112 protein-coding genes (2 of these 112 cut by a window edge) are annotated in these 115343 nt (G+C 69.2%); 60 read left to right on the top strand and 52 right to left on the bottom strand.

Annotated elements, in window-relative coordinates; translation table 11 throughout:
- The 7 genes from G361_RS0100770 to G361_RS0100740 form a co-directional block, all read left to right on the top strand.
- Positions 1-1087: the 3' portion of a cytochrome P450 gene (locus G361_RS0100770; protein WP_026342559.1), read on the top strand. The gene continues 119 nt to the left of window position 1, outside the view; only the last 1087 of its 1206 coding nucleotides appear in the window; its start codon lies off the left edge, out of view; it ends in the stop codon at positions 1085-1087.
- Entirely contained in the window at positions 1087-1869 is a 783-nt protein-coding gene (locus G361_RS0100765) for an SDR family oxidoreductase (protein ID WP_019925126.1), read from the top strand. Before G361_RS0100770 ends, G361_RS0100765 begins: the two co-directional genes overlap by 1 nt.
- Positions 1870-1919: 50 nt before the next feature.
- Positions 1920-2471: a nuclear transport factor 2 family protein gene (locus G361_RS0100760; RefSeq protein ID WP_019925125.1), complete on the top strand. Its 552-nt coding sequence runs from the start codon at positions 1920-1922 to the stop codon at positions 2469-2471.
- A complete protein-coding gene (locus G361_RS0100755) occupies positions 2465-3721 on the top strand; it encodes a hypothetical protein (protein ID WP_019925124.1) in 1257 nt (418 codons plus the stop codon). The genes G361_RS0100760 and G361_RS0100755 overlap by 7 nt, the downstream gene beginning before the upstream one ends.
- Before the next feature lie 23 nt (positions 3722-3744).
- Positions 3745-5364, top strand: coding sequence for an acyl-CoA synthetase (locus G361_RS0100750; RefSeq protein WP_019925123.1), 1620 nt, complete (start codon positions 3745-3747; stop codon positions 5362-5364).
- 47 nt (positions 5365-5411) lie between these two features.
- Complete coding sequence (locus G361_RS0100745) at positions 5412-5999, top strand: TetR/AcrR family transcriptional regulator (RefSeq protein WP_019925122.1); 588 nt, start codon at positions 5412-5414, stop codon at positions 5997-5999.
- A gap of 358 nt (positions 6000-6357) precedes the next feature.
- Entirely contained in the window at positions 6358-7602 is a 1245-nt protein-coding gene (locus G361_RS0100740; RefSeq protein ID WP_019925121.1) for a cytochrome P450, read from the top strand.
- An 81-nt stretch (positions 7603-7683) separates the two neighbouring features.
- Here G361_RS0100740 and G361_RS0100735 read toward each other — a convergent pair whose 3' ends face one another.
- Positions 7684-8418 (bottom strand): glucose 1-dehydrogenase, encoded by a 735-nt coding sequence (locus tag G361_RS0100735; RefSeq protein ID WP_026342558.1) that lies wholly within the window; start codon positions 8416-8418, stop codon positions 7684-7686.
- Positions 8419-8522: 104 nt separating this feature from the next.
- Between G361_RS0100735 and G361_RS0100730 the strand changes: the two genes are divergently transcribed.
- The gene (locus tag G361_RS0100730) at positions 8523-9608 is read left to right on the top strand and encodes a diacylglycerol kinase (RefSeq protein WP_019925119.1); all 1086 of its coding nucleotides are present in this window, start codon (positions 8523-8525) and stop codon (positions 9606-9608) included.
- Here G361_RS0100730 and G361_RS41710 read toward each other — a convergent pair.
- Positions 9605-11347 carry an ABC transporter ATP-binding protein gene (locus G361_RS41710; protein WP_019925118.1) on the bottom strand — a complete coding sequence of 581 codons (1743 nt, stop codon included), beginning with the start codon at positions 11345-11347 and terminating at the stop codon, positions 9605-9607. The two genes, G361_RS0100730 and G361_RS41710, sit on opposite strands and share 4 nt — an antisense overlap.
- A 149-nt stretch (positions 11348-11496) precedes the next feature.
- Here G361_RS41710 and G361_RS0100720 point away from each other — a divergent pair, with 149 nt between their 5' ends.
- Genes G361_RS0100720 through G361_RS46535 form a run of 3 tightly spaced genes read left to right on the top strand, consistent with a single transcriptional unit; the run spans position 11497 to position 13278 of the window.
- The gene (locus tag G361_RS0100720; RefSeq protein ID WP_019925117.1) at positions 11497-11967 is read left to right on the top strand and encodes a MarR family winged helix-turn-helix transcriptional regulator; all 471 of its coding nucleotides are present in this window, start codon (positions 11497-11499) and stop codon (positions 11965-11967) included.
- A 16-nt stretch (positions 11968-11983) separates the two neighbouring features.
- Positions 11984-12778: a class I SAM-dependent methyltransferase gene (locus tag G361_RS0100715; protein WP_019925116.1), complete on the top strand. Its 795-nt coding sequence runs from the start codon at positions 11984-11986 to the stop codon at positions 12776-12778.
- 11 nt (positions 12779-12789) lie between these two features.
- The gene (locus G361_RS46535; protein ID WP_019925115.1) at positions 12790-13278 is read left to right on the top strand and encodes a hypothetical protein; all 489 of its coding nucleotides are present in this window, start codon (positions 12790-12792) and stop codon (positions 13276-13278) included.
- 16 nt (positions 13279-13294) lie between these two features.
- Here G361_RS46535 and G361_RS0100705 read toward each other — a convergent pair whose 3' ends face one another.
- Positions 13295-13879 carry a TetR/AcrR family transcriptional regulator gene (locus tag G361_RS0100705; protein ID WP_019925114.1) on the bottom strand — a complete coding sequence of 195 codons (585 nt, stop codon included), beginning with the start codon at positions 13877-13879 and terminating at the stop codon, positions 13295-13297.
- A gap of 139 nt (positions 13880-14018) precedes the next feature.
- Here G361_RS0100705 and G361_RS0100700 point away from each other — a divergent pair, with 139 nt between their 5' ends.
- A complete protein-coding gene (locus G361_RS0100700; protein WP_019925113.1) occupies positions 14019-16253 on the top strand; it encodes a glycoside hydrolase family 3 C-terminal domain-containing protein in 2235 nt (744 codons plus the stop codon).
- Here G361_RS0100700 and G361_RS0100695 read toward each other — a convergent pair.
- Together G361_RS0100695 and G361_RS0100690 are read right to left on the bottom strand one after the other, a co-directional pair.
- Complete coding sequence (locus tag G361_RS0100695; protein ID WP_369797861.1) at positions 16250-17326, bottom strand: phosphotransferase; 1077 nt, start codon at positions 17324-17326, stop codon at positions 16250-16252. The genes G361_RS0100700 and G361_RS0100695 overlap by 4 nt on opposite strands.
- Complete coding sequence (locus G361_RS0100690; protein ID WP_019925111.1) at positions 17323-17505, bottom strand: hypothetical protein; 183 nt, start codon at positions 17503-17505, stop codon at positions 17323-17325. Before G361_RS0100690 ends, G361_RS0100695 begins: the two co-directional genes overlap by 4 nt.
- Before the next feature lie 227 nt (positions 17506-17732).
- Here G361_RS0100690 and G361_RS0100685 point away from each other — a divergent pair, with 227 nt between their 5' ends.
- Positions 17733-18473 carry a TetR/AcrR family transcriptional regulator gene (locus G361_RS0100685; protein ID WP_019925110.1) on the top strand — a complete coding sequence of 247 codons (741 nt, stop codon included), beginning with the start codon at positions 17733-17735 and terminating at the stop codon, positions 18471-18473.
- 37 nt (positions 18474-18510) lie between these two features.
- Here the strand turns inward: G361_RS0100685 and G361_RS0100680 are convergent, their stop codons facing one another.
- Positions 18511-19497, bottom strand: coding sequence for a substrate-binding domain-containing protein (locus tag G361_RS0100680; protein WP_019925109.1), 987 nt, complete (start codon positions 19495-19497; stop codon positions 18511-18513).
- Positions 19498-19626: 129 nt separating this feature from the next.
- On the opposite strand from G361_RS0100680, the gene G361_RS0100675 reads away from it, so the two are divergent.
- Positions 19627-20823 carry a cytochrome P450 gene (locus G361_RS0100675; RefSeq protein WP_019925108.1) on the top strand — a complete coding sequence of 399 codons (1197 nt, stop codon included), beginning with the start codon at positions 19627-19629 and terminating at the stop codon, positions 20821-20823.
- Positions 20824-20899: 76 nt separating this feature from the next.
- Here the strand turns inward: G361_RS0100675 and G361_RS0100670 are convergent, their stop codons facing one another.
- Both G361_RS0100670 and G361_RS46530 read right to left on the bottom strand, forming a co-directional pair.
- The gene (locus tag G361_RS0100670; RefSeq protein ID WP_019925107.1) at positions 20900-22192 is read right to left on the bottom strand and encodes a carotenoid oxygenase family protein; all 1293 of its coding nucleotides are present in this window, start codon (positions 22190-22192) and stop codon (positions 20900-20902) included.
- Between the two features lie 52 nt (positions 22193-22244).
- Positions 22245-23117 (bottom strand): alpha/beta fold hydrolase, encoded by an 873-nt coding sequence (locus G361_RS46530; RefSeq protein WP_155981226.1) that lies wholly within the window; start codon positions 23115-23117, stop codon positions 22245-22247.
- A gap of 62 nt (positions 23118-23179) precedes the next feature.
- Between G361_RS46530 and G361_RS0100660 the strand changes: the two genes are divergently transcribed.
- Complete coding sequence (locus G361_RS0100660) at positions 23180-23722, top strand: helix-turn-helix domain-containing protein (protein ID WP_019925105.1); 543 nt, start codon at positions 23180-23182, stop codon at positions 23720-23722.
- Between the two features lie 49 nt (positions 23723-23771).
- Here G361_RS0100660 and G361_RS0100655 read toward each other — a convergent pair whose 3' ends face one another.
- On the bottom strand, positions 23772-24572 hold the full coding sequence (locus G361_RS0100655; protein WP_019925104.1) for an AraC family transcriptional regulator: 801 nt from the start codon (positions 24570-24572) through the stop codon (positions 23772-23774).
- Positions 24573-24622: 50 nt separating this feature from the next.
- Between G361_RS0100655 and G361_RS0100650 the strand changes: the two genes are divergently transcribed.
- Positions 24623-25042, top strand: a complete 420-nt coding sequence (locus tag G361_RS0100650) for a DUF2000 domain-containing protein (protein ID WP_019925103.1) — start codon at positions 24623-24625, stop codon at positions 25040-25042.
- Positions 25043-25048: 6 nt separating this feature from the next.
- On the opposite strand, the gene G361_RS0100645 is transcribed toward G361_RS0100650, so the two are convergent.
- From G361_RS0100645 to G361_RS0100635, 3 genes are read right to left on the bottom strand one after another with little or no spacing between them, the layout of a single operon-like run.
- Positions 25049-25621, bottom strand: coding sequence for a dihydrofolate reductase family protein (locus tag G361_RS0100645; protein WP_019925102.1), 573 nt, complete (start codon positions 25619-25621; stop codon positions 25049-25051).
- Positions 25622-25658: 37 nt separating this feature from the next.
- The gene (locus G361_RS0100640; RefSeq protein WP_019925101.1) at positions 25659-26393 is read right to left on the bottom strand and encodes an SRPBCC domain-containing protein; all 735 of its coding nucleotides are present in this window, start codon (positions 26391-26393) and stop codon (positions 25659-25661) included.
- Between the two features lie 2 nt (positions 26394-26395).
- Complete coding sequence (locus G361_RS0100635; RefSeq protein WP_019925100.1) at positions 26396-27013, bottom strand: helix-turn-helix domain-containing protein; 618 nt, start codon at positions 27011-27013, stop codon at positions 26396-26398.
- Between the two features lie 106 nt (positions 27014-27119).
- On the opposite strand from G361_RS0100635, the gene G361_RS0100630 reads away from it, so the two are divergent.
- Positions 27120-28691, top strand: a complete 1572-nt coding sequence (locus tag G361_RS0100630; RefSeq protein WP_019925099.1) for an HD domain-containing phosphohydrolase — start codon at positions 27120-27122, stop codon at positions 28689-28691.
- Here G361_RS0100630 and G361_RS0100625 read toward each other — a convergent pair.
- Positions 28681-29046, bottom strand: coding sequence for a DsrE family protein (locus G361_RS0100625; RefSeq protein WP_026342555.1), 366 nt, complete (start codon positions 29044-29046; stop codon positions 28681-28683). The genes G361_RS0100630 and G361_RS0100625 overlap by 11 nt on opposite strands.
- A gap of 196 nt (positions 29047-29242) precedes the next feature.
- On the opposite strand from G361_RS0100625, the gene G361_RS41695 reads away from it, so the two are divergent.
- Positions 29243-29752, top strand: a complete 510-nt coding sequence (locus G361_RS41695; protein WP_019925097.1) for a hypothetical protein — start codon at positions 29243-29245, stop codon at positions 29750-29752.
- A gap of 10 nt (positions 29753-29762) precedes the next feature.
- A complete protein-coding gene (locus G361_RS0100615) occupies positions 29763-30680 on the top strand; it encodes a LysR family transcriptional regulator (protein WP_019925096.1) in 918 nt (305 codons plus the stop codon).
- Between the two features lie 141 nt (positions 30681-30821).
- Here the strand turns inward: G361_RS0100615 and G361_RS0100610 are convergent, their stop codons facing one another.
- Positions 30822-32450 (bottom strand): MFS transporter, encoded by a 1629-nt coding sequence (locus G361_RS0100610; RefSeq protein ID WP_019925095.1) that lies wholly within the window; start codon positions 32448-32450, stop codon positions 30822-30824.
- 424 nt (positions 32451-32874) lie between these two features.
- Between G361_RS0100610 and G361_RS0100605 the strand changes: the two genes are divergently transcribed.
- Positions 32875-33693 (top strand): mycofactocin-coupled SDR family oxidoreductase, encoded by an 819-nt coding sequence (locus G361_RS0100605; protein ID WP_026342554.1) that lies wholly within the window; start codon positions 32875-32877, stop codon positions 33691-33693.
- 250 nt (positions 33694-33943) lie between these two features.
- Here the strand turns inward: G361_RS0100605 and G361_RS0100600 are convergent, their stop codons facing one another.
- Positions 33944-35644: an alpha/beta hydrolase domain-containing protein gene (locus G361_RS0100600; RefSeq protein ID WP_155981225.1), complete on the bottom strand. Its 1701-nt coding sequence runs from the start codon at positions 35642-35644 to the stop codon at positions 33944-33946.
- Positions 35645-35915: 271 nt separating this feature from the next.
- On the opposite strand from G361_RS0100600, the gene G361_RS0100595 reads away from it, so the two are divergent.
- Positions 35916-37376: an MFS transporter gene (locus tag G361_RS0100595; RefSeq protein WP_019925092.1), complete on the top strand. Its 1461-nt coding sequence runs from the start codon at positions 35916-35918 to the stop codon at positions 37374-37376.
- A complete protein-coding gene (locus G361_RS0100590; RefSeq protein WP_196814381.1) occupies positions 37360-37953 on the top strand; it encodes a TetR/AcrR family transcriptional regulator in 594 nt (197 codons plus the stop codon). The genes G361_RS0100595 and G361_RS0100590 overlap by 17 nt, the downstream gene beginning before the upstream one ends.
- A gap of 12 nt (positions 37954-37965) precedes the next feature.
- On the opposite strand, the gene G361_RS0100585 is transcribed toward G361_RS0100590, so the two are convergent.
- Together G361_RS0100585 and G361_RS0100580 are read right to left on the bottom strand one after the other, a co-directional pair.
- Positions 37966-38805, bottom strand: a complete 840-nt coding sequence (locus G361_RS0100585; protein ID WP_026342552.1) for an enoyl-CoA hydratase-related protein — start codon at positions 38803-38805, stop codon at positions 37966-37968.
- An 87-nt stretch (positions 38806-38892) separates the two neighbouring features.
- Positions 38893-40320: an FAD-dependent monooxygenase gene (locus tag G361_RS0100580; protein WP_019925089.1), complete on the bottom strand. Its 1428-nt coding sequence runs from the start codon at positions 40318-40320 to the stop codon at positions 38893-38895.
- 66 nt (positions 40321-40386) lie between these two features.
- Here G361_RS0100580 and G361_RS0100575 point away from each other — a divergent pair, with 66 nt between their 5' ends.
- The gene (locus G361_RS0100575) at positions 40387-41058 is read left to right on the top strand and encodes a TetR/AcrR family transcriptional regulator (RefSeq protein ID WP_019925088.1); all 672 of its coding nucleotides are present in this window, start codon (positions 40387-40389) and stop codon (positions 41056-41058) included.
- A 10-nt stretch (positions 41059-41068) separates the two neighbouring features.
- Here the strand turns inward: G361_RS0100575 and G361_RS0100570 are convergent, their stop codons facing one another.
- Positions 41069-41809 (bottom strand): SDR family oxidoreductase, encoded by a 741-nt coding sequence (locus tag G361_RS0100570; protein ID WP_019925087.1) that lies wholly within the window; start codon positions 41807-41809, stop codon positions 41069-41071.
- 137 nt (positions 41810-41946) lie between these two features.
- Here G361_RS0100570 and G361_RS0100565 point away from each other — a divergent pair, with 137 nt between their 5' ends.
- The 6 genes from G361_RS0100565 to G361_RS50065 all read left to right on the top strand — a co-directional run bounded on the left by G361_RS0100565 (position 41947) and on the right by G361_RS50065 (position 46546).
- Positions 41947-42948 (top strand): sigma-70 family RNA polymerase sigma factor, encoded by a 1002-nt coding sequence (locus G361_RS0100565; protein ID WP_019925086.1) that lies wholly within the window; start codon positions 41947-41949, stop codon positions 42946-42948.
- 67 nt (positions 42949-43015) lie between these two features.
- Complete coding sequence (locus G361_RS0100560; protein WP_019925085.1) at positions 43016-44212, top strand: acyl-CoA dehydrogenase family protein; 1197 nt, start codon at positions 43016-43018, stop codon at positions 44210-44212.
- Positions 44213-44356: 144 nt separating this feature from the next.
- Positions 44357-45382 (top strand): DoxX family protein, encoded by a 1026-nt coding sequence (locus G361_RS41690; protein ID WP_019925084.1) that lies wholly within the window; start codon positions 44357-44359, stop codon positions 45380-45382.
- A gap of 11 nt (positions 45383-45393) precedes the next feature.
- Positions 45394-45810, top strand: a complete 417-nt coding sequence (locus tag G361_RS0100550; protein ID WP_036494054.1) for a hypothetical protein — start codon at positions 45394-45396, stop codon at positions 45808-45810.
- A 100-nt stretch (positions 45811-45910) separates the two neighbouring features.
- Positions 45911-46066, top strand: a complete 156-nt coding sequence (locus G361_RS50070; RefSeq protein ID WP_019925082.1) for a DUF6131 family protein — start codon at positions 45911-45913, stop codon at positions 46064-46066.
- A gap of 129 nt (positions 46067-46195) precedes the next feature.
- On the top strand, positions 46196-46546 hold the full coding sequence (locus tag G361_RS50065) for a hypothetical protein (protein ID WP_019925081.1): 351 nt from the start codon (positions 46196-46198) through the stop codon (positions 46544-46546).
- 246 nt (positions 46547-46792) lie between these two features.
- Here the strand turns inward: G361_RS50065 and G361_RS0100530 are convergent, their stop codons facing one another.
- From G361_RS0100530 to G361_RS0100520, 3 genes are read right to left on the bottom strand one after another with little or no spacing between them, the layout of a single operon-like run.
- Entirely contained in the window at positions 46793-47548 is a 756-nt protein-coding gene (locus tag G361_RS0100530; RefSeq protein WP_019925079.1) for a metallophosphoesterase, read from the bottom strand.
- Positions 47548-48369: a BON domain-containing protein gene (locus G361_RS0100525; protein ID WP_026342550.1), complete on the bottom strand. Its 822-nt coding sequence runs from the start codon at positions 48367-48369 to the stop codon at positions 47548-47550. Before G361_RS0100525 ends, G361_RS0100530 begins: the two co-directional genes overlap by 1 nt.
- A 49-nt stretch (positions 48370-48418) precedes the next feature.
- Positions 48419-49645 carry a hypothetical protein gene (locus G361_RS0100520; protein ID WP_019925077.1) on the bottom strand — a complete coding sequence of 409 codons (1227 nt, stop codon included), beginning with the start codon at positions 49643-49645 and terminating at the stop codon, positions 48419-48421.
- 182 nt (positions 49646-49827) lie between these two features.
- Between G361_RS0100520 and G361_RS0100515 the strand changes: the two genes are divergently transcribed.
- From G361_RS0100515 to G361_RS0100485, 7 genes are all read left to right on the top strand, one after another.
- Positions 49828-50601, top strand: coding sequence for an IclR family transcriptional regulator (locus G361_RS0100515; RefSeq protein WP_019925076.1), 774 nt, complete (start codon positions 49828-49830; stop codon positions 50599-50601).
- Between the two features lie 68 nt (positions 50602-50669).
- Entirely contained in the window at positions 50670-51620 is a 951-nt protein-coding gene (locus G361_RS0100510; protein WP_019925075.1) for a PDR/VanB family oxidoreductase, read from the top strand.
- 14 nt (positions 51621-51634) lie between these two features.
- Positions 51635-52837 (top strand): cytochrome P450, encoded by a 1203-nt coding sequence (locus G361_RS0100505; protein ID WP_231386746.1) that lies wholly within the window; start codon positions 51635-51637, stop codon positions 52835-52837.
- 304 nt (positions 52838-53141) lie between these two features.
- Positions 53142-54518, top strand: a complete 1377-nt coding sequence (locus G361_RS0100500) for a metallophosphoesterase (RefSeq protein WP_231386745.1) — start codon at positions 53142-53144, stop codon at positions 54516-54518.
- Positions 54519-54585: 67 nt separating this feature from the next.
- Positions 54586-55470, top strand: a complete 885-nt coding sequence (locus G361_RS0100495; RefSeq protein ID WP_026342548.1) for an alpha/beta fold hydrolase — start codon at positions 54586-54588, stop codon at positions 55468-55470.
- 103 nt (positions 55471-55573) lie between these two features.
- On the top strand, positions 55574-56623 hold the full coding sequence (locus tag G361_RS0100490; protein WP_019925071.1) for a hypothetical protein: 1050 nt from the start codon (positions 55574-55576) through the stop codon (positions 56621-56623).
- Between the two features lie 6 nt (positions 56624-56629).
- A complete protein-coding gene (locus tag G361_RS0100485) occupies positions 56630-57997 on the top strand; it encodes a GNAT family N-acetyltransferase (protein ID WP_019925070.1) in 1368 nt (455 codons plus the stop codon).
- On the opposite strand, the gene G361_RS41685 is transcribed toward G361_RS0100485, so the two are convergent.
- Positions 57998-58519 carry a ferredoxin gene (locus tag G361_RS41685; RefSeq protein ID WP_019925069.1) on the bottom strand — a complete coding sequence of 174 codons (522 nt, stop codon included), beginning with the start codon at positions 58517-58519 and terminating at the stop codon, positions 57998-58000. It lies immediately after the preceding gene.
- Between the two features lie 164 nt (positions 58520-58683).
- Complete coding sequence (locus G361_RS0100475) at positions 58684-59445, bottom strand: IclR family transcriptional regulator (RefSeq protein ID WP_019925068.1); 762 nt, start codon at positions 59443-59445, stop codon at positions 58684-58686.
- Positions 59446-59719: 274 nt separating this feature from the next.
- Here G361_RS0100475 and G361_RS0100470 point away from each other — a divergent pair, with 274 nt between their 5' ends.
- The 6 genes from G361_RS0100470 to G361_RS0100445 are packed head-to-tail and all read left to right on the top strand — an operon-like array spanning position 59720 to position 66503.
- Complete coding sequence (locus G361_RS0100470; protein WP_019925067.1) at positions 59720-60790, top strand: aldo/keto reductase; 1071 nt, start codon at positions 59720-59722, stop codon at positions 60788-60790.
- Between the two features lie 48 nt (positions 60791-60838).
- The gene (locus G361_RS0100465) at positions 60839-62302 is read left to right on the top strand and encodes an NtaA/DmoA family FMN-dependent monooxygenase (RefSeq protein ID WP_019925066.1); all 1464 of its coding nucleotides are present in this window, start codon (positions 60839-60841) and stop codon (positions 62300-62302) included.
- 4 nt (positions 62303-62306) lie between these two features.
- Positions 62307-63716: an NtaA/DmoA family FMN-dependent monooxygenase gene (locus G361_RS0100460; RefSeq protein WP_019925065.1), complete on the top strand. Its 1410-nt coding sequence runs from the start codon at positions 62307-62309 to the stop codon at positions 63714-63716.
- A 39-nt stretch (positions 63717-63755) separates the two neighbouring features.
- Entirely contained in the window at positions 63756-64616 is an 861-nt protein-coding gene (locus G361_RS0100455) for an ABC transporter permease (RefSeq protein ID WP_019925064.1), read from the top strand.
- Between the two features lie 46 nt (positions 64617-64662).
- Positions 64663-65691 (top strand): ABC transporter substrate-binding protein, encoded by a 1029-nt coding sequence (locus G361_RS41680; protein WP_019925063.1) that lies wholly within the window; start codon positions 64663-64665, stop codon positions 65689-65691.
- A gap of 47 nt (positions 65692-65738) precedes the next feature.
- Positions 65739-66503, top strand: a complete 765-nt coding sequence (locus tag G361_RS0100445) for an ABC transporter ATP-binding protein (RefSeq protein WP_019925062.1) — start codon at positions 65739-65741, stop codon at positions 66501-66503.
- A 10-nt stretch (positions 66504-66513) separates the two neighbouring features.
- On the opposite strand, the gene G361_RS0100440 is transcribed toward G361_RS0100445, so the two are convergent.
- The 11 genes from G361_RS0100440 to G361_RS0100390 are packed head-to-tail and all read right to left on the bottom strand — an operon-like array spanning position 66514 to position 76368.
- Positions 66514-67218 (bottom strand): hypothetical protein, encoded by a 705-nt coding sequence (locus G361_RS0100440; RefSeq protein ID WP_019925061.1) that lies wholly within the window; start codon positions 67216-67218, stop codon positions 66514-66516.
- Positions 67219-67227: 9 nt separating this feature from the next.
- Complete coding sequence (locus tag G361_RS0100435; RefSeq protein ID WP_019925060.1) at positions 67228-68406, bottom strand: MCE family protein; 1179 nt, start codon at positions 68404-68406, stop codon at positions 67228-67230.
- Positions 68403-69545 carry an MCE family protein gene (locus tag G361_RS41675; RefSeq protein ID WP_019925059.1) on the bottom strand — a complete coding sequence of 381 codons (1143 nt, stop codon included), beginning with the start codon at positions 69543-69545 and terminating at the stop codon, positions 68403-68405. Before G361_RS41675 ends, G361_RS0100435 begins: the two co-directional genes overlap by 4 nt.
- Entirely contained in the window at positions 69542-70657 is a 1116-nt protein-coding gene (locus tag G361_RS0100425; protein ID WP_019925058.1) for an MCE family protein, read from the bottom strand. The genes G361_RS41675 and G361_RS0100425 overlap by 4 nt, the downstream gene beginning before the upstream one ends.
- Positions 70658-70664: 7 nt before the next feature.
- The gene (locus tag G361_RS0100420; protein WP_036494270.1) at positions 70665-71702 is read right to left on the bottom strand and encodes an MlaD family protein; all 1038 of its coding nucleotides are present in this window, start codon (positions 71700-71702) and stop codon (positions 70665-70667) included.
- Positions 71699-72721, bottom strand: coding sequence for an MlaD family protein (locus G361_RS0100415; protein ID WP_019925056.1), 1023 nt, complete (start codon positions 72719-72721; stop codon positions 71699-71701). Before G361_RS0100415 ends, G361_RS0100420 begins: the two co-directional genes overlap by 4 nt.
- On the bottom strand, positions 72718-74244 hold the full coding sequence (locus G361_RS0100410; protein WP_019925055.1) for an MlaD family protein: 1527 nt from the start codon (positions 74242-74244) through the stop codon (positions 72718-72720). The genes G361_RS0100415 and G361_RS0100410 overlap by 4 nt, the downstream gene beginning before the upstream one ends.
- Before the next feature lie 9 nt (positions 74245-74253).
- Entirely contained in the window at positions 74254-75117 is an 864-nt protein-coding gene (locus tag G361_RS0100405) for an ABC transporter permease (RefSeq protein WP_019925054.1), read from the bottom strand.
- Position 75118: 1 nt separating this feature from the next.
- Positions 75119-75994, bottom strand: a complete 876-nt coding sequence (locus G361_RS0100400; RefSeq protein ID WP_019925053.1) for an ABC transporter permease — start codon at positions 75992-75994, stop codon at positions 75119-75121.
- Positions 75991-76179: a hypothetical protein gene (locus G361_RS0100395; protein WP_019925052.1), complete on the bottom strand. Its 189-nt coding sequence runs from the start codon at positions 76177-76179 to the stop codon at positions 75991-75993. Before G361_RS0100395 ends, G361_RS0100400 begins: the two co-directional genes overlap by 4 nt.
- Positions 76180-76368, bottom strand: coding sequence for a hypothetical protein (locus G361_RS0100390; protein WP_369797906.1), 189 nt, complete (start codon positions 76366-76368; stop codon positions 76180-76182).
- 305 nt (positions 76369-76673) lie between these two features.
- Between G361_RS0100390 and G361_RS0100385 the strand changes: the two genes are divergently transcribed.
- On the top strand, positions 76674-77591 hold the full coding sequence (locus tag G361_RS0100385) for an oxygenase MpaB family protein (protein WP_019925050.1): 918 nt from the start codon (positions 76674-76676) through the stop codon (positions 77589-77591).
- 49 nt (positions 77592-77640) lie between these two features.
- On the opposite strand, the gene sthA is transcribed toward G361_RS0100385, so the two are convergent.
- Positions 77641-79041 (bottom strand): Si-specific NAD(P)(+) transhydrogenase, encoded by a 1401-nt coding sequence (gene sthA, locus G361_RS0100380; protein WP_019925049.1) that lies wholly within the window; start codon positions 79039-79041, stop codon positions 77641-77643.
- Between the two features lie 429 nt (positions 79042-79470).
- Between sthA and G361_RS41670 the strand changes: the two genes are divergently transcribed.
- Positions 79471-80490 (top strand): Acg family FMN-binding oxidoreductase, encoded by a 1020-nt coding sequence (locus G361_RS41670; RefSeq protein ID WP_019925048.1) that lies wholly within the window; start codon positions 79471-79473, stop codon positions 80488-80490.
- A 133-nt stretch (positions 80491-80623) separates the two neighbouring features.
- Positions 80624-81445 (top strand): polysaccharide deacetylase family protein, encoded by an 822-nt coding sequence (locus tag G361_RS0100370; RefSeq protein ID WP_019925047.1) that lies wholly within the window; start codon positions 80624-80626, stop codon positions 81443-81445.
- Positions 81446-81517: 72 nt separating this feature from the next.
- Here the strand turns inward: G361_RS0100370 and G361_RS0100365 are convergent, their stop codons facing one another.
- Positions 81518-83026: an NAD(P)/FAD-dependent oxidoreductase gene (locus G361_RS0100365; RefSeq protein ID WP_019925046.1), complete on the bottom strand. Its 1509-nt coding sequence runs from the start codon at positions 83024-83026 to the stop codon at positions 81518-81520.
- Between the two features lie 445 nt (positions 83027-83471).
- Between G361_RS0100365 and G361_RS0100360 the strand changes: the two genes are divergently transcribed.
- Positions 83472-83720, top strand: coding sequence for a helix-turn-helix domain-containing protein (locus G361_RS0100360; RefSeq protein ID WP_019925045.1), 249 nt, complete (start codon positions 83472-83474; stop codon positions 83718-83720).
- Between the two features lie 6 nt (positions 83721-83726).
- Here the strand turns inward: G361_RS0100360 and G361_RS0100355 are convergent, their stop codons facing one another.
- On the bottom strand, positions 83727-84362 hold the full coding sequence (locus G361_RS0100355; protein WP_019925044.1) for a hypothetical protein: 636 nt from the start codon (positions 84360-84362) through the stop codon (positions 83727-83729).
- Between the two features lie 266 nt (positions 84363-84628).
- On the opposite strand from G361_RS0100355, the gene G361_RS41665 reads away from it, so the two are divergent.
- A complete protein-coding gene (locus G361_RS41665) occupies positions 84629-85336 on the top strand; it encodes an HAD family phosphatase (RefSeq protein WP_019925043.1) in 708 nt (235 codons plus the stop codon).
- 132 nt (positions 85337-85468) lie between these two features.
- Here G361_RS41665 and G361_RS0100345 read toward each other — a convergent pair whose 3' ends face one another.
- From G361_RS0100345 to G361_RS0100330, 4 genes are all read right to left on the bottom strand, one after another.
- Complete coding sequence (locus tag G361_RS0100345) at positions 85469-86023, bottom strand: hypothetical protein (protein ID WP_019925042.1); 555 nt, start codon at positions 86021-86023, stop codon at positions 85469-85471.
- A complete protein-coding gene (locus G361_RS0100340) occupies positions 86023-87168 on the bottom strand; it encodes a hypothetical protein (protein ID WP_019925041.1) in 1146 nt (381 codons plus the stop codon). The genes G361_RS0100345 and G361_RS0100340 overlap by 1 nt, the downstream gene beginning before the upstream one ends.
- A 45-nt stretch (positions 87169-87213) precedes the next feature.
- Positions 87214-87624: a FixH family protein gene (locus tag G361_RS41660; protein WP_196814380.1), complete on the bottom strand. Its 411-nt coding sequence runs from the start codon at positions 87622-87624 to the stop codon at positions 87214-87216.
- Between the two features lie 94 nt (positions 87625-87718).
- Positions 87719-89338: a hypothetical protein gene (locus tag G361_RS0100330; protein WP_019925039.1), complete on the bottom strand. Its 1620-nt coding sequence runs from the start codon at positions 89336-89338 to the stop codon at positions 87719-87721.
- 98 nt (positions 89339-89436) lie between these two features.
- Here G361_RS0100330 and G361_RS0100325 point away from each other — a divergent pair, with 98 nt between their 5' ends.
- On the top strand, positions 89437-90363 hold the full coding sequence (locus tag G361_RS0100325; RefSeq protein ID WP_019925038.1) for an alpha/beta fold hydrolase: 927 nt from the start codon (positions 89437-89439) through the stop codon (positions 90361-90363).
- Between the two features lie 104 nt (positions 90364-90467).
- Here the strand turns inward: G361_RS0100325 and G361_RS0100320 are convergent, their stop codons facing one another.
- The 3 genes from G361_RS0100320 to G361_RS0100310 all read right to left on the bottom strand — a co-directional run bounded on the left by G361_RS0100320 (position 90468) and on the right by G361_RS0100310 (position 92583).
- Positions 90468-91469: an NADP-dependent oxidoreductase gene (locus tag G361_RS0100320; RefSeq protein WP_019925037.1), complete on the bottom strand. Its 1002-nt coding sequence runs from the start codon at positions 91467-91469 to the stop codon at positions 90468-90470.
- Between the two features lie 25 nt (positions 91470-91494).
- Positions 91495-91818: a putative quinol monooxygenase gene (locus G361_RS0100315; protein WP_019925036.1), complete on the bottom strand. Its 324-nt coding sequence runs from the start codon at positions 91816-91818 to the stop codon at positions 91495-91497.
- A gap of 90 nt (positions 91819-91908) precedes the next feature.
- Entirely contained in the window at positions 91909-92583 is a 675-nt protein-coding gene (locus G361_RS0100310; protein ID WP_231386744.1) for a TetR/AcrR family transcriptional regulator, read from the bottom strand.
- 96 nt (positions 92584-92679) lie between these two features.
- On the opposite strand from G361_RS0100310, the gene G361_RS0100305 reads away from it, so the two are divergent.
- On the top strand, positions 92680-94194 hold the full coding sequence (locus G361_RS0100305) for a class I adenylate-forming enzyme family protein (RefSeq protein ID WP_019925034.1): 1515 nt from the start codon (positions 92680-92682) through the stop codon (positions 94192-94194).
- Positions 94195-94201: 7 nt separating this feature from the next.
- Here the strand turns inward: G361_RS0100305 and G361_RS0100300 are convergent, their stop codons facing one another.
- Positions 94202-95377: an ROK family protein gene (locus G361_RS0100300; RefSeq protein WP_019925033.1), complete on the bottom strand. Its 1176-nt coding sequence runs from the start codon at positions 95375-95377 to the stop codon at positions 94202-94204.
- Positions 95378-95552: 175 nt separating this feature from the next.
- On the opposite strand from G361_RS0100300, the gene zwf reads away from it, so the two are divergent.
- The 7 genes from zwf to G361_RS47955 all read left to right on the top strand — a co-directional run bounded on the left by zwf (position 95553) and on the right by G361_RS47955 (position 103186).
- On the top strand, positions 95553-97031 hold the full coding sequence (gene zwf / locus G361_RS0100295; RefSeq protein ID WP_019925032.1) for a glucose-6-phosphate dehydrogenase: 1479 nt from the start codon (positions 95553-95555) through the stop codon (positions 97029-97031).
- Between the two features lie 192 nt (positions 97032-97223).
- On the top strand, positions 97224-98300 hold the full coding sequence (mraY, locus tag G361_RS0100290; protein WP_019925031.1) for a phospho-N-acetylmuramoyl-pentapeptide-transferase: 1077 nt from the start codon (positions 97224-97226) through the stop codon (positions 98298-98300).
- Positions 98301-98324: 24 nt separating this feature from the next.
- On the top strand, positions 98325-98990 hold the full coding sequence (locus tag G361_RS0100285; protein ID WP_036494053.1) for a GntR family transcriptional regulator: 666 nt from the start codon (positions 98325-98327) through the stop codon (positions 98988-98990).
- Between the two features lie 56 nt (positions 98991-99046).
- Positions 99047-100435, top strand: coding sequence for an allophanate hydrolase (locus tag G361_RS0100280; RefSeq protein ID WP_019925029.1), 1389 nt, complete (start codon positions 99047-99049; stop codon positions 100433-100435).
- A complete protein-coding gene (locus G361_RS0100275; protein WP_019925028.1) occupies positions 100432-101133 on the top strand; it encodes a cysteine hydrolase family protein in 702 nt (233 codons plus the stop codon). Before G361_RS0100280 ends, G361_RS0100275 begins: the two co-directional genes overlap by 4 nt.
- Positions 101134-101144: 11 nt before the next feature.
- Positions 101145-102848, top strand: a complete 1704-nt coding sequence (locus tag G361_RS0100270) for a hypothetical protein (protein WP_019925027.1) — start codon at positions 101145-101147, stop codon at positions 102846-102848.
- 170 nt (positions 102849-103018) lie between these two features.
- Positions 103019-103186 carry an alpha/beta fold hydrolase gene (locus G361_RS47955; RefSeq protein WP_019925026.1) on the top strand — a complete coding sequence of 56 codons (168 nt, stop codon included), beginning with the start codon at positions 103019-103021 and terminating at the stop codon, positions 103184-103186.
- 12 nt (positions 103187-103198) lie between these two features.
- On the opposite strand, the gene G361_RS0100260 is transcribed toward G361_RS47955, so the two are convergent.
- From G361_RS0100260 to G361_RS0100240, 4 genes are all read right to left on the bottom strand, one after another.
- Positions 103199-103744: a TIGR03086 family metal-binding protein gene (locus G361_RS0100260; protein ID WP_019925025.1), complete on the bottom strand. Its 546-nt coding sequence runs from the start codon at positions 103742-103744 to the stop codon at positions 103199-103201.
- A gap of 66 nt (positions 103745-103810) precedes the next feature.
- Positions 103811-104407 (bottom strand): L,D-transpeptidase, encoded by a 597-nt coding sequence (locus G361_RS0100255; RefSeq protein WP_052172605.1) that lies wholly within the window; start codon positions 104405-104407, stop codon positions 103811-103813.
- Positions 104408-104598: 191 nt separating this feature from the next.
- Positions 104599-105021, bottom strand: a complete 423-nt coding sequence (locus G361_RS46525; RefSeq protein ID WP_019925023.1) for a protease inhibitor I42 family protein — start codon at positions 105019-105021, stop codon at positions 104599-104601.
- A 127-nt stretch (positions 105022-105148) separates the two neighbouring features.
- Positions 105149-105958 (bottom strand): SAM-dependent methyltransferase, encoded by an 810-nt coding sequence (locus G361_RS0100240; protein ID WP_026342539.1) that lies wholly within the window; start codon positions 105956-105958, stop codon positions 105149-105151.
- A gap of 114 nt (positions 105959-106072) precedes the next feature.
- Between G361_RS0100240 and G361_RS0100235 the strand changes: the two genes are divergently transcribed.
- Positions 106073-107836 carry a bifunctional diguanylate cyclase/phosphodiesterase gene (locus G361_RS0100235; protein WP_019925021.1) on the top strand — a complete coding sequence of 588 codons (1764 nt, stop codon included), beginning with the start codon at positions 106073-106075 and terminating at the stop codon, positions 107834-107836.
- A gap of 53 nt (positions 107837-107889) precedes the next feature.
- On the opposite strand, the gene G361_RS0100230 is transcribed toward G361_RS0100235, so the two are convergent.
- The 3 genes from G361_RS0100230 to G361_RS41650 form a co-directional block, all read right to left on the bottom strand.
- Positions 107890-108657, bottom strand: a complete 768-nt coding sequence (locus G361_RS0100230; RefSeq protein WP_019925020.1) for a thioesterase II family protein — start codon at positions 108655-108657, stop codon at positions 107890-107892.
- Positions 108654-110642 carry a helix-turn-helix transcriptional regulator gene (locus G361_RS0100225; protein ID WP_019925019.1) on the bottom strand — a complete coding sequence of 663 codons (1989 nt, stop codon included), beginning with the start codon at positions 110640-110642 and terminating at the stop codon, positions 108654-108656. The genes G361_RS0100230 and G361_RS0100225 overlap by 4 nt, the downstream gene beginning before the upstream one ends.
- A gap of 575 nt (positions 110643-111217) precedes the next feature.
- On the bottom strand, positions 111218-112666 hold the full coding sequence (locus G361_RS41650; RefSeq protein ID WP_019925018.1) for a DHA2 family efflux MFS transporter permease subunit: 1449 nt from the start codon (positions 112664-112666) through the stop codon (positions 111218-111220).
- Between the two features lie 282 nt (positions 112667-112948).
- On the opposite strand from G361_RS41650, the gene G361_RS0100215 reads away from it, so the two are divergent.
- The 3 genes from G361_RS0100215 to G361_RS41645 all read left to right on the top strand — a co-directional run.
- The gene (locus tag G361_RS0100215; RefSeq protein ID WP_019925017.1) at positions 112949-113584 is read left to right on the top strand and encodes a TetR/AcrR family transcriptional regulator; all 636 of its coding nucleotides are present in this window, start codon (positions 112949-112951) and stop codon (positions 113582-113584) included.
- 100 nt (positions 113585-113684) lie between these two features.
- Positions 113685-114566 (top strand): menaquinone biosynthetic enzyme MqnA/MqnD family protein, encoded by an 882-nt coding sequence (locus G361_RS0100210; RefSeq protein WP_019925016.1) that lies wholly within the window; start codon positions 113685-113687, stop codon positions 114564-114566.
- Between the two features lie 32 nt (positions 114567-114598).
- On the top strand, positions 114599-115343 hold the beginning of the coding sequence (locus tag G361_RS41645) for an AMP-binding protein (protein ID WP_155981221.1). Its footprint extends 1421 nt past the window's final position; the window shows 745 of its 2166 coding nt (coding positions 1-745); its start codon is at positions 114599-114601; its stop codon lies beyond the right edge, outside the window.

Genomic DNA, 115343 nt, shown 5'->3' with positions numbered 1-115343 from the left:
GCTGAATTTCTGGGCCGTCTCCCGGCATTCGGACGTCATCACCGCGTTCCGGGACCACGTCCGGCTCTCCAGCGCCAACGGGGTCTCGCTGGATCCCGCCGCCTGGGGCCCGCACGCGCACAAGACCATGTCCTTTCTCGCCATGGACGATCCGCGGCACGTGCGCATGCGGCGGCTGGTGTACAAGGGCTTCACACCGCGCCGGGTGGCCGAAATGGACAGCCGCATCCTGGAATTGACGCGCGAGCATCTGGAACCGGCGCTGGCGCGCGGAAGTTTCGACTGGATCGAGGATTTCGCGGGCAAGCTGCCCATGGATGTCATCTCCGAACTGCTCGGCGTGCCCGAGCCCGATCGCGCCGAGGTGCGCCGGCTCGCCGATCTCGTGGTGCACCGCGAGGAGGGCGTCCTCGACGTGCCGATGGCGGCCATCGAATCGGCGCTGTCGCTGATCGGCTACTACAGCGATATGGTCGGCGAGCGGCGCAAGGCGCCCGGTGCGGATCTCACCTCGGCGCTGCTGGACGCCGAGATCGACGGTGACCGGCTCACCGACGAGGAGATCATCGGCTTCATGTTCCTGATGGTGGTCGCCGGGAACGAGACCACCACCAAACTGCTGGGCAACGCGCTGTATTGGGCCGGCCGCAATCCCGGCGAGTACCGCAAGGTCGCCGCGGACCGGGCGCTGGTGCCGGACTGGGTCGAGGAGACGCTGCGCTACGACACCTCGAGCCAGATCGTGGCACGCAGTGCCGCAACGGATATCGAGATGTACGACCGCACGATCCCGGCCGGGGCGAAGGTGCTGCTGCTGATCGGTTCGGCCAACCGCGATCCGGAGGTGTTCGAGGACGGCGACACCTACCGACTCGACCGCCCGGACAAGGGCAACCTCGCCAGTTTCGGTGCGGGCGTGCACTTCTGCCTCGGCGCCCATCTGGCCCGGCTGGAGGCCACCATCGCCCTGCGCGAATTCGCCACACACGTACGGGCGTACGACCTCGCCGAGTCCGGTATCGAACGCGTGCACTCGACCAGTGTCCGCGGCTTCGCCAAACTCCCTGTCACCGTGGAGATCCGCTGATGCCCCGCTTCGCACCCCACCCCGAGCGCCGGCCGGTGCTGATCGCCGGCGCCTCCTCCGGTATCGGCGCCGCGACCGCCGAGGCGCTCGCCGAACTGGGGCATCCGGTGGCGCTCGGCGCTCGCCGCGTCGAACTGCTGGAGACGCTGGCCGCCAAGATCATCGGCAACGGTGGCGAGGCGTTCGCGCATCGGCTCGATGTGGCCGACACCGAGTCGGTCGACGCGTTCGTCACCGCCGCCGAGACCGCGCTCGGCCCGGCCGAGATCGTGGTGTCCGGCGCCGGCGACATGAGTTTCGGCCTGGTGCACGAGATGACACCCGAGGACTTCCGCGCTCAGGTCGACGTGCACCTGATCGGGGTGCACCGCCTGGTGCATCGCATCGTCCCGGACATGATCGCCCGGCGGCGCGGCGATTTCGTGATGATCAGCTCCGACACCGCGAACCATCCGCGGCCGCGCGCGGGGGCCTACCCGGCCGCGAAAACCGCCGTGGAGATCATGGCGCGGCAGATGGGAATGGAGTTGGAGGGCACCGGCGTCCGGGTCTCCCTGGTCCGGCCGGGCCCCACGCTCACCGGTATGGGGATGACCGTCCCCGCGGAGGTCATCGGGCCGGTGCTCGAGGACTGGGTGCGCTGGGGTTTCGCGCGGCATCCGGAGATGTTGCGCGCGAACCACCTCGCCGCCGCGATCGTCGCCGTGGTCTCCGCGCCGCGCGGGGCGCACATCCAGCTCACCGAGGTACAGCCCGAGGCCCGGGTACCGACCGGAGCCTGATTTCCGTGCCGCCGGCACGAATTCGACCGTTCACCGAAAGGATCACTGCCATGGCCGATTTCGATCGCGCCGAACTCGACGAAATGGTACGGCGCTGGCTGCAGGCCAACCGCGACTGCGAGGCCGCCGGCGACTGGCGGCCGCTGGCCGAGTTCTACACCGAGGACGCCACCTACGGCTGGAACTACGGCCCGAAACAGGAATTCATGGCCGTCGGCCGGGACGAGATCCGCGATATCGCCATCGGATTGGAGATGGACGGGCTCGAGGGCTGGACCTACCCGTATCAGGACTGGGTCATCGACGACCGCAGCGGCAATCTGATCGGCCTGTGGAAACAGGTCAGCGACCGCACCCGGCCCGACGGGCGCCATTACTCGCCGGAGGGTATCGGCGGCAGCTGGTTCCGCTACGGCGGCGACTTCCGGTGGTCGTGGCAGCGCGACTTCTTCGACTTCGGCAACGTGTCGGCGCTGTTCCTCGACATGATCACCGGTAACGCGCTCTCGGCAGGGATGCAGCAGCGCATCACCCGCGCCACCTCGGGCGAGAAACTGCCGGGCTGGTACCCCATCGGCGAAGCGCCGGTGCCGTTGTGGTGAGCGGGACCGATTCGCGCCGCAGCGGTTTCGCGGATCTGACGCAGGCCGAACTGGCCGTACTGGTGCCCGAACTGCTGCTGAGCGGGCAGCTGATCGACCGTTCCGGTATGGCGCACTGCATCGGCGCCTTCGGCCGCGAGGGTATGACCGCCGTCGCGATCGAGGAGTGGCAGGTGGCCAGTCCCGTCTACACCCGGCGGATGCAGCGCGCGCTGAACTTCGCCGGGGACAGCGTCGAGACGATCTTCAAAGGGCTGCAACTGGATATCGGCGCCCCGCCGCAGTTCATGGACTTCCGGTTCCGGGTCGACGACCACGATCACGGGGAATTCTGGCTGGACCACTGCGGTGCGCTCGCCGATGTCGAGCCGATGGGCGAGTCCTATGTGCGTTCCATGTGCCACGACATCGAGGACCCCACCTTCGATGCCACCGCGCTGGCGACCAATCCGTACGCGCAGGTGCGGCCGATCCATCGGCCGCCGCGGGTGCCCGCGGACCGGCATCCGGTCTGCGCGTGGACCGTCGTGATCGATCCCGCGCACGTGCCGCCGCCGATCCCGCCCAATTCGGATGTCCTCGCCGGCTCCCGGGCGGCCGGAATGTCGTTGGACCCCATCGATTCCGGCGATCCCGGCCACGCCGACTACGCCGGCCCGCTGCTCAGCGATCTGCGGTTCGCGGACTTCTCCCGGTCGGCGCTGATCCGCATCGCCGACGAGGTGTGCCTGCAACACCATCTGCTGGCGATGGGTTTCCGCATCGCGGTCGCCGCCCGCACCGACGCGGCGGCCGAGATATTCCGCAAGCAGTTCACCGGTATCGCGGGGATCACCTCCGAACGGCTGCGCCTGGCACTGGGTCTCGGCGACGACGATGCGGCACTGGCGCGGGTGCTGGGCCTGCATCCGGCGTGGAACCCGTTGCGGTACACCGGGATCGAGATCGAGCTCACGGACGGCGGGGTGCGGCTGCGGCTGCCCCGCCGCAGTGCGGCGCTCGCGGACGGGGTCTGGCCCGCGGTGGTCGACGCCGAACATCTGGCGCCGCTGGAGGCGATGGCGCGCGGGGTGAATCCGCACTACGCGGCCCACGTGGTCGGCGATACCGCGGACGAGCTCCTGATCGAATTCCGTTCGGCCGAGCGGCCGTTCGCCGAATCCGGCGAGGTCGCGATCACCAGGATCAGCTCCGGGGCGAATTTCCGGTTCGCCGATCGCGGCATCCCGCTCCCGTTGACCGTGGTCTGAGCACAGATGAGAGACGAAACACCATGGCGCGTAACTTCGCTGACCTGTTCGAGCACTCCGTCGACGCGATGGGCCGGCGTACCGCGCTGATCCACGGCGACCGCCGCATCACCTTCGCCGAACTCGACGCGCGAGCCAACCGGCTGGCCGATCATCTCGCCGCGGCCGGTGTGGGCCCCGGCGCCCATATCGGTTTCCAGATGCACAACAGCATCGAGACCATGGAGACCCTGATCGCCTGCTTCAAGCTGCGCGCGGTGCCGATCAACGTCAACTACCGCTACGGCGTCGAGGAACTGGTCTACCTCTACGACAACGCCGACCTCGACGTGCTGGTGTACCACCGCAGCTACGCACCGGCCGCCGCACCGGCACTCGCGCGGGTGCCCCGGGTGCGGCACGCGATCGTCGTCGACGACGATCTGGGCAGCGACGGGTTGCGCAGCACCGCAACGGAATACGAAGCGGCCCTGGCCGCGGGCTCCCCGGCGCGGCGCAAGATCGAGCGCAGCGCCGACGACGTGTACATGATGTACACCGGCGGCACCACCGGCCTGCCGAAGGGCGTGATGTGGCGGCAGGAGGACATGTGGCGGGTCCTCGGCGGCGGTATCGACTTCTACACCGGTGAACCCGTCGCCGACGAGTACCAGCAGTCCCGCGTCGGCGCGCAGTCCGATCCCGCCACCTGGCTGGTCCTGCCGCCGCTGATCCACCCGTCGGCGATGATGCCCACCTTCACCGCGCTGTGGACCGGCAACGCGGTCGTGTTCGAGTCGAGGTTCGACGCGGCGGCGGTGTGGCGCACCGTGATCCGGGAGCGGCCCATGGTGCTGGTGATCACCGGTGACGCGATGGCGCGACCGCTGCTGGACGCGCACGCCGAGGCCGACTGCGACACCGGTTCGCTGGTGGTGATCGCCTCCGGCGCCGCGCTGCTGTCCCAGCAGGCGAAGAACGCACTGCTGGAACGCTTCCCGTCGGCCCTGATCTCCGACTCCATCGGCTCCTCCGAAACGGGTTTCGGCGGAATGGGTTTCGCCACCAAGGACGACGATCCCGGCCGCGGCCCGCGCGTGCAGACCGGCCGCGGGGCCGTGGTGGTCGACGACGAGGGCCGGCCCGTCGCGGTCGGCGAGGAGGGCTGGCTGGCCAAGACCGGTTCGGTGCCACTGGGTTACTACAAGGACACCGCGAAGACCGAGAAGCTGTTCAAGACGGTCGACGGCGTGCGCATGGTGGTCACCGACGATCGGGCCCGCGCCGAGGACGGCGGCTACATCACGCTGCTCGGCCGCGGCAACATGGTGATCAACACCGGCGGCGAGAAGGTGTTCGTGGAGGAGGTGGAAAGCGTTCTCAAGGCCCATGATTCGGTGTTCGACGCGGTGGTCGTCGGTATCGCGCACGAGCGCTGGGGCCAGCAGGTCGCCGCGGTGGTGGCCACCACCGGCGCCGACGGCCCGGACTTCGAGGACCTGATCGCGCACGTCCGCAGCCACCTGGCCGGCTACAAGGTGCCCCGCACCCTCTGGATCGCCGATACGGTGGTCCGCTCCCCCAGCGGCAAACCCGACTACCGCTGGGCGAAGGACTACGCCGGCGCCCGCACCCCCGATCATCGGGTGGGCAGCGACCGCTGACCGTGCCGCAACGACCCTGGTCGGACCCTACAGTAGGATTCAGACACATGTCCGAACTCGCATCCACCGGCATCGAGGCGACTCGACGGCGCCTCACCGAGAAACAGGCCGACACCGTCGACCGCCTCACCGCGGCCGCGGTCGACGTGCTGTCCCGGGAAGGCTACTCCGGCACCACGATTCGACTCGTCGCCGCGGCCGCGGGTGTCGGCACCGCCACCGCCTACACGTATTTCTCGTCCAAGGAACACCTCATCTCGGAGGTGTACTGGCGCCGCCTGATCGCCGCGCCGCCCCTCGAGACCGAGGACGCGGATCCGGCGGACCGGGTCGTCGCGGTCCTGCGCCAGGTCTCGCTGCTGGTGGCCGACGAACCGGCCCTGGCCAGCGCGGTCAGCAGCGCGCTGCTCGGCGACGACCCGGACGTGCGCCACCTGCGGGTCCGGATCGGCAGTGAGATCCGCGGCCGCCTCGCCGCCGCCCTCGGTTCCACCGATTCCGAGAGCCTGTCGATGCTGGAACTGCTCTACTCCGGCGCCCTGCTCCAGGCCGGCATGAACCTGCTCTCCTACGAACAGGTGGCCGACCTGCTCGAGATCTCGGCCCGCCGCCTCCTCGCCGACCGCCACTCCTGACCCGAATCCGCGCCGGCCCGGCCGTCCCCACGCGGCCGGGGCCGTCGCGTCGCCACACCCGAACCGGCGGCTCCGATCGAATCGCCGTGACCGCGCCGGTGCCCGCGGGCGTATCCGCATGCCCGTAGCGGTCCGGAACCTGTTCCGCTGCATCCAATTTCACCGAAGGGCCCGCAACTGCGGCACCACCGCACCGGCGTGCGGATCGCCGCATGCCGCGGCATTCGGCCCGGTCGCGAGTCTTGTCGCGCGCCGCGCCTCATAGTACTGTCCAGACAGATGTCCATCATTTGTCCGGACAGATTTCCGGGCAGGATTTCCGGCCCGTAGGGACGTCGGTCCCGTCAGGAGGAAAGCAGTGTCAGCTCCGTCCATCCCCGCCGGCTTCGACTTCACCGATCCGGGTCTCTGGGAATCACGCAATCCGGTCAGGGAATTCGCCGAACTGCGGCGGACCGCGCCGGTGTGGTGGAATCCGCAGGCCGACGAGCAGTCCGGCGGTTTCCGGGACGGGGGGTACTGGGTCGTCTCCAAACACGAGGACATCAAGGAGATCTCGCGGAATTCGGAGCTGTTCTCCTCGCAGCAGAAGGGGTCGATCATCCGGTTGCCCGGTGAGGTGACCCCCGAGCAGATCGAACTCACCGGCGCGCTGCTGGTGAACATGGATCCGCCCAAGCACACCAAGATCCGGCGCATCATCTCGAAGGGGTTCAGCCCGCGGGCCGTGGAGGGGTTGCGGGCCGCGCTGGCCGAGCGCGCGGCCGCCATCGTGGCGGCCGCACGCGAGCAGGGCAGCGGCGATTTCGTCGAGCAGGTGGCGTGTGAGCTGCCGCTGCAGGCGATCGCGGAACTGCTCGGCGTTCCGCAGGACGATCGGCACAAGCTGTTCGAGTGGTCGAATCAGATGCTCAACTACGACGATCCGGAGTACGGGGACGCCGTCACCACGGACGCGTCGACGCTCGCCTCGATGGAGATCCTCGGCTACGCCTGGGCCATGGCCGAGGCGCGGCGCGCGAATCCGCTCGGCGACATCGTGAGTCAGCTCGTGCACGCCGATATCGACGGTGAGGCACTGGCTTCCGAGGAGTTCGGCTTCTTCGTCATCCTGCTCGCGGTGGCCGGCAACGAGACCACCCGCAACGCCATCACCCACGGGATGAAGGCGTTCGTCGACAATCCCGGGCAGTGGGAGCTGTACCGGCGGGAGCGCCCGCGCACCGCCACCGACGAGATCGTCCGCTGGGCCACCCCGGTGACGGCGTTCCAGCGCACCGCCACCGCGGACACCGAACTCGGCGGGCAGACCATCCGGGCCGGGCAGCGGGTCGGATTGTTCTACAGCTCGGCCAATTTCGACGAGGACACCTTCGAGAATCCCTTCTCGTTCGACATCCTGCGCGATCCGAATCCGCACCTGGCCTTCGGCGGCACCGGGGCGCACTACTGTGTCGGAGCGAATCTGGCCCGGCTGGAGATCGACCTGATGTTCAACGCGCTCGCCGAGGTCGTACCGGATCTGTCGGAGGTCGCGGCGCCGGAACGCCTGCGCTCGGGCTGGATCAACGGCATCAAGCACTGGCCGGTGCGGTACGGGTGAACGGAACCGCGGCGGCCCGGGTGGAGTTCACCCGGGCCGCTGTTGTCGAGCAAACCTGCTGTCGGGCAGGCACTCTCGCCGCTACTTGTGCGGAACTCCCACCACGAGACCGCCGTCGACGACGAACTCCGCGCCGGTCGCGTACGCGGATTCGTCGCTGGCCAGGAAGAGTACGAACGTCGCGACCTCTTCGGGCTGGGCGGGACGGCCCAGCGGGATGGTCACCAGATCGTCGGGGATCTGCTCGGTCATCGGGGTGCGGATCAGGCCCGGATGCAGCGAGTTGATCCGGATCTTGCGGGGCGCCAATTCGAGTGCCGCCGATTTGGCCAGCCCGCGCACGCCCCATTTCGACGCGACGTACCCGTGCGCCCACGGGGCGCCGCGCAGGCCCTCGATCGAGGACACGTTGACGATCGACCCGCCACCGGCCACGGTCATCGGCTCCACGACCGACCGGATCCCGAGAAAGGTGCCGGTGAGATTCACGTCGAGGATCCGCCGCCACTTGCCGAGGTCGAACTTCTCGATGGGGCCGCCGTTGATGATGCCGGCATTGTTCACGAGCACGTCGAGCTTGCCGAAGGAGGTGACCGCCTCGGCCACCGCCGCCTCCCACTGCTCCGGCTCGGTGACGTCGAGATGGACGTAACGCGCTGCGGCGCCGAGCTTCTCGGCAACCGCGGCACCCTCGTCGTCCAGGATGTCACCGAGGACGACCCGAGCGCCCTCGGCCACGAGCAGTTCCGCGTGCGCCGCGCCCATGCCGCGCGCCCCGCCACTGATGAGTGCCACTTTGCCGTCTACGCGTCCCATGGCGGTCACGCTAACATACCGACTGGAAGCCAATCCAGACTACTGTCCAGAAATATGACCGGACCCTGTGATCGGCCCGAACCGCTACGCACCGAGGAGAATCCATGCCTATCCGTGTCGCCCACGTCGGCACCGGGAACGTCGGCCGGCTGGCATTGACCGGCCTCGTCGAGAGCCCGCACTACGAGCTGACCGGCGTCTGCGTCTCCACCCCCGCCAAGGTCGGCCGCGACGCCGGTGAACTCGCGGGACTCGACGTGACCACCGGCATCGCCGCGGTCGGCGATCTCGACGCGCTGCTGGCGACGGAACCGGAGTGCGTCGTGTACTGCGCGATGGGTGACACCCGGCTGCCGGAGGCGGTCGAGGATGTGCGCCGGCTGCTGGCCGCCGGCGTCGACGTGGTCGGCTCGTCGCCGGGCCTGTTGCAGTATCCCTGGCAGGTGCTGCCGCCGAAATTCATCACGCCGATCGAAGATGCCGCGCGGCAAGGGAATTCGAGCCTGTTCATCACCGGCGTCGACCCCGGCTTCGCCAACGACCTGCTGCCCTTCGCCCTCACCGGCACCTGCCAGACCGTGGAACAGGTCCGCTGCATGGAGATCGCCGACTACGCCACCTACGACGGCGCGACGGTCATGTTCGACGTCATGGGTTTCGGCAGGCCGATCGACGAGATCCCGATGCTGTTGCAGCCCGGCGTGCTGAGTATCGCGTGGGGACCGGCGATCCGGCAGCTGGCCGCCGGGCTCGGCGTCACCGTGGACACGATCACCGAACACTACGAACGGATTCCGGCCACCGAACCGTTCGACATCGCCGTCGGGCACGTGCCCGAGGGTGGCGTGGTGGCGCTGCGTTTCGAATTGCGCGGCATGGTCGGCGGGCATCCGGCGATCGTGATCGAGCACGTCACCCGCCTGCGCGCGGATCTGTGCCCGGACTGGCCGCAGCCCGCCCAGCCCGGCGGCTCCTACCGCATCGAGATCACCGGGGAGCCTTCGTATTCCGTGGACATCTGCCCGACCAGCCGCAAGGGCGATCACAACCACGCCGCGATCGTCGCGGCCGCGGGCCGGATCGTGAACGCGATCCCCGCGGTGGTCGCCGCCGCCCCCGGCATCCGCACCACCCTCGATCTACCCCTGGTCACCGCGCCCGGCGTGGTCCGGGCGCCCCGGAAGCACTAGGCGCTGTCCGCGAAATCGTGTGCCGGGTGATCACTTTCGGGAACATCACCGAACGTTGCCGGGGCGAGTTCGCCCGCGCGGGCCAGGAGCGCGGCGTATCTGCCACCGCGAGCGACGAGTTCGTCGTGTGTGCCGCGCTCGGCGATCCGGCCGTGGTCGAGCACCACGATCTGGTCCGCGTCGCGGACGGTGGACAGCCGGTGCGCGATGGTGATGGTGGTGCGGCCCGCCGCGAGCGCGTCCACCGCATCCTGCACCGCGCGCTCGGTGCGGGTGTCCAGCGCACTGGTCGCCTCGTCCAGCACCAGGATCGGCGGATCCCGCAGGATCGTGCGGGCCAGGGCCAGCCGCTGCTTCTCGCCGCCGGAGAACCGGTAGCCGCGCTCCCCCACGACGGTGTCGTAGCCGTCGGGCAGGCTCGCGATGTGGTCGTGGATCTGGGCCGCGCGCGCCGCCCGGTGCAACTCCGCGTCGGTGGCGTCCGGCTTGGCGAAGCGCAGGTTCTCCGCGACGGTGGCGTGGAACAGGTAGGTCTCCTGCGACACCACGCCGACGGCACGGGCCAGATCGGCGAACGACAGCTCCCGCACATCCGTGCCGTCGATGCGCACCCGGCCCGCCGTCACGTCGTAGAGCCGCGGCACCAGGTAACTCAATGTCGTTTTGCCCGAACCGGTTTCACCCACCACGGCCAGGCTGGAGCCCGCGGGCACGTGCAGGTCGACATCGTCCAGCGCCGGGGCCGGGGCGCCGTCGTAACCGAATCCGACATGGTCGAAGTCCACCGCGCCGGTGATGTGCGGCAGCTTCGCGGGCGTCGCGGACTCGGTGATGTCCGGGGTGAGATCGAGGTATTCGAAGATGCGCGCGAACAGCGCCAGTGAGCTCTGGATGTCGACGCCGGTCTGCAACAGCATGACCAGCGGCCGCAGCAACCCGCTCTGCAGGGTGGTGAAGGCGACCAGGGTACCCACCGAGACCAGCGAATGTCCGTGCGAGACAGTCAATCCGGCCGCCCAGTAGATCACCGCGGGCATCGCGGACATGACCATCTGGATGGTGGACTGCCGCCACCGGCCCGCCATACTCGCCTGCAGTTCGAGATCCGCCAGCTCCCGCGACTCGCCCGCGAAGTTGCGGGTCAGTGCGGGCGCGCGACCCATGGTGCGGCCCAGCAGGATTCCGCTGACCGACAGCGACTCCTCCACGATGGCGGACATGGACGCGAGCTGCTTCTGCCGGCGCGCGGTGATGCGGCGGCGTTCGTTGCCGACGCGGCGGCTGACCCACACGAAGAACGGCAGCATGACCAGCGAGACCAGCGTGAGCCGCCAGTCCAGCGCGATCATCGCGATGACACTCGCGGTCACCGCGGTGAAGTTGGAGACCAGCGAGGTCGCCGTGGAGGTGACCGTGGACTGCATCCCGCCGATGTCGTTGGCGATGCGGGACTGCACCTCACCGGTGCGGGTGGTGGTGAAGAACGCCAGCGGCATCTGCTGCAACCGGGCGTAGACGGCGGTGCGCAGGTCGTGCATGACCCGCTGCCCGACCGCGGTGGAGATGTAGGTCTGCGACACACCGAACACGCTGGTCGCGACCGAGACCGCGATCATGCCCGCGGCGAGCACGGTCAGCAGGCCGGTACGCCCCTGCGGCAGCGCCACGTCCAGCACGGCGCGCAGCAGGAACGGCGAGGCCAGCGAGACGACGGCGGACAGTGCCACCAGCAGGGCCATGACGGTGAGTTGTCCCCGGTAGGGAGCGAAGAGCCGGAGTATCCGGCGAAGTTGTGGACGCGGCAAGGGCACTCCTTCGACGATCGATGCCCGGTGTAACTGAGTATGACTCACAATTGTTCCCCGCAACAATGAGGTAGGCTCAGCTCGTGACGACCCCGGCGGAGAACGAACTGCCCGACCTGTTCTTCGAGGTCTCGAAGCGGATGCGCCGCAACCAGGCAGCACACCTGGCACCGCTCGGGCTGACCCCCGCGCAGGCCAGGGCGCTGCGCTCGATCGTGCGCGCGGACGGGCCGATGCGCATGGTGGATCTGGCCACCCAGCTCGATGTGGTGCCGCGCACGGTCACCACGGTGATCGATGCGCTGGAGGCGGCCGGTCTGGTCCGCCGCACCGCCGATCCGGCGAACCGCCGGTCCACGCTGCTCGAGCCCACCGACGCGGGCCGGGCCGTGCGCGCCCGCATCACCGAGGCGCGCAGACATGCGGCCGCCGAGGTGTTCGCGCCGCTGTCCCCCGATCAGCGCGCAACCCTCGGCGCACTGCTGGCGCAGCTGCGCGACCCGGCGGAGCCGGAATCGCCGGCCCCGAAACTCGATGGTGAACAGGCCCGCTGACCCGCACACTCGGCCTATGAAACCCGTTTTCGAGGAATTGGTGGCCGAGGCCGCATCGGCATCCGTGGACGGCTGGGACTTCGCCTGGCTCGACGGCCGAGCCACCGAGGCCCGCCCGTCCTGGGGCTACCAGCGGTCGATGAGCGCCCGGCTCGAAACCGCCACCGCCGCACTGGATATCCAGACCGGCGGCGGGGAGGTCCTCGCCGGGTCGAAGTCCTTCCCGCCCACCATGGTCGCCACCGAGTCGTGGCCGCCGAATATCGCCAGGGCCACCGCACTGCTGCATCCGCGCGGCGCGGTCGTGGTCGCCACCCCCGACCGGCCGCCGCTGCCGTTCGCGGACGCGGCCTTCGACCTGGTCACCTGCCGGCATCCGGCGACCGTCTGGTGGGACGAGATCGCCCGCGTCCTGCAACCCGGTGGCACCTATTTCGCGCAACACGTCGGACCGGCCAGCGTATTCGAGCTGGTCGAATACTTCCTCGGCCCCCAGCCCCGCGCCCGCCGCGGGCGTCACCCCGAGGCGGAGGCCGCGGCCGCGCGCGCGGCCGGCCTGGACATCGTCGACCAGCGCACCGAGCGCCTGCGCATGGAGTTCGACGACGTCGGCGCGGTGGTCTATCTGCTGCGCAAGGTCATCTGGCTGGTCCCCGGCTTCACCGTCGACCTGCACCGCGACCGCCTGCGCCGCCTCCACGAGCAGATCCGGCGGGACGGACCGTTCGTCGCCCACTCCACCCGCACCCTCGTCGAGGCCACCAAACCGGTCAGTGGATTCCGCCTTGCTCCACCCAGTCGCCCGGACTAGCATTTGGACACATGTCCGATCTACCGTCCACCACAGTCCGGCCGGGTGCGGCGCCGGTGGACCGGGCCGCGATGTTCGAGGTACTCCTGGAGTCGGCCCGGACGGTCATCGTGCGCACCGGCTTCGGGAGTCTCACGGTCGCGGCGATCGCCGGGGAGGCGGGTGTCGATCTCGAATCGGCGCAGACCTGGTTCGCCACCGATGTGCAGCTGATCTCCGAATTGCTGTGGCGGCAGCTGTCTTCGGCGCAGGCTCGCGCGAATCGCGGTCGCCTGGAATCCGATGCCCTCGACGTGCTGCACCTGCGGGCCCGCACCGCGAGCGAGATCCGGCATCGCATCCGGGCGGCGCTGGGTCCGCAGCCCGATACCGCGACGCTGGAGCAGCTCGAAACGATCTACGCAGCAGCCCTTTTCGACGCCGGTACCGGCTACGCCACCGATCCGCAGGGCGCCGGCTCGCGCGAACAGGTCGTGCGGCGCATCCTCGATCGCCGCTGATCCGGCAGCGTGGCGCTCACGCCGGTGGCCGGGCGCCGAGCAGTTCGACGAAATAGCCCACGAGCGCGGGCATATCGACGTCCCGGTCGTACAGCCATTGGGTCTGCAATCCGTCGATCACCGCGAACAGCAACGGGGACAACCGATCCGGGTCGAGTCCGGGTGCGATCTCGCCGCGCTCGCGCAACTGCCCGAGGACCTCGCGGCCGATCGCGCGGATCGTCTCGTACCGGTCGCGGAAGTAGTCGTGGGACAGGTGACCGGTCTCGGTGGCCTCGTGGGTGAGGCGGGCGTGCAGTTCGACGAAGCCGGGCACCGCGGCGTTGTGCGCGACCAGTTCCGACAGCCGCGCGCCGAGGTCGGCAGGCGGCGAGCCGTAGGTCGCCAGGTCGATCTCGTCGCGCCGGCGCAGGATCTCGGTGAACAGCGCGTCCTTGGATCCGAAATAGTGCAGCAGGCCGTTCTGGCTGAGCCCGACCGCGTCGGCGATCTGCTTCACCGTCGCCTGCCCGTAGCCGTGCCGCGCGACGATCGCCAGCGCGGTGTCGAGGATCTCCGCCCGCTTCTCGACACCCTTGCTGTAGGGACCACGCCTCGCCATGGGTGCATGGTACGGAGCCGCCGGTGGGACTTCCGCCGCGCGGACCGCGCTCCTTGCCGAGACGAATCCCGCATGCCATTCTGTTTTCGTTCGACGGTCGCGCCACCGAGGTGGGCCGGATACCTGCCGGGAGGAACGAATGACGTCGACGGTGCCGGATCACACCGGGGATTCCGCGGTCGCGCAGCAGGCCGCGCTCACCGGTGGCGCCTCGTTCTGGTCCACCCGGGAGGTGGGCGGCACGGCGGCGTTCACCCTGCACGACGGGCCGCACGGCCTGCGTAAGCAGACCGGGGAGACCGATCATCTCGGCATCGGCGAGAGCGTGCCCGCGACCTGCTTCCCGCCCGCGGTCGCGCTGGCCCAGACCTGGAGTGTCGCGTCGGCCGGGGAGGTCGGCGCGGCGCTGGGCCGGGAGTGCCGGGCCGAAGGGGTCGGGGTGCTGCTGGGCCCGGGGGTGAACATCAAGCGGGACCCGCGCGGCGGGCGCAATTTCGAATACCTCTCCGAGGATCCGTACCTCACCGGCGAACTCGGCGCGGCGTGGGTGAACGGGTTGCAGGCACAGGGCGTCGGCGCGTCGGTGAAGCATTTCGCCGCCAACAACGCCGAGAACGACCGGATGCGAGCCAGTTCCGATATCGACCCGCGCACCCTGCGGGAGATCTATCTGCGCGGCTTCGCGCGGATCGTCCGCGCCGCCCGGCCGTGGACGGTGATGTGCTCGTACAACCGGCTCAACGGCGTGCGGGTATCGGAGGACCGCTGGCTGCTGACCGAGGTGCTGCGCGGCGAATGGGGTTTCGACGGGGTCGTCGTCAGCGATTGGGGTGCGGTGCGCGATCGGCCCGCCGCCGTCGCGGCCGGGGTGGATCTGGCGATGCCCGGCCCCGATCCGGGGGGCGACGAACGCATCGTGGCCGCGGTGGCCCGCGGTGAGCTACCGGCCGCGGCGGTGGAGCGGGCCGCCGGCCGGGTCGCCGCGCTGTCGGCCCGGATCGCGGCGGCCGGTGCGCCGGAAGCCGGATTCGATCGCGACGCCCACCACGCGCTCGCCGCGCGCATCGCCGCCCGCGCAATCGTCCTGTTGCGCAACGAGAACGAACTGCTGCCGCTGGACCGCGCGCAATCCGCCGTCGTGATCGGCGAATTCGCCCGCACCCCGCGCTATCAGGGCGGTGGCAGCTCACATGTGAATCCCACCCGCCTGGACATCCCGCTCGACGAGATCCGGCGGGTGGCCGGATCCGAGGTGCCGTTCGCGGCCGGGTTCACCACCGACGGCAGCGGCGACGCCGCGGCCCTGCGGCGCGAGGCCGTCGAACTCGCGCGATCGGCGGAGGTGGCGGTGCTGTTCCTGGGTGTCGACGCGGGACAGGAGTCCGAGGGTTTCGACCGCGATCACCTCGAGTTGCCCGGTGAGCAGCTCACCCTGCTGCGCGAAATCGCTGCCGTACAAGGGAATATCGTGGTCGTGCTCGCGCACGGCGGCGTACTGCGGCTGACCCCGGTCACCGAACTGGCGCCCGCGATCCTCGACGGGGCGCTGCTCGGCCAGGCCGGCGGTTCCGCGATCGCCGAGGTGCTCTACGGGGTGGTCAATCCCTCCGGCAAACTGGCCGAGACGGTTCCCGCCCGGCTCGAGGACGTCCCCTCCTATCTCGAATTCCCGGGCGGGTTCTCCCACACCCGGTACGCGGAGGGACTGTTCGTCGGCTACCGCTGGTACGACGCGCGCGGGATCGAGGTCGCGTTCCCGTTCGGACACGGCTTGTCCTACACCACCTTCGGCTACACGGACCTGCGGCTCGAGTCCGGCGAGGACGGCATCACCGCCACCGTCGCGGTCACCAACACCGGGACCCGCGCCGGACGCGAGATCGTGCAGTTCTACGCCGGACTGCCCGGCTCGGCGCACACCCGCGCGGTCCGCGAGCTGAAGGGTTTCGCGGAGGTCACGCTGGAACCCGGTCAGACCGCCGACGTCACCGTCGCGATCCGCCGAGAAGATCTGGCCTACTGGGACATTCGCATCGACGACTGGGTGGTCGAACCGGGCGATTACGAGATCGCCGCGGCGGCCTCCGGCGCCGATCTCCGGTTGCGGCGGACCGTCACCGTCACCGGCGACACCGTCCCGCTGTCCGTGGACGGCGACACGACCCTCGGCGAACTGCTCGCCGATCCGGCGGCGGCCGCGGCCGTGATCCCGCTGCTGCAGCAGATGATGCCCGCCGACGGCGGCGGGACCGCGCTGGGTATGGACATCGCCCGGATGGTGATGTCGATCCCGCTCGGGATGCTGGCCTCCTTCGCAGGCGGCGACGCGGGCGATCTGGTGGACCGGATCCGCACGGCCGTCGAGCACGGTTAGCCCGGAAGCAGTTCCAGCGCACCGGTGTCCAGGACGTGTGCGCAGTGCCGGTCCAGCATGGTCAGGAACAGCCGGTCCCCGCGCTCGGTGCGTTCGACGACGACCGAGGCCGCGATCGCCATCGTGACACCCATGAAGGCGAGCGCCCGCACCTCGTCGCGCACCTGCGCCGGGGGCGGCGGCGAATTCGCGCCCAGCTCGGCGTGATACGCGGACAGCAGGTCGTCGTAGTGCGCGCGGCGGTCCGCCACGCGCAGCGCGCCGCCGAGGAAGTAGGACAGGTCGGTGCGCACCGGTCCGGCCATCACGCCCTGCCAATCCACCACGACCAGTGGCCTTTCCGCGCCGGGCCCGCCGAACAGCAGGTTGTCCAGCCGGTAGTCGCCGTGGACCAGACCGCGGGTCAGCGTCGTGGTGGTGGCGGCGTAGGCGTCGAAATGCCCGACCAGACGGTCACAGACGGTGCGTTGCGGTGCGGTGATCCGCTCGCCGTAGCGGTCAAGGAACAGCGCGTAGAGCTGTTCGAACAGCGCCTGGTTCAGCAGCGATCCGCGCTCCAGCCAGGCCGCCTCGGTCAGCTCCGGCGCGGCGGCGACCAGGGCGTGCCAGCGGCCCAGTCCGCGGACCGCCGCCTCGGCCTGTTCGATTGTCGCGCCGAGGATCTCGTCGCCGACGACGGCGGGGGCGGCGTCACCGAGCATCAGATCGAAACATCCGGTACCGGGATCGATCGCGGCGTGATGACAGGCCGGGATCGGTCCGGCGGTCAGATGCGGGGCGATCTCGCGGTAGAACCGGACCTCGCTCTCGTACAACCCCATCGCCGATCCGGTCTGCCGGCTGGTGGGATCCTCGGCGGCGACCTTCAGCACGACCGAGCGCGGACCGCTGCCGCCCGGCGCGTATTCCAGTGCGACGCGGTAACAGTCGCTGACCTGGCCGGTACCGATCCGCTCGCACCGGAACTCGGTGACGGTGCCCGCACCCAGCGTTGTGGTCAACCACTCGGTGGTGAGGTCGGCGGGGCGCTCCAGCGGAGCCTCCGAGAACTGTTGCGCCACTGGGTACCTCACTCATCGCTTCCCGACCCGGGCTCCGGACCGACCGGCCACGGCCGCACCGGGTGGAAGAAACTGTAAACCTTACAGTACAGTTTCGCGCGGGTTTCGGCGGCAGCCGATGCCGCGACGATCCCTCGAACGCGCTGATGGAGTTCCACGATCGCCGCGAGATCCGTTGCCACCTCGCTCATGAGCCGAACACCTTCTCCACGCTGGCCGAGCACCGTTACAGTAAGCTTCACTGTATCAGCGACAACAATCGGCCGTTTCCGATCGCCCCCAATCCGGCGCGACTCCCCCGAACCGAGACGACCGCCGGATAGTATGTCTCGCAGTACCAATTACCCCGGCATCGCGACGAACCGCGATCGACGGATACGAATCCGGGACGGATTGCGGCAGAGAGGATCTCATCGAGGTGAGTGCAGGGGCGGCGAAGCGGGCGAGCGCCGGGAAGCGTCCGCGCCGCGAACGCGGCTCACTCAATCCCGGCGACATCCTCGACGGCGCCTTCGAACTCGCCCGCGAGATCGGCATCGACAACATGAGCATGCTGATGCTCGGGAAACACCTGAACGTCAGCGTCACCAGCATCTACTGGTACTTCCGCAAGAAGGACGACCTGCTCGACGCGATGGCCGAACGCGCCCTGCACGAATTCCGCCTCACCGTCCCGCTGATCGAAGTCGAGCGCTGGCGGCCCTCCCTGGCCGAACACGCCCGCGCCGGCCGCCGCGATTTCCTCGCCCACCCCATCCTGGTGGACCTGATCCTGGTCCGCGCGGTCCTGAGCCCCCGTGCCGAACAACTCGGCGCCACCCACGCCGACCGCGTGACCGACCTCCTCACCGAAGCCGGCTTCCCCCGCCTCGAAGCCGAAACCCTCTACACCGCAATCCAATTCCACGTCCGCGCGGCCGTGGTCCTGCAACGCCTCTACGACCGCAACCGCGAATCCGGCACCCCCGGCGCCTATTACGACACCCTCGTCGCCTCCCCCGACACCACCCCCCTCCTCGCCCGAGCCCACGCCCTGGGCCTGCACCACGGCTCCCCCGACGACCGCAACTTCGAATTCGGCCTGCAATGCCTCCTCGATCACGCCGAAATCGTCCTCGCCGCATCGGCAAGGCAGGGGACCGCCCCCGAAGGCCGGTAAGCCGCCGCACCGAAACAGCAAGTGGGACAACGGCGGATCAGGTGGAGCGCCGCTGGATGAGGCGAGCCAGGCCGGTGTCGGGGGGTGGTTCGGGGACCGGGTAGCCGAGGGAGGTGAGGAGGGCGGCCATGGCGATGTCGACGATGATCTCGGCGTCGAAGGCGATGGTGGTCAGGGGTGGGGCGGCCACCTCGCCGAGGGGGATCGCATCGACACCCATCACCGCCAGGTCTTCGGGGCAGCGGAGGCCGGCCTCGCGGATGCCGTGCTGGACGACCAGGGCGGTTTCGTCGCTCTGCGCGCAGACCGCGGTGACGCCCGCGGCGACCCAGGTGGTGACCGTGTCGGCGGCGTCGTCGGGGCCGATCGTGGCGACGTGCAGGTCGGGGAGGTTGCGGCGGCGAGCGGCGGCTTCGAGGCCGGCGAGCCAGTAGTCGCCCAGGGGGCGCCATTTCACCGGGTTCGCGTAGGCGAAGGCCAGGTGGCGGTGGCCGCGGGAGGTCAGGTGGTCGACGCGCATCTCACCCGCCGACAGGTGCAGTTCGCCGACGGATTGCAGTGCGCTGCTGCCCAGATGGAATTGGGGGACGCCGGCCGCCTGGACCGCCGCCAGTGCGCCGCCGCTGAGCGGGAACACGCTGGTCACGGCGACCGGATCGAAGGCGGAGAGGGCCTCGGTGACCTGGCGGTCGTCCTCGGTCTCGAACAGCACCAGGGACATGACGCCGTGCTTCGCCAAGGCGGTCGTCATCCGGCTGCCGACCTCGATGGGTAACTCGCCCAGCGCGATTCGCGGCACGAGGTACAGCACCACGCCGCTGCCGCCGCGGGCCAGGTTGCGGGCGGCGAGGTTGGGGCGGTAGCCCAGTTGCCGGGCCGCTTGCTGGACCGTCTCGCGCGTCTGCGCGGAGATCGTCACGCCCTTGGCGTTGTTCAGCACGTAGCTGACCGTTGCCGTCGACACCTTCGCCAGTCGGGCGACATCGGCCTTCGTGGGCCGATCCGACCTGCTCACCCGCCACACCTCCGATTCGACCGGTCCGATACCGCCACGCTCATGATGCCGTATCGGATTTCGGCCGTGTGGCGGCGCGTCGGTATTTACGCGCGTAAGCTGTGCGCGTGACTTCAGGACAGTGAAAGGCGAAGTTCAGTGACGATCACCGCCCCGAGCGACGTGCACTTCGATCCCTACGACGTCGACCTCATCGCGGATCCGTACCCGATGTTCCGGCGCCTGCGTGAAGAGGCACCGCTGTATTACAACGAGCAGTACGAGTTCTACGCGATCAGCCGGTTCGACGATGTCAACAAGGGCCTGATCGACTGGGAGACCTACAGTTCCGCCCGCGGCGGCATCCTGGAACTGATCAAGGCCGATATCGAGATCCCTTCCGGCGTGGTGCTCTTCGAGGATCCACCGCTGCACGATGTGCACCGCAAGCTGCTGGCCCGGATGTTCACCCCGCGCAAGGTCCACGCGCTGGAGCCGCACATCCGCGAGTACTGCGCGCAGAGCCTCGATCCGCTGGTCGGCGGCGACAGTTTCGACTTCATCGCCGATCTCGGCGCGCAGATGCCGATGAAGGTGATCAGCAAGCTGGTGGGTATTCCGGAGGGCGATCAGGAGGCCATCCGCGACAACGCCAACAATCGGCTGCGCACCGAGGCGGGTAAACCCATGCGGGCCGAGGAGGGGCTGTCCGGCGAGATCTTCGCCGACTACATCGACTGGCGCGCGAAGCATCCCTCCGACGACATCATGACCGAACTGCTCAACGTCGAGTTCGACGACGAGAAGGGCGTCCACCGCAAGCTGACCCGCGACGAACTGCTCACCTACATCAATGTCGTCGCCGGCGCGGGCAACGAGACCACCACCCGCCTGATCGGCTGGGCCGGAAAGGTTCTCGCCGAACATCCGGACCAGCGCCGGGAACTGGTCGAGAATCCGGCCCTGATCCCCGGTGCGATCGAGGAACTGCTGCGCTTCGAGCCCCCCGCGCCGCACACCGCGCGCTATGTCACCCGCGATGTCGAGGTGTACGGCCACACGGTGCCGGCGGGCAGCATCATGATGATGCTGCTCGGTTCCGCCTGCCGCGACCATCGCCAATACGCCCCGGACGGTGACGTTTTCGACATCCACCGCGAGATCAAGCAGAACCTGGCCTTCAGCATCGGCACCCACTACTGCCTGGGCGCCGCGCTGGCCCGCCTGGAGGGCCGCATCGCCCTCGAGGAGATCCTCAAGCGGTTCCCGGAGTGGAACGTCGACCTCGGCCGGGCCCGGCTGTCGCCGACCTCCACGGTCCGCGGCTGGGAGACTCTGCCCGCGGTCCTCGGCTGAATCTCGTTGCGCGCGTGGCAGTCCGGTGCTCGGGTTGTGCCCCGAAGTGGCCGGTGGGGTGGCGCCACCGGATCGCCTATTCGGCGATCCAGTTGCCGTGGAATCCCATCGGCACCCGCCGGGGCAGCCGCACCGAGGCCACCGGTCCGGCCTCGACGGCGGTGGCGTCGAGAATCCGCAGCTCCGACGGCACCTTCGGGTCGTCGTGGACGACCAGGGACATCAGCCAGCCCTCGTCCTCCGCACGCGCGCCGACCGTCGGCACGAATGCCGCCTCGCCCGCATGCCAACCCGAATCCAGTTGATGTGCAGTGGATTTGCCGGATCCGACATCGTATTTGACGATGGTTGCCTGGTCGACCGCGTAGAGATGCCGGTTCGGTCGGCCGACGTGGCGGGCGTTCAGGGTCGGGAACTCCACCGACCTGTCGTCGAGCGGCTGTTCGGTGACCCGGCCGGTCGCGGGGTCCAGCGTCCACCGGTGGAGCCGTTGACCGTATCCGGTGGCCGGCGAGGAGGTTTCGCCACCGAGCGCCGGCCAGGTGGCGTTCCACGCCGTCGCGTCGTACCGGACCGCATCCAGGACGATGCGGCCCGCACCGTCCTCACAGGCGTTTCCGACATGGAACACGTAACAGGGTTCCACCTCGAACCAGCGCACGGGGCCGCCGTCCTTGCTCATCACACCGAGTCGCGCGCCGTGGTCGTCGCTCCACCGGAAAGGCAGGCCCCGGCCCGAAAACTGAAGGGTGACCGGAAGATCCAGCCAGATCACGTTGTGCTCGGTGATCGCGAAGTCGTGCATCATGGTCGGCCCCGGCACCTCGATCGGGGCACCGAACACCGATTCACCGGTGGCGGACAGCCGGTGGTAGGTGACGAAGGGCGGCCGAAAGTCGTAGCCGAAGAAATGCAACTCCCCGGTGATCGGGTCTTCCTTGGGATGTGCCGTCATGGCGGTGGTCAGTGCGCCGGCGAAGTCGCACGCGCCGACGGTATCCAGATCCGGGGTGACCTCGAAGGGAAAACTGTTCTCCACCAACGCGAACAGCCGTCCACCATGGGAGACGATCGACGTGTTGGCCGTGCTGTAGGCCCGATCGAGGCTGCCGTCCGCGCGCAGCGGCGAGGCGCCGGCGAACTTGGGCGTACGGACCCATCGGTTGCGATACCACTCCGCGCGCCCGTTGCGCAGCCGCACGCCGTGCAGCATGCCGTCGCCGACGAACCAATGCGGACTCACCGTGCCCGGCAACGGATTCGGCCCGTTACGGATGTACCGGCCGTCCAGCTCGGCGGGCAGCGCACCGATGACGTCCAGTTCGATCGACTCGATCTCGTCGCCGACCGGCGCATAACGGCCCGACATGTAACTCGGCAGCGATGTCCCGGTGCCGCACTCGGTCGAATATCGTTGCGGGTCAGCGGCTTCGTTCGGTTTCGCCACTGCTGCTCCTGGGATGCCGGGCGGTCACCAGCCGGCGAATCGCGGCGGCGACCTGTTCGGGTTGTTCGGCGGGGATGATGTGCTCGGAGACGGCGTCCTCGTAGTGCGCGCCGGTCTGTTCGGCATATCGGCGCTGGTACTCGCGCATGACGTCGAGATTGCGGGCCTGGTAGCGGGCGGCGTGGGTCGCGGAGATGACAACGACGCCGGATTTCGGCGGTTGTGGTGGGCGGCGCCGGAATTCGGTGATCGCCGCCGCGACGGCCGCTATTTCGCGCCGAGTGGCAGCGAGACCGGCGGGGGTGAAGTCCTCGGCCAGCATGGTGGCGTAGCTGTCGGCGGGGAACTTGCGCCCGTAGGAGCGGGTCAGCATCCGCATGAGCGGCGGGACGTGGCTCAGTGCCTGCTGCACCGCGAGGATGCGATCGGTCTTCGCCGCGATCGGTGCCCAATTGTCGTAATTCGGAGCGGCTTCCGGCGTCGGGTCGACGAGCACGAGCCCGGCGGGTGCCAGAATTTCCGCGGCACGGCGCACGATGAGCCCGCCCATGCTGTGCCCCACCAGGATCACCCGCTCCGGTGCGAGCGTCCGGACCAACGCCACCAGGGTGGCGGCCATATCGTCGACGGTCTGCGGCGCGCCGGCGCTGCCACTGCGGCCGCGGCCGGCCCGGTCGTAGGCGACGGTGTGTGCGATATCGCCCAGCAGCGGTACGACTCGATCCCAGAGTGTCCGCCCGGCGCCCCCGCCGGATTCGAACACCACCCAGGTGTCCCCGGCGCCGGACTCTTCGATGTAGATCTCGATGCCGTTCACCGGCACTCGGCGCCCCGGGACATCCCGCATCACGGCCACCCTTCAACTAGTACCAACTTTGGGAACGGTACCAGAAATGGGATAGTTACGGCATGGACCCTACGGAGTTGCTGCTCCACCCGGTGCGGTTGCGGATCATCCACGCGTTGTCCGGCGGCCGGTTACGCAGCGCCGGCGAATTGTGCGATCGCATGCCCGACGTGCCCCGAACCAGCGTCTACCGGCACCTCGGTCTGCTGACGGAGGGCGGAATGCTCGAGGTCGGCGACGAGCGGCGAGTGCGCGGCGCGGTGGAACGGTCCTACCGACTGCGCCGCGACCGCCCGACCATCTCCCCCGACGCGGGCAGCGCGATGACCTCGGACGAGCACCGTCGCGGGTTCGCGGCCGCGATGGCCGTCCTGATCGCCGAATTCAACGCCTACCTCGACCGAGCGGACGCCGACCCGGTCGCGGACTCGGTCGGTTACCGGCAAGCCACCCTCTGGCTCAGCCCGGCGGAACTCGACGCCATGCTCACCGGCTTCCGCGACATTGTCGCACCCCTCGCCGCGAACGAACCCGGGCCGGAACGCAGTCCCTACTTGATGAGCCCGATACTCTTCCCGGGTGAGGCGCCACCGTCCCCGAGCTGACGATGCGTCGTGGGATCCGAGACCCGCCCGCACCACTTCGAGACGGAACTCAGCCGCCGCTGCGCGCGTACCGGGCCGGGGTGACCCCGACGATCCGGCGGAAGTGCCGGGTCAGGTGCGGCTGGTCGTGAAAGCCGGTCGCGGCGGCCACATCCCGGGTCGGCACACCCGAGAGCAGCAGGGCGCGAGCGAGATCCACCCGCCGGGAGACCAGGTACCGATGCGGCGGCATCCCGTACTCGCGGCCGAACGCCCGCACCAGATGAGTGGGATCGGCATGCAGCGCGGTGGCCGCCTCGGACAGTGAGATGCCTTCCACCACATGTGTTTCCAGTAGATCGCGCAGCATTCGCGCCAGCGCCGGATCGGTGCGACGCGGCTCGGGGCCGCGGCCGGACAGCAATGCGCGCAACCGCTCGCCGATGAGCGCCAGGCGCCCGCCCGCCTCCAGTTCGTCGCCGGGCCGGCCGAGGGCGGTGTGCAGTCGTCCGATGCGGTCGTACAGCAGTGCGTCGGTGAAGGTCGGGGTGTCGACCGCGCGCCCGATCAGGTGCTCCGGCAACTGATCCCGATCCAGGTACAGCACGCGCTTGCGGAAGCCGGCCGCGGTCGCCGCCTGCCCGTTGTGCGGAATGTGCGGTGGCAGCAGCGAAACCGCGTGGCCGGGCACGCCGTGCCGGTGCCGCTCGAGATCGTACCGCACCGCACCGTCGTCCACGATCAGCAGCGTCCAGTTGTCGTGCGCGTGCATCGGATAGCTGTGCCCGACGAATCGGGCGTGCAGCACCTCGGTGATCCCCGCGACCGCCGGCCGCCAGGCGCGGACCTGCTCGATCCGGGGATCCGACATGCCAAGATCGTACAAGCCCGGCGGCCCCCGGCCGGAGGACAGTCGCACCCATGGCGAATGTGCGATTCGAGACGAAGATCGTGGTCCTGCTGCGGGCCGACCTCCAGCCCTGGCAGCGGATGAACGTCACCGCCTTCCTGGTCAGCGGCCTGGGGACGGTGCAGCCGGAGGTGATCGGCGAACCCTACCGGGACGCCGACGCGACGATCTATCTCCCGATGTTCCGCCAGCCGGTCCTGGTGTTCGAGGCGGAGAAGGAGATCCTGCGCGAGGCCCACCGCAAGGCGCTGGCCCGCGGCCTGCCCGTCGCGGTGTTCACCACCGATCTGTTCGCCACCGGCAACGACGCCGACAATCGTGCCGCCGTCGGGGCCGTCGGCACCGCCGACCTCGACCTCGCCGGACTCGCGGTGTACGGTCCGCGCAACTCCGTGGACCGGATCACCAAGGGCGCCCGGATGCATCCCTGACGCGGATCAGCGCACGACGTCGAGGATGTTCTTCTGGATGCCGTTCGAATACGTCTCGGATTCCACGAGTTTCAGCTTCCGGGTGTCCTGGTCGGCCGTGCTGAACAGGCGCTTGCCGGCGCCGAGGAGCAGAGGGAAGACCAGCAGGTGGTAGCGGTCGATCAGGCCGGCGTCGGCGAGGGCGCGGTTCAGGGTTGCGCTGCCGTGCACGATGATCGGGCCGCCCTCGGTCCCTTTCAGGGCGGCCACGTCGTCGAGTGAGCGCAGGATCGTGATGTCGCCCCAGTTGGTGACCAGATCGTCCTCGGTGAGGGTGGTGGAGACGACGTATTTCGGCATCGCGTTGTAGCCGGGGAATTCCGGCATGTCCGGCCATACCGGGGCGAAGGATTCGTAGCTGACGCGGCCCAGCAGCATGGCGGTGGCCTCCTCCTGCTCGCGGCCCTTGAGTTCGTAGGCCTCGGGGACGAATTCGACGTCCTTGAAGGTCCAGCCGGCGTTGCGGTAGCCGGCCTCGCCGCCGGGGCCCTCGACGACGCCGTCGAGGGAGACGAATGCGGTACTGATCAGGGTGCGCATGTGAATTTCCTTGATTCTCTTGCTGTTTCGGATGGGTTCAGGCGAACAGGGTGGTCAGCCAGTGCTGCCACGCGGATTCGGCGCCGGTGGCTTCCGGGTCGAAGACGTGATGGAACATGACGGCCATCCCCGGGAGGCCGTAGTGGAAGCTGTAGAGGCCGTCGGGGGTGCGGACCGCGATCCGTTCCTCGTCCGCCCAGGTGACCTCGCCGTCGAGCGGCGGCAGGGCCGGCGGTTCGGCGTGGGCCCGGTCGCCGGGGGTGACCGGCGTGGGCAGGGACAGGGCCCGGATCAGGGTCGCGCGCAGTTCGGGGCCCGCGGGGCCGGGGGCCGCGGCGAAGACCGGCGTCGCGGTGCGGCCCGGGAAATGGCGCAGATAGTCGGCGAGGGTGTGCAGATGGAACGGCCAGCCGCGGCGCAGGGCGTCGTACTCGTCCGCCCAATCGTCGCCGAGCATGCCGCTGTGGACGGCGCGCAGGACGGTGCTGCCCCGGTCGCGGCCCTCGATGAGGTATTCGAAGGCCATGAAGCGGCCGTCCGCGGCGGTGGCGGTGCGGGTGGCGAAGCGTTTACCGGGCTCGTAGGCGGTGATCACCGCCTCCTCGCGCTGACCGCCGGTATCCATGGCGGCGACACCGCCCTCGCGGGGTTCGACCTCGTTGTGGCCCATGAACCAGGAGTCGATGCCCGGCCCGGTCGCGATCGCCGCCCACACCTCGTCGGGGCTCGCCGGCAGGGTCGTCTCCAGTTCGATCTCGAACGGCTCCGCCATCGTCAATTCTCCTGTTCTGCTTCGGTTTCGGTGCCGGGTCTCGGGTCGGGGATCTGGTGCAGCCCGACCACCACGCGGTGGCGGCGGCCACCGGCGGCGGATTCGTCGTGATAGCGGCCGACCAAGGTCGCCACCGCCGTGGCCAATTCGTCGGCGAAGGCGGCGCGGTCGGCCGCCGAGGCGAAGCGCACCTCCGCATCGATGCCGAAGGTGGCGACCCGCCGCTGGGCGCGCGCGGCGCCGGTGAGCAACGCCCCGACCTCCTGCACCAGCCGCGCGCCGAGCGCCAGCAGCCAGCGCGCGGACAACTGGTCCGGAGAACGCGCGGGATCCGGGCTGACCGCACCCAGCGCGCTGGGCGAGATGACGTAGGAGGCGGCGGTCGCGCGGAACACCCGTTCGGTGACATTGCCCTTGCGCCGCTCGGCCTCCAGTTCGACCAGGCCGTGCCGTTCCAGCTCCTTGAGGTGGTAGTTCACCTTCTGCCGGGGCAGCTCGAGCCGTGCGGCGAGCATCGCGGCCGAGCCGGGCTCGGCCAGGGCGGCGAGGATCCGGGACCGGATCGGGTCCAGGGAGGCCTCGGCCGCGGCGGCCTCTTCGATCACTGCGACGTCGAGCATGCTGACAGCCTGCTACCGACAAATAAATTTGTCAAGACAAGACTTATTGTCGGTGATGGCCGGGGACGATCGGTGAGGTCGGCCGGGTCGAATCTATAGTCGGAGCGTGGATCGCACACGGGTCCGTCTCGCCGAACTACTGGCCGTCCTGTCGCTGGCGAGCGACCTGGGTATGGGCCAGCCGATGGACCATGTCCTGCGGCAGTGCCTGATCGCGCTGCGGCTCGCGCGCCGGCTGGGCCTGTCCGAGGCAGACCGCGAGGTGGTCTACTACACCGGGCTGATCGCCTGGGTCGGCTGCCATATCGACGCCTACGAACAGGCGAAGTGGTTCGGCGACGATCTGGCGTTCAAGACCGACTACCGCGGCACCGACTTCGCCGACGGGACCGCCGAGCGGATGTTCATCCTGCGGCATCTCGGCGCGGGACGGCCTGCGGCGGAACGGATCCGGCTCGGCTTCGGCTTCCTCGGCGAGGGTTATCGGGCGGCGCAGACCATGCTCGACAATCACTGGCATGCCAGCGATCGCCTCGCGCAGCGGCTCGGGCTCGATCAGCGGGTGCGCGACGGCGTCGAGCAGACCTTCGAACGGTGGGACGGCCGGGGTGCGCCGAAAGGTGTTCGCGGCGAGGCACTCTCGATGCCGGCCCGGCTGGTGAACCTCGCCGACGTGGTGGAGGTGTTCCATCGGGCCGCCGGCGTCGAGGCGGCGATCGAGGTCGCGCGGGCCCGCAGCGGTACCCAGTTCGATCCGGCGGTCGTCGACGTCTTCGTGGCGGAGGCCGAGTCGATATTCGACGATCTGGACCGGGCCGACAACTGGGAGACCGTCGTCGCGGCGGAACCGGTGCTGGACGGCCGGTTGACCGAGGCGGAACTGGATTCCGCGCTGGAGGCGATCGCCGACTTCGCGGACATCAAATCGCCTTATACGATCGGCCATTCGCGCGCCGTCGCGGATCTGGCCGGGGCGGCCGCCGAGGTGCTGGACCTGCCGAACCCGGCGCTGGTCCGCCGGGCCGGGCTGGTGCACGATCTCGGCCGGCTGGGGGTGTCGAATGCCATCTGGGACAAGCACTCCGCGCTGAGTCACGTCGAGGTGGAGCGAATTCGGCTGCACCCGTACCTGACCGAGCGGATGTTGGTCCGATCCCCGGCGCTGGCGCCGCTCGCCGCTATTGCGGTACAGCATCACGAGCGACTGGACGGCAGCGGCTACCCGCGCGGATTGTCCGGCGCCGCAATCGGAATGGCGGGCCGGGTGCTGGCCGCCGCCGACTTCTACCGGTCCCGGACCGAACCGCGCCCGCACCGCGCGGCGGTATCGGCCGCCGAGGCCGCCGCGCTGCTGCGCGGCGAGGTCCGCGACGGCCGGCTCGACGGTGACGCGGTGGCCGCCGTGCTGCGGGCCGCCGGTCATCGCGGCGGCCGGCGGCGCACCTGGCCCGCCGGGCTCAGCGACCGTGAGGTGGAGGTACTGCGCCTGCTGGCCCGCGGTATGTCCAATCGGGAGATCGCCGAGGCGCTGGTCATCTCCCGCCGGACCGCGGGCCATCACGTCGAGCACATCTACGCCAAGACCGGGACGGCCAACCGCGCCCTGGCCAGCCTGTTCGCGGCCGAGCACGGCCTCATCGGCGAGACCGTCACGGCGAGCGGGGATCTCAGTAGCTGAACGCGGTGACCTGATCGTCGCCGATCCATTCCCAGAGCTGGACCGTGCCGCCGAGTTCGGCATTGCTCACCAGCGTGTCCTTCGCCAGGTGCCGGGCATCGAAACAGATGGGGCACACCAGCATTCGACCGCCGGCCTGCCGGAATCGCGCCACCAGATCCGGCAGCGGCGGGCAGCCCTCGCAGGCCACGCCCTGGGCCACCTCCCCGGTCGCCAGCCGCACGGCCTCCTTCGTGAGGAACATGAGAGTCGGCCGCCCGTGCTCCGCCGCGCCGAGCGCGACCAGGAACGCCACGGCGACCTTTTCGGAATCTTCCAGCCCGGTGATGAGGCTGACCACTGCTTTGTTCGTCATGCCTATGAGCATCGGCCCCGAGGGGCGCGCGCCGCATGGGTCGATCGCCCCATCTTTGCCGGTATTTCGACATGCACCCACCGCAGCGGCGCAGCGGGTTACCGGCCCGTCGGGCCCGCTCCGGCCGAGGGTCACGAATCATGGAGGGGCACGGCCGCATCCGGGAGCAGCACCGGACGATCGCCGCACACGCCCGGTGCGGGATCCGCGACTCGCCGGTGACGGGCGTGTCGTACTCGGCGACGGCACCGTGCACGAAACCGACCTGGTGGTCGGTGCCGTCGGCGACATCCCGAACACGGAGTGGCTCGCGTCGACCGGACCGGTCTCGAACGAGGTTGTGCCCGTGGACGACCGCGGGCCGGTCCGGCCGGAGATCGCCGCCGCCGGCGATCCGGCGGCCTTCCCGACCGCGTCCGGCGTGCGCCGAATTCCGTTGTGGAACAGCGTGATCGAGCAGGCGAAGGTCGCCGCGACGGTGTTGCTCCGCGGCCCGGCGACACCGTCGCCGGACTTCCGGACCGAGCAGTTCGGGCTCACCCTGCAGGTGGCCGGGCACCTGCAGGTGACCGGTCCGCCGGGGTATGTCGACGGCGCGCCGGGCGGGCCGGTGCTGCTGCGCCGGGCGGGTACCGATGTGGCCGCGGCGCCGAACTATCGGATCCCCGCTCCCCGGCTGCGCGGAGTCGGCCTCGGGGTCGCGTAAATTCGTCGCGATGAGCGACGTCGGAGGTGCCACGGGTTCGGGGTTGGATCGACTGGCGTCGGTCAACCTCAATCTGCTCGTACCCCTGCTCGCGGTGCTGGAGGAGCGCTCGGTGACCCGGGCCGCCGAGCGGGTGGGCCTGTCCCAGCCCGCGATGAGCCACGCGCTGGGCCGGGTGCGGCGACTGCTCGGGGACGATCTGCTGATCCGCCAGGGCGGCGCCGCGGCGCTGACCCCGCGCGGGCTGGAACTGATCGCGCCGCTGCGGTCGCTGCTGCAACAGGCCGCGGACGTGATCGACTTCCGGGGGTTCGATCCGGCGACCGACCGCCGGGTGGTCACCGTCGCCATGACCACCAGCACGGCCTTCGTCCTCGGGCCGCGGCTGGGCCGGCTGCTCGCCGAACAGGCGCCGCACGCGACCCTGCGGCTGCGCACGATCACCGTGCCGACCGAATCCACCTATACCGAGCACGGCGTGGACGTCGTGCTGATCTCCGAGGGCCACACCTCGCCGTATCCGCGGGAACGGCTGTACGACGACCGGATCGTGGTGGTGGCGTCGACCGACACCCCGCCGCAGGCGAGCGCGCTGGAGCTGGTGACCAGCGTGCCGCACGTGGTCGTCGACAGCGAGCGGCGGGTCTTCCCCTACTCGGTGCTCGACGAGCACGGTATCGACTATCACGTGGGCCGGCGGATCTCGGATTTCCTGCTGGTCCCCTACCTGATCGCGGGTGCGGGCGGGGTCGGGCTGCTGCGCTACCGGGTGGCCGCGGCCATGCGGGCGATGCTGGACGTGCGGATCGAGGAATTCCCCTTCCCGCTGCCCGGTCTCGGCATCGACATGGTCTGGAATCCGCATCTGGGCGACCGGCCCTTCATCGCGTGGCTGCGGCAGGTGCTGTTCGACGCCGCGCGACCCTGATCAACGGCGGCCGATCGAGCCCGGCTCTCGATGAGGACGTCCGGCATCTCGGCGGGCCGGACTCCCCGGGGCCCCGCGACGCCGCGCACCCGTCCCGGCCGGTCCTGCCGTTCACGACGCGCGCGGCGCAGCGGTGACCGATCACGGCTCGGTCGACCCCGCGGAACTGGGACTGCGGCCATGGCGCATGGCGAGGGCGACGACGAGGGCGATCAGCACCGCGCCCGCCATGGTCCAGAACGTCAGCACATAGCCGCGGTCGGCGAACACCTGCGGAATCGGTTGTGTCACCGCGTGTCCCATGACCTCGATATGCGCGGTGATCGGATTCGCGGCCTGGAAGGCGGTCATGACGGCGGTACCGATGGCGGTACCCAGCCCCATGATCGCCCCCAGCATCCCGGAACCGATACCGTGCTGTCCTTCCGGGACGCCGTCGACGATGAGAACCGAAGCGGCGGTGTAGAAGAACGCGAAACCGATGCCGAACACGGCCGACAGCAGGGCGAACGACACCCAGGAGTAGTGCGGCACGGCCAGTGCGAAGCCGACCGCGACGAGAGCCACGACGACACAGGCGATCACGGCCGGCACCCGCGCCCCGATCCGCCGGGCCAGCAGCCCCGCGATCGGGCCGAAGATCATGCCCACCGCGCCGGTCATCACGCCGATGTGCAGTGCGTAGGCGAGCATGCCGTACCCGCTGCCGTAGTGGTACCCGGGATCGAGGGTCACGTGGACCGCGGCGGGGTTCAGATTCACCCCGGCCGCCCGGTGCGCCTGGGCGATGGCGCCTTCGATCACGCTCTGCCGCAACTGTTCCGCGTCCGGGGTCTGGGTCATGTAGCCGGTGGCCGTGGGCACGACGGCGAAGCCGCCGATGCCGAACAGCACCATCAGCAACGTCCAGCGCATCTTCGGGCCGAGCAGCAGCTTCATGTCCATGATCGGTGCGCTGGAACGGGTTTCGATCAGGTAGAACGCGGCGATCAGCACCACTCCGACCAGCAGCCACAGCAGCGAGGTCGGCCGGCCCCAGCCCCAATCGTGGCCCTTGTCCACGTAGATCAGCGTCGCGAGCATGCCCAGCGCCAGCGCCAGCACCCCGTACGGCTGGATCCGCTGCCGCAGCCGCAGCCTGCTCTCCGGCACCAGGGCGATGAACAGCGCGCCCGTGACGGCGGTGTAGATCACGAGGAACCAGAACATCGCCCGCCAGTCGAAGTTGTCGACCAGCAGTCCGGCCACGATCGGGCCGATCACCGCGGAGAAGCCGACACCGCTGGCCACGACACCCAACGCGAGTGGAATATATCTGCGCGGCAACAGGTCTCGTACGAGCCCGTAGCTGATCACCGACATCGCGACGCTGAACGCCTGCAACCCGCGGCCGATCAGGAACACCCACCAGTTGCTCGTGAGCGCGTCGATCAGGCTGCCCACCAGGAAGAATGCCGCGCACACCAGGAAGATGCGCTTCTTCCCCCACATATCGCTCAGCTTCCCCAGGATCGGGGTGACGGCCGCGCCGACCACGCCGGGAAGGATGATGGCCCAGTTGATGTCGGCCCCCACGTCCGAGAACGTCTTCGTGATCTTCTGTAGTGCCGCCCCCACCATCGACAACTGGAACGGGACGATTTCCGCCAGCAGGACCATCGCGACGACGATCGCCACGATCCGCAGGCGGCCGGTGTCGTCGTCGAGACGACCGGAATCCGTTCCGTCGTCGACGAGTTCGGGATCCGGAACAACAGGTGAGGTGGCCATCGGCCCTCCGAGCATGAGAAAACAGCCGCCGAGAGGCCGGCTGTGGGTGGTACGAGACGCGGTTCGCGATACCGCGTTCTATGTCTTTCGAGAACCGAATTCTACTTCGGTCAGCGGATCTGTCTCCGTTTTCGATGGATTACCGCGGTCCGTTCGGCACCGGGCGCCGATGCGGCGGATCCGGACTCGCGATATTCCGCCCGGCGAATGCCGAGAGCATAGTTCTACTTCGGCCAGTCCATACCCGGATTGCCTGAGCGATCGCCCAGGTCCGTTCGGATCGGACGAGCCGGTCGGGAGGCCGGGCAAAACCTTTGCCGCGCACACGATCCTGCGGAATCTCCCGGAACCCGCGCGCCGCGGTGTTAACTTGTGCCCGCTCGGCGGAATCGACTGGGATACCGCAGGATTGGAGATCGACACCATGGGAAAACTCGACGGCAAGGTCGCCTTCATCACCGGAGCCGCACGCGGTCAGGGCCGCAGTCACGCGATCCGGCTGGCCGAGGAGGGCGCCGACATCATCGCGGTGGACATCTGCGCCCAGCTGGAATCGGTGTCCTACCCGATGGGCACCGAGACCGAACTCGACGAGACGGTCGCGGCGGTGGAGGCGCTGGGGCGGCGAATCGTGGCCCGGCAGGCCGACGTTCGTGACGTGACCGAGCTGCGGAAGGCCTTCGCGGACGGCATCGCGGAACTCGGCCCCGTCGACATCGTGCTGGCCAACGCCGGAATCGGCGCCGGCGGTGCGACGGTCGCGGAGGAACAGGAGTGGGACGAGGTCGTGGCGGTCAACCTCACCGGCGTCTGGAACACCGGCCGCGTCGCGATCCCCTCGATGCTCGAGCGCAAACAGGGCGGGGCGATCGTGCTCACCAGCTCCACCGGTGGGATGGCCGGCGTCGGCATCCCGACCGCCGGCTTCCTGGGGTACACCGCCGCCAAGCACGGCGTCATCGGCCTGATGCGCTCGTGGGCCAACTACCTTGCCCCGCACAATATCCGCGTGAACAGCGTGGCGCCGACCGCGGTCCGGACACCGATGGCCGGCGACGGCAACCTCAGCGCGATCATGGAGCGCTCCCCCGCCCTGGCCAACGCCTTGTCCAATGCGATGCCCGTCGATCTGGTCGAACCGGCCGACGTCTCCAACGCCATCGTGTGGCTGGTGTCCGACGATGCCCGCTACGTGACCGGCAGTGTCATCCCCGTGGACGCGGGCCAGCTCAACAAGCGCTGACGATCCACCGGTGGCCGATCCGGCGGATATCGCCGGATCGGGCACACCGGATCAGTACCGGCCGGCCTGGCCACGCCGATCACCCTGCCGGACAGTCCGGGACAGGCTGAAGCATCGGAACTCGCGCCCGAATTCGCCCGATCCCAGCGGTATAGGACCGCCCACCCCGCACCCGCTCGCCCGGAGTTCGCGTACGCACTGGACCTGCCCACCACCGGCTTCGAACAGTGGGCCCGCCATGCTGTGAACGTCAGCGCGGCAACGATTCCGGGTGATGGCACTCGGCGGGCTGTTGTTCCGCCGGGGTGGTCCCGAAGTCGGGGATCGCGGAATCACAAGCGCGCCCGAGGAAGTCGACTGCGTCGCGGACGGTCAGGTAGCGGCGGGCGACGGCCTCCTCGGTGGCCGCGACGACCTGTGCGACATAGTCGGCGTGGGTGGGATATCGCCGGTGCAGCCGATCGGGTGTCAGCGGAGCGGTCGTACCGGCCGCGATACAGGCGCTGCCGTCGTAACCGGCCACCGGGACCGAGACCGGCGGCAGGCGCAGGCCGCCGAGCGCGTTCCCGTCGCCGTCACGGGCGAGTGCCCCGGGCGCGCCGAGGATGCCGAGGATGTCGAGCCCGCCCAGCTCCGGGTCGATGGCGCCGGTCAGGGCAGCGAGTGCGTTACCGATGGCAGGCAACGGTTCCGGCGCGCGGTCGGCCCCGGTGAACCGCAGCGGCGGCGAGTCCGGGGCGGGCGTGCCGGTATCGAGCCAGTCCTCGACGTCGGCGATGGCCGCGTCGACCACGTAGCGGCGCGGGAATTCGTCGTCGCCGGCACAGGTCAGGGACGCACCGGGACCCTCCTGGCCGTAGTCGCCCGCGGCGTGTTCCTGTGCGTCCTGTTCCGCCGCCGTGCGCAGCGGCGCGCCGAGCAGGCTGTGGCCCGCCCATCCGGTCGCATCGGCCAGTAACCAGTGGTCGGTGTGCGCCGCGCCCGCAACCGACCAGGTGACGTGGTTCGCCGCGATCACGGGATCCGGCCGGGCGGACTCCTCACTCCAGACGGTCACCGTCGGTACCCGATATGTCCCGGGTTCGGCGGTGTGTCCGTCGGCATCGATCACGAACCCGTCGACGACACCGGCCGCACGGTCGGCTCCGGACCGGATGTAGTTGTCGAGCGCGATGGCCGACTGCGATTCGCCGATCGCGATCACGTGCCGCGCGGCCAGTCCGGCCAGCGGCGCGACCGGGCCCGGATGTCGTATCGCCCGGACGGTCTGGGAGAAGATGTCGTCGGCGTAACGGTCGCCGGGGTGGATCAGATCGCGATAGCGCACGGGATCCCAGCCCTTCAGCGAGATCGGGGTGCAGATCGCGGGACCGGGACCACCGGGCAGGCCCATCCCGCACACACCCGCCTGCTGGGCACTGACCTGCACATAGACATCACCGGTGGCGAAGATCTGCGGGTAGGACCACATGAATTCCACGGGTGCGTCGATCTGCCCGGTGGTGTTGGCCCACTCCAGAACCACATTGCCGCTGAACCGGGCCGGATCGGTCGGCCGGTAGACGACGATCCGGGTCGCGTAGGCCGCCGGCGGGACATCCGCCACGAAGGATTTCGCGGTACCGGAGACGAAATACTCGGCCGCCTCGTACCCCTGGTCCGCCACCCGGAACGGCGCGTCCAATTGCGGATGTCCTTGTGCGCCACCGGTGACGGGCCCGGTCACCACCGGATCCGCCACCTCCGCGACCGGCTCCGCCGCTACCCGCGCCGGACCCGCCGCAACCGTCAGCCCCAGCACGCACACCACCGAGGCCAGGGCGATCCCCCACCGCCGCGCCCGAAATCCACGGCCCGCCAACGACTTCCACGACAGCGACGCAGCGGGACCGCCCGGCCCGCACAACCCCTCGTTCCCCTGACGTACCTGCGGCTCGAACGGTCCGGCCATACACTCTCACCTCGCGAGATGAAAAAACGGAGCTGGTCGTAGAACAGCGATTCCCGATTCGAAGAACCATGGTCGCGTACCCGGCCGCTCCGCGGGACGGTTTCGAACACGGCCGCTCGCCCGGAACCGACCGGTCGCACCCGGCAAACCCTGAGCACCACAGCATGATTCGGTGCGGATAAAGGTGGACCCCAGGGTCCGGTTATGTCTATGATGATCCCTAAACGGACCCTGGGGTCCACTTAACTGCCAGGAAAGGTGGGTCGAGCCGATGGACGGTGCGGACGTGGAGCACGAGGAGCGGACCGGAGGCGGTCTGCTGGTGCTGGCGGTGGCGGCGGTCGCCTACTCGCTGGCGCAGACGGCGGTGGTGCCCGGCCTGAGCCAGCTGACGAAGGCACTGCACACCTCCGCGGAGAACGTCTCCTGGGTGCTCACCGGATATCTGGTGTCCGCGGCGATCCTCACCCCGGTCGGCGGCCGGCTCGGCGACATGTTCGGCAAACGCCGCGTGCTGGCGCTCGCGATGGCCGCGTTCACCGTCGGCAGCGTGGTCGCCGCGCTGTCGGGCAACATCTGGGTGCTGGTCGTGGCCCGGGTGGTGCAGGGTGCGGGCGGCTGCGTGTTCCCGTTGTGCTTCGGCATCATCAGCGACGCCTTCCCGGCCGAGCGCCGGGCCGGGGCGCTCGGGCTGATCTCCGCGATCGCGGGTATCGGCGCCGGTGGCGGTCTGCTGATGGGCGGCCTGCTGCTGGATCACGCCTCGTGGCGCTGGATCTTCTGGGCCGGTGCGGTCATGGCGGGCCTGGCCGCACTGGGCACGCTGCGGCTGCCGGAATCCACCAGGCGCGCACCGGGCCGGGTGGATCTGGTCGGCGCGCTGATCCTCGCGGTCGGGCTCACGGCGCCGCTGATCGCCTTGACCCGCACCACCAAATGGGGTTGGAGCGATGCGCGGGTTATCGGCCTGATCGCCGGCGGCCTGGTGGTGCTGGTGTTCTTCGGCTGGTTCGAGAGCCGGATCGCGGAACCGCTGGTGAACGTCCGGCTGCTGGCCCGTCCGGTCGTGCTCGGCACCAATGTCGCCACCGCACTCATCGGTTTCGGCATGTTCGGCGCGTTCGTGCTGATCCCCCAGATCGCCGAGACCCCGGCGGCGTCCGGTTACGGCTTCGGCATGAACGCCACCGGCGCCGGCCTGCTGTTGCTGCCCGCCTGCCTGGTGATGCTGGTGACCGGCGGGGTGTCCGGCCGGGTCGGGATGCGCCTGGGTCCGCGCACCCCACTGGTGATCGGGCTGCTGATCGCGGTGGCCGGGCTGGCGGTGCTCGCGGGCGCTCATCACAACCGGTGGGTGGTCCTCACGTTGTGTGCGGTGGTGTTCGGCGGGATCGGCCTGGGCATGGCGGCGGTGCCGAATCTGATCGTCGGCGCGGTGCCGCCGGAGGCGACCGGCGAGACGACCGGTGTCAACGCACTGGTTCGTTCGGTGGGTTCCTCGGTCGGCTCCCAGGTCGCGGCGACCGTACTGGCCGGCAGCGTCACCGCGGCCAACGTGCTGCCCACCGATTCCGCATTCACCGAGGCGTTCTGGCTCGGCGCCGGCGGTACCGCCTTCGCGGCCCTGGCCGCGTTGCTGATTCCCCGCGAACGTCGCGGCGCGGACGTCGGGCAGGCCCTGCTCGACGCGGACACCCCGGTCTCCGATGCGGACGGTGTTCGGGCAAGCTGAGGTGATGTCCCCGGCCACCCCCACCCCCGCCGACTGGTCCGATCGCCGCGCGGACGCCCGCCGCAACCACGAACGTATCGTCGCCGCCGCTCTGGAGATCTTCTCCGAGAAGGGTTTACAGGCGACGGTGCCGGAGGTGGCGGCGCGGGCCGGGGTGGGCAAGGCCACCGTCTATCGCAGCTACCCCACCAAGGCCGATCTGGTCCGGGCCGTCGCGGATCAGGAACTGGAGTGGCTGCGGACCCGGCTCGCGGCGATCGCCGAGGACGACGATCCGTACACGGCCCTGCGTGATTTCGTGGGCGACGCCTCCGAACGGCTTGCCCGCCAGCAGATGTTGCTGATCGAGGTGATGCCCCGCGACGACCCGCGCAACACCGATTCCGAATCGAACCGGATGTTGCAGCGGATCATCGACGCGGCGCGCGAACGCGGGCAGGTGCGAGCGGATGTCACGCCGCTCGACCTGCGCATCCTCGTCGGCGGTTACGCACGCATCCTGCTGGATCTGGGTATCCGCGACCCGGCGCAGTGGCGCCGTTACGCCGAACTGGTGATGGCGGCGCTGCGCCCCTGATCGACGAAAGGCCTACTGCCCGAACAGGTCCGGCAGTCCGTCGGAAACCCGGTCGACGAAGTGTGGCTCCCGCTTCGCCAGGAACGCCTCCACACCCTCACGGATGTCGGCCGAACGACCACGCTCGTAGATTCCCCGCGACTCCACCCGGTGCGCGACCTCCGGACCCTCCGCGCCGAGCATCGACCACAACATCCGACGCGTCAACGCCACCGACACCGGCGCGGTCCCCGACACCAGACCACGCGCCAACTCGATCCCCCGCTCCACCACCTTCTCCTGCGGAACCACTTCCCGCACAAGACCTTTCGCCAGCGCCTCCTGCGCGTCGATCAACCGGCCACTCAACGTCCACTCCAACGCCGTCGCGATACCCACGATCCGCGGCAGAAACCACGACGAACACGCCTCCGGCACCAAACCACGACGCGTGAACACGAACCCGAAACGCGCCGCCTCCGAAGCGATCCGAATATCGGCGGGCAGCGTACTGGTCACCCCCACCCCCACCGCGGGACCATTGACCGCCACCACCACCGGCTTGGTGGACCGGAAGATCCGCAACGACGCCAACCCGCCTTCGTCCGGCGGAGCCTCACCGTCGGACGGCTCCAGCACGAAACTGTCGCCGCCTGCGCCGAGATCGGCACCGGCGCAATAGGCGCGCCCGGAACCGGTCAGTACCACCGCCCGGATCTCGTCGTCGGCGTCACACCGATCGAACGCCGCCTCCAGCTCCCTGCGCATCCGTACGGTGAACGCGTTCAACCGATCCGGCCGATGCAGGCGCAACACCGCCACCTCACCGACACGCTCGAACAGCACCACCGGATCTTCTACCGTCTCAGTCACGGAACTCACCGTAACTTCTCGTGATGATCGGTGACGTCGAAGTACCGGCAAGGTGCCATTGCCGGTTAACTTACGGCGCGCCGGCGCTCATCCGAACCACCGTGTGAGGGCGGCCTCGAGCGGTTGCGAACCGGCCGCGGACCAGGCGATGTAGCCATCGGGCCGGATCAGGACGGCGTCGATGTCCTCGTCGGTCTCGGCCGTGACGTGGTCGACGCGGTCGGCCCAGGCGTCGATCGACCTGGGCTTACCGTCGCAGGACAGCAGCACACCGCGGCCGGAATGCAGCAACCGGCTCGTCCGGACCTGGCCGTCCGCGGTGGTCAGGTCCAGGTCGATCATGCGCGGGCCGACGCCCGGATATTCGATGTCCAGACCCGACATCATGCCCGAGACCAGGCGATTGGCATCGGGTGTGCGGAGCAGGTCGGTGACCACGTCGCGGAGGGCGGCGACATCCTCGTCCCGGCCCGGGTTCAGCAGGACGCCCTGTGCGCGGGTCAGATGCAGCACCCGCGCGGCGACGGGATGCCGCTCGGCGTGGTAGCTGTCGAGCAATCCGTCCGGCGCCCACCCGTGGATCGCCGCCGCGAGTTTCCAGCCCAGGTTGACGGCGTCCTGAATGCCGAGGTTGACGCCCTGTCCGCCGATCGGCAGGTGGATGTGGGCCGCGTCCCCCGCGAAGAACACCCGGCCCTCCCGGTAGCGCTCGACCTGCCGGACGGCGTCGCCGAACCGGGATGCCGCGCGCAGTTCACCCAATTCGGTCCCGGGTCCGTACACCGCCCGCAGCGCCTCGCGGATCTCGTCGGCGGCGACGGGTACCTCGCGGCCCGGCGCTCCCCCGGCGAGCCTGCCGAAGATCATCCGGTACAGCTCGCCCTCGATGGGGTGCAGGATGCTGAAGTATCCACCGGCCGAGGTGATGTAGCGGCTGAAATGTTCGGAACCGGTGGGGACGGACGCGGATCGGGCCGCGAGGGTGATGTCCGCGACGACCGCCGACATTCTGCCCGCGGTTCCGGGGAAGGGGACGGCGAGGAGTTTGCGAACCGTACTGTGCCCGCCGTCGCACGCGACAAGATAGCGACCGCGGACATCACCGGCGGTGACGCCGTCGGCATCCTGCTCGATCGCCGACACCTCGTGTCCGCGCAACACCGGCACACCCCGGCCGATCAGGCGTTGTTCGAGGAAGTCCTCGAGCCGGGCCTGCGGGACCGAGACCGGATACGGGTGCCGGGTCCGCCACGGCCGGCAGTCGAGTTCGACGGGGAGTCCGGCGAAGTGCCCACCGAATTCGCCACGGGGAACCGCGCGGTCGAGCAGCGGATCCAGCAACCCGCGCAGGTCGAGCACCTCGGCGGTGCGCGGCTGGAGCCCACCGGCCCGGGACTGCGGGTTGCGGGTGCGCTCCTTCTCCAGGACGACGACCGGCACGCCGGCCAGCGTCAGTTCGGCGGCCAGCATCAGCCCGGTCGGACCGGCCCCGACCACGATCACCTCGGTCTCCACGACATCTCCTAAAAGTAGACTTGATGCAATAATATACTCAATCTACTTATACGCTAGGGTGGAGGTATGACCGATCCGATGGGCTTGCGGGAACGCAAGAAGGTGCGCCTGCGCGAGACGATCGCGGCCACGGCGATCCGGATGTTCCTGGAATCGGGCTTCGACGGCGTCTCGATCACCGATATCGCCCGGGCGGCGGAGGTCTCCCGGCGGACCCTGTTCTCGTACTTCCCGACGAAGGAGGACCTCGTCCTGCAACGGTTCGCCGACCACGAGGACGAGGCGGCCCGGACGGTCCGGGGGCGGCGGCCGGATCAGCCACCGCTGGACGCGTTGCGCGCGGCGCTGCTGGAGGCGTTGCGGCAGCGCGATCCGGCCACCGGCCTCAACGACGATCCGGAGATCATCGCCTTCCTCCGGTTGGTCACCGATACCGAGAGTCTGGCCGCGAGACTGATGCGCTACACCGCGCGCGGGGTGGACCTGTTGTCGGATGCGTTGTGCGAGAGCGGCTTCGAACCACTCACCGCGCGCCTGGTCGCCGCCCAGGTGATCGCGGTGCAGCACGAGCTCACCTTCACCAACCACGCGTACCTCGCCGAGGGGCAGTCCGCCGCGGATCGGTACCCGGCCGCGGTCCGCGCCACCGAGCATGCCTTCGATCTGCTTCGCGACGGCCTGAATTCGGCCTCGCCCGACCGGAATCACCGGCCGGGCAAGGATATTCGCCGAATGTGAGGTACCGGGACTACGCGAGTTGCTTCAGGCCCGCGGCACTCAGCAGATAGCTCTCGCCGAGTTCGGCGGATTCGGTGCGGGCCAGTTCGATCAGCGAGGTTCCCACGGACTCGGGGGTGAGCAGGCCCCCGAGCCGATCCACGTACGCCTGTTCGGAGAGACCGTCGCGGGCCGCGTACGCGCTCACCGCGGCCTGTCCGATGGCCGTATCCGGTACGGGCCGGGGCAACACGGTGGTGAAGTCGATGCCGAGTCCGGTACGCGCCGATTCGCCGTTCGCGTAGGCGGTGATGAATCGCTGGGTGGCCTTCGCGCCCGCGTATCCGCCGCTCAGCGGTGAACCGCCCACTGCGGCGCCGCTGCTGACCACGATCACCCGGCTGCCGGGCCGCAGGGGCCGCAACAGGGCCGCGCACGACCACAGGAACGCGATGCGGACATCGGATTCCCAGTTCAGCGAGAACGACTCCCAGGTCTGCCGGTCCAGCGGCGCCATATGCGGGACGGCGCCCGCGACCAGTACGACGGTGTCCGGTTCGTACCGCTCGAGCACTCGTTCCGCGGTGCCCTTCGCGCCGCCGTCGGCGACCTCGGCGCGGATGCCGGGTACCGTCGCGGTGAGTTCGGCGAGTCCGGCCTCGTCGCGGGCCACGGCGACGACGCGGCCGCCGAGTCCGGCGAATGCGGTGGCGACGGCACGCCCGAGACCGCGTGACGCGCCGACGACGGTGGTGGTGTTCGAATTCCTCATGCGGATCCTCCGATTCGTGCCGACTGTTGCTTGCCCGTTGAGACACCACCGCGGCGGCGAATCCACCGGCGCCGCACCGCTGAATTCGGGGCCCGCGCGGTGTCCTTATCTGCAGGAGCCACGGAAAGGAGGCGATCGTGAGGACGACCGCCGAGCACAACGGCACGAACGACCTGCTGGCCCGCGCGCGGGCCGGGGACGGCGCCGCGTTCGGGACGCTGGTCGAGCCCTACCGGCGCGAACTGCACGTGCACTGCTACCGGATGGTCGGTTCTGTCCAGGATGCCGAGGATCTGGTCCAGGAAACGCTGCTGGCCGCGTGGAACGGGTTGGCCGGATTCGAGGCGCGCGCGTCGCTGCGGGCCTGGCTCTACCGGATCGCCACCAACCGCAGCCTCAACGCGCTGCGGGCGCATCAGCGCCGCACGCCCCCCGCCGGATCGCATCTGCCCGAACCGACCCGGCGGACGATGGTGACCTGGCTCGAGCCCTATCCGGACGATCTGCTCGACGGCCTGCCCGCCGCCGAACCCGGACCCGAGGCTCGATTCGAGCGCAAGGAATCCGTCTCGCTGGCGTTCATCGCCGCCGCGCAGGCGCTACCGCCGCGGCAGCGGGCGGTGCTGGTCCTGCGCGATGTCCTCGGATACAGCGCCCGCGAGACCGCGGCGACCCTCGACACCACCGAACCCTCGGTCAACAGCGCGTTGCAGCGCGCGCGGTCCGCACTCGGCGATCTCACCGGCTCCGAGGCGCCCTCCCCGCGCGAGCGCGAACTCGCCGACCGGTTCGCGGACGCGTTCACCGGCGGCGATGTGGATGCCATCGTCGAGTTGCTCACCGCGGACGCCTGGCTGCGCATGCCGCCGCTGCCGCTCGAGTACCAGGGCCACGCCGCGATCGGCGATTTCCTGCGCACGGTCGTCTTCCGCGACGCGCCGCGGTTCCGGATGATCCCGACCCGCGCGAACGGCCAGCCGGCGTACGGGGTCTACGTGTACGACCCGATGGGCGGCCCGGCCCACGCCCACGGTCTGGACGTACTGACCGTCACCGACCGCGGGATCACCGCCGTCACCCATTTCACGGACACCGGCGGCCTGCGGCACTTCGGACTGCCCCGGACCCTGCACGACTGACCTCGGTCACGACATATCTTCGAGCGGTGAGCGTGTGCGCACACCCGACAGCACTCGAGGAGAACCCGTGACCCGCCTGGCCCAGACCGCCGGACTCACCGACGTCCAGACCGAGATCCTGCACACGGTGCGAGCGTTCGTGAACAAGGAGATCGTCCCCCACGCCCAGGCGCTCGAGCATTCCGACACCTATCCGCAGGAGATCGTCGACGGCATGCGGGCGCTGGGATTGTTCGGCCTGATGATCCCGGAGGAGTACGGCGGTCTGGGCGAATCGCTGCTGACGTACGCGCTCGTGGTGGAGGAGATCGCGCGCGGCTGGATGAGCATCTCCGGCGTGATCAACACGCATTTCATCGTCGCGTACATGCTGCGGCAGCACGGCACGCCGGAGCAGCGGCAGCACTATCTGCCGCGGATGGCGACCGGCGAGGTGCGCGGCGCCTTCTCCATGTCGGAACCGGATCTGGGCTCCGATGTGGCGGCGATCCGGACCCGTGCCCGCCGCGACGGCGACGATTACGTGGTGGACGGCACCAAGATGTGGCTGACCAACGGCGGCACCTCGAATCTCATCGCACTGCTGGCGCGTACCGACGAAGGCGCCGAGAAACCGCACCGGAATCTGACCACCTTCCTGGTCGACAAGCCCGTGGGTTACGGCGAGGTGGCGCCCGGCCTGACCATCCCCGGCAAGATCGCGAAGATGGGCTACAAGGGGGTCGACACCACCGAGGCGGTGTTCGCCGGATTCCGGATCCCCGCCGACCGCGTGCTCGGCGGGGTCCCCGGCCACGGCTTCGCGCACATGATGGACGGGATCGAGGTCGGCCGGGTCAACGTCTCCGCGCGTGCCTGCGGTATCGCGCTGCGCGCCTTCGAGCTGGCGATCGATTATGCCCAGCAGCGCAGGACCTTCGGCAAACCGATCGCCGAACATCAGGCCATCTCCTTCAAACTCGCCGAGATGGCCACGAAAGTGGAAGCGGCACATCTGATGATGGTCAACGCCGCCCGGCTCAAGGACGCCGGGCACCGCAACGACGTCGAGGCCGGCATGGCCAAGCTGATCGCCTCCGAATACTGCGCCGAGGTGACCCAGGAATCGTTCCGCATCCACGGCGGCTACGGCTACTCCACCGAATACGAGATCGAACGCCTCATGCGGGAGGCGCCGTTCCTGCTGATCGGCGAGGGCACCAGCGAGATCCAGAAGACCATCATCAGCCGCGGCCTGCTCCGCGAATATCGTTCCCCGAGCTGACGATTCGGCCGCGGTGGCCGGTGGTGTGCGCTGTACCGGTCGGGGCGCCGAATTCCGGCGTGCCGCTGGCCGTTTGGCTGCCGGTACGCCGGGAACTGCGGAGACATAAACGGTTCGAAATATGTCTCCAGGGAAGGTTTCATCATGCTCCGGCGTATTGCCCACCCGATGCTGGCGGCCGATTCCATCGTCGGCGGGGTGGATGCGCTGCTCGATCCCGAGCCGCGGGTACGCGCCGTGGCCGACCTCGTGCAGCGCGGAGAGAAGTCATTGCCGCCCAAGGTGGCGGCGTATCTGCCCGGCGATGCCACGCGAGTGGTCCGGATCAACGCGGTCGTCCGGATCAGCGGCGGGGTCCTGCTGGCGATGGGCAGAATGCCCCGCCTGTCGGTGATCCTGCTGGCCGTCACGGCCGTGCCGACCGCGGTGTCCGAACACGATTTCTGGAACGAACAGGACCGGGACCGGCGGGGCGCCAAGCGCGCGGGATTCCTGAAGCAGGTCAGCCTGTTCGGCGGTCTGCTGATCGCGTCGACCGATCGCGCGGGCAAGCCGTCGCTGACATGGCGGGGGCGGCGGGCCGCGGCCCGGTTGAAGGGCAATACCGCGCCGTGGCGCGAACATCTGGCCGAGGCGGCCGAACTGGCCACCGAACGCGGGCCGGAACTCGGTGCGGCCCTGCTGCATCGGGGCGAACGGCTCGCCGAGGCCGCCCGCAGCGGCGGTGAGAACCTCGCCGGGACGACCCATGATCTCGGTGTCCGTGCGGGCAGTGTGGCCGCCGATCGTGCCGGATACCTGCTCGACACCACCCGGGACCGGGGTGGCGATCTGCTGGATACCGCCCGGGATCGGGGCGGTGACCTGTTCGGATCCGCGCGCGATCGGGGCGGCGACCTGCTCGAGACCACTCGGGACCGCGGCGGGGATCTGCTCGGTACCGCCCGGGATCGCAGCGGGGATCTGCTCGACACCGCCCGCGACCGGGGTGGGGATCTGCTCGACACCGTGCGGGATCGCGGGGGCGATCTGCTCGACACCGCCCGCGATCGCGGCGGTGACCTGATCGATACCGCCCGGGAACGCGGCGGGGATCTGCTCGGCAGTGCGCGTGATCGCGGGGGCCGGCTCACCGGCGCCGCCCGCGACGCCGTGGGCCGGGCACGCTGAAAGGAAAGTTCATGGCACATCATCGTTCTCGTCGGATCGCCGCGCGAAGTTGGTGCGGCGCCGCGGTATTGGTGGCGTTCGCCGCCGCCGGCTGCGGCACCAGCACCACCCCGGGCGTACCGGCGACCGGTACGACCGCACCGGTGACGGAGACCCCGGCCGTCTCGGCGGACTCCGCGAAGGGACTCTGCGACATGATCGGACCGCAGGTCGATACGTGGCGCGGTGACGGGCCGACCCTCGGCAAAACGAAATTGAATGCCACGGTGCACGACTGGGCCCTGCGCAACAACGGTGTGAACTTCGCGGTGATGCGCAATCGCGCGGTGATCGACGAGGTCACCACGAATACCTGCCCCGATGTGCGTCAGGCCACCATCGCGGCGCTGCAGATTCCCGATCTGGCGTCGGGTCTGGCGGGTTTCTGACCGTCGCTCCGGCCTTTTTCCGGCTCGGTTGTTTGACCGCCGGTAAAGAGGGAATCGCTTGAATGTCACACTCTTTCGGACAACAGAAATGGAACCAATCATGGCCATCCTCGGTCTCATTCTGCTCCTGGTGGGAGTCGTGTTCGGAATTCCGATCCTGACCACTGTGGGTGTCATCCTGCTGGTCGCGGGCGCAGTTCTGATGTTGCTCGGTGCGGCCGGTCGGCCCATCGGCGGACGCAGCCACTATTACTGAGCAGTACCACCGGCCGACACCCACGACCGGTAACCGGCGAATACGCCGATGAACAAGGACCACTGTGCCCGGTATCCCGAAAGGGGTGCCGGGCACAGTGGCGTTCACATTGTTTGGATCGGCGCCGGAGTGGAATTACGCGAACGGGAGCACACCGGCATTCGGCCGACTCCCGGACGGCGCGACACGGGTCGTGCCCGGCATCGATGCCGGGCCCCGGGCAAGGAGGCCACGCCCCGCGCCCGTCCGGACACCGCTCCTCACGAGGCCACCGGGATCATCGCCGCCGGCCGGCGACAGGCTCTGGGCTGCTTCCGGTTCCGATTCGCCGACCAGCGCCGGCAGTGGTCCGACGAGGTCGCCAGGACCACCCCGTCGCTGCGCAGCCGATTCGACCACCTGCTGCTCACCGCGCACGAACGCATTCCCGGCGATGCCGAGTCCGAGGCGAACCGGCCGCTGCGCGAAGAGATACGTTAATGCGCACGGCGACAGGGTATGTCGGCCATATCGCCAACGAAAGGAGACGGTAATGGTCCTCGGAGATCTGTCGCAGGCTCTGAATTTCATCACGGCGAGCGTGGTGGAGTACGTCAACCAGTTCCGGTCCGTCCTGGGCAGTTGAGGCGTATATCAATCGCAGCGGGCACCCGGATCGGGTGGCCCGCTGTGGTGTCCGGACCGGGACACGCGGTGACCGGGGTCGCGGTGCAGGAGTGCGGGCGATCAGTCGGCGACGGCCGGCTCCGCGATCCGGATCGGCAACTCGTACACCGCGAAGGCCGTGCGGATGACCGGCTGGGCCACATTGCGCACCCGTACCCCGCCGGGGGTGGTCCCCTGTTCGCAGCCCGCGTGCGCGTGCCCGTGGATCGCCAGATCGGCCCGGCCCGCGTCGACGGCCTCGCCCAGCAGATACGAGCCGAGGAACGGATGGATCTCCGGCGGCTCGCCGTGCAGTGTGTCGCCGACCGGTGAGTAGTGGGTGAGCGCCACCGTCAGGTCGGCGCGCGGCCCGGACAGCGCGGCCTGCAGCGAAGCCGCGAGATGCGCTGTGTACCCGGCGAAGTCGCGCATGATCCGCTCGCCGAAGGCACTCGCGCACTTACCGGCGAACCCGCCGCCGAAGCCCTTGGTGCCGGCCACGGTGACGATGCCGTCGGGCAGCCGCACCGTCGTCGCCGTACCCTCCAGCACCACGATGCCGTGATCGGTGAGCAGCGCGGTGATCTCGTCCTCCGCGTCGCTGTGATAGTCGTGGTTGCCCAGCACCGCGATGACCGGCACGCCCAGATCCGCGAATTCCGTTGCGACGACCCGTGCTTCGTCGAGGGTCCCGTGCCGGGTGAGATCGCCTGCCAGCAACAGCATGTCGGCCTGCTCGGGCAGGCAGGACAGGACCGGGCGCAGCGAGCCGGCGGACTCCGCGCCGAGGTGGACGTCGCCCACCGCGGCGATCCGCGCACATCCGTTGCCCGCCATCACAATCGCTCGTGGCCGGTCGGCGCCGTCGGCGTGATGACGCGAACATCGTTGTGCACGTGTAGTTTCGGGACGTGCTCGGCCACGATCCGGGCCAGCCGCTCGCGCTGCTGCACGCTGGTCACGTCCCCGCTCAGCACGACCGTGCCGCCGCGGATGGTGACACCCACGCCGAGCTCCGCGGTGCGATCGTCCTCGGCGAAGGCCCGGCGCAGGTTCGCGACCAGATACTGTGGCAGGATGGCCTCGGCCTCGTCACCGGGCGGGTGCCCGACGTCGCTGACCCCGAGATCGTCGAGCAGCGCGAGGAAGGCCCGCGCGTACGGCGAGGTCGCCGTGTTCTCCCGGACCTGCGGCCAGTCCACCTGTTCCCGCAGGCCGCGCGCGATGTGCAGCAGCGGAGTGAAGTCCAGGCGCTGCGGATCCAGCACCATCAGCTTGTCCACCAGCAGGTCGGTACCGCTGATCACCGGGGCCATCGCGGGCCCGATGCGCATCCAGGTCGACCGGGAGAACAGCTCGTCGGTGACGGCGTGGAAGGCGGGCCGGAAGATCAGATCGACCAGCACGTCGCCGTCGTAGGCCTTGATCAGCCAGTCCTCGGGCGGATCGTCGGCCCGTAATCCGGCCGTGACCAGCGCGTCGCGTGCGGGTTCGGCATCGGCCGGTCGGACGAAGATGTCGACATCGTGATCCGAGGGCGGGCCGCCGCGCGCGTACACCGCGCACCCACCGGCGACCGCGAACTGGACATCATTATCCGATAACGTGTTCACGACCTTGGTGAGCGTGTGGAGCAGTTGCTCGTTCGAAACGGCCATGAACACGACCTACCCCCGGCTTCCGCGGTCAATCAGCCCGGCGGTGCGGCTACACCGCGCACATCGACTGCATCACCCCGCGCAGGATCGGCGCGCCGTAGGTGGCCGGGGCGAAGGCCAGGGTCTCGGCCATGCCCAGCGGAGTCAGCACCGTGGCGGTCACCCCGGCCCAACCGGCGACCAGATCGGCGCCGGTCAGCAGCAGGCTGGCGACGTCCAGCGTCAACGTGGTCAGATCGTAGGCGTTTTCGACGGTCATCTCGGACAGCGCGGTGGTCTCCAGTGCGCGGCCCTGGGCGATGTCGAAGCCGAGACTCGCCAGGAAGGTCACCGGGCCGTAGTCGAGGTAGTCGACGATCTGGCCGAGTTCGTCGGTCTTGTGCAGCAGTGCGACCTTCGCGATCCGGTTGTCGCGCAGGAACTCCTGCACGTTCGCGGCGGTGGCCGCCAGACCGGCCCGGTCGAGCGGCAGGTCGGTGTGGGCGAGGTAGTCGCGGGTGCGTTCGACCACGGTGGCGGTGGTCAGGTCGGAGATCGGCGTGCAGGAGCCGTCGGTGCGCACGACCCGCTGCGCCAGATCGGCGATGGGCCCCGGCACCTCGATGTGCTCGGCCGGGAAGTCGGCGTCGTTCAGATCGAGCTTCGGGTACGCGCCGGGGGTGGCGCAGGTGTCGCGGATCTGGTCCTGTACCCGCCGCGCCAGCCATTTCACGCCGCTGAACACACCGCCGACGATGAACTTGAGGAAGAAGCCCGCGGTGGGAACCAGACTCACCGCCAGCTGCGCCGGAATCTTCACGATCCGGGTGGCGAGGATGAAGACCTCGACGACCTCGTCGACGGTCAGATTCGACACCGACATCGTCCGGTCGAGCCGGCCGGTGCGCACCGCGTCCAGGCCGTCGACCAGGTAGGTGACGATCGGGTCGTCGAGTTCGGCCAGGCGGCCGTCGCCGTGGGTCGGGTCGATCGGCAGCTGGTCGTGGTGCACGCGCACCGCCGCGAGGTCGTGCCGGAACCGGCCGACCTCCGCATCGAAGGCCGAGAGCTGTTGCGCCGGAACGACACTGCGGAACGCGGTGGCCGCGGAGGTGACCACGTCGTCGAAGGTCGGGGCGGCGTGCCCGCAGACGGCGCTCGCGTCGGTGACCGTGGCGGCGGCGAGGGTGTCCGCCTCGTCGGCACGCGCGGCCGAGGGCGTCAGCAGGCCGGCGGTCAGCGCAGCGGAGAGGACGATCGCGCCGAGGAGCGGGGCGGGGAGACGGGTGATCCGCATGGGTGGAGCTCTTCCGATCTATCGGTCCGAACACACTGCCGACGACAACTGGTCGCCTGATCAGTTAGTCGCATATCGAACACGACGGCATGTCCCACACCCCAGCGAAGGGCGAACGATCGGTAAAATCCGCAGTCACGAAGCGGTGGTTCGGCGCTCGTCGGCGAGGAGGTGGACGGCGAATGGCGGGCGGTTCCGGCGGTGAGTCGGTGTTGTCGCGAGTGTTGCGCATCCTCGAACTCTTCGACGCGGATTCGCCGGAGATGACCGTTTCGGAACTGGCGCGTCGCAGCGGCCTGCCCCTGCCGACCGTATCGCGGCTGGCCGCCGAGATGGTCGCGGAGGGCCTGTTGCAGCGCGATCAGCGGCGCCGGCTGCGGACCGGGGTGCGGCTGTGGGAACTCGCCTCGCGCGCCGCCACGACGGTCGGATTGCGCCAAGCGGCCATGCCGTTCATGGAGGATCTGCACGCGGTGGTGGGCCATCACGTCCAGTTGTCGGTGCTGCACGGGCGGGAGGTCCTGGTCGTGGAGCGGCTGTCCGCGCCGGGCGGCGTGTTCAACATCAGCCGGATCGCCGGGCGGCTGCCGGCGCACGTGTCCTCGGGCGGCCTGGTACTGCTCGCGCACGCGCCCGCCGAGATGCAGGAGCAGGCGCTGGCGGGCCCGCTGCGCCGCTACACCGCCCATACCGTCAGCGATCCGCACACCCTGCGACGGATGTTGAGCGAGATCCGCCGCACCGGCATCGTGATGTGCCCCGGCTACATCGACGAGCGGACGACCGGCATCGCCACCCCCCTGCGTGGCCGCGACGGCCGGGTGATCGCGGCACTGTCGGTGATCGTCCCGAACGACGACGAGGCGCGCACCGCGATCCCGGCGCTGCTGGCCGCGGCGCGGGGCATCTCGCGCGTGCTCGGCGCCCTTCCCGGCAGCGAGCCTCTCGCTCAGTGAGAGGCCCGTTGTAGCCGGCCGTCCGCCCGCGTCATCGTGACGTGGAACACGTCGGAAGGAGCGCCTCGATGACCGCGGCCGCAACGCTGGAATTGACCGTCACCGCAAAGGAATTCATCGCGGAAGGGGTCGCGGCGATCACCCTCGCCCACCCCGGCGGCCGGCGGCTGCCGGACTGGACGCCCGGCGCCCACCTCGATCTGATCCTGCCCGGCGGCCGCACCCGGCAGTACTCGCTGTGCGGTGATCGCCGGGATCCGCACCGCTACGACATCGCGGTCCGGCGCGAGCCCGACGGCCGTGGCGGTTCGGCCCACATCCACGACGTCCTCGCCGTCGGCGATACGGTTCCGGTCGGCAGTCCGCGCAACAACTTCGCGCTGGCCCCGGCCGACCGCTACCTGTTCGTGGCCGGCGGCATCGGCATCACCGCACTGCTGCCGATGATCGCCCAGGCCGATCTGCTCGGCGCCGACTGGCGGCTCCACTACGCCGGAAGATCGCTGCGCAGTATGGCTTTCGCCCATCGGCTCGGCGCGCACGGCAGCCGGGTCCGCCTGCATCCCGCCGACGAGGACGGCCGCGGCGACGTGCGCGCCTGGCTGGATGCGGTCGCCCCCGACACGATGGTGTACTGCTGCGGACCGGCCACGATGATCGACGCCGTCCGCTCCCGCGACACCGGCGAGCGCGCGGGCCGGCTGCGCACCGAGCGGTTCACTCCGGCTGCGGTCGCGGACTCGATGCGCGACAACAGCTTTCAGATCCGGCTGCGGCGCTCCGGCCGCCTGGTCACCGTACCGCCGGACCGATCCGTCCTCGAGGCACTGCAACTGGCCGGGACGCCGGTGCTGTCCTCGTGCCGCCAGGGTGTCTGCGGCACCTGTGAGACCACCGTCCTCGACGGTGTTCCCGACCACCGCGACGCCGTACTCGACGACCTCGAACGCGCGGCCGGGGACCGCATGCTGGTCTGCGTATCCCGTGCCCGCTCCGGCCATCTGGTCCTGGACCTGTGAGAAGGGACGACATCGTGACAACCGTCGAACCGCACCTGCCCGTCAGTGACGCCGATCCTTTCGCACTCGACACCCTGGCGGATCCGTATCCGTTGCATGCCGCGCTGCGCGACGCCGGGCCGGTGGTGTACCTGCGCCGATACGGCGTGTACGCGCTGGCCCGCTACGAACAGGTGCACGCCGCGCTCACCGACTGGCAGCGCCTGGAGAGCGGCGCCGGCGTCGGCCTCGCCGACTTCCGGAACGAAACCCCATGGCGGCCACCGAGTCTGCTGTTGGAGGCGGATCCGCCGCGGCACGACGCGCCGCGCTCGGTCCTGGCCCGCGTCCTCGGGCCGCGGGCACTGCGCGACCTGCGCGAGCAGTGGTTCGCCGCCGCGGCCGAACTCGTCGACGAGGCGGTGTCCGACACCGAATTCGACGCGGTGGCGCGGCTGGCCGAAGCCTTTCCGCTGCGGGTCTTTCCGGACGCGGTCGGGCTGCCGGCCGCGGGCCGCGAACATCTGCTCCCCTACGGCGCCCACGCGTTCAACGCCTTCGGCCCGCGCAACGCGCTGGTCGACCGGGGCCTCGCCGGTATCGACGCGCACGCGGCCTGGGTGAACGCACAGTGCGCACGGGACCGACTGGGCGACAACGGCTTCGGCGCGCGAGTATGGCAGGCCGCGGACCGGTACGACCTCACCCGCGAACAGGCCCCGCTGGTGGTGCGCTCGATGCTGACCGCCGGGGTCGACACGACCGTCAACGGCATCACCGCGGTCCTGTACGCCTGCGCGACCGAGCCGGCGCTGTGGGCGCGGCTGCGCGCCGAACCGGCGCTGGCCCGCACCGCGTTCGACGAGGCGGTCCGCTGGCAGTCGCCCGTGCAGACCTTCTTCCGGACGACCACCGTGGCAGTCGATTTCGGCTCCGCGACCGTGCCGGCCGGGCACAAGGTCCTGATGTTCCTCGGCGCCGCCAACCGCGACCCGCGGCGCTGGCCCGATCCGGACCGCTTCGATCCGGACCGCGACCCGTCCGGTCATGTCGGTTTCGGTATGGGCCTGCATCAGTGCATCGGCCAGCACGTCGCGCGGCTGGAGGCGGAGGCGCTGCTGACCGCGCTGGCGGCACGGGTGGAGAGTCTGGAACTCACCGGGCCCGCCGTCGTGCGGCCCAACAACACACTGCGGGCCTGGCAGTCGCTGCCGATCCGGATCCGGCGGGCGCGGTGAGCCTGCCGACACCGGTTGTTCGCCCGGACGGGGGGTGTTCGACCGGCACATGAACTGCGGCCGACGTGCGGAGAGACGCCGACGGTAAACCGGTGGGCAACGGACCGGTGCCGCTCGGCCGCTGTTCACAAACCGGCACGGTTGTACCGATAGCGTTGCTCGCGTCGATGCATCGGCGAGACCGACGTCAGGGGTAGCGATGGGTTGCCACGATCCGTCCCGGCGGGCCGTGCTCACCGCACTGGCCGCGATGGCGGCACTACCGATCGGAGGAATCGGATCGGTTGCCTCGCAATCGGTTTCGATGGTCGCTCGTGATCTGGAACTGGTCACGGTGACCGACGAGTCGATCGCGGTCCGGTGGACGACTGCGGCGATCGATCCGCTCGGCCGCCCGCGGCCGATCGAATCGGACACCGAACTCGCACTGGCACCGGCGGATTCGCGGCGGCCGGCGCCGGTGGTGCACTACGACGCCAACCCCACGGCGTACCACTACGCCGAGGTCACCGGGCTCGAGCCGGGCCGGGAGTACTACGTGGAGGCCCGATCGCGCGGGGTGCGGGCGACCCCCGGTTCGATGTGGCACTGGTGGCACGACGAGCCGCGGCTGCGGTTCCGCACCCTCGTCCCGCCGCCGGGCCGGCTGCTGCGCACCCTCGCGCTGACCAACGATCTGCACTTCGGCGAGGAGGTCAGCGGCGAGATCGTCGCCGCGTTGCCGACCGGGGTGCGGCAGGAACCGAATCTGCCGCCGTATCCGGCGGTGATGCTGGACGCGCTGCTGACCGATGTGCGCGAACCGGATCGCATGGTCGATCACGTGATCCTGGCCGGGGATCTGACCAGTGACGGCACCCCGAGCCAGTCCCGCAATCTCCGTCACTGGCTGGACGATTGGGGCACGCTGGGCCGAGATGTGCTGCTCTGCCGGGGAAATCACGATCGGCCGCGGGTCGGTCCACGCTGGCGGTCCGGACCCCGGCTGGCCGGGACGGAACATCACGACTGCTGGGGACAGTATTTCCTGCCCCGGCAGCGTCTGGTCGGATACGACCTCGGCGGATTGCGGGTGATCGGCTTGGACACCACGGATCTCGACGGCGCGGGCGGGCGCATCGACGCCGAGCAGATGGCCCGGTTGCGGAGCCTGTTGAACGACGAACCCGACCGGCCCACACTGGTTTTCGGCCACCACCCGGTGACCCGCGACTCCGGGATGAGCAATCTCGGCGGCCCCGGTTTCGTGCTCGACCGCCACGACGCCGCCGCTCTGCACCGGCTCTACGAGCGCGCGCCCGGGGTGTTCCTGCACCACAGCGGCCACACCCATCGCAATCGCCGTACGCCCCCGGACATTCCGATCCCGGTCGAATTCCTGGAGGTGGCCTCGATCAAGGAGTATCCCGGCGGATACACCCTGTTGCGGCTCTACGAGGGCGGCTACATGATCACCTTCCAGGCCACCCGCAGCGCCGCCGCGCGGCAGTGGAGTACCCGCACCCGCAGCCAGTTGTTCGGTCTGCAACCGCGATACAGCCTGGGTTCGGTCGCCGACCGCAGCCATGTGGTGCACCGCGACCTGTCCGGCGTCGAACGCGTACCGCACGCGCTCGCGCCACCCGCCGCGGCCACCGCGACCGCGGTGGCGGCCCGGCGCGCCGACCACGGCGGCCGCTGACAGCGCGGCGAAACCCGCGACAGCGGAACGCAAGAGCGGCGCAACGCGCCGCGTCCAGACTCGGCACATGGACACCACCACCCCGGCCCGCTTCGTCACCGGCACCGCCCGCGCCGACGACGGGACCCTGATCGGATACCGCCGCATCGGCCACGGCCCCGCCCTCGTGCTGGTGCACGGGGCCATGATGACCTCGTACCTGTTCCGGCAACTGGCGATCGAGCTGGCCGCCGATTTCACCGTGTACGCGCCCGACCGCCGGGGCCGCGGGCTCAGCGATCCCGGCGGTGCGACCGGCGATCTGCGCACGGAGATCGGCGATCTCACCACGCTCATCCGGGAAGCGCAGGCGCACAACGTCTTCGGTCTGAGCGCCGGCGCGATCATCTCACTGGCGACCGCCCTGGAGCTCCCCGACATCCACCGGCTCGCCCTGTACGAACCGCCCTTGGTCGGTGCGGATTTCACGTCGCTGGGGTGGGCGCCGCGCGTCGAGCGCGAGCTGGACGCGCACCGATTCACCGCCGCCGTCGTCTCGGTGCTGAAAGGGACCGGTGACCGCGCCGATTTCACCTCGCTGCCCCGATTCCTGCTGCAGCCGGCCCTGGCACTGGGCATGCGCCTGGACGAGCGCGACGACGGCGAGGACCGCCTGCCCCCGCTGCGCACCCTGGTGCCGACCGTGCGCGCCGATATCGAGGTGATCCGCAGCACCCGCGACATCTGGCATCGTCTGCCCGAATTGCACTGCGACACACTGCTTCTCGGTGGCACCCGCAGCGCCTCCTATCTGCCGCGGGCACTGGATCGGCTCGCGGCCGAACTCCCCGGCGCCACCCGCGTCGTACTCCCCGGCCTCGGCCACACCTCGGCCTTCGACGACGAGAAACCCGACGTGGTCGCCGCCGAGTTGCGGAAATTCTTCACCCGCCCGGACGCCGGCCCCCGCTGACCGTGCGCCACGCGCGGACGAATTCCGGCCAGGCGGCTAACATCTCGCGGCACATCGCCGATGATGTGATGGCGATTCCCACCGCGCGTTCCAGGGGGCAGATATGGATAATTCGGACAGCACACAGTCGCTGTGGAAAATCTCCACCCAGGTGGGACCGCTCGGCGTCGGCGTCGACGTCCAAATTCCTTATCACCCGGGCCTGCTCGCCGAAATCCTCAAAGCGGAGATCGCGGATCCACTGACGCTGTTGCTCCAGAAGGTGCTGCACATCTCCGAATTCATCGGCGATCCGCTGTCGGATCGCAGCGGCGGCTCCTCCCGCTCCTCCCAGCAGTTCTCGGTGCAGCGGTTACGGCAGCGGCTGGCCACCGCGCGGGTACCGCGGCGGCCGGTGCCGATGCAGGTGACCGGCGTGTTCTGTACCAGCGTGCTGCTCAACTACGGCTGGTGGGAGCGGTCCGGCCCGGGACATACGCCGGTCGGGCGCAACGACATTCAGCGCTGGACCTATGCCGGATTCGAGGAATGGGCGCCGTCCTGGGATTTCACCAGCGAGGTCGGATCCGGTGACGAATCGTTCTTCCTGGGCCAGCTCGGCCAGGGTGACGAGGCGAATTCGATACTGGTCGTGGTGGTCGGGCGGCGCGCGCGCGAGATCCGCCCCGGTATCCGGGGCCTGATGCAGCAACGGGGAGTCGCGGCCATGTCGGTACAGATCACCGGATTGCTGTGCCACCGTAGCCATTTGCGCAAGCGCAACCCGGAGCTGGCCGTGATCGCCGAGCGGTGGCCCTACGATTTCAACTACTGCCTGCTGCTGGACTCCGACGAACACCGCATCGCGGACGTGCACGAGGTCCCGGACTTCTATTCGGCATATCTGTGGAAATGCCTGTGGGCCAAGGACGGTGTGCCCGAGGGCGCCCTGCCCTCGCTGAACGACTGCTATCTGATCTGGGAGCACACCGATCTCACCAAACCCGACGCGATCCGCTACAACCTGGACAGCCTGCAGCACAAGGAGGAATTCCTGCGTACCGAGTTCGGCGAGATGGAGCTGTTGCAGAAATCGAGCCCGCTGATCCCGGAGAAGCCGGGCCTCACCGCGGGCTCGTTCCAGCGCCTGTTCGGCGCGATCGGCCGGATCTGACCGGCGATGATCACCTTCCGCGAACTCACCGACGAGAGCGGCGATCTGGCCGCGCTGCGCGCCTTCTACGACACCCTGTACGTCACGGAGTTCCCCGATCCGGACGAGCGGGAGTCGCTGGCGAACATGGCCGACTATCTGCGGCGCAAGCACCGGGGGTGGTACGGCCGCAACAGCTATCACATCGTGCTGGGCCTCGCCGACGGCGCCGTGGTGGCCGCCTCGATCAGCGATTACCTCGCCGAACCCAATACCGGCGTCATCGAATTCCTCCTGATCGCGCCGGCCTGCCGGGGCACCGGGGCCGGGCGGAAGCTGCTGGCGCACACCGAATCCCTGCTCGACGAGGATGCCCGGCGGGCACACGACCGGCCGCTCGACGCGATCCTCGCCGAGATGAACGACCCGCTGGCGACCTCCGCGCGGACCGACAACCTCGATCCCGTGACCAGGGCGCTGATCTGGCATCGCTGGGGCTACCGCGGCCTCGACTTCCCGTACGTGCAGCCCGCACTGTCCCCGGACCAGGATCCGGTCACCAACCTGATCCTCATCGGCAAACCGCTGCGCGCCGACTGGTCGGCCGCCATCCCCGCACCGATCGTGGCGAGCACCGTCCACGAATACCTGCGCTGGGCGATGCGCATCGACGAGCCGGACGCCTCCCCCGAATTCCGCGACATGGCAACCGCTCTCGGGCGGACCGACGGTGTCGCCCAGCTCCCGCTGGACCGGTACGTGGGCCGCGACGACACCTTCGATCTCCGTCCGGCCACCGATGCGGACGAATTCGCCGCCGCGATGACGCTGTACCGCAACACTTTTGCGCCCGGCCCGGCGACCGTGCCGGAGTCGGCGTTCCGCCGGGCCCGCGCCGACCCGGACCACCGGCTGTGGACCCTGCGCCGCACACCGGCCGATCCCGCTCCCGCCGGTCTGGCCTCCTTCTTCGCCCTGCCCGCCGCGGGTTTCGCCGGATATCTCGCGCTCACCGGACCGCTGCGGCACGCCGGTCTGTTGCGGCGGCTCGTCGCCCGGATGGAAACCGAACTGCTGTCACAACGCCACCACCTGCGCGGCTGGTACGCCGAACTCGCGCCGGATACCGACGCCGCCCCGTTCCGCCACCTCGGCTGTCACGAACTGGCGGTCGACTATCACCAGCCCGCGCCGGACCTTCCGATCCGCCTGCTCTTCAAGGCGCCCGGCCGCGTCTACGCGCCACCCGCCCTGACCACGGCCGATCTCCTCGCCGATATCGAGGACGTGCTCACCTCGGTCTACGCCGTCGCCGACCCGCGGACACATCCGACCCTGCGACGCCTGCGCGACGCGCTGCCGGACTCGCCGGAAGCCCTTGTGCCGCTGCGATAGTCAGGCCCGCGAGCGCCGCCCGAGGTCGGGCAGCGCCTCGCCGGCCACGGCCGGGCGACGCCGCTCGAGCCAGAATCCGTACTCGCGCAGGGACGTTTCCAGGCCGTCGTCCACGTAGCGACGGTAGGCGCGCAGGCCGCGGGTGTTGTGCTGCTCGTCCTTGCGGCCGCTGTCCGCCCAGACCCGGCAGGTCTCGTCGATCCACTCCAGCAGGCGTTTCCGGTCGGCCCACCAGGCGCGGACCGACTCCAGTGTCCAGTGGTCGTCGCCGTCACAGGCGTAGGCGCGGAAGGGATCCGACCACGCCGCCGTCAGGACGAGCTGGGTTTCGTCCGGGTCGCGCGGCTGGCGGAACACCACCTCGCTACCGGAATCGTCCTCGTAGACGATGTGGTCGGGTGCGATCAGCCGTCCCACCCAACAGGAATCGGTCATCGCGCCGTAGAAGGGGCCGGGTACGTTGCGCCAGTCCCGATTCGCCCATCGGCCCTGCAGATATGCCTCCGGCGGTCCCAGCAGCATGCCGGCGAGGCCGGCGACCGGTAGACCAGCCGAGACTGCGACGGTCGGTCGTGGATCCCAGTACACCACTTCACCGTACGACGAGCCGGCCCGATGATCGCGCCGAACCGGAGACTGTGGCACCGAGACGTCGCCCGCGACCGGATTCGGACCGCTCGCCCCCGTCAGCGCTCCGATTGCGGGAACAATGCCTCGCTGATCGTGGTCGCGGTGACGCGGGCCAGGTTGGCGATGAACGGGATCCGCTCCGGAATCATCAGGCGGGTGGTGCCGCGCACGCCGAGCGCGAAGTGCGCGTGGCCGTCCGGACCGAACACCGGCACGGCGATGATGCGGAAACCCCATTCGGTCTGCTCGTCGTTGATGGCGTATCCGGCCGCGCGGGCGAGCTCGAGTTCGGCGGACAGCGCCGCCGCGTGCTGCGGCGTGCGCTCGGTGCCGCGATCGTAGGGCAGCGCCTCGAGTTCCGCGCGCGTCACCGGTGACCACGCCAGCAGCGCCTTGCCCAGCGCGCTGGCGTGCAGCGGGAACCTGACCTCGGACAGGTTGTGGCCGTGGGTCTCTCGCCACCGGGTGAAGGCCAGGTTGATGGCGTCGGATCCGTGCCGGACGGCGATCGACACCGCCGTACCGGTTTCGACGGCGAGCTGCTCGAGGTGTGGCTCGGCCAGGTAGACGCGATGCCGGCGGTAGGCCAGGTGCCCGTACTCGGCGAGCGCGACCCCGAGCCGGTAGCGGCCGCTGCCCGAGATCTGTTCGACGAAGCCGGATTCCAGCAGGGTCCGCAGCAGCCGATGGGTGGTACTCATCGGAAGTTGTTGCGCGCGAGCGATCTCGGTGACGCCGAGCTCCGCATCGCCCTGGAAGCAGCGCAGCACCCCGAGCGCCCGCGACACCGTCTGCAGTGCGGAGCCGTCCACCGTCATCGGCGATCCCTTCCCGTCCGGCCCCCGGGCCTGTTGTGTCGCACGCATGAATTCCGTATATCGGAATGACATCCTCACACAGACCGGCGCACCGGGCAATGATGTGGTCGCAGACTGGTGACTCCTGCTACTACACAGCAATTCGGACATGTCAACTATTCCGATCAACGGAACAACATCCCTTGTTGCCGGATCGCCGCTTCCCTACGCTCGGCGATGCTCGAAGCTCGAGGTCCGGATCCCGCCCGTTCCGGAACAGATGTGAAAGAAGCCGATGTCCGCACCTGCGCTCAGCCCGTCCCTGCCCGCCGCCGCCACCGCGCCACCGGCGAGAACCGCTCTCCCCGAGGGCTTTCGCGCGGTCGGCCGGTCGGGACTGGTGGTGTCCGAGGTGGGCATCGGAGCCAGCACCTTCGGCCGCACCGGGATGGTCGCCGACACCCAGGCCTCGGTGGACGGCATCGTCGGACGGGCCCTGGACCTCGGCATCACCTACTTCGATGTCGCCGACGTCTACGGCGAGCACCCCGGCCAGAGCGAGACCATGCTCGCGAAAGCGTTGGGGCGCAACCGCGATCGCGTGATCATCGGCTCCAAGTTCGGTATCGGGCTGAACGGGCTGAACGGACCCGACTGGGGCGTGCGCGGTTCGCGCCGCTATGTGCGGCTGGCGGTGGAATCCTCGCTGCGCCGCCTCGGCACCGAGTGGATCGACCTGTACCAGATCCACACCCCGGACCCGGTCACCCCGATCGAGGAGACGTTGTCGGTACTCGACGATCTGGTGCACGAGGGCAAGATCCGATATCTCGGCAGCTCCAATTTCGCGGGCTGGCAGGTCGCCGACGCCGAATACGTGGCCCGGATCCACGGCCTGACCCGTTTCGTCTCGGCGACCAACGAGTACAACTTGTTGTGGCGGGAGCCTGCAAAAGAACTGCTGCCCGCGCTGGCCGCCTACGGGCTGGGCTTCTTCCCCTATTTCCCGCTGCAGAACGGATTGCTGACCGGCAAATATCGCCGCGACGCGGCGCCGGCCGGCGCGAAGATAACCAATCTGAAGAAACATCTGCTCGACACCGCCCCGTGGGACGCGCTCGACCGGTACGCGGAATTCGCCCGCGAACGCGGGGTGACCCCCACCGCGCTGGCATTCGGCTGGCTGCTGGCTCACGAATCGGTGTCCAGCGTGATCGCGGGGGTCACCCGGCCCGAACAGCTCGACGACAATCTGGCCGCGGCCCGGTGGCGGCCCACCGCGGCGGAATTCGCCGAACTGTCGGGGCTTTTCACCGGCGACCTCAGCGGCGCGCCGGGCCGGGTGACCGGCTCGGTCCCGGCCTGAGTGGCATCGAGTATCGGCTCATTTTCTCTTCTCTCGCGAGGTGGACACATGACGACGGATTCCGGCCGGAACCGCACCCTGCACCTGGGTTATATGTATTGGTCGAACGGCACCCATCCGGCGGGCTGGCGGTTACCCGAGGCCGTGCACGATCGCGGTTTCGACGGCCGCTACCTCGCCGAACTGGCGCAGCTGGCCGAGCGCGGTAAATTCGATTTCTTCTTCTTCGGCGACCGCCTGGCCACCGGACCGGAATACCAGTACACCAACACCTCGGTGCTGTCGCGGATCGAACCCTTCACCGCCGCCGCGTACATCGCGACGCTGACCAGCCGGATCGGCCTGGTGGTGACGGCCAATCCCACCTATTACGAACCGTTCAACCTCGCCCGGCTGACGGCGTCGCTGGATCACGTCTCCGCGGGCCGGGCGTCCTGGAACATCGTCACCGGCGCCGACGGCCGGGCCGCGGACAATTACACCCGCACCGAGCACGGCGACGCGACCGCCCGATACGACCGCGCCGACGAATTCGTGGGCCTGGTCCGCCGTCTCTGGGACAGCTGGGAGGACGACGCCTTCGTTCGCAATCCCGAGACCGGCGAATTCGTCGACGGCGACAAGATCCACCGGGTGGACCACGAGGGTCGCACCTTCCGGGTCCGCGGACCGCTGAACGTCGCCCGGCCGCCGCAGGGACATCCGGTGATCCTGCACGCCGGAACCTCGGACCGCTCCAGGGATCTGGGCGCGCGCGACGCCGATGTGCTGTTCGCCGCGGCCGCCACGATCGAGCAGGGCAAGCAGTACTCCGACGACATCCGCCGCCGCGCAGCCGAATTCGGCCGCGATCCGGCCGAGGTCGCGATCCTGCCGGGCCTCACCCCGATCGTCGCGGCGACCCGGCAGCAGGCGCGCGACTGCTACGACCGCCTCAACGCGCTGATCGTCCTCGACGACGACATCCGTTACGGCGAACAGGATCCCGCCACCTGGTCGCTCGATTCACCGCCGCCCCCGCGCGAGGCGCAGGGCCGCGGGCTGCGCAATCTCGGGGCCCTCTCGCAGCGGGCCGGCGTCGATCTGACCGGTGCGCGGCCGACGGATCCGATCGACGCCGCGACCGCCGATCGGCTGAATCCGGTGGGCCGCGCGCTGCTCGCCGCGGCGGGGGCGCGCACCGGCCGGACCGTCGGGGGCGAGCGGCCGCTGACCGTCCTGGATCTGCTCTACGCGCACATCGTCGGCGGCCATGTCGTGGTCGGCGATCCGGTCGACATCGCCGACTACATCCAGGGCTGGTTCGACGCGGGCGCCTCGGACGGCTTCAACATCCAATCTGCTTATCTCACCGAGCAATTGGAGACGTTCGTGGCCTCGGTGATCCCGGAGTTGCAGCGCCGCGGCCTGTTCCGGCACGACTACGAAGGCGTCACCCTGCGCGAACATCTGGGCCTGGATCGCCCGGCGAACCACTGGACCCGTGCCGACACGACCTCCGGAGGGCGCTAGACCGATGTCCGAACCACAGCGTGAACTGCACCTGGGACTGATGTTCTGGGCCACCGGAACCCACACCGCGGGCTGGCGTTACCCGGGCGCGAAGGCCGACGGCGCCTTCGACATCGCCTTCATCCAGGAGGTGACCCGCCTGGTGGAGGCGGCGAAGTTCGACTTCCTGTTCCTCGGTGACCGATTGGCGACCGATCCGGCACTGGCCAAGACCAATCCGGCCCAGATGTCGCGGATGGAACCGTTCACGGTGGCCGCCGCGATCGCGGCGGCGACCTCGCACATCGGCATCGCCGTCACCGCGAATCCGACCTACTACGACCCCTACACCGTGGCGCGGCTGCTGGGCTCGCTGGACCACCTCAGCGGCGGCCGCGCGGCCTGGAACCTGGTGACCGGCGCGGACGGCGCCGCCGCCCACAACTTCAGCCGGGACGCGCACTGGGACACCGAGAAACGCTACGACTGGGCCGACGAGTTCGTCGACGTGGTGCGGGATCTGTGGGACAGCACCGAGGACGACGCCTTCCCGCGCGACAAGGTCGGCGGCCGGTTCCTCGACGAGTCGAAGCTGCACACGATCGACCATGTGGGCGAACACTTCTCGGTGCGCGGGCCGTTGAACGTGGCGCGGCCGCCGCAGGGGCAGGTGGTGCTGCTGCACGCCGGCACCTCCGACCGCTCCCGCGAACTCGGCGCGCGCGAGGCCGACGTGATCTTCGCGGGACAGCCGAATCTCGAAGCGGCACAGGAGTACTACGCCGATGTGAAGGCGCGCGCGGCCCGCTACGGACGCACCGACCACGACATCCGGATCCTGCCGGGGCTGAGCGTCGTGGTCGGGGCCACCACCGCGGCGGCGGTGGAGGTCTACGACCGGCTCAACGCGCTGCTGCCCCTGGACCCGGAGGGCGAGGTGGTCGACACCGTCCGCTTCGGCGGCCTCGGTCAGGGACTCAAACGCAACCTCGCCTCGGTGTCCCGGGTGCTCGGCGTCGACGTGACCGGATACGGGCATCACGATCCGGTACCGCGGGCGATCTTCGACACGTCGGGCCCGGAGGGCCGGAAGGTGTTCGCGGGCATCACCGAAACCACCCGCCGCACCGTGGCCGGCCCGGAGCCGATCACCTTCTTCGATCTGATCAACGGCATCACCGTCGGCACCCGCACGGTGGTCGGCGACGCGGTCGAGGTGGCCGATCACATCCAGTACTGGTTCGAGGAGCGGGCCGCGGACGGGTTCAACATCTTTCCCGATTTCGTCCCCGGTTCGGTGCGGGCCTTCACCGAGCTGGTCGTGCCGGAGTTGCAGCGGCGCAAGCTGTTCCGCACCGAATATCCCGGTACGACGTTCCGGGACCACCTCGGCCTGGCCCGGCCGGCCGCGCGGCGGCGCCGGCTCGCCGTCTGAACTCCCGCGCACTTCCGCGCACACGAAAGGACTGTGACGATGACCCTCGATCACGCCGAACTCGTCGCCGACCGGGTGGTGACGACCGAACCGCAGGCCCCGGCGGCCCCCCGCGCCCGGCGGCGGCGCGGCGCGCTGTCACAGCGCAATCTGGCGATCCTGGGCGGGCAGGCGATCACGGTGGCCGCGGTGCTGGGACTGCTGCAATGGCTGGTGGATTCGGGCCGGGTGGGCACCATCTATCTGGCCTCCCCCACCCAGATCCTGCGGGTGTTCCCGCATCTCATCACGCAGGAGCATCTGTTCGGCAATCTGCTGATCACGCTCTACGAGGCGGTGGTGGGCACCGTGCTCGCCTTCGTGATCGGGGTCGCGACCGGCACCTGGATGGGCCTGTCCCGGGCCGGGGAACGTTTCCTCAACCCGTTCGTCGCCGCGGCGATGGCGGTGCCGAAGGTGACGATCATTCCGCTGCTGACGCTGTATCTGGGCGTCGGGGTGAACCACAAGATCGTCATCGTATTCCTGTTCGGCTATTTCCTGTTCGTGTTCAACACGATCGCCGGAATCCGGCAGGTTCAGGACAGCCATCTGAAAGTGGCTCGCGCGCACGGCGCCTCGCGGCTGCAGACGATCGTGAAGGTGATCCTGCCGTCCGCGGCGCCGAGCATCGTCGCCGCGTTGCGGGTCGAGACCGGAACCGCTCTGGTGGCCGCGCTGTTCGGCGAGATCGTCGCGTCGAAGGCCGGACTCGGGAACATGCTCAACCGCGCGATCGGGGTGTACGACACCGCCAAACTCTTCGCCCTGGTGCTGTCGATCACGGTGTTCTCCGTGCTCATCATCACCGCGGTCGACCTGCTGGAGAAGAAAGTCCTCCTCCGCTGGAAATACGTCTGACTCCGGCACTTCCGCGCCGGAACATCGAATATCGAAGGAACATACCGTGTTCAAGAAGAAATCCCTGGCCGCACTCGTCGGCGCCGCGGCGCTCGCGCTGGTCGTGAGCGGCTGCTCGGGAACGGTGGATTCGCTGTCCGGCAACAGTTCCGGCACGAACGGGCACACCACCCTGACCCTGCAGGACAGCACCGAATACACGCAGCTGCCGCTCCGATTCGGCGTGGAGAAGGGGATTTTCGCCAAGGAGGGCCTGGACGTGAAATTCACGCAGGTCCAGGACGCGGTCACCGGCGTCGCGACCGGCGAGCTGACCTACGCGTTCGGGCCCACCAACACCTATCTGCGCGCGGCCGCGAAGGGTGCGCCCATCAAGATCGTCAGTTCCGCGTTCCGCAGCAAGGGACCGTTCTTCCTCATCGCCCGCCCCGGCATCAACACGGTCGCGGATCTGAAGGGTAAGACGATCGGCATCGCGGTCGCCGGCAGCGGTATGGAGACCTACACCCGGAAAATCCTGAGCGCCAACGGCGTCGATCCCGACAAGGACGTGAAATTCGTCGCGGACGGCGTCAACCAGCAGGCGTACGGCGCGCTCACCACCGGCCAGGTGGACGCGACCATCATCCATCAGCCGTTCCCCGCGCTCGGTCAGTTGCAGGGCAAATCGGTCACCCTCGCGCGCGGCTGGGACTATCTGCCGACCTATCACACCGGGGTGCTGATCGCCGGAAACGATGTGATCGACAAGAATCCCGATCTGCTGCGCCACGGCCTGCGCGCGTATTTCACCGCGTACACCTACGCCAAGGAACACTACGACGAATACCTGCCGTGGCTGAAGTCCAAGCTGGGCACCATCGATCCGCAGGCTGTCGAGGCGGCGCTGAAGCAGGAGGACGACATCTGGGACGACAATCCGGCGATCGATCCGAAGGCCATCTCGGACACCCAGGACATCGAGATCTCGGTCGGTTTCCAGAACACCCGGTACGACGCGGACAAGTACATCGATACCCGGTTCATCCCACAGGAGTTCGTGAAGCCGTTCTCCTATCCGAAACCGGCCAACTGAGCGCCGGGGACACCGCGGCCGCCCGACAGCAGTGAGGTGACACACCCGTGGCAACGTTCGAAGTACGGGGACTGGGCAAGCAGTTCCCCACCGATCCCCCGGTACGCGCGCTCGACGGTATCGATCTGACCGTCGAGGACGGCGAATTCGTCGTCCTGCTCGGGCCGAGCGGATGTGGGAAGAGCACCCTGCTCGAGATCCTGGCCGGCCTGCAGCAGCCGACCGAGGGCGAAGTCCTGCTCGAGGGCGAACCGGTCCGGGGCACGAACGAACGCCTCGGGGTGGTGTTCCAGGACGCGTCGCTGTATCCGTGGCGGACCGTCGAACGCAATGTGGAGATCGGGCTGGAGTTCCGCGGGGTGGGCAAGGGGGAGCGTCGCCGCGCGGCGGCGAAATACCTTGCCCAGGTCGGCCTTTCGGGCTTCGAGAAGAAGTACCCGCATCAGCTGTCCGGTGGGATGCGCCAGCGCGCCGGCATCGCCCGGACGCTGGCGGCCGAACCGGACGTCCTGCTGATGGACGAGCCGTTCGGGGCGGTGGACCACCTCACCCGCATCCAGCTGCAACGGGATCTGCTGGCGCTGTGGGAAACCCGGCGCCGGACGGTCGTCTTCGTGACCCACGACGTCGGCGAGGCCGTCTATCTCGCCGACCGGGTCGTCCTGCTGTCGCCACGGCCGGGCCGGGTCGCCCGCGAATTCGTCATCGACGAACCGCGGCCGCGGCGGCGCGGCGATATCGCGTTGCTCGCCAAGGAGAGTGCGATCTACGACGCGCTGACCCTGGTCGAGGAGCGCTCGGCGGCCTCCTGAGCGGCGGGCCTCACGGCCGGGACGGTTGTGCCAGTGGCGAATTCACCTTGTCGACCAGCCAATGGCCGCCGGACCGCTGCAACCGCATCACCATCGACAACTGCCCGGGTGCGGGCTTGCCCTGGGTGCCGAGGCTGGTGATGGTCTGGCCGATCACCACGATCGCCTCGGCCGAATCGCGGTCGTTGCTGCGGACCGCGCACTGCACGTCGGTGGCCTTGGACACCACCTGCCCCTGGGTGAGCACATCGCGCAGATCCTTACTGGTGGAGTCGAATTGCTTGTGCCAGTCGCCGGTCGCGCCCGCGAGTACCGCGGCGAAGTAGGTGTCCAGGTTCTTGGCATCGTAATTCGCCAGCACCGGCGCGTAGGCGCAGGCGGCGGTGCGCGCGTCCCGCTCGGCCGCCGCCAGCTCCCGCTGCTGATGGTCGCGGTGATGGAAGAACACAGCCGAGGCGATCGCCGCGACCAGTGCGAACAGCACCACGGCCTGTGCGGCCAGGCGACCGGCCCGACCCGGGGCGGGCAGGGTGATGCGCAGCGTGCGCGACTTCCGCTCGGCGGCAACAGGTTCCGTCTCGACGGTATCGGCCGGCTCCGCCACGGTGGAAACAGGCGGCTCCGCCACGGTGGAAACGGCCGGCTCCGCCAGGGTGGCATCCTCAGGCTGCGTGGTGGATTCGTCGATCGGCGGCGCGACTTCCTTGTCGCTCATAAAGTTCTCCTATCGGGCGGGAACGGGCTGGGACAGTTCGTTGCCGGTGACGCCCGGCGGTGCGGTGGCGCCGTTGTCCGGCACGTTCGGGCGCGGCGCGTCGGCCGAGCCGCGGATCTGCAGCGCCGGATTGTCGGTGACGCAATAGTTGTAGAGACGCACCCGGGTATCGGCCTGCGTATCGGTCGCGACCACCGGGATGGTGTCGTATTCACAGGTCGGCCGGGGCCAGATATCGACCAGGGTGTTGTACATCCCGTCGTGCGCCGGGATGCCCAGCGCCTCGGAACCGACTCGCAGCGAAGGGAACAGCGCCTCGATGGCCGGGGTGCGCAGCTTGGCGGCCTTCGTGATCGCGACGAAATTCGTGACCAGATTCGTGATCGGATCCTGGGTCTCGGCGATGAAACCGTCCAGCGTGGCCAATTGTCCCGGCGCCTGCTTCAGCAGTGTGCGCAATTCCTGGTCCGCGGAGGCGAATTGATCGAACAGTGCGCTGCCCGACCTGGTCAGCGTGGTCAGGTCCGGTTGCGCGTGCTGGGTGGTGGCACCGATGATCTCCAGGTTCTCCAGCAGTTGCCGCGTCTGCGGCAGCAGGTCGTTCAGCCCGTTCATGGCGTGGCTGAGCCCGGAGATCAAGTCCCGCAACTTGTCCGGGCCACCCGCCAGCGCCTTGTCCAGTTCGTCGACGATGGTGTCGAGCCGGTCCGGATTCAGCCCGCCGATGAACTCGCTGAGGTTGGTGAACACCGACTGGATCGGCACCGGGATCCGGGTGCGCGAACGATCGATCAGCGCACCGTCGCGCAGATAGGGCCCGGTATCGGAATCGGGCCGGAAGTCCAGGTACTGCTCGCCCGCGGCGGACAACCGGCCCACGGCGACCGTGCCGCCCACGGGAATCCGTGCCGCATCGTCGATCCGGGCGACGGCGGCGACGCCGTCACCGGAAACCCGTACCGCCCGGACCGTTCCGACCCGGCTGCCGCGGAAGGTGACATCATTGCCGGAGCGCAGGCCGCCGGAGGAGGCGAGTTCGACGGTGACGTCGTAGGTGTGCGGCAGCGGATCGAACCGCAGGATGGATCCGCCGATGTAACCGCAGCCCACCAGCAGCACCGCGATCAACGCGATATTGGCGACGCCGACGCGATGCCGCACCACCCATTGCCACAGGGGCGAGTTCACCGGTCTCCTCCCGGTTGTGGCTGGGGCGCACCGGGATCCGGTCCCGCGTCCGGTGGCCGCGGCGGACTGTTCAAGCGGCCGAGGACCTTCTCGAACACCTGCTGCAGGCTGCCGACGAACTGCCCCGCATCGCCGAGCTCCGGCAGGCGGCTGCCCGACGGATCGCTGAGCGCGCCGATACTCAGATACGACACGGTCGCCGCGACCGCCAGGGCCGGGCCACGCAGGCTCGCCATCATCGACGGATACAGGTTGTGGACACCGTCGAGTGCCCCGGTCAGCTGATCGCTGCGCGCGAACGCCGACATGAGCGCCTGAATGCTCTGGAACAGGCCCACCAGATCCTGTCCGCTGGTGGTCGCGAAATCCCCCAGCGCGTCGGTGGTGGTCGCCACCTTCGTGAGCAGATCCACCATCTGCTGGTTGTTCTCGGTGAGCAGGCCGATCAGGGCCGGGAAAGTGTCGGCGGCAGCGCCCAATTCGGTCTTGCGCACGGCCAGCGCACCCGACAGCGAATTCAGGCCGGTCAACACCGAATCTATATCGCCGGTGCGCTGATTCAGCGCCGAGATGACGGCGGTCAGCTCGGTCAGCAGGTGTGCCAGTTCCGGTGCGCGCCCGGCGAACATCGAATTCATCTCGGTGGTGATCTTCGCGGCCTGATTGATGCCGCCGCCGTTGAGCAGCAACGACACCGACATCATCAGCTGCTCCACCGAGGCGCCCGCGGCGGTGTGGTCGGTGCCGATGGTGTCACCGTCGCGCATCGGCTCGCCCGCGTCCTTCGCCGCGGGCAGGCTCATCGCGACGAACATGTCACCCAGCGGAGTCGCCTGCCGCAGTTCGACGGTGGTGCCCCGGGGCAGCCGGATGTCGTCGCGGATCAGCATCTGCACATCGGCCACGAAATTCGTGGTGTGGATCCCGGTGACGACGCCGATATCGCTGCCACCGATCTTCACGTGCGCGTGGTCGGGCAGATTCAGTGCGTCGGCGAAGGCGGCGTGGACGATGTAGCCGGGCCGGCCGAGGCCGGGTTTGGGCATCGGCACGGAATCCACCGTGACCGCACAGCCGCTCGCTGCCAGCAGGGCCACCGCGGTGATCAGTCCGCCGATCGTCGTTGTGCGCAGTCTCATTTCGCCTTCGCAATCCCCAATAGTGCGGCGGTGAGCCCGAAGTCGGGACCGAAGTCCTGGACCTTGCCGGTGCGGCAGCCGTCCAGGCGCATCCGGATCCGCTCGCAGAACGTCGACAACGCCTCGCTGTCGAGTACCGACTTGTCCAGCAGCCCGTGCAATCGCAGCGCCTGATCCTCGCGGCTGGTGGCGTTGGACAGGTTCTGGAAGGTGAGCGGGAAGAGGTCCACGATCTCGGTGAGGTTGCGCGAATTCGCCCGCATGTCCGCGGTGATCGCCAGGAACCGGTTCAGCGCCCCGGCCAGTTGCTCCCGGTTCTCCCCCACCAGACTCGCGGTGTCGGTGACGAAATCGTCGAGCTGGGTCAGCACCGCCTGGATGCCCGGCGCCTGCTCACCCATCAGCTGCACCAATTCGGTGAGCCGCCCGCTGAAGTCGCGCACGGTCTGATCGTTGGACGCGATCACCTGCGTGATGTCGTTGAGTTTTACGATGGTGGTGGAGATCTGGTCCTTGTCGGCGAAGGTCACCTCGAATGCCGAGGACAGCGCGTCGAGCGTCTCCCGCAGCCGGTCGCCGTTGCCGTTCAGCAGCGGGAACAACACCCGGCTGGCCAGCGGGCCGGTCTGGTTGTCGCCCTTCAGCGCATCGCCGAGCTGCGAGAAATTCTCCAGGATGCGATCCAGTTCGACCGGAACCCTGGTGCGCTGCAACGGAATATAGGCGCCGTCGGTCAGGGTCGGGCCGGTGCCGGTGTAGGCCGGCGCGAGTTCCACGTGCCGATTGGTGATCAGCTGCGGATTCACCAGCGCCGCCATGGCATCGGCGGGGATCTGCACGTCGCGATCCAGCGACATGACCACCTGTACGTAGGTGCCCTTCGGCGTCACCGAGGCCACGGTGCCGACCGGAACCCCCAGCACCGCAACGTCGTTGCCCGCGTACAGGCCCGCGACGTTCTCGAAATCGGCGGTCACGGTCATGCGGTTGCCGAGGTACTGGCCGGGCACCGCCGTCAGGGTTCCCGGCAGCAGCCCGCACGCCGAGGTGAGTACGGCGACGGCGCACAGCACGGCCGTCTTCACGCGATTTCCGAATCCGGTCACAGTCATCCCCGCCTCACCCGCATCCCGCGACGGCCTGCGCGAAGCAGAGCCAGTTGTCCGGGAATATCCACGGCGCGTACACATTTCCGTAGGGCCCGTCGCCGACCACGTTGTCGAACTGGCGCAGCGCCACCGGCATCACCTGATACAGCCGGTCCAGGTTGGCCTGGTTCTTCTGCAGGCCCTCGGACATGGTGTTCAGATCGCCGATCAGCGGCGAGAGCCGGTTGTCGTTCTCCAACCCCATCTGCTGCAACAGTTTCGACAGCGACGCGACGTTGTCCAGCAGCTGCTTCAACAGTGTCTGCCGCTGCTGCACCGCCCGGCCGATCGCCTCACCGCGGGTCAGCAGCAACAGCACGCTGTTCTGGTTGTCCGCGACCAGTGTCGAGACCGTGTCCATCCCCTTCAGCAGGGTGTCCACCTCGTCGCGCCGGTCGTTGATCACCTTCGCCAGTTCCCCCACGCTGTCCAGCGCCTGCACGGCCAGCTGCGGCGAATCGCCCATCTGCCGATCCACCAGATCCAGGGCCTGCCGCAGCTTCTGCGGATCGAGCCGCTCGATCCGCTCGAACGACGACTTGTACTGCGGATCCTGGATCACCTTGCCGAGGTTGTACGGCACCGAGGTGTGATCGAGCCGAATCCGGTTGCCCGGCAACGCCGGTCCGGTCCCCGGCGTCAGATCGACATGTAACCGGCCGAGGATCGTCGACAGTTCGATGCCCGCCCGCGCGTCGTCACCGAGCCGGATGTCGCGGCGCACCTTCATGCCGACCAGCACCTTGCCGTTGTCGAGCGCGACGCTCGACACCTGCCCGACCTCGATGCCCGAGACATCGACGGTCGCGCCGGGGCGCAGGCCCGCGGCCTGCTCGAATTCGGCCGAGATGGCACGGTCGCCCAGCCTGGCCTGTTTCACCACGGTCGATCCGACGAGCAGCAGCACGACGATCCCGGCGGCGAACAGCCCCAGCCGCAGATATCGGTTCCGCAGGAACCCGGGCCGGCGGATCGCGGGGATCCGGAACCGGCGTGGTCGGGCCGTCATCGGCACACCTCCGAATGGGATCGGCCGCCCACCTGGTCGAACAGGCCGGGCGGGAAGAGTACGCCCCACAGCGACACGTCCAGGCTGCAGATGTAGGCGTTGCCGTAGGTGCCGTAACTGCTGAATCGCGCGACGGCGTTGAAGATATCGGGGAACTCCACCGCGACCCGGTCCAGCGAGGCGCCGTTGAGCAACAGCAGTGTGACGCCGGCGGTGGCGTCGTGTTGCGCGTCGACCAGATCGGGCTGCAGCTGCGCGATGATGTTCGACAGCGAATCCGTCGCCGTCGCAACCCGTTCCACCGAGGATTTCAGCGCGGTGCCCTGCGAATACAGCGCCTCCACCAGTGAACGCGCCTGCGTGATGAGGGTTTCCAGGTCGTTGCTGCGATGCGACAGGCCCGCGATCACGCTGCTGAGGTTCGAGATCACCTCGCCGAGAATGCGATCGCGCTGCCCGAAGGTGGTCGCCAGCTGCGCGGCCTGCGTCACCAGCGCGCTCAGCGACACCCCGTTGCCCTGCAGCGCCTGGATCAGCGTCTCCGACAGCGAGTTCACCTGATCCGGTTGCAGCACACCGAACAACGGCTCGAAGCCCGACAGCAGCGAGGACACGTCGAAGGACGGCTCGGTCCGCTCGATCGGGATCCGCCCGCCGGCCGGCAGCGGCCGCCCCGGATCCTTGCCGGGCAGCAGCGCGATGTAGCGCTGCCCGATGAGGTTCTGGTAACGCACCAGCGCCTTGGTCGTATCCGTCGGATGCTGATCGCTCTGGACGCGGAACCCGACCTCGGCCCGGTACCCGTCGGTGAAGTCGATCCGATCGACCCGGCCGACGCGCACCCCGGCCATCCGGATGTCGTCGCCGATCCGCAGGCCCAGCACATCGGAGAAGACCGCCGAATAGCTGTGCGTACGACCGGGAACCGATCGCTCCAGGGTGGACCAGATGGTGTACGAGAGCACCACCGCGATCACGGCGAAGATGCCGAAGCCCGCCGCCGCCTTTCCGGATTTCACGATCCGTCCTCCCCGTCCGCCGGAACCAGACAGCCACCGGCCAGCACCGACGACAGCAACAGCACCTGCGCCATATTCGGCGTGCCACCCACCAGCGCCGCGACGGCATCGGCGCCGCGCAACCCGGCGGGCGCGGTATCCGCCCCGCCGCCATCCGGCGCACCGGGCGCCACGGCATCCGGCGCAGGCCCTACGGGCGCACCGGGATTCGCCGCCCCCGGGACAACCGGACCCGTCGCGGTACCGCCGGGCACCATCGGCGCGGCCGCACCCGGCGCTACCGGACCCGTGATCCCGGGGATCACCGGAATCATCGGAAAGCCCGGAATCCCCGGCACATTCGGCACGCCCTGTGTGCCCGGACCCGCGGGCAGCGCCGGGACGACCGGCGCCGGGCCCGCCGCGTCCAGCCGGTGTGGTACCAGCTGCGGCGGATAGTCCTGCGGCGGAGCCACATCCGGCACACTCGGGCCACCGCAGCGCGGGCCGGCCATGGACCCGTAGTGCGGGCAGTCCTTCGCCGTGTACTGCTGGAAGGGCGTGAACGACACGTTCATCTTCCAGTGCATCTGTTTCTTCGGGCCGAAGGTGAAGGTGCTCTGCAAGCGCTGCAACGCGGTGTTCAACGTCGCGATGGAGTACGGAATGGCCTGCGGATCCTCCGCCAGGCTGCCGAACAGCCCGTTCAGTCCGGACACCAGGTACTTCCCGGAATCGGGGTTGCGCGCGAACAGTCCGTTGACGGTGTCGACCGCATGCCCGCCGCCGGTCAGCAGTTGCACCAGATCCGCGCGCTGTTCGGTGAGCGTGCGGGCCGTGGTCACCGACTTCGACAGCGTCTCCACCAGATCCGGCGCCGACACGCTCAGCGCGGTCGCCGCCCGGCCCAGATTGCCGAGCAGATCCCCGATTCCGTCGATACCGCGGACCTCGGTGAGCCACCGGTCCAGCCGCTCCACGGTGGAGCCCGGCACCCGGGCCGAGGGGTCCAGCGCGGCCGCCAGCGTCGACAGCACCCGCCCGAGTTTCTCGGGCCGGATGTTGTTCAGCACCGTGCGCAGGACGTCCAGCGCGGTCTGCAACTGCACGGTCGCCTCGCTGTGGTCCTCCGGAATCGTCGCTCCCGCACGCAGTGCCGACGCCGTCGGAGTGGTGTCGACCAGTTCCACGGCGGTCACGCCGAAGATGTTGGACGGCACCACCCGTGCCGCGACGTTCGCCGGAATGGTCTGTGCCACTTGCGGTTGCAGCGCCAGCCGAGCCCGCTGGCTGTCGCCGCGCGCGGCCACCTCGACGTCCTCGACGCGGCCGACGATCATCCCGCGGAATTTCACGTCGGCCCGGGCGGGCAGCCCGTCGCCGGTGCTGGTGAGTACCGCCGTCACGGTGGTCTTCGCCTCGAAGCGGCCGGTGTAGCGCAGCCCGAGCAGGAACAGGACCAGGGCCACCGCGGTGATCATGCCGAGTCCGGCCAGGGTGAGCTGCCGGGCAGTGGCGCCGCGCCCACTGGGATCCATCATCATCGCCGGCCCCTATCCCGAGATCCGGAAGCCGGGGTCGATACCCCAGATCGCCAGTGTCATGAACAGATCCGTGAAGACGGTGACGACGATGACCATCTTGATCGCGCGCCCGGCCGCCACCCCGACGCCCTCCGGCCCGCCGGTGGCGACGAAGCCGTAGTAGCACTGGATGAACGTCGAAACCAGTACGAACACAACGACCTTCAGCAGCGACCAGAACACGTCCGGTCCCAGCAGGAACTGATGGAAGTAGTGGTCGTAGGTGCCCGCGGTGGTGCCCCCCAGCAGCAGCACCGACAGTTTCGTGGTGAGGTACGCGCTGGCCAGGCCCACGCTGTAGAGCGGCACGATGGTCAGCGTGGCCGCGATCATCCGGGTGCTGATCAGGTACGGAAGTGGCCGGATGGCAATGGATTCCAGCGCGTCGATCTCCTCGGAGATCCGCATCGCCCCGAGTTGCGCGGTGCACCGGCAGCCGGCCTGGATCGCGAACGCCAGCGTCGCGACGATCGGCGCCAGCTCCCGGGTGGTGGCGAAGCCGGAGATGGCGCCGGTGAGCGGGCTCATGGTGAGCAGGTTCAGCGCCGTGAACGACTCCATGCCGACGGTGATGCCGCCGAATCCGCACAGCGCCACGATGACTCCGATGGTGCCGCCGCCGACCACGAGAGATCCGTTGCCCCACGCGACATCCGCGGTCAGCCGCAGCACCTCCTTGCGGTAGTGCCGCAGTACGAACGGAATCGCGAACAGCGCCTGGAAGAAGGTGACGACCTGATGTCCCAGCCGGCGGTTCGCCGCCACCGGCACGGCGGCCACGTTCGCGGCCATCCGCACCGGGCGCAGCGCCGGGGGTGTGTAGGTGCTGCCCATCTCACACCACCTTCGCCGGCAGGAGCGTGTTGTAGAGCTGGGTGAGCAGGATGTTGGTGGCGAACAACATCAGCGCCGAGCTCACCACCGCCGAGTTCACCGCCTGGGCCACCCCGCCGGGGCCGCCGTGCGCGTGCAGGCCGACGTCACAGGCGATGATCGCGGTCAGCAATCCGAAGATCGCGGCCTTGATCAGCGCCACCACCATGTCGTTCGCCACCGCGAACGAGGCGAACGAGCTGACGAAGGAGCCGGGTGTGCCGTGCTGCGCGTACACGTTGAACATGTAGGCGGTCGCGAAGCCGACGAAGACGATGAATCCGCACAGCAGCATGCTCACCAGCACCGCGGCCGCCATCCGTGGCGCGACCAGACGCCGCACCGGATCGACGCCCATCACCATCATCGCGTCGATCTCCTCGCGGATGGTCCGCGAGCCGAGGTCGGCGGTGATGGCCGAACCGACCGCGCCCGCGATCATCAGCGAGGTGACCAGCGGCGCGCCCTGCCGGAGGATGCCCAGTCCGGCCACCGCGCCGATGAAGGTGGTCGCGCCGACCTGATTCACCAGCGCGCCGACCTGGATCGACACCACCACCGCGATCGGGATGGCCACCAGCACCGTCGGGGCCGCCGACACGCTGGTCATGAACGCACACTGTTTGATGAACTCGCGGTGGGGGAATCGGCCCGTCAGGATCGACACGACCAGTTGACGCAGCGCGTCGCGGGCCAGATCCACCTGCCGCCCGAGGGTTTCCAGCGATTGTTGCGGATGCCGGCGCCACAGCCCGCGCAGGCTCGCGCCGATCCTCGCCAGTTCGGTCGGTTCCGGGGCCGGTTCGCCGACCCCGCCCCGCGGCACGACGACGGTCACGGTTCGCCCTCCAGGTGGTGCTGCAACAGCGTCAGCAGTACGCCGAGTACGGCGAAACCCGCTGCGGCGGTACATAACACGGTCAGCCACAGCCCCCAGCGCAGGACCGGATTCACATTCGTTCGCCCACCGAGGACCTTGACCCCGATCACGAGGAGGTCGATGAGCCGGACCAGGATCATCATCTACGTCATGCACACATTCGCGAAGGTGAGCACGGGCCAGCACACGATCGACCCGAGGAAGGACACCACGACGTCGATGCCGTGCAGCTGCTTCAGGTGGGATGTGTGGGTGAGGCTCCAGACGACCCCCGCGAGCCCGTAGGGAATGCCGAGAATGATCAGGGTGCCGAGGAATTCGGACACCTTCATCTCGTAGGCGAGTATCCGGTCCAAGCGTCCGATCACGTCCCGCACGTCCTTTCAGGTCACTGCCCGCCGCCGGGCGCGCACCCGCTCCGTCGCATGGCGCGCGTAGTTCCCGGCGACGCTCCCCCGCCGCCGCGGCAGCGATGGTTACCGGTGTCACGTCGGAGAACCAGCAGACACATAGTAGGCCAGAAACTCGTATTTACAATGGATAATCTTGCACATGTACCGCCGACGGATCAAGAATAGTCAGTAACATAGTGGAGTCGTCGCCCAGCCGGGCAGGCACCAGGGAGGATGCGATTCGCATGACTACGGCCCCCGAGAGCACCGCCGCCACGCCACCCGGGTCCGGGCCGCCGCTGACATCGGCACAGACCCGCATCGCCGCCCCCGGAACCCATCGCGCGGACGGCAAACGGCCGCCGCGACTGGCGGACGCCCTGGATTTCTGGCAGTTCTCCGGCGCCGCCGCCAATGTCGCCATGCAGCTGGCGCTGCCCGGCGTCGGCCACGGCGTGGCCCGGAGCCGGGTCGATTCCGGCGCGCTGATGGTGCATCCGTGGAAACGCCTGCGCACCACCGCTTCCTACCTCGCGGTCGCGATCCTGGGCACCCCGGAGGAAAAGTACGCCTTCCGCGAGGCGGTCGACGTGGCCCACCGCCAGGTGCGGTCCGAACCGGGTGCGGCGGTGCGGTACAACGCCTTCGACCGCAACCTCCAATTGTGGGTCGCCGCATGCCTGTACATCGGATTCGAGGACTCGTACCAACTGCTCAACGGGCGGATGAGCCCGGAACAGGCCCGGTCGTTCTACTCGACGTCCGCGACGCTGGGCACCACACTGCAGGTCACCGAGGACATGTGGCCCGCGACCCGCGCCGACTTCGACGTCTACTGGAACGAGGCCTGCCGGCGGGTCGCCGTCGACGAGACCGTCCGCGCCTACCTCGACGATCTACTGCACCTGCGGATGATCGCGTGGTTGCCGCGCATACTGTTCGGCGATCTGCTCCGGTTCCTCACCGCCGGCTACCTGCCGCCGCATTTCCGCGCGCAGCTGGGGGTGCGGTGGTCCGCGACGGACCAGCGCCGCTTCGACCATCTCTTCCTGTTCGTCGGTTTCGTGAACCGATTCGTTCCCCGATTCGTTCGTACCTTCGGCACCCGATCGATGATGGCCGACGTGCGGCGCCGACTGCGCAGGCACCAGGCGCTCATCTGATCGGGTGGTGGCGACCACCCGGGGTGCCGCGCCGACCCCGGGCGGTTCGTCAGCCCATGTGATCGATCTGCCGGATCTTGTTCATCGCGTCCAGCGCGGCGACCTTGTACGACTCGGCGAGGGTCGGATAGTTGAAGACCGCGTCCACCAGATAGTCGACGGTGCCGCCGCATCCCATCACGGCCTGCCCGATGTGGACCAGTTCCGTTGCCCCGGTGCCGAATACGTGCACACCCAGCAGCGACCGGTCCTCACTGGACACCAGAAGTTTGAGCACACCGTAGGAATCGCCGATGATCTGCCCGCGCGCCAGCTCGCGATAGCGGGATACGCCGACCTCGTAGGGAATTCGCGCCTCGGTCAGCTCGTCCTCGGTCTTGCCGATGAAGCTGATCTCCGGGATGGTGTAGATACCGATCGGCTGGAGCGACGAAAGTGTCTGCACCGGTTCGCCACACGCGTGGTGCGCGGCCAGCCGCCCCTGTTCCATCGAGGTCGCGGCCAGCGCGGGGAAACCGATCACATCGCCGACGGCGTAGATGTGCGGTACCTCGGTGCGGAAGTACTCGTCAACGCTGATCCGGCCGCGGCGATCCGCGCTCAGTCCGGCGTTCTCCAGCTTCAGCGGCTCGGTCAGGCCCTGCCGGCCGGCGGAGTACATGACCACCTCGGCGGGAATCTTCTTGCCGCTCTCCAGGATCGCGATGGCGCCGTTGGCATGTCGCTCCACCGCGGCGACGGTCTCCCGGAACCGGAAGGTGACCGCGAGATCGCGCAGGTGATACTTCAGCGCCTCGACCACCTCGACATCGCAGAAGTCCAGCATCCGCTCGCGCGACTCCACGACCGTCACCTTGCAGCCGAGCGCGGCGAACATGGACGCGTACTCGATGCCGATCACCCCGGCGCCGACCACGATCATCGTCTGCGGCACCCGCTCGAGTTGCAGGATGCCGTCGGAGTCGATGATGGTCCGGCCGTCGAAGTCGATGCTGGCCGGTCGCGCGGGCTGGGTGCCGGTGGCGATCACGATCTTCTCGGCGGTGATGCGGGTCTCCCGGCCGGTGCCGTCCGTCACCTCGATGGTGTGCTCGTCGGCGAACGAGCCCATCCCGGGCAGCATGCCCACCCGGTTGCGGGTGAGCTGACTGCGGATCACGTCGACCTCGCGGCCGATGACGTGCTGTGCGCGCGACAGCAGGTCGGTGATCGTGATGTCCTCCTTGACCCGGTAGCTCTGCCCGTACATCTCCCGCTGGGACAGGCCGGTCAGATAGAGGACGGCCTCGCGCAGGGTCTTCGACGGAATGGTGCCGGTGTTTATGCACACACCGCCGATCATGTCCCGCCGCTCGACCATGGACGCGCGCTTGCCGAGTTTCGCGGTGGCTATCGCCGCTTTCTGGCCGCCGGGACCGGACCCGAGAACCAGTACGTCACAGTCGTACATGCAGCCAGTGTGACAGCGGAATGTGAAATCCGATGTGCTTCCGAAATGCCGCGGGCCGACGGGATTCCGACGAGTTGCCGATCGGGTCACGAGCACCCCGACACGCGTAGAAAAAGGCGCTCGGACCATGTGCTGAATGTTTGCCGAACCCGGCAAACGCAGTGCCGCCGCCACCGCGAAACAAGTCCTGCCCGATTCACCGGGAATATTCGACGGACGTCCGGGGCCGGTCGAATCATCGGGCGAGTACCGGTACCATAACAGTGTGGCGTCGGTGCGAGAGCACTTGTCACGGTCGGGCCGAGGCCGCGGCCGTCCGTTCCGGCGCAGATCGGCGCCGATGTGCGACTGGTCACAATTCGATGGCGAACAGGCCCGCGACGTGCGGACACGCTACATCTGTCTGCGAATGGGGTGGAGGCAGAAGCTATGCAGCAAGACGGCAATACCAAGGTATCGGCTCTCTTCGAGACGGCCGTTGCCGCGGCGGTGCGGGCGCCCTCGGTGCACAACACCCAACCGTGGCGGTGGCGGCTGGACGGGGAGACCATCAGGCTGTTCGCGGACCGCGACCGCCAGTTACCCGCCACCGACCCCTCCCAGCGTGCGTTGCTGCTCAGTTGCGGAGCCGCGCTGCACCACCTGCGGATGGCGCTGGCCGAGGCCGGTCTGACGGCATCGGTGACCTATTTCCCCGATCTCGCCGATCCCGACCACCTCGCGGACATCACCGCCACGACGGCGGCGCCGTCGCCGGAGGATCTCGACATGGCCGCGGCGATCCCGGATCGGCGGTCCGATCGGCGGCGTTTCGGCCCGCGTCCGGTGCCGGCCCGGCAGTTGCGCGCCGTCGCGCGCGCCGCGCTGCCGTACAGCGCCGCCGCGCGGCTGGTCCCGCCGAACCTGCGCGATCTGCTGGCGGAGGTCGGTCATCTGGCCGCCGACCGGCATCGCGCGGATCCGGGTTATCAGCGCGAACTGTCGGCCTGGAGCGGCCGGCACGGCACCGCCGACGGCGTACCCGCCGCCAACACCCCGCCGGTACGCGGCGGCGACCTCGCGATGCGGTTCTTCGCCGAACCCGAACTGGCCGATCGGCCGCTACCGGACGACACCGCCGAGTGGTTCGCGCTCTGCACGCCCGCCGACGATCGGCTGGCGCGGGTCAAGGCGGGCGAGGCGGCCAGCGCCGTATTGCTCACGGCCACCGGCCTCGGCCTGGCGACCTGTCTGCAGACCGAACCGCTGGAACTGCCGGAACTGCGGGACGAGGTGCGCTCGGAGGTGCTGTTCGACTGCGCGTTCGCGCACGCGCTGGTGCGCGTCGGCTCGGTGCCCGCCGAGGCCGAGCCGCTGCCCGCCACACCCCGCCGCGCACCCGCCGAGGTGATCGAGTCCGACACCGCCATCGGGCACGTACGGGAAGCTGCGAGCTCCGTTCGGATCTGACCGGGGGGAAATGGTAATCAGTTGTGCGCCAAAAGGTATCGGTTGACGATGTGACGAACTGGTAAAATCGGACCCCGAATAACGGTGTTCGAGCACGCGACCACAACGGCGTGGGGGCGGGGAAGAGTGAGCCATGGTCCGTTGCGCCGATTCCGAATTCCCACCCCCGCTACTTCGGGGCCCGACTGCGGATCTCAACCGCCGCAACCTGTTCCGCGGGGTCGCGCTCGGCGCGGCACTGGTCGCCGCCGGCGCCGGAACGGCCACGGCCGCACCGTTTCCCAGCCTGAGCGCGGGCGACGACAACGGTATCCCCGACGGTGATCCGAAAGCCCCGGCGCCGCAGGGTGTCCTGAGCCGCCTGCCCGGCGACGGTAATCAACTGGCGTTCACCGTCGACGACGGCACCACCGGTGAGGTCGTCGCCGCCTACGCGCGGTTGTGCATCGACAACGGTTTCCGGCTCACCTTCTTCCCCAACGGGGTCTACCCGTCCTGGGCCGAGAACGCGGGCCTGCTCCGGCCGCTGCTGGATTCGGGACAGATCCAATTCGGCAACCACACCTGGTCGCATCCGGACATCACCAAGCTGAGCCACGATCAGCTGGTCGACCAGATCACCCGCAACGAGCAGTTCCTGCAGAACACCTTCGGTGTCAGTGGCCGGCCGTTCTTCCGGCCGCCCTACGGCAGCCACAACGCCACCACCGACCGGATCGCCGCCGACCTCGGCTATCAGACGATCACCCTGTGGGGCGACACCATCGGCGACAGCCGCATCGTCACCGAATCCGATGTGATCGGCGCCGCGTCGCATGCCTTCCAGCCGCAGAACATCGTGCTCGGCCATGCCAATCAGCGGTCCGTGGGCCGCGCGCTGCCGGCGCTGGCCGGGATCATCCGCGATCGCGGACTGGCCACGGTCAACCTGGGCGACCTCTTCGCCACCGACTGACCGCCCGGCCGCGGGCGGTCACCCCCGGATGCCGAACGGCACCGGCCCGACCGCCCGCGCGGGACCGACGCGCTAGCTGCCCGATACCGCCGCCGGCCGGTCCGCGACCGGTCCGGCGGCGCGGTCGCGGGTGAAGCGCAATACACCGTCCTCGAGCGGGGCCTTGCGCAGCAGTGCCCGGTCCCGGAAATAGTTGTTGATCACCTGCCACGGCCCGCGGGTGCCCTGCCGCGGGGCGACCGCGTCGCCGCGCTGGACGTAGCCCGAGCTCAGGGTGCCGCCCATCATGGATTCCGGTGCGATGTCGCCGGGTTCGGGCACCGCGACGAAACGGGTGTAGCCGTGCTCGCGCATATGACCGAGCAGGCGGCAGAAGTATTCGGCGGCCAGATCGGCCTTCAGCGTCCACGACGCGTTGGTGTAGCCGAGCACGATCATCGCGTTGGGCACGGTCCCGAGCAGTGCGCCCTTGTAGGCGACCAGATCCCGGGTGGCCAGGACCTGCCCGTCGACCTCCAGTTCCGCGCCGCCGAGCATCTGCAGGGTGAGGCCGGTCGCGCTGATCACGATGTCGGCGTCGAGTTCCTCGCCCGAGCGCAACCGGATGCCGGTCTCGGTGAACGTCTCGATGTGGTCGGTGACGATCGAGGCGCGGCCGCCGCGCAGGGCCTTGAACAGATCGCCGCCGGGCACGATGCACAGGCGCTGATCCCACGGATCGTAGGACGGACTGAAGTGCCGCATGTCGATGCCGGGCCCGACCTGTGCCCGCACCGCGGCCAGCAGCAGTCGCCGCGACAGCGCCGGATTGGACCGGGACAGCTGATAACTGGCCCGCTGCAATGCGATGTTGCGGGCCCGCCCGACCCGATAGGCCAGTGCCACAGGCGCTTTCGCACGTTTCAGGCCGACCGCGACCGGATCCTCGGCGGGCAGCGCCGCGATGTAGGTGGGCGAGCGCTGCAGCATGGTGACGTGCGCGGCATCGCGGCACATCGCCGGAACCAGGGTGATCGCGGTGGCGCCGCTGCCGATCACCACGACCCGCTTGCCGCGGTAGTCGAGATCCTCGGGCCAGTGCTGCGGGTGCACGACCGTGCCCCGGAAATTCTCCTCGCCCGGGAACCGCGGCCGGTAGCCCTGGTCGTAGTCGTAGTAGCCGGTGCAGCCGACCACGAAGTTCGCGGTGTAGGTCTCGGTCTCGCCGGTCTGTTCGTCGAGCGCCTCGGCGGTCCACAGCCCGCGCGCACCGGACCAGCGCACCGCGGTGACCTTGCGGCCGAACCGGATGTGTTCCGTCACACCGTATTCCGCGGCGGTCTGCTGAATGTACGCGCGGATGTGCGGGCCGTCGGCGAGCACCTTGGTGCCGTGCCAGGGCCGGAAGCCGTAGCCGAAGGTGTACATGTCGGAGTCCGACCGGATACCCGGGTAGCGGAACAGATCCCAGGTGCCGCCGACGGCGGTGCGGCGCTCCAGGATCAGATAACTGCGGTCGGCCTGTTCGCGGGACAGATGGCAGGCCATGCCGATACCGGACAGGCCCGCGCCGATGATCAGTACGTCGACATGCCGCGTCATTGAGGTACTCGTTTCGTTCTCCGGTGATGACCGCGGCGTCGCTGCCGCGCTACCCGCAGGGTACGTGTTATTTATGGTTACGTCTACATGGGTGGTCACCCGGCACAGATGCCACGTCCGATGAAGACCGCCGGTGCGGTGACCGGCAAATCGCCGTCGTGGCCGCATTCGCACCGCGAGGTATCGCCGGATACGCCCGGCCCGGCGTCCGATCACCGCCGCAGGTCATCCGATGAATCGAAATTTATTGCCGGACAACATATTCCGGGTGACCGGTCCGGATCTACCGGCTCCGGTGGAACACGGCGAACCCGAGTGCCATGATGTCTGCATCCACGAGATCCGTGTTGCTCGTGTAAAACTCCGATTGCGCGATATCCGAGTGGCGGAATAATATTCCCCGGACCCATTGCCTTTTCCCCGTTCGGCATTGAGAATCAGCCGCATGGCAAAACTCGATGTGCACGCGAAGATCGACCAGGTCGTCGCCGACGAACTGCGCGCGGCACGTGCCCGGCGCCGGCTCAGCCGGGCTCAACTGTCGGCCTCCTCCGGGCTGGCGGTGTCCACCATCCAGCGATTCGAAAACGGCGAGCGCTCACCGGATCTGCGGCAACTGCACGATCTGTGCGCGGCGCTGCGGATCTCCCCGGTCGACATCGTCTCGGTGATCAGCAAGATCGACGAGAAATAACGCGGCTTACCCGATCGGCGGGACCCGCAGCGCGCGCAATTCTTGCGCGAGATTATCCCGGGCCCTCGATTCGAACCTTTCACGCCCGGCGGCGGTCCGGAACAATACCGGCCGGTCGATGAATCGCTGCAACACGACCGCCCGGCCCATGCGATACAACTCCGGGGACACATGCCGATACTCGGCGCGCACCGCACGGGCATAGGCGGCGTAATCACGCTCCCCGGCCCCGAGTACCGCGAGATCCGCATCGCAGAGCACCGCGCCGTTTCCGTCCTCCGCGTCCGGGTTGTGCTCGACGGTCAGGCGGATCAGCCGGATCACCTCCGCGACCGTCTCGGGCCGCACCCCGATCGAGAGCAGCGCCGCGCCGGCCAGTCGCGCACTGCGCTCCTCGTTGTCGCCGCGCTGCACCGCGTAGACCGCGTCGTGATAGAAGGCCGCATACCGAATCGCCTCCAGATTCACTGCGGCGGAACTCAATTCGTCGGCCACCCGTAACACGGCCCGGAGGTGGCGGACGGTGTGGTAGCGGCGGTGCGGCTCCCGATAACAACGGATCACCGCCGTGCCCACCGCACCCGCGCGCTGCCCCGCCAGCAATTCCCATCGGCCGAGCAACTCGGCGTCGAGTTCCGTCATGCGCTCAGTGTCGTCCGGCCGCCGCGCGGACACCAGATGTGCTGACACACATCACAATCCGCCGGCCCGCTCCGGCGAAGTGGACCTCGCGGACGAACCGCGGTCCGGCATGCGACGGTCACCCGGCGTCGCCACCGGTACGCCGGGTGGCCGGGACCGCCCGCGACCACGAACTCACCGGTAGCCCGCGTGCCGGAATGTCGATTGACTGGACGTTTGCTAGCATCCCGATGCGCTGCCGCCGACGAACGGAGACACCGGAACTCATGGGGTTCTCGCATCTGCCGACATATCGGGAGCAGGCCGACTCGATGATTCCCGGCCGCCCCGAGGCGATCGTGTTCGCCTGCGACGGCACGCTGATGGATACGCACGCCTGCGTCCGGCATGCCCTGGACGCGGTGTTCCAGCGGCGCGGCCGGCTCTGCTCGGACGAGATCCACGAGGGCGTGGTCGGTCTCTCGATTCCGGCCATGGCGGTGGTCCTCACCTCGATCCTGTGCGCGGACGCCGACCGGCTGGCCGGCGAACTGCTCACGGCCGTGATCGATCACGTGCCGGTCGCCGCCACCGCGCTGCCCGGCGCCGTCGAGATCGTGACCCTGGCGGCGAGCGATCTGCCGGTCGCCATTGCCAGTAATTCGCCGAGGCCGCTGCTCAACGCCTCGCTGACCCACGGCGGTCTGCTGGACCTGGTCCACGTGACCATCGCCGCCGACGAGGTGCCCGGCCCCAAACCCGCCCCCGACGTCTATCTGGCCGCGTGCCGCCGCCTCGATGTGGCGCCCCACCGGGCGCTGGCGATCGAGGACAGTCCGGTCGGCGTCACCGCGGCCCGCGCCGCGGGCCTGACGGTGCTCACCGTCGGTCCCCGCACCCGCGGCTCCCGGGCCCATGTCGATCACCTCGACAACCCCGCCCTGCTCCGCCGCATCTGTGAGATCTCGGCCCCGGAACCCGATCTCGTATCCTGATTCCCGCGAATCCTATTCATCCGACCATTTCGAAAATATTTCGTATTCGAACGAATCATTTCCGATCGGTGGTTCGACGAGCGCGGTCGATCGACGACCGCTCCGGTGAACAAGGACTTCCGCCAGGGTTCGTCAGACCGTCAAGGGACGGGTGCCGGGGTGGGTGCGGCGCCAGGCGGCGGCCAGGAAGATCAGCAGGCCCCAGAGCGGGAGGGTGCCGATCAGCCAGCTCAGGGGCAGCGGGGGGCCGGGCTGGTCGAGAACCTGGATGCCGGTGAGGATGCCCGTGCCGTGGCCTTGCGGCCCGTCCAGGGCGAACGTGAAGGTGTAGGTACCGGGGGCGTCCAGCGAGCGGACGTCCAGGCCCCAGGAATCCCGTTTGCGGGGGTGGCGGACCAGTTTCGTGTCCTTGCGGCCTTTCCGGACCGCCGGGCCCTGGATGTTCAGGGTGCCGGATTTGCCCTCGATGCCGCCGTCGGGCAGGAAGGTGAAGTCCAGGGATCGCATCGCGCGGATCGGCCAGGTGGAGAAGCCGACGGTGAGCGCGTACGGGCCCGCTTGGACGCGTTCGGTGTGCACGATGTCGACCGGGGCGTAGGCATTCGCGGGGCCTGCCGTGAGCAGGGCCGGCACCACCAGAACCAGGAGCGTGGCCGCGGTGCGGCGCAGCCATCGAGGGGCCCGCATCAGGCCTCCGATCCGGTGAGGACCGTGCTGCGCAGCATGGCGGCGAAACGGCCGCCGAGGAATCCGGCGACCAGACCCAGCGGCAGGCCGAGCGCCGCGAGGATCAGCGTGGCCGAAAGGCCGGTGTGGGCAAGCGAATCGGTCAGGGTGCGTTGCAATACCAGCCCGAGCGCGGTGATCACGCCGCACACCGGGCCGAAGACCAACAGCCACTTGCGGATATCCGTGCCGCGGCGGTGGGCGCGGCGGTACAGCGCCTCGATCACCAGGGCCGAGACGATCAGGAACATCGGCATCATGGCCGGGAAAGTCGGTGGGCGCGGGGGTAATCCGTCGCGCAACGGCAGGCCGATCGCGGCGGCGTAGGTGTGCGCCGCCCACGGCGAGAACCACCACAGCAGCGCCTGCTGGACACCCATCGCGACCGCGATCCAGATCGCCGCCCACGGCCGCGCGAGCACCACCGAGCCGACGATCAGCAGCAGCGGCGCGAAGAACACCGCACCCGCGACGACGGCGTTGACGGGCAGCGCGAGATTGTTCAGCGCGTCCGCCGACACCGGCGCGAATGCCATCAGGATCACCAGCGCGACGACGAAACCGATTCGGCCCCAGAGCTTCCCGAGATGCGCCGCGAAGACGATCAGGCTGCCGATCATCGTCGTGGAGATGGACAGGAACAGCGCCACGTGCGAGGGCGTGTTCAGTACCGCGTCGAAACCGTAGATGGCATGCCAGCGCAGGTCGAACAGCCCGTACAACAGGAACAGCGCGGCCCCCGCACCGGCCACCAGACAGCCCAGCGGCGCGGTCAGCGTGCTGCCGAACACCCGGATCGGCACCCCGCCCGCCCACGGCACCGGATGTCCGGCCCGCTGGGCCGCGGTCGCGCGGATCACCATCGCCAGGGCGGCGAATCCGGAGATCGCGCTGCCGGAGTACAGGAACAGATGCGGCAGCGTGAAGAAGGTGTCGGGTCCGACCTCGTTGTGCCACTGGATGTCCCAGCTGATGCCGACCACGGTCACGACGGTGCCGAGCAGCACGACCCAGGCGCCGGCGGCGGCCGGGGCCTCGGCCACACCCGCCACCCGGGTATCCGGACCGGCCCGGCCGACGGACGCGTCGAACGGTACGGAGGTCATCGAAGGCGACTCCTTCCATCTCGTAACTGCCTCGGGCACCGAATATCAGCCGCCGATCCACACCGGCAGGACGAGCAGTGCGGTGTTGTCGACGGTCAGCCGCAACTCCCATTGACCGGTCATGGTGAACGGCACACCGGCGGCGCGATACCGGCCGGAGCCGGACGCGGTGGTGTTCACCGGCGCGGCGGCGAAGCCCGTCTGCGGTTCCACCGCATCGACCCGAATCGCGGCCCCCTCCACGGCTTTCCCGTCCCGGTCGGCCAGCGCGATGTCCACGTCGGAGGAACCGAGCCGGGGGCGCGCGACGGTCACGGTCGCGATCCGCTCCGGCGTACCGGCATGCAGCGCAACGGGTCCCGGTGGCTGTGGCCACAGCCACCACACCAGCCCGGCGACCACCAGCACGGCGACCAGCACCGGTGCGCCGAGACGGGCCCACCTCGGAACATCCAAATCTTTTCCGCGACGAACGAATTCCGCGATACTCATCATCGACCTCTCGAACCGGAAGGCGGTCCGGCGAACGCCTTGCCGCACCGAACACCAATCATGGCCGCCCCCGGGCGACATCGAGGACGAACGGCACGGTCAGCACCGACCAGTGCCGCTCGACCTGAATCCACACCCGGTAGCGACCGGCCACCGGGAAGACGAAGGTGAACGGCACATCCGGGCCGTACGCCGCGACCGTCTCGTCGGGACCGCTCTCGCCGTTCGCGGGCGCCATGAGCATCGCGTTGCCGTTCGACGGAACCATCGGGGAGACAGCGGGTTTCGAATGGTCCATGCCCGGCATGTCCATCCCGTCCGACGCAGTCGCCGAACCGCCCATCGAGTGCGCGTGCCCCCAGATCGGCGCCTGCTGTACGGCGGCGCCGAGATCGGTGTCGGCCGCCAGCGGACCGGCGAGGATCATGTGCCCGACCATGCCCAGCCAGGGTTGCAGGTCCGGGGTGTCACCGACGGTGGCGGTGACGGTGATCGGGGTGCCCGCGGTCGCGTCGGTGATCGTGATCGTGACCGGACCACCGGCCACCGCGACGTGGGCCGTCCGGGTCGGACCACCCAGGATCGGCGGCGTACCGGCGACTTCCGGCCCGGTCGATCCCGGCGCGGCGGCCGGCGTCGCGGGGCCGGGTACGAGCAGACCCGTTGCGGCACGGACCATTCGGATGCCGCCGCCGCGGCGCTCGAGTTCGGCGGAGACGGCGTAGCGTCCCGGTTGCGGCGGGGTGAGCCGGACCTCGTAGCGACCCGGTCCGGTGCGGATCGGGTGCAGATGCCACAGTTCGCCGCCGGGGCCGACGATCAGCAGGTGGATCAGCGCCGCGTCGTGTACGACGAGATCGTCGACCGGCGCGCCGGTGGCGGCGTCGGCGAGTGCCAGCCGCAGATCCCCGGGTGCGCCGGCGGCGGGTGGGTCGCCGAGGACGGTGAGCAGCACCGGCGGCCGGGAGTAGTCGGCGGTGAGCGGCCGGCCCAGGGCATACGGATGGGTGACGTTGTCGACGCTGGGATCGAGTTGCGGACCGGGCTGCGGTGGCAGCGGCAACCCGGCCGACAGCACCGCCGCGGTCACGGCGACCGAGACCCCGGCGACCATCCCGGCCCCGGGCAGCATCGCCCACGCGGTGCGGCGCGCGCGGACCGCGACCAGGACGGTGACCGGCAGCAACACTCCGGCGGCCAGGAATCCCCAGTACACCAGCCGTTCCGGCGGCGAGGTGACCTGCGCGGGAACGATGAACGGGATGCGCGCGATCCGGGCGCCGTCGTCGACGGCCAGCTCCCAGGGGCCCGCGCGGTCCACGGCGACGGTCGCGGAGACCATGCCCGGCGCGCCGCCGAGGTCCACCGCCGTGTGCGCGGTGGCGACGCCGGGCGCGGGCGTGACGGCGGCGGCCGACGCGCCGACCGGAGTGACCGCCAATTCCAGCCGCCCCGCGGAAACCCCTGCGTGCGTGACGATATCGACTCGCAAGGGGCCGGGTACGGAGGTCACCCGGCGCAGCACGACGGTGAGCTCACGATCGCCGAGGGTCTGCGCGACCGAGACGTCGCCGCCGGTACCCGCGCTGTCCGCGGCCGCCGATCCGGCCGCCCACAGCGCCGCCACCACGGCGGCGAACATCAGCGCGAGCCGGCGGCCGCGTCCGGACGGAGTCACCGCGCCGATTCTAGCCACGCGGTGCGCGCCGAACCGGCACCCGGCGGCGTGTTTGAATGAGGCTACGGAGTCCGTCGATCCCGCGAGGTGACGAAACAGTGGAGACCCGAAGCATCGTCGACGACTGGCTGCGACTGGGCAGCCGCGACATCGCCACCAACGGTATCGAGTTGCGGCTGGTCGAACACGGTTCCGGGCCGCTGGTGGTGTTCTGCCACGGCTTCCCGGAACTCGGATTCTCTTGGCGCAACCAGGTTTTCGCACTGGCGGAGGCCGGATTCCGTACGCTCGCACCGGATATGCGCGGCTACGGTGGCAGCTCGCGGCCGGAGCGCATCGAGGATTACGACATGCCGACGCTGTGCGCGGATCTGGCGGGGCTGCTGGATGCCGTGGGGGCCGACGACGCGGTCTTCGTCGGGCACGACTGGGGCGCCTCGGTGGTGTGGCAGTTCGCGTTGCTGTACCCCGAGCGGGTCCGGGCGGTGGCCGGGCTCAGTGTGCCCGCCACGCCGCGCTCGAAAGTGGCTCCCCTGCGGATCTTCCGGTCCCGGCTGGGCGAGGGGTTCTACATGGTCTGGTTCCAGGAGCCGGGGGTCGCGGACGCGGCGCTGGCCGCGGATGTGCGGCGAACCCTGTTGCTGGACGGGGTGATCAATGCCCGCGATCTGACGGCCGCACCCGGTGGCGCGCCGCCGGCCTGGCTCTCGGAGGCCGAAGCCGATTACTACATCGAGACTTTCACCGCGACCGGCTTCACCGGCGGGCTGAACTACTACCGCAATCTGGATCGCAACTGGGAGCTGAGCGAGGATCTGGCGGGCGCGACGATCGACTGCCCGTCGCTGTTCATCGCCGGATCGGCCGATCCGGTCATCGGTTTCACGCCGCTGGCCAGGCTGCGGACCATCCTGACCGAGCTGCGGGGCGCGGTGATCCTCGAGGGCGCCGGGCACTGGATCCAGCAGGAACGGCCGGACGAGGTCACCGCCGCACTGCTCGAATTCCTGCGCGGGCTGGACTGATTCACCGCGACTGCAACGAAAGGCGCACCGCGCCGGTGACGAAAGGCGGAACCGCACCGGAGGCAGGCCCCGGGCGCGGTCGGGGCCTACCTCCGATGCGGAATTTACAGCGCCAGTACGAGTTTCCCGGTATTTGCGCCACGGAAAAGCATGCCGAGGGTGTCGCCGAAATCGGCGACCCCGCCGGTGACCACCTGTTCGCGGGCCGTGATCTTCCCCTCGGCGAGTAGCCGCGAAATCTCGGCTACCGCTTCACCGTAACGATCGGCGTAGTCGAAGACCACGAATCCGGTCATCGATGCGCGGAACACCAGCAGCGACATGTATCGACTGGGCCCCGGTGGCAACTTCTCGGCGTTGTACGTGGAAATCGCACCGCAGAGCACAATCCGGGCACCGCGGCGCATATTGGCCAGCGCGGCGTCGAGGATGTCACCGCCGACATTGTCGAAGTAGATGTCGATACCGCCGGGGGCGATCTCCCGCACCCGGCGCAGCACGTTCTCGTTGCGGTAGTCGACCGCGGCGTCGAAACCGAATTCCTCGGTCAGCACCCGGCATTTCTCCGGGCCGCCGGCGATCCCGATCACGGTGGCGCCCTTGGCCTTCGCCAGCTGGCCGACGACGCTGCCGACCGCACCCGCGGCCGCGGAGACCAGCACGGTCTCCCCCGGTTGCAGCCGGCCCACCTCGAGCAGCCCGAAATACGCTGTCATACCGGGCATTCCGAGCGCACCCAGCCAGGTCGGGCCGGAGGCCACACCGAGGTCCACGCGCTGCACGCCCGTACCGTCGGTGAGCGCGTACTCGGTCACCCCGAACGTGCCGCTGACGGTGTCACCCACCGCGTACTCCGGATGCGACGACGCCACCACGGTGGCGATGTCCATCGACCGCATCACCTCGTTCAGGCCGACCGGCGGCAGATACGAGCGCACGTCGTTGAGCCAGCCGCGCATCGCCGGATCGAGGGAGATGTAGTCGACCTTCACCAGGAACTGCCCGGGCCCGGGCTCGGGCAGTTCCTCGGTGGTCACGGTCCAGGTGTCCGCGCCGGGCAGCCCGACGGGCCGCCGCGCCAAGCGCACCTGCTGCGTCTTCGTCACGCGAAACCTGTTCCCGCGGACCGGATCAGAGCGCGCCGAGAGTGGCGTCGCCACCCGGCACCGGCGCGAGGACCTGCACATCCAGCGGCGCGGCCAGCGCATCGGCCAGCGCGGCGCCCAGTTCGCGCAGGGCCTGGGCCTTGCCGTGCACGCCGAGCGCCTCCTGCGACTCCCACTTCTCGACCATGATGTACTGGCCGGGCTTGCCGAGGTTGCGGTGGAACGCGTACAGCAGGCAGCCCGGCTCGGTGTGCACCGACGCCTGGGCGGCGGCCACGGCCTTCTCGACGACCTCTTCCTGCCCGGGCTTCGCGACGATAGTCGCCACCACCACGACCGGTTCCGACATGTTGTCTCCTTTTCTGGGGAACGAGTCCGGAGTCCGGGATCGGTTCCGGCTCTGCCGCGCCCACCAGCGTCATCGAATCCGAATTCGAAGTCAAGAAGGCCGCGGCGCGACCGGCTCGGGTTGCAGCTGCAAGGCGTTCACCCAGAGCTGGTTGAGGGTGGTCAGCAACTTCTCGAACGAGATGCGCCGGTTCTGCACGAATACCGAATAGGCCATCCGGCTCACCATCACCGACAACGCCAGCGCGGTGACCTGCGGATCCAGGTCGGCCGTGGCCTGCCCGGACTCCTGCAGCGTGCGGATCATCCGGGCGTTGCGCCGCACGAAGGCGTCGGCCCGCTCGGTGCGCAGCCGCCGGAAGTTCTCGTCGACCTGGGCGACCTGTTCCAGCACGCCCATCAGGCGGGCGTTGCGCTTGTAGGAGAGCAGATACTCGCGGTTGGCGGCCTCGATCAGCACGATGGGATCGGTGACGCCGGTCCGCTCGCGGATGTGCGGGTGCAGCATCTCGTCCCGCACCTGCTCCAGGACGGCGGCGAAGATCTCCTCCTTGCCGTCGAAGTAGGTGTAGAACGACCCGGACGCGAGACTCGCGGCGCGGGCGATATCGGAGATCTTGGCGTCGAGGTAGCCGTCGCGTTCGAACACCTCACGTGCCGCGGTGACCAGGGCCGCACGTGTTCGGACGCCGCGGCGTGTGCGCGGCGGGACGCGGCGGGACTCCTCGGCGCTCTCCACGGAGGCGCCGCCGGCAGGTTGGGACACCCACTCACCGTACCCTTCCCGGCAATTTCCACTGCCGCACAGTGCCTTTCAGATTCTTCTGAACCTGGCGTCATATTCGAGAGTACAGTGACCTGCATGTCCAACACCGCCACCGACATCTGGGAGCATGCCGACCGCGATCCGGACCGGATCGCGCTGCGCGGCGACGACGGCACCGGCTGGACGTACGCGCGGCTGCGCGACCGCGTCGCCGCCGTGACCGCGCAGCTCACGGCCGACGGGATCGGGCCGGGCGACCGGGTGCTGTTCGTGGCGCCGTCGGTGCCGGAATTCGCCGCCGGGTACTACGGCATCCACGCTGCGGGCGCGATCGCGGTCACCGCGAACACGATGTCCCCGGCCCCGGAGCTCGAATACCTCGCGCGCGACACCGGCGTGGCCGCCGTCCTCGGCTGGCACACCGTCACGCCCGCGCCGGAGCAGGTCGCCGCGGCGCTCGGCGTCCCCTATCGCGCGTTGCAGCCGGATCTGGCGGGCCTGCCGCCGGCGCCCGAGCCGGTCCGGCCGCATCCCACCGCCGACGACGACACCGCGACCATCATCTACACCTCGGGCACCACCGGCCGCCCCAAGGGGGCCCAGCTGACCCACGGCAACTTCCTCGCCTGCGCGGACGCCTTCCGCACCGTCTTCGACATCACCGCCGACGACCGCAGCGGCACCGCGCTGCCGCTGTTCCACGTCTACGGTCAGGCGTGCGTACTGGGCACCACGATGCGCGCCGGCGGCAGCCTGTCGCTGTTGTCGCGCTTCGACCCGGAACGGATGCTGGCCATGATCGGCCGCGACCGGCTCACCTTCATCACCGGCGTGCCGACCATGTGGAACGCGATGTTGCGCGCCGCCGCCGACGAGATCGATCCGGCCGATTTCGCCGGATTGCGCCAGGCCTCCTCCGGCGGCGCGTCGCTGCCCGGAGAGGTGTTGCGCGCGTTCCGGGAACGGTTCGGCTGCGCCATCAGCGAGGGTTACGGCCTCACCGAGACCACCAGCGCCGCAACGTATCAGCCCCCGGATCGGCCGGCGAAGGCCGGATCGGTGGGCCGTCCGCTGCCCGGGATCGAGATCGTGATCCGCGATTTCGACGGCGCCGGGCTACCGGCCGGCGAGACCGGGGAGATCTTCCTGCGCGGGCCGGTGGTGACGAAGGGGTACTGGAACCGGCCGGAGGCGACCGCGGAGGTCCTGCGCGACGGCTGGTTACGCACCGGCGATCTCGGATTCTTCGACAGCGACGGCGATCTGCACATCGCCGGGCGGGTGAAGGAGATGATCATCCACGGCGGCTACAACGTCTATCCGCTGGAGGTGGAGGAGGTGCTGTACCGGCACCCCGACATCGTCGAGGCGACCGTGGTCGGCGTGCCCGACGAACACTACGGCGAGGAGGTGGCCGCCGCGCTGACCCTGCGCCCCGGCGCCACCTTCGATCCGGATGCGTTGCGCGAGTGGACCAAACAACAGCTGTCCGCCTACAAGGTGCCGCGGCTGTTCGCGGTCCTGGATCAGCTGCCCAAGGGCCCGTCCGGGAAGATCCTCAAGAACGCCCTGGACAGTTCGATTTTCGTGAACGTGGCGCATCGCGACTGAATCCGGCTCACACCGGGATCCCGCCGAGGCGGGCGTTCACCGAATGCGGCGCCAGCACCTGATCGAGAATCATTGCGGCACAGGCCTGTACGCCGGTCGGGGCGTCGGCGCTGCCGGGCTCGATGCGCAGCGAGCGGGTGGCCAGGGCCGAGGACTGCTGGTAGATCCGCTCGCGCAGACCGGCGACCAGGGGTTCGGCGGCATGCGACAGGTCGCCGCGCACCACGATCACCGCGGGATTGAGCAAATTCACCGCCGCCGCGACCACCTCACCGATGCGACGGCCCGCCTCGCGCACCAACCGCACCGCGTCCGGATCGCCCGCTCGCACCAGCTCCATCAGTCCCGGTAGGCCCGCGACCGGTTTGCCTTGGTCGGCAAGCTCTCTCAGCAGTGCCCAGCCGGCGGCGACGGTCTCCAGGCAGCCGCGATCGCCGCAGCCGCACTGCCGGTCCGCGGCGCCCGCGACCTTGATGTGGCCGATCTCGCCCGCGCCGCCCCACGCGCCGCGCTGCAACCGGCCGCCGGCGATGATGCCCGCGCCGATACCGGTGGACGCCTTGAGCAGCAACAGATCCCGGATCTCGGGATGCCGGGTCTGTTCGGCGAGGGCCAGCACGTTCACATCGCTGTCGACGCGCACCGGCACCCCGAACCGGTCGGTGAAGAATTCGGCCACCGCGATATCGCCGCGGCCCGGTCCGGTGCTCAGGCTCATGCTGTGCCCGGTGGCCACGTCGACCGCGGACGGGACGCCGACACCCACCCCGTAGACCGGGCGAGCGCCGGGCACCGCGGTCTGGAGCACGTCGAGCTGCCCGGCGGCGGTGACGAGCACCTCCTCCGTCCTTCCGACAGTGGCGAATTCGGATTCGGCCAGCACCGCGCCCGCGAGATCGCAGACCGCGACCTGTGATCGGCCCGCGCCCAGCGATACCGCGTACACCACACCGGAATCCGGGTTGAACGCCAGACGCGACGGCGGACGGCCGCCCGTGGAGCCGCCGTCGGCGCGCTCGGTGACCAGGCCGTGGCCCAGCAGTTGCTCCACCCGCAGGGTCACCGCCGTGCGGGACAGACCGGTGAGACGCCGCAGGTCGGAACGGGTCACGACGGCGCGGTCGCGGATCAGCTCCAGGACATCGCCCACCGAGACCCCGGGCGTGACCATCGGCCGACCCATCGCAATCCCTTCCCGGCGCGAACTCGCGCAACCTCGTTCACCACTGTATCCGGCGTGTTCAGGACACCTTAGCGGGTAGTTAGGTCTTTACCGGACCTAAGTTGGCTTGCTGATGGACCAAAGGGTGTCTAGTGTTTATGTGTTCGATCACACGTTTAATTCGAAGGAGTCCGCGATGTCGGCCTCGTCTCGGATCGGCCCCTGCGACATCGTCGTATTCGGCGGCACCGGTGATCTCGCCCTCCGCAAGTTGTTACCCGCGCTGTACCTCCGTGATCGGGACGGCCTGCTGCCGCGCGGCACTCGCATCATCGCGGTGTCGCGCGCCGGGCTGGAGGACGTCGGCTACCGGGTGAAGATCTCCGGCGAGCTGGGGCACGCGCTGCCGCCCGGCACCGCCGACCCCGGGGCGATCGCGGCGTTCGTCCGGCGGCTGCACCACATCACCCTCGACGTCGGCGGCCGGTTCACCACCGAGGAACAGGCCTGGCGCGATCTGGTGGTCGCGCTGGCCCACGCGGGCCGCACCCGGGTGTTCTACCTCGCCTGCACGCCCGACCTGTTCGGCCCGATCTGCAGGAATCTGCGCCGCTGGGGGTTGATCGATCCCGGTGCGCGCGTGGTGCTGGAGAAGCCGATAGGACACGATCTCGCCTCCGCGCGCCGGATCAACGACGAGGTCGGCACGGCGTTCACCGAGGATCGGATCTTCCGCATCGACCACTATCTCGGCAAGGAGACCGTGCAGAACCTGCTGGTGCTGCGCTTCGCCAATGCCCTGTTCGAGCCGCTGTGGAATTCCGGTTCGATCGACCACGTGCAGATCACCGTCAGCGAATCCCTCGGTGTCGGTGGGCGGGTCGGCTACTACGACGACTCCGGCACCGCGCGCGACATGTTGCAGAACCATCTGCTGCAACTGCTGTGCCTGGTCGCGATGGAACCACCGATCCGGCTGGATCCGGAGGCGGTGCGCGATCGCAAACTCGAGGTGCTGCGCGCGCTCGCGCCGCTGACCGGCGCCGCGGTGGGGCGCGCGACCGTGCGCGGCCAGTACACCGCGGGCGTCATCGGCGACCGCCCGGTCCCCGGCTACACCGACGAGCTCGGCGGAAGGCCCAGCGACACCGAGACTTTCGTCGCCTGCCGGGCCGAGGTCCGCAACTGGCGCTGGGCCGGGGTGCCGTTCTACCTGCGCACCGGTAAACGCCTGGATCGGCACGCGGCCGAGATCGTCGTACAGCTGCGCGGCGTACCGCATTCGATCTTCCCCGGCGTGGCGGCGTCCGCGCTGCCGCCGAATCGGCTTGTGCTGCGGCTGCATCCGGACGAGAGCGTGGAACTGCACCTGGCCGGCAAGCAACCCGGCCCCGGTGAGCTCCGGCTGCAGCCGATGTCGTTGCGGCTGGACGCCGCCGGCGATGCCGGGCCCCGATCCCCCGGCGCGTACGCGCGACTGCTCGGCGATGTGCTGCGCGGCGATCCGACCCTGTTCATGCGCCGCGACGAGGTCGAGGCCGCCTGGTCCTGGGTCGAGCCGATCCTCGCCGCCTGGTCCGAATCCGACTGTCCGCCAGTGCAATACGCCGCCGGTACCACCGGCCCCGCGGCCGCGGCCGATCTCCTCGGACGCGACGGCCGCAGCTGGGCGTGAGCCGGAAATCCGGCCGATCGCCACGGATTCGCCGCACCCCGGGCCGAAACCGGCTGGCCCGGAGCCGCTTTCCCGGCACGATTCCCGCTCGCGGGATTCGCACCCCGGCGCACGGCCCGTTACGCTGACCCGAGCGCATATGCGCGGGACGGCCGTCGTGGGCGGCCGGTACAGCTCGGTGGTAATGAGGCGATGCGGCAGATCCTGTTCGCGGCGGCAATCGCGGTCGTGGTGTCGATGGCGGTGACCCGCACCCTCGTCGTCGTGTTCACCCATCGGCAGCTCGCCCACCGCGTGCCCGCGGGCGCGGCATCTCGCCGGCACACCGAACTCGACACCCCCACCATGGGCGGGATCGCGATCGTCGCCGGGATCTGGGCCGGGTACCTGTGCGCGCACCTGGTGGTGTCGCGGCTGAACGTGCCCGGTCCGTCGGCGACCGGACTGCTGGTGCTGGTGCTGGCCACCGCGCTGGGCGCGGTCGGATTGCTCGACGACTACATCAAGATCCGCAAGCGGCGCAATCTCGGGCTCACCGGATTGGGCAAGGCCGCCGCGCAGATCGTCGCCGCCCTCGTGTTCGGGTATCTGGCGCTGCGCTTCCCCGGCACCGACGATATGACCCCCGGCACCCGCCACATCTCCTATGCCCGTGACATTCCCACGGTGTCGGTGGGCCTGGTGGCGTTCCTGATCGGGGTCTGCTTCCTGGTGACGGCCTGGACGGGCGCCGTCGCGATCACCGACGGTCTCGACGGATTGGCCACGGGCACCATGGTTTTCGCCCTCGGCGCGTACGTGGTGATCACCTACTGGCAGTACGACAAGGCCTGCGAGACCATGCCCTGCCCCGGCTGCTACCACGTGCGCGATCCGCTCGATCTGGCGCTGATCAGCGCGGCGGCCGCGGCGGCCTGCGCCGGATTCCTGTGGTGGAACGCGGCTCCCGCGCGCATCCTGATGGGCGGCGTCGGTTCCCAGGCCCTCGGGGGGTTGTTCGCGGCCCTGTCGATCACCACCCACACCGAACTGCTGGCGGTCGTCATCGGCGCGGTCCTGGTCGCGGAGGCACTGTCGGTGCTGTTGCAGGTGGTGGTTTTCCGCACCACCCGCAGCCGGTTGTTCAAGATGGCGCCCTTCCATCACCACTTCGAACTGAGCAAATGGCCGGAATCGACCGTGGTGGTCCGGTTCTGGGTCATGGCCGGAATCGCCGCCGCCACCGGGCTGGCGCTGTTCTTCGCGGAATACTTCGGACAGCGCCGCTGATCATGGCGTTCGTACACTCGTCTCATGAGGTTGCGGACGGACGTGGCGGTACTACCGCCGAGCCTGGTCGAGATGACGACGCGGCACGTGCGGTCCGCGATACTCAGCGGCGAGTTCGAGCCGGGGGCGCGGATCGTGGAGGAAACCCTCTGCGCCAGCCTCGGAACCAGCCGGGCGCCGGTGCGGGAGGCGTTGCGGCTGCTGGCCCAGGAAGGGCTGATCGAACATCTGCCCCGGCGCGGGTTCCGGGTGGCGGTGTGGTCGCCGACGGATGTGCTGCAACTGTTCGAATTGCGGCGGGTCCTGGAGCGGCACGCGATCGAGCGCGCCTTTCCCCTTCCGGCGGAGGGTGATCCGCTGGCCGCGGTGCGCGTGGCCCTCGGCGGGATGCGGGCCGCCGACGAACGCGGTGACGCGTTCGAGCGCGACGAGGCCCATCGCCGCTTCCACACCGCGATCGTGGCGCTCGCGGGCAACCGGCAACTCGACCTCGCCTACGAGCCCATCCTGCTGAAGCTCCAGTTGCCGATGGCCCGCAATATCCGCGAAGAGGCCCGGAAGACGTCTCATTACAACGGGATTCGACGCCATACGGAACTGCTCGCCGCGCTGGAGCGCAACGATCCGGCGGTGGCCTACGAGGCGTTGCAGCGGCACGGCGAACTGGTCTATCTGGACCTGGAAATCTAACAAGGCCGATACACGGCAAACCTTTCGCCTTCACACATTCTGTCGACAATCGACAGATGCAGAATTCGGGCCCCAGCGTGGCGGAGATCCTCGCCTCGCACGAAAGTGGCAGCGGCTCACCGACGAAGACCGCCGCGCGGGTCGCGGACGCCATCGCGGCGCGTGGCGACGACGGCACCTGGATCACCCCGGTGCCCCGCGACGAACTCCTGGCTGCCGCCGCCGAGATCGAGCGGCGGCCCGGCGCGCGGACGCTGCCGCTGTACGGCGTGCCGTTCGGCGTCAAGGACAGCATCGACGTCGCGGGCCGGCCGACCACCCTCGCCTGCCCCGACTTCGCCTATACGGCCACCGAGACCGCGCCCGCGGTGCAGCGGCTGCTGGACGCGGGCGCGCTGTTCGTCGGCAAGACCAATCTGGACCAGTTCGCCACCGGCCTCAACGGCACCCGCACGCCGTATACCGTGCCCCGCAGCGTATTCGGCGGCAACATGATCTCCGGCGGGTCGAGTTCCGGCTCGGCGCTGGCGGTCGCCCTCGGCGAGGTGCCGTTCTGCGTCGCCACCGACACCGCGGGCTCCGGGCGGGTGCCCGCGGCGCTGAACGGCATCGTCGGCTGGAAGCCGTCGCGCGGGCTGATCAGCACCGTCGGCCTGGTACCGGCCTGCCGATCGCTGGACTGCATGACCCTGATGGCGACCCGGATCGACGATCTGGACCGGGTTTTCGAGGTGATCGCCGCCGAGGATCCCGACGATCCGTGGAGCCGCCCGCGCGGGCCGCGGTTCGGCGGCGGCACGATCCGGGTGGGCCTGCCGCCGGAGGCGGAGCTGGACTTCTTCGGCGACGCGCCGATGCGGGTCGCGCACTCCGCCTTCCGGAATCGGCTGGGGCGGTTGGGCTTCGACGAGGTGCCGATCGGCTCGGCGCCGTTGCTGGCGGCCGGTGAACTGCTCTACGCCGGTCCGTGGGTGGCCGAGCGGCTGGTGGAGTTCGATTCCTTCCTCACCACGCATCCGGACTCGGTGCTGCCGGTGATCCGCGAGATCCTCTCCACCGGTTACGGTTTCGACGCGATCGAGGTGTTCCGCGCCCAGCAGGAGCTGCAGCGGCTGCGGTCGGTGGTGGCCCGGATGTGGGCCGAGGTCGACGTGATCGTGATGCCCACGATCGGCACCACCTTCACCGTCGACCAGGTGCTCGCCGACCCGATCGCGACCAACACGATCCTGGGCCACTACACCCATTTCGGAAACCTGCTGGACCTCACCGCGATCGCGGTGCCGGTGGGTACCACCTCGGACGGCCGACCGGCGTCGGCGATGGTCCTCGGACCCGCACTCGCCGACGATCTGGTGCTCGCGGTGGCCGCCCGGATTCTCGACGAGCCGCGCACGGTGCAGGCGCGCGGCAACATCCGGCTCGTACAGAAGGAAAACCGATGACCGCACCACATTCCGTACCCGCGCGGCCCACCGCGTTCACCTTCGATCCCGGCACCGTCGCGCTGCTGGTGATCGATATGCAGCGCGACTTCCTGCTCCCCGGCGGCTTCGGCGAGAGTCTCGGCAACGACGTCGCGCTGTTGCAGGCGGTGGTCGAACCACTGGCGGCCCTGATCGCGGCGGCCCGCGCGGCCGACGTCCCGGTGATCCACACCCGGGAGGGACATCTGCCCGACCTCTCCGACTGCCCACCCGCGAAGCTGTTGCGCGGCAACCCTTCCCAGCGGATCGGCGATCCGGGCCGGTTCGGGCGGATCCTGATCCGCGGTGAGTACGGCCACGACATCGTCGACGAACTCGCGCCGGTGGCCGGCGAGGTGGTGATCGACAAACCCGGCAAGGGCGCCTTCTACGCCACCGAGCTGTCGGAGGTGCTGGGGCGCAAGGGGATCGAGACCCTGCTCGTCACCGGGGTCACCACCGAGGTGTGCGTGCACACGACGGTGCGGGAGGCCAACGACCGGGGTTACCGCTGCCTGGTCGTCTCCGATTGCGTCGGTTCGTATTTCCCGGAATTCCAGCGCGTCGGGCTGGACATGATCGCCGCCCAGGGCGGCATCTTCGGCTGGGTCGCCGACTCGGCCGCGGTCGTCACCGCACTCACCCCCACCGCCGCCGGCAGCACCCCGGCCCGATGACAGGAACTCCGATGTCCGTCGACACGACATTATCCGAAAGTCCCACTCCCCTTGCCCGCCTGCCACTTCCGTGGTGGACCCGCGGCGACACCAACGCGTTCTTCGGTCTCTCGTTCAACATCCTGGTGAACGTCCTGACCCTCACCACGCTGTCGATCGCGGTCGTCAAGATCCCGAACCACGATGTACTCGGCACCATGTTGCCGGCGCTCGGTGTGGCGCTGGTACTGGGCAATCTGTACTACATGCTGCTGGCTCGCCGCCTGGCCCGTCGTGAGGGGCGGACCACGGTGACGGCACTGCCGTACGGGCCCAGCGTGCCGCACATGTTCATCGTGGTCTTCGTGGTCATGCTGCCGATCTTCCTGAAGACCGGCGACCCGATGAAGGCCTGGTCGGCGGGTCTGGCGTGGGCGTTCATGATCGGCGTGATCGTGATGATCGGCGCGCTGGTCGGGCCGTACATCCGCCGGGTCACCCCGCGCGCGGCGATGCTCGGCACGCTGGCCGGTATCTCGATCACCTTCATCGCCATGCGACCGGCGGCCCAGATCTGGGATGCGGCCTGGATCGGCCTGCCGGTCCTGGCGATCCTGCTCATCGGTTTCTTCACCGATGTGAAGCTGCCCGGCAACGTACCGATCGGCCTGGTGGCGTTGCTGGTCGGCACGGCGATCGGCTGGATCGGCGGCTACATGTCGGTACCGGAGGTGACCAAGGCCGCGCACGACATCGCGGTGGGCCTGCCGACGCTGCGGTTGCATCTGCTCGGTGACGGCCTGGCCAACCTCTCGCCGCTGCTGGCGACCGCGATTCCGCTGGGTGTCTACAACTTCACCGAGGCGATGAGCAACGTCGAGAGCGCGGCGGCCGCGGGCGACAGCTACAACCTGCGCAGCGTGCTGCTGGCCGACGGCTTCGGCGCGATCGTCGGCTCCGCCTTCGGTTCCCCGTTCCCGCCGGCGGTCTACATCGGCCACCCCGGCTGGAAGGATGCGGGCGGGCGTACCGGCTACTCGCTGGCCAGCGGCGTGGTGATCGGCCTGATGTGCCTGCTGGGCCTGTTCGGCCTGCTCGCCACCGTGCTGCCGAATCCGGCGATCGTCCCGATCCTGCTCTACATCGGCCTGCTGATCGGCGCCCAGGCGTTCCAGGCGGTGCCGAAGATACACGCGGTCGCGGTGGTCGCGGCGCTGCTGCCCAACCTCGCCGAATGGGCGACCGGGCAGATCGACAACGCGCTCGCCGCGGCGGGCACCACCGCCGACAAGGTCGGCATGTCGGCGCTGGGCCAGGCCGGTGTGGTCTACGACGGCCTGAAGATCCTCGGCAACGGCGGTGTGCTGGCGGGTCTGGTACTCGGCGCGATCGTGACCTTCATCCTGGACAAGCGATTCGTCCCGGCGGCGATCGCGGCCGGAATCGGCGCGGTGCTGTGCTGGGTCGGGCTCATCCACGCCACGGAGGTGGCCTGGGCCGCCGCCCCGAAGGTCGCGCTGGGCTACCTGTTCCTCGCGCTGATCTGCCTGGGCTGCACCCTGTTGCCCTCGGTCCGCACACCCGCCGGCTCGGCGCCCGAGCCTCCGGCCGACAGTCTGCCGGACGCCGAGAAGCCGGTGGTCCCAGCGGAATCCGCAGCTTCGGCGGAATCCGCCGAACCCGCGGCAACCGCCGAGTCCACGACAACCACGGAGCCCGCGGCCTCCCCCGCCTGACCGATACCGCGGTGACGACTCCGGGGCACGGCTCGCTACGCGCGAGCCGTGCCCCGGTGGTGTACCGGACAGGCGCCGGGCTGCTGTCGGGCCGTCGCCGAGCGCCGTCGCCGATCACCCGCACGGCCCGCGCGCGGTGGCGTAGCGCATCGGGACTATCTTCTGACCACATGAACCCGGGCGCCGCCGGGCTATTGGGATCGCTTCCCACACTGGATATCTGGCGCGCCTACGCCGACGACGTCACCGGCCGTGCCCTGCCCGAATGCGGCCATTTCCTGCCCGAGGAACAGCCGGCGATCGTCGCGCGCGAACTGCTCGAATTCCTGAACAGCTGATCCCGCACCGGTTTACGGCCGCATGCGGCGCCCGAGCAGCCCGAGCAGGCGCTGCTGCGGGCCCGCCGCGTCCGGCACCGGCACCGGCGGCGCGAACTTGCCGCTGGCCGTCATGACCGGCTGCGCCCGTTCGATACCCGGCAACAGCGCGGCCACCAGTTCGGCGTCCAGCGTCTCGTCCGCGCCCGTCGCCCGCGTCAGATCCCAGGTGTGCGTGGTGAGATCGGCGGTGAGGATGAAGATCAGGCCGGTGATCGGCCCGTCACCGCCGAACGGCGACGGCGCGGTCCGATCGAGCGCACCGGGCAGTGTGAACCCGGACCGCACCGCCGCCGCCACCGCCGTCCACGACCGGTCCGGTTCCTCGTCGAGGGCCTCGAACGGGCGGCCGTGCAACAGTCCGGCCATCCGGCGATGATTGGCGACGACGTGGTCGACCAGCGCGCGCACATCCCATTCCGTGCACGGCGTCGGCAGTTCCCACTGGCCGGCGCCGACCCGCTCGACGTGAGCGCCGAACTGGTCGGCCGCCCGCCGATGCATGTCGATCACGTCCATACCGGCCAACCTGGCACGGCCGGCACGCGCCCGCCAACCCCGGCGGACGTTACCGGCCGGTCGGGCTCAGGGCACGACCTCGATGATGTCGCCCGGGTTCAGATAGTCGAAGAAGGCCTGGGCGCCGTCGGGGGTCATACGGATGCAGCCGTGCGACTGCTCCTCGATCGGGCCGATATGCGTCGCGATATCCCCGTTGAAGAAGATCGCGTACAACATCTCGGCGTTGTGCATCGTGCTCCAGTGGTATTCCTTCTTGAACGCCACCGGGAACGATCCGGGCGGCGTCTCGTAGCCCGGCCGCCCGTGGGAGATCGGGGTGGGCCCGAAGGTGACCCGGCCGTTGTCCATCAGCCACGCCTCGTTCGTGGACAACCGCATACAGCCCCGGGCCACCGGGGAGCAGGGTGCGGTGACCGCGGCCGGCGGGCCGCCGAACCAGGGCGGCGGTGGCGGTGGCGGCGGCATCGGCCCCTCCGGATCACCCGGTGGTCCCGGCTCCGGCGCCGGGCCCGGGATCAGCGCGGGCACACCGGGAATGTCCGGGCCACCGGGCCACAACGGATCGGCCCGGGCGACGGTCCCGCCCAGGATCGCGGCCGCCATCACCCCGGCCAGAACTGCCGGCCCGGCGAACCCGGCCAGCGAACGCATGCTGTTCATGAAATCCGACCTCTCTGTCCATGCCCGGACAGCCCGGCCGAGTATTCGGCCGAGTGTCGAGGACAAACGCTGTGAGGGACTTCCGCAGCTGCTGCTGGTCAGATTCTCGAGTGATGGCCGGGACGAATGGGACGAAATCGACGATATGGGCGTCTATTCGTGATATATGCGTCCCGGCCGCGCTCGATTCGCTACTTGACGGTGACCGTCAGGGAATACCGCGGCCCGCTCGGCGCGCTCTGTTCCCACGGCCGCGCCGACACGAGGGTCAGCGTGGTGGTGCCGGGCGACTCGGCGGCGAAGGTCCACACCGCCTGGTCCGGACCGCCCGGCACGAAACCGCCGGCCGGATTCGCGCGCGTCTGCGGATCGCCGTCGACCCGCAGCACGTTCTGGTCGAGATCGCCGAGCTGCCAACGGTATCCGGTCGACGGGTTGTCCGGGAGGGCGACCGCCAGTTCCTGCCCGACGGTCATGGTCACGGCGTGCCCGTCGTCGTCGGAGCCCACCATCAGCGGCTCCGCGATCGGCGCGGCATGGATCACCGGCGCCGCGTCGGCGACCGCCACCGCGCCCGCACCCCCGGCGGCGACCGCCAGACCGAACACAACCATCAGCAAAGGTGTACGCACCACAATCCTTCCGATTACGCGAGACAGCGTGCACACCATACAGTCGCACCCCGGCCCGGCGTCCACCCGTTGCGTGAAAAGCCTTCGGCGACACCGGTTACGGTGATCATCACCGTTTCCGGGCCAGACCGCCGAAGGCGCCGGAATCCGCCGGCGCCGTTCCCACGTCGTCGCCGTGCTCCGGCCGCCACAACGGCAGATGGACCAGACCCGGCTCCAGCAGCGTCCAATTGTGGAAATAGCCGCCGATCTCCTCCTTGGAGCGCAGCACGATCTCCGTGGCGGTGCGGTCCGACAATCGTTGCGCCGCCAGCACTTCCTCGGGCTGGCCGTCGGCGGTGGCGTGGCTGATCGCCAGATAGCTGCCCGGCACCACGGCCTCCTGCAGCCGGGCCACGGCGCCGGCCGGATCGGCGGCGTCGGGCAGGAAGTGCAGCACGCCCATCATCAGGACCGCGATCGGCCGATCGAAATCCAGCAGGCCGGTCACCAGCGGATCGGCGAGCACACCGTCCGGGTCGGCGGCGTCGGCGTGCACCACCGCCGTGCGCGAATCACCTTCCAGCAGCGCGCGACTGTGCGCGACCGCCACCGGATCGATATCGACGTAGACGACGTTCACCTCGGGATTGCGCGCCTGCGCGACCTCGTGCACATTGCCGACGGTCGGGATCCCGGATCCGAGATCCAGGAATTGGGTGACGTTGGCGTCCTCGACCAGATACCGCACGATCCGGCGTAGCAACTCCCGATTGGCGCGCATGGTGTGGGCGACATTCGGTGTGAACGCCTCGATCCGGCGGGCGAGTGCACGATCTATCTCGAAGTTGTGCATACCACCGACGAAATAATCGTAGACTCGGGAAGCGCTGGGACGGTCCAGGTCGATGCCTTCCGGTGCCCAACTGGGTCTGGTCATTCCAACCTCTCTGACAACCTGATCCGGCGGAAGCCGAAGCAGGGCAATCGTATTCGAGGATTACTTACCATCCTGCAGTTAGCACACGCGTAACGATCCGGCTACGATCGGTCCATGGCGTGGGACGGCGGCTCGGTCGGCACGGATGCCGGCGACACTGCCGAGCTGGCGCGCCGCTGGGCGGCGGCGCTGGCCGGTGGTGCGCGCGACCATGTCGTCGCGCTGAGTCCGGCCGAGGTGACGCAGCTGCTCACACGCCTCGCGACCGGTCTGGATACCGCCGCGCGCCAGGGCGATTCGCAGGCCGCCGCCGCGATCGGCGCCGAGTTCGCGCAGGCCCGTTTCGTCGGCGACGAGGTGCTGGGACTCAGCGTCGCCACGCTGGCGGCGCACTTCGCCACGCGGGGGTTGGAGGCCGCCGCCGTACTGGGCGCCTTCGGGACGGGCTATGTGCGGGCATTCCGCGCCTGGCTGCTGGCCGAGCAGGAGAGCGTGCGGGCCGCCGAGATCGCGGCCCGGCGCGCGGCCGAGCAACGCCTGCGCGACAGCGAGGCGCGCATGCGGTTCCACGCGCACCACGATCCGCTGACCAAACTGCCGAACCGGTCCCGGTTCTTCGACGCGCTCGCCACCGCTTTCGCCGATCCCGAGGCCCGCGTCGGCCTCTGCTACATCGACCTCGACGGGCTCGAATCGGTCAACGAGACCTTCGGCCACGCCGTCGGCGACGAATTGCTCGCCCAGGTGGCCCTCCGATTCGCCGAGCTGGCGGTGGCGGGCCGGTTGGCCGCCCGCATCGGCGGCGACGAATTCGTGATCCTGGTCCCGCGGGCGGGCGGCCCCGCCGACCTCGCCGAGCTGGCCGACACCGTGCTGCGGGTACTGGCCGAACCGTTCGAGGTGCACGGGCAGCGGCTGACCGTGACCGCCGGGATCGGCGTATACGGCGAACGCGCCGGGCTCATCAGCCCCGAGGAGTTGCTGCAGAACGCCGATACCGCGCTGTACTGGGCCAAGGCCGAGGGTCGCGGCCGCTGGGCCGTCTACGACGCCGACCGGCATCAGCGCGAGCACACCCGCCTCGATCTCGTCTCGGCGCTGCCGGGCGCGGTGGCCCGCGGCGAGTTCTTCCTCGAATATCAGCCGATCGTCACCCTCGCCAATCGCCAGGCGGTCCCGGTGGCCGTGGAAGCGCTGGTGCGATGGCATCATCCGGATCTGGGGGTGCTCCCGCCGGGCCGGTTCATCGATCCGGCGGAGGATTCCGGCCACATCGGCGCGCTGGGCTCCGAGGTGCTGACGATGGCCTGCCGGCAGGCACGGCGCTGGCACGAGCAGTTGGGTACGGCCGCACCGGTGGTGAGCGTGAACGTATCCGCCGCCGAGGTGGAGGACCGCGCCTGGCTGCCGCGGGTTCAGCAGTTGATCACCGACACCGGTATCGCGCCGCAGCGATTGCAGCTGGAGCTCACCGAGCGCACCTTCATGCACACCACCGGCCGGCCGCTGCAGGCGCTGCGCGTCCTCGCCGACAGCGGGGTCCGGATCGCGATCGACGATTTCGGCACCGGTTACTCGAATCTCGCCTATCTGGGCCGGCTGCCGTTGCACGTGGTGAAGCTGGCCGGGCCGTTCGTCCAGCGCATCCGCACCGCGGGCAGCGCCGGTCGCAACGATCTGCTGATCCTGGAGGCGATCATCGACCTGTGCCACGGGCTGGGCCTCACGGTCACGGCCGAATGCGTGGAGACCCGGCACCAGGCCGATCGACTGCTCGAATTGGGTTGTGACACCGCGCAGGGGTGGTTCTTCCAGCGCCCGATGGCGGCCGACCTGGCGACCGAACAGCTGGCCATCGCGGCCGCGGCGGCCGACTGAGACGGTGGCGGGCCCGGCCACCGACCCGGTGAGGTCGGTGGCCGGGCCCGAAACTATCTGTCCGGGAAGCCGATTCCGGATCCGGCCGCGGTCAGCACCTCCTCCGCCAGGGCCGCGACCGCCGCCGCGTGGTCGGTCAGATAGAAGTGCCCGCCCGTGAAGACGTGTGCCCGGAATTCGGCCGCGGTGTGCCCGGCCCATTCCCGCACCTCGGTGACCGGCACCCGCGGGTCGCGGTCGCCGGTCACCGCGACGATCGGGCAACCCACCCGGACGCCCGGTTCGCACCGATAGGTCTCCACCGCCGTGTAGTCGCTGCGGACCACCGGCAGATACATCCGGGCCAGTTCCTCGTCCTCGAAGATCCGGCCGTCCGTACCACCCAGCAACCGTAGCTCGGACACCAGGCCGGCATCCGGGCGCCGATGGACCGTCTCGGCTCGCCAGTGGCCGGCCGCTCGCCGGGACGAGACGAAAAGTGCTGCGACGGAAGATCCTTCACGCTCCAGGCGACGTACCACCTCGAACGCCTGGACCGCGCCCATGCTGTGCCCGAACAACACGGTCGGCCGATCGATCGCCGCGCGGACGCTGGGTAGCACACCGTCGGCGAGCGCCTCGATCGACTCGAGGCGCGGTTCGGCGTACCGCTCCTGCCGCCCGGGATTCTGCACGCCCACGACATCCACCCGCGGTGCCAGCAGCCGGGCCAGCGGCAGGAAGGCGGTCGCGGCGCCACCCGCGTGCGGAAAGCAGATCAGGCGGGCGGGGGCCGACCCGTCGCCCGGTGGCAGCCGCCGCAGCCACGGCGCCGAGATCACACCGCCTCCGTCTGCCGGGTGTCGGGCTCGTCGACGAGCGCCGCGGCCAGCCCGGCGCGACGGGTCACCCCGAGCTTGCGGTAGACGCGCGTGAGATGCTGTTCGACGGTGCTCGTGGTGATGTGGAGTTCGCGCGCGATCTCCCGGTTGCGGCAGCCGTCGGCGGCCAGGCGGGCCACCTTCAGCTCGGACGGGCTCAGCGCCTCACGCGGAGTCTCGTTGACCGAGACCGTGTGCAGCACCGTCGTCCGCGATCCGGCCAGCCGGCGCCGCAGCGGCTCGGCACCGCACTGTTCGGCCAGCCGCAGGGCTCGGCGGGCCGCCGTCCGGCCGCGGTCCCGCTCACCGACCAGGTGATAGGCGTCCGCCAGATCGGCCAGGGCCGTGGCGGTTTCGAGTAGCTGAGCACCGGATGCCGCGATGTGCACCGACTTTCGCAGCAGTGCGACCCGTTGCGCGGGCGAACTGGTGGCCGCGATCAGCCGCAACGACACCCCTCCGCTGGAATGTTTTGCGGCACTGCGGATCCACGACAGGTGCTCGGCGGCCCAGTGCCGAGCGCCGGACAGGTCGCCGGCGGCCAGGTCGACCTCGGCCAGGTCGTTGCGCCAGGCGATCAGGCCGGGAATGTCCATGTGCCAGTCACGCATCCGCTCGCCACAGGTCAGGAAATCCGCACGGGCGCCGTCGAGGTCGCCGACCGCCAGCCGATACCGGCCACGCGCGCGCAGGTGATGCAGACCGACCCGGGACACCCGAACGGTCTCGGGCACTTCGGTTTCCAGATAGGTGGCCGCCTCCCGCAGCCTGCCCGCGGTGGTCGCCGACTCGATCAGGCAGGCCATCGCCAGCCCGCCGTACGTGCCCAGGCTGTCGCCACGCACCCGGCTCAGGGCGGTGACCGCGTGCCCGATGGCGTCCTCGACCGCGCCGGAGCGCAGATACATCGCCGATCGCCAGATCCCGAAGATCGCCTGCCAGGCCGGGGCCTGCCGGGCACTGGCCTCGAGCATGAGCGAATCGCACCACGACGCAGCCGATTCCAGCCGGTCGGCGTACACCAGTACATCCAGTGCGGTCAGCAACGCGCACACCGTGGTGTCGTCGAGCCGGTGCGCCCGCAGCAACCGCTGGGACCGCGCGATGGCATGGTCGCACGCGCCGTGGGTGAACACGTCCGACAGCAGTCCCATCACGGCCGTGTCGGACTCGTACCAGCCGCATCGGCGCAGCATCCGATCCTGATCGGCGGAACCGGTCCGGATGTCCGGCTCGGTGGTGGTCGCGGGGGCCAGGCCGGGATAGAACCAGCGCAGCCACTGATGCAGCGTGGCCCGATTGACCATGGCCAGTGGCTCGGTGGTGAGCGCGGCGTCGTCGAGCAGCTGCACGGCCCGGGTCGCGTCCTCCACGCGACCGGAGTACAGCAGATAGCGCGCCGTCATGGCCAATCCCGAGGCGGGCATCGCACCGCTGTGCACCATCGTCACCAGGCGGGCGAAGCTGCGCGTCGACGTCGACGGGCTCAGCCGCCAGCGGATCACCGCCAGGTGCACCAGCATCACGCCGCGATCGGCGTCGTTGTCGGCCACCCGGCAGGCCAGTTCGAGATATTCGATGGCACTGGCGGTGTCGTCGTCGGCGATCGCGTGCCGCGCCGCGTTGCGCAGTACCGACACCGCCCACGACACCCGGACCTCCGCACCGCCGATCAGATGGTCGGCAACCTGGGTGGCCGGCGCCGAACAGTCGTACAACACCTCGGCACTGCGCTGGTGCAGCCGCCGCCGCAGCGCGATCGGCATCTCGCGCAGCACCGCGTCCCGGATGTCACGATGCCGGAACTGGCTGTAGGCGACCAATTTCGATGCGGTGAGTTCGCCGATGATCGCCCGCACCGCCGCGCGGTCCGCATCCAGTATTCGGGCCAGGATCCACAGCGATGTGGGTGCGTCGAGCACGGCCAGCAATTGTGCGACCCGCATCCGGGCCGCGCCACCGCTACGTAAATACAGGAGGGCCGACGTTTGCGACCACGCTCGTTGTGGAACACCGACCGTACCACCGGTATGTTCCGGCCTCCGATCCGAATCCGAATTTTGTCCAACAGGTTCCATGGGCATAACCCCCGCCCCGTACACAGCCGACCGGCCAACTGACGCGGCCGGCATCGGATACCTAAGGGCGACTTCGTCGTCCGCCGCTTGCAGATACTAATCGCACAAACCGGACGATGCGTTTACGGAAGCGACGGGGCAGCCTGCAAAAATCCACCCGGACCGAACGCGGCAGATCCGGCGAAACATGGTCGTGACATATCATCGATCGGTTCAGCCGAAACAAGACCCGGGCGGAAGTCCGTAATTTTTCCGAATTGTGCATCCAGGAATTGCGGTGACCGCGAACGACATCCGGGCGTACCGGTTTCGCCGATACGCCTGGAGGTCCAACATATGAAATTTTCCGACGTCACACGGACGTCACACGAGCTTTCCGGTCGAGAAGATCGAGACCGGGGGACGCGGGCTCCACAGCGAGCCCGCGTCGCGTATGAAATAGGTCACATGACGCTGTCGGACAACGGGTTCTGTGCTCCGGCCTCGCCGGCCGGGGTGTCGGCCGCCGGGTCCGGTCCGCCGGTCATCGGCAGCGCCGCCACGATCACCGGCACCATGGCCGCCGCGGCGAACCAGAACACCGCGTGCAAGCCGTCCAGCCAGCCGGTCGTCACCGAGACGGTGATCGCCGCGAAGGCCGCGATACCGAGGCCACCGCCCATCTGCCGGGCCGTCATGCTCATGCCGTATCCGGACGCGAAGTTGGCCTGCGGCAACGAGGTTGCCGCCGCTGAGGACACCGCCGTCATCAGCAGTCCGATCGCCAGGCCGGACAGCAGGCCGACCGGCAACCACACCGCCAGGAAGCGGGACTGCTCGTGCAGCAGGACGGCGAACAACACCGCGGAGATGCCGAACAGCACCGCGCCGGCGATGGTCGCGATCCGCTGGATGTCCGGATGCTTCGACCGCCCGACGATGCCGGCGCCGATCGCGGCCGTGAAGGCGCCTGGCGAATTCGCAAGGCCCGCTTCCCATACCGAGTACTTCCAGACCACGATGGTCCACAGCGGGCAGGCCAGCAGCCAGGCGAACATCGCGATGCCGAACAGGAACGAGACGGCACTGGCGGCCGCGAATTTGCGGTCGGCCCAGAGCTTCACCTCGAACACCGGCACCGGATGCTGCACCGAGCGGAGGATGCCGAGAACCAGCAACACCAGGCCGCCGATGGTGGTGCCGAGGAATGCCACACTGCCCCAGCCCCATTCGCCACCCTGGGTCAGCCCGATGACGACGGCGCCGACACCGATGCCGACCAGTACGGCACCGAGCGGATCGGGCCGGACCCGCAGGCTGGGCCGGATCTCCGGCAGCCACGACAGACCCGCCACGAAGGCCAGCAGGCCCACCGGCACGTTGATCAGGAATACCGCACGCCAATCCCAGGCCCAGACCAGCACGCCACCGAGCGCGGGCCCGAAGGCGGCGGCCGCGGAGGAGGCCGCCGCCCAGGCCGCCACCGCGGCCACCCGGCGCTCGACGGGGTACGAGCCGAGCACCAGGCCCAGCGCGGCGGGGATCATGCCGCCGGCCGCGACACCCTGTAAGGCGCGCGCACCGATCAGGAACTCGATATTGGGCGCGATGGTGCACAGCGCGGAGGCCACGGTGAAGCCCAGCAGCGACCAGACGAACACCGCCTTGCGCCCGAAGACGTCGGCATACCGGCCGACCGGGGTCAGCACCGCCGCGAAGAACACGGCGTAACCGGACACCACCCACGACAACGTGGACAACTTGGTACCCGGGAAACTCTGGGTGATGTCCGTGAACGCCACGTTGACCACGGACATGTCGAGGAAGGCCACGAAGGTGGCCACCGAAGTGATGAGCAGTACCCGCCGCGGCTCGACCGCGGCGGGTAGTTCGTTCGCAACGCTGTCAGTCATCGTCCACCTGCCGATTGGTCGTCGAAGAACGCATCACAGACCCTTGCTGTAATTGAACCGAACGTTCGTGCTTGTTCATTAACGCACGAACGTTCGCTCCGGTCAAGGTGAACGGGTCTCGGCAAACCCCAGCGGAAGGAGTGGTCCGGCCGCGCCTAATGCGGAAATACGCGACATCAACCCTTCGGACGATGGACACAGGCCGGATACCAGGCCGAACGATCGTTCAGCTAACATGGACAGGTAACCCACATACCGGGCGGTGACGAAGGAGTACGGCGGATGACCGAGACACGGCCCATGCGTGGGCAGGATACCCGGCGCGCCATTCTGCGCGAGGCGGTTCAGGTCGGCACGGCGGAAGGTTTGGATCGACTCACGATCGGCCGGCTCGCCACCGCCCTCGGCGCCAGCAAGAGCGGGGTGTTCGGCCTGTTCGGATCCAAGGAAGAACTGCAACTGGCCGCGATCGAGGAGGCCAAGGCCAGTTTCATCACCGAGGTCATCGGCCCGGCCCTGCGACAGCCGTCGGGCATCGGCCGGTTGCAGACACTGTGCGAGGCCTGGCTGGAGCACACCAGCAAGGACGCCGTCGCCGGGGGGGCCTGCTTCTTCCTGTCCGTCGGCGCCGAGTACGGGTCCCGGCCCGGACGGGTCCGGGACGCGATCGTCTCCGTCTGGCGGCAGTGGCACGACTTCCATCGGCAGACCATCGTCGAGGCCCAGCAGCTCGGCGAGATCCGCGCCGACACCGATCCGGCGCAGCTGGCATTCGAGCTGTCGGCCTTCGAGCGCAGCGCCGCCACCGACCGAACCCTCCTCGGCGACAACGAGGTGTTCGAGCGGGCCCATGCCGCGATGCGGCGCACACTGCGGGCACACGCCGTTCAGCCCGACCGAATTCCGTTGACCACCTAGCGATTCCGTCCGGCCGCCGGTCCGGTTCCGGCGGCCCGCCGCGGAGGTTAGGGGACTCGTAGGGGTTACGCGGCACGGCGGGGTCGGCGACAGTTGGCCTATGCGTTCAGTTTCCGGTCCCGACGTCCAGACCGGACGCCGCACTCCCCTTCGCCGGCGGCCCCGGGTCGGCCACATCGAATTCCTCAACTGGTTACCGATCCTGTGGGGGCTGGCCCGCTCCGGCAGCCTCGTCGAACTGGATCTGGTCCGCGGCAGTCCGGAGCGCCTCAGCGCCGAACTGGCCGCCGGCGCGCTCGATGTCGGGCCGATCAGTCTCGTCGAATTTCTCACGCACGCAGATGATCTGGTGATGCTACCGGATCTCGCCATCGGCTGCGACGGGCCGGTGATGTCCTGCCTGATCGTCAGCCGGGTGCCGCTGGACCGGCTCGACGGGGTGCCGGTCGCGCTGAGTTCCACCAGCCGCACCTCGGTCCGGCTGGCCCAGCTGCTGCTGGCCGAGCACATCGGCGTGCGGCCCCGATTCTTCGTCAGCCCACCGAATCTCGACGTCATGTTCGCGCAGGCGCCCGCGGCGGTGCTGATCGGCGACGTCGCGCTGCGCACCGCCCTGTACTACGCGCCGACGCGCGGGCTGGTGGTCCACGATCTCGGACAGATGTGGCGGGACTGGACCGGACTGCCGTTCGTGTTCGCCGTGGTCGCCGCCCGGCGCGCATTCCTCGAACAGGAGCCGGAGACGGTGCGGCAGGTGCACTCCGCGCTGCTCGACGCCCGCGATCGGGCCATCGCCGAGATGGACGAGCTGTGCGAGCGCACCGCGCGCTGGGAACAGTTCGACGCCGACACCCTGCACCGGTACTACACCGAAGCGCTGGACTTCCGGCTCGGCCCGCGCCAGCGGCAGGGCATCGCCGAATTCGCCGCGCGCACCGGCTTCGGCGTGAAAGTGCCTGCGACACTGCTGGACTCGGCCTAACCGAATATCGGGAGAGGTAGCTCATCGTGATCGTGCCGACGACGACAGAACTCAGTCCCGCCGCCCACATCGACAGGCTGGCACGGCAGACCGGCCGCCGCGTCGCGCTGGTCTACGAGGGCAGCACCTACGGCTATGCCGCACTGGCCGACCAGGCCCGGCGACTGGCCGCCGCACTCGCCGCGGGTGGCACCGGCGAAGGCGATCGGGTGGTGTACCTGGGCGGCAACAGCGTCACCTTCCTGACCACCTTCCTCGCGGCCGCGCGGCTCGGCGCGGTGTTCGTACCGGTCAACTCGCGGCTGACCGCGCCGGAGGTCGCCATCGTCCTGTCCGATTGCGCGCCACACACACTCGTCACCGAACCGGAGTATCGTCCGGTTGCGGAGGCCGCCTCGCCCGGCCCGGCTCGGTTGCTCACGGTCCCCGGCGACCCGGCCGCGACACCCGGCGAGGCGCCCCCGTCACCGTGGGAGACGTTGCCGGCGACCGAGATCGCCGCGGCCCCCGCTCCGGTGCACTGCGAGCCCGGCCGAATCGCCATGCTGGCCTACACATCCGGCACCACCGGCCGCCCCAAGGGCGTCGAACTGACATACGGCAATCTCTGGTGGAACGGCGTCAATCAGGACATGGTCGCCACCGCCGCTCCGCTGGACGTCACGCTGGTGGTGGCGCCGCTGTTCCACACCGCACCCCTGGGCTGCTTCGCGCTGCGCACTCTGATGCGCGGCGGCACGGTCGTGCTGCGCCGCGCCTTCGAGGCCGGGAACATGC

The organism is Nocardia sp. BMG111209 (genome assembly GCF_000381925.1).
In the GTDB taxonomy this organism is placed as follows: Bacteria; Actinomycetota; Actinomycetes; order Mycobacteriales; family Mycobacteriaceae; genus Nocardia.
The sequence above is the reverse complement of the archived record's forward strand: the minus strand, read 5'-3'. Positions and strand labels throughout refer to the sequence as shown.

Coding starts and splice junctions, on each gene's coding strand:
- G361_RS0100520 (WP_019925077.1), bottom strand. CDS start 49,645: ATGCGGATCACCCGTCTCCCCGCCCCGCTCCTCGGCGCGATCGTCCTC.
- G361_RS0100345 (WP_019925042.1), bottom strand. CDS start 86,023: ATGCGGGCCCCTCGATGGCTGCGCCGCACCGCGGCCACGCTCCTGGTT.
- G361_RS0100390 (WP_369797906.1), bottom strand. CDS start 76,368: ATGAAGGTGTCCGAATTCCTCGGCACCCTGATCATTCTCGGCATTCCC.
- mraY (WP_019925031.1), top strand. CDS start 97,224: ATGCGGCAGATCCTGTTCGCGGCGGCAATCGCGGTCGTGGTGTCGATG.
- G361_RS0100475 (WP_019925068.1), bottom strand. CDS start 59,445: ATGACGGTGGACGGCTCCGCACTGCAGACGGTGTCGCGGGCGCTCGGG.
- G361_RS0100405 (WP_019925054.1), bottom strand. CDS start 75,117: ATGGGCAGCACCTACACACCCCCGGCGCTGCGCCCGGTGCGGATGGCC.
- sthA (WP_019925049.1), bottom strand. CDS start 79,041: ATGTACGACTGTGACGTACTGGTTCTCGGGTCCGGTCCCGGCGGCCAG.
- G361_RS0100280 (WP_019925029.1), top strand. CDS start 99,047: ATGCAGAATTCGGGCCCCAGCGTGGCGGAGATCCTCGCCTCGCACGAA.
- G361_RS0100530 (WP_019925079.1), bottom strand. CDS start 47,548: ATGGCGGGCAACGGATGTGCGCGGATCGCCGCGGTGGGCGACGTCCAC.
- G361_RS0100315 (WP_019925036.1), bottom strand. CDS start 91,818: ATGTCGGAACCGGTCGTGGTGGTGGCGACTATCGTCGCGAAGCCCGGG.
- G361_RS0100500 (WP_231386745.1), top strand. CDS start 53,142: ATGGTCGCTCGTGATCTGGAACTGGTCACGGTGACCGACGAGTCGATC.
- G361_RS0100660 (WP_019925105.1), top strand. CDS start 23,180: ATGGACCCTACGGAGTTGCTGCTCCACCCGGTGCGGTTGCGGATCATC.
- G361_RS0100670 (WP_019925107.1), bottom strand. CDS start 22,192: ATGTCGGGCCGTTATGCGCCGGTCGGCGACGAGATCGAGTCGATCGAA.
- G361_RS0100410 (WP_019925055.1), bottom strand. CDS start 74,244: ATGATGATGGATCCCAGTGGGCGCGGCGCCACTGCCCGGCAGCTCACC.
- G361_RS41670 (WP_019925048.1), top strand. CDS start 79,471: ATGCAGCAAGACGGCAATACCAAGGTATCGGCTCTCTTCGAGACGGCC.
- G361_RS41710 (WP_019925118.1), bottom strand. CDS start 11,347: ATGGCCCTGCTGGTGGCACTGTCCGCCGTCGTCTCGCTGGCCTCGCCG.
- zwf (WP_019925032.1), top strand. CDS start 95,553: ATGTCGGCCTCGTCTCGGATCGGCCCCTGCGACATCGTCGTATTCGGC.
- G361_RS0100655 (WP_019925104.1), bottom strand. CDS start 24,572: ATGTCGGATCCCCGGATCGAGCAGGTCCGCGCCTGGCGGCCGGCGGTC.
- G361_RS0100610 (WP_019925095.1), bottom strand. CDS start 32,450: ATGGCCACCTCACCTGTTGTTCCGGATCCCGAACTCGTCGACGACGGA.
- G361_RS0100765 (WP_019925126.1), top strand. CDS start 1,087: ATGCCCCGCTTCGCACCCCACCCCGAGCGCCGGCCGGTGCTGATCGCC.
- G361_RS41675 (WP_019925059.1), bottom strand. CDS start 69,545: ATGAGACTGCGCACAACGACGATCGGCGGACTGATCACCGCGGTGGCC.
- G361_RS47955 (WP_019925026.1), top strand. CDS start 103,019: ATGAACCCGGGCGCCGCCGGGCTATTGGGATCGCTTCCCACACTGGAT.
- G361_RS0100490 (WP_019925071.1), top strand. CDS start 55,574: ATGGATAATTCGGACAGCACACAGTCGCTGTGGAAAATCTCCACCCAG.
- G361_RS0100760 (WP_019925125.1), top strand. CDS start 1,920: ATGGCCGATTTCGATCGCGCCGAACTCGACGAAATGGTACGGCGCTGG.
- G361_RS0100640 (WP_019925101.1), bottom strand. CDS start 26,393: ATGGCGGAGCCGTTCGAGATCGAACTGGAGACGACCCTGCCGGCGAGC.
- G361_RS0100465 (WP_019925066.1), top strand. CDS start 60,839: ATGACGACGGATTCCGGCCGGAACCGCACCCTGCACCTGGGTTATATG.
- G361_RS0100420 (WP_036494270.1), bottom strand. CDS start 71,702: ATGACGGCCCGACCACGCCGGTTCCGGATCCCCGCGATCCGCCGGCCC.
- G361_RS0100460 (WP_019925065.1), top strand. CDS start 62,307: ATGTCCGAACCACAGCGTGAACTGCACCTGGGACTGATGTTCTGGGCC.
- G361_RS0100485 (WP_019925070.1), top strand. CDS start 56,630: ATGATCACCTTCCGCGAACTCACCGACGAGAGCGGCGATCTGGCCGCG.
- G361_RS0100550 (WP_036494054.1), top strand. CDS start 45,394: ATGGCACATCATCGTTCTCGTCGGATCGCCGCGCGAAGTTGGTGCGGC.
- G361_RS0100360 (WP_019925045.1), top strand. CDS start 83,472: ATGGCAAAACTCGATGTGCACGCGAAGATCGACCAGGTCGTCGCCGAC.
- G361_RS0100615 (WP_019925096.1), top strand. CDS start 29,763: ATGAGCGACGTCGGAGGTGCCACGGGTTCGGGGTTGGATCGACTGGCG.
- G361_RS46525 (WP_019925023.1), bottom strand. CDS start 105,021: ATGGTTGTGTTCGGTCTGGCGGTCGCCGCCGGGGGTGCGGGCGCGGTG.
- G361_RS0100510 (WP_019925075.1), top strand. CDS start 50,670: ATGACCGCGGCCGCAACGCTGGAATTGACCGTCACCGCAAAGGAATTC.
- G361_RS0100355 (WP_019925044.1), bottom strand. CDS start 84,362: ATGACGGAACTCGACGCCGAGTTGCTCGGCCGATGGGAATTGCTGGCG.
- G361_RS0100700 (WP_019925113.1), top strand. CDS start 14,019: ATGACGTCGACGGTGCCGGATCACACCGGGGATTCCGCGGTCGCGCAG.
- G361_RS41690 (WP_019925084.1), top strand. CDS start 44,357: ATGCTCCGGCGTATTGCCCACCCGATGCTGGCGGCCGATTCCATCGTC.
- G361_RS50070 (WP_019925082.1), top strand. CDS start 45,911: ATGGCCATCCTCGGTCTCATTCTGCTCCTGGTGGGAGTCGTGTTCGGA.
- G361_RS0100705 (WP_019925114.1), bottom strand. CDS start 13,879: ATGGCGAGGCGTGGTCCCTACAGCAAGGGTGTCGAGAAGCGGGCGGAG.
- G361_RS0100255 (WP_052172605.1), bottom strand. CDS start 104,407: ATGAACAGCATGCGTTCGCTGGCCGGGTTCGCCGGGCCGGCAGTTCTG.
- G361_RS41650 (WP_019925018.1), bottom strand. CDS start 112,666: ATGACTGACAGCGTTGCGAACGAACTACCCGCCGCGGTCGAGCCGCGG.
- G361_RS0100275 (WP_019925028.1), top strand. CDS start 100,432: ATGACCGCACCACATTCCGTACCCGCGCGGCCCACCGCGTTCACCTTC.
- G361_RS0100235 (WP_019925021.1), top strand. CDS start 106,073: ATGGCGTGGGACGGCGGCTCGGTCGGCACGGATGCCGGCGACACTGCC.
- G361_RS0100210 (WP_019925016.1), top strand. CDS start 113,685: ATGCGTTCAGTTTCCGGTCCCGACGTCCAGACCGGACGCCGCACTCCC.
- G361_RS0100715 (WP_019925116.1), top strand. CDS start 11,984: ATGAAACCCGTTTTCGAGGAATTGGTGGCCGAGGCCGCATCGGCATCC.
- G361_RS0100750 (WP_019925123.1), top strand. CDS start 3,745: ATGGCGCGTAACTTCGCTGACCTGTTCGAGCACTCCGTCGACGCGATG.
- G361_RS0100635 (WP_019925100.1), bottom strand. CDS start 27,013: ATGCTCGACGTCGCAGTGATCGAAGAGGCCGCCGCGGCCGAGGCCTCC.
- G361_RS0100735 (WP_026342558.1), bottom strand. CDS start 8,418: ATGGGACGCGTAGACGGCAAAGTGGCACTCATCAGTGGCGGGGCGCGC.
- G361_RS0100425 (WP_019925058.1), bottom strand. CDS start 70,657: ATGACTGTGACCGGATTCGGAAATCGCGTGAAGACGGCCGTGCTGTGC.
- G361_RS0100340 (WP_019925041.1), bottom strand. CDS start 87,168: ATGACCTCCGTACCGTTCGACGCGTCCGTCGGCCGGGCCGGTCCGGAT.
- G361_RS0100650 (WP_019925103.1), top strand. CDS start 24,623: ATGGCGAATGTGCGATTCGAGACGAAGATCGTGGTCCTGCTGCGGGCC.
- G361_RS0100285 (WP_036494053.1), top strand. CDS start 98,325: ATGAGGTTGCGGACGGACGTGGCGGTACTACCGCCGAGCCTGGTCGAG.
- G361_RS0100600 (WP_155981225.1), bottom strand. CDS start 35,644: ATGGCCGGACCGTTCGAGCCGCAGGTACGTCAGGGGAACGAGGGGTTG.
- G361_RS0100470 (WP_019925067.1), top strand. CDS start 59,720: ATGTCCGCACCTGCGCTCAGCCCGTCCCTGCCCGCCGCCGCCACCGCG.
- G361_RS0100260 (WP_019925025.1), bottom strand. CDS start 103,744: ATGGACGTGATCGACATGCATCGGCGGGCGGCCGACCAGTTCGGCGCT.
- G361_RS0100645 (WP_019925102.1), bottom strand. CDS start 25,621: ATGCGCACCCTGATCAGTACCGCATTCGTCTCCCTCGACGGCGTCGTC.
- G361_RS0100625 (WP_026342555.1), bottom strand. CDS start 29,046: ATGACGAACAAAGCAGTGGTCAGCCTCATCACCGGGCTGGAAGATTCC.
- G361_RS0100305 (WP_019925034.1), top strand. CDS start 92,680: ATGTCCAACACCGCCACCGACATCTGGGAGCATGCCGACCGCGATCCG.
- G361_RS41685 (WP_019925069.1), bottom strand. CDS start 58,519: ATGCTGCTGGGACCGCCGGAGGCATATCTGCAGGGCCGATGGGCGAAT.
- G361_RS0100395 (WP_019925052.1), bottom strand. CDS start 76,179: ATGATGATCCTGGTCCGGCTCATCGACCTCCTCGTGATCGGGGTCAAG.
- G361_RS0100440 (WP_019925061.1), bottom strand. CDS start 67,218: ATGAGCGACAAGGAAGTCGCGCCGCCGATCGACGAATCCACCACGCAG.
- G361_RS0100455 (WP_019925064.1), top strand. CDS start 63,756: ATGACCCTCGATCACGCCGAACTCGTCGCCGACCGGGTGGTGACGACC.
- G361_RS46530 (WP_155981226.1), bottom strand. CDS start 23,117: ATGCGGGATGTCCCGGGGCGCCGAGTGCCGGTGAACGGCATCGAGATC.
- G361_RS0100365 (WP_019925046.1), bottom strand. CDS start 83,026: ATGACGCGGCATGTCGACGTACTGATCATCGGCGCGGGCCTGTCCGGT.
- G361_RS0100745 (WP_019925122.1), top strand. CDS start 5,412: ATGTCCGAACTCGCATCCACCGGCATCGAGGCGACTCGACGGCGCCTC.
- G361_RS0100730 (WP_019925119.1), top strand. CDS start 8,523: ATGCCTATCCGTGTCGCCCACGTCGGCACCGGGAACGTCGGCCGGCTG.
- G361_RS0100525 (WP_026342550.1), bottom strand. CDS start 48,369: ATGGCCGTTTCGAACGAGCAACTGCTCCACACGCTCACCAAGGTCGTG.
- G361_RS0100370 (WP_019925047.1), top strand. CDS start 80,624: ATGGTCCGTTGCGCCGATTCCGAATTCCCACCCCCGCTACTTCGGGGC.
- G361_RS0100495 (WP_026342548.1), top strand. CDS start 54,586: ATGGACACCACCACCCCGGCCCGCTTCGTCACCGGCACCGCCCGCGCC.
- G361_RS0100385 (WP_019925050.1), top strand. CDS start 76,674: ATGACTACGGCCCCCGAGAGCACCGCCGCCACGCCACCCGGGTCCGGG.
- G361_RS0100605 (WP_026342554.1), top strand. CDS start 32,875: ATGGGAAAACTCGACGGCAAGGTCGCCTTCATCACCGGAGCCGCACGC.
- G361_RS0100240 (WP_026342539.1), bottom strand. CDS start 105,958: ATGACCAGACCCAGTTGGGCACCGGAAGGCATCGACCTGGACCGTCCC.
- G361_RS0100595 (WP_019925092.1), top strand. CDS start 35,916: ATGGACGGTGCGGACGTGGAGCACGAGGAGCGGACCGGAGGCGGTCTG.
- G361_RS0100270 (WP_019925027.1), top strand. CDS start 101,145: ATGTCCGTCGACACGACATTATCCGAAAGTCCCACTCCCCTTGCCCGC.
- G361_RS0100575 (WP_019925088.1), top strand. CDS start 40,387: ATGACCGATCCGATGGGCTTGCGGGAACGCAAGAAGGTGCGCCTGCGC.
- G361_RS0100225 (WP_019925019.1), bottom strand. CDS start 110,642: ATGCGGGTCGCACAATTGCTGGCCGTGCTCGACGCACCCACATCGCTG.
- G361_RS0100215 (WP_019925017.1), top strand. CDS start 112,949: ATGACCGAGACACGGCCCATGCGTGGGCAGGATACCCGGCGCGCCATT.
- G361_RS0100515 (WP_019925076.1), top strand. CDS start 49,828: ATGGCGGGCGGTTCCGGCGGTGAGTCGGTGTTGTCGCGAGTGTTGCGC.
- G361_RS46535 (WP_019925115.1), top strand. CDS start 12,790: ATGTCCGATCTACCGTCCACCACAGTCCGGCCGGGTGCGGCGCCGGTG.
- G361_RS0100690 (WP_019925111.1), bottom strand. CDS start 17,505: ATGAGCGAGGTGGCAACGGATCTCGCGGCGATCGTGGAACTCCATCAG.
- G361_RS0100300 (WP_019925033.1), bottom strand. CDS start 95,377: ATGGGTCGGCCGATGGTCACGCCCGGGGTCTCGGTGGGCGATGTCCTG.
- G361_RS0100570 (WP_019925087.1), bottom strand. CDS start 41,809: ATGAGGAATTCGAACACCACCACCGTCGTCGGCGCGTCACGCGGTCTC.
- G361_RS41665 (WP_019925043.1), top strand. CDS start 84,629: ATGGGGTTCTCGCATCTGCCGACATATCGGGAGCAGGCCGACTCGATG.